The organism is Pseudomonas sp. PS1(2021), assembly GCF_020405165.1.
GTDB lineage: Bacteria > Pseudomonadota > Gammaproteobacteria > Pseudomonadales > Pseudomonadaceae > Pseudomonas > Pseudomonas aeruginosa.
The window spans coordinates 1,233,959-1,349,301 of the sequence record NZ_CP084484.1 but is presented as its reverse complement, the minus strand read 5'-3'; the positions used below and the strand labels follow the sequence as shown (position 1 = coordinate 1,349,301).

General features: G+C 59.4%; 88 protein-coding genes and 8 pseudogenes (2 of these 96 running past the window's edge). 50 read left to right on the top strand and 46 right to left on the bottom strand.

Annotation, left to right across the window (positions count from 1 at the left end; genetic code table 11):
• The 6 genes and pseudogenes from LE197_RS06600 to LE197_RS06575 all read left to right on the top strand — a co-directional run.
• Positions 1–5,778: the 3' portion of an AAA domain-containing protein gene (locus tag LE197_RS06600; RefSeq protein ID WP_196752258.1), read on the top strand. 519 nt of this gene lie to the left of the window's left edge; only the last 5,778 of its 6,297 coding nucleotides appear in the window; its start codon lies off the left edge, out of view; the stop codon is at positions 5,776–5,778.
• Positions 5,775–7,124 carry a hypothetical protein gene (locus tag LE197_RS06595; RefSeq protein ID WP_061195361.1) on the top strand — a complete coding sequence of 450 codons (1,350 nt, stop codon included), beginning with the start codon at positions 5,775–5,777 and terminating at the stop codon, positions 7,122–7,124. Before LE197_RS06600 ends, LE197_RS06595 begins: the two co-directional genes overlap by 4 nt.
• Before the next feature lie 164 nt (positions 7,125–7,288).
• On the top strand, positions 7,289–7,513 hold the full coding sequence (locus LE197_RS06590; protein WP_015502756.1) for a SymE family type I addiction module toxin: 225 nt from the start codon (positions 7,289–7,291) through the stop codon (positions 7,511–7,513).
• A gap of 395 nt (positions 7,514–7,908) precedes the next feature.
• A complete protein-coding gene (locus LE197_RS06585; protein WP_003155927.1) occupies positions 7,909–8,289 on the top strand; it encodes a nucleotide pyrophosphohydrolase in 381 nt (126 codons plus the stop codon).
• Positions 8,290–8,316: 27 nt separating this feature from the next.
• A pseudogene (locus LE197_RS06580) lies at positions 8,317–8,625 on the top strand (ATP-binding protein); the annotation flags it as partial.
• A pseudogene (locus tag LE197_RS06575) lies at positions 8,619–8,957 on the top strand (integrase); the annotation flags it as partial. The pseudogenes LE197_RS06580 and LE197_RS06575, both read left to right, overlap by 7 nt.
• Positions 8,958–8,975: 18 nt before the next feature.
• Here LE197_RS06575 and LE197_RS06570 read toward each other — a convergent pair.
• The 12 genes and pseudogenes from LE197_RS06570 to LE197_RS06515 form a co-directional block, all read right to left on the bottom strand.
• Positions 8,976–12,077, bottom strand: coding sequence for a type I restriction endonuclease subunit R (locus LE197_RS06570; RefSeq protein WP_073666498.1), 3,102 nt, complete (start codon positions 12,075–12,077; stop codon positions 8,976–8,978).
• A gap of 21 nt (positions 12,078–12,098) precedes the next feature.
• Positions 12,099–13,349, bottom strand: coding sequence for an McrC family protein (locus tag LE197_RS06565; protein ID WP_045175673.1), 1,251 nt, complete (start codon positions 13,347–13,349; stop codon positions 12,099–12,101).
• Positions 13,350–13,402: 53 nt separating this feature from the next.
• Complete coding sequence (locus LE197_RS06560; RefSeq protein WP_250211625.1) at positions 13,403–15,262, bottom strand: AAA family ATPase; 1,860 nt, start codon at positions 15,260–15,262, stop codon at positions 13,403–13,405.
• Between the two features lie 925 nt (positions 15,263–16,187).
• Positions 16,188–17,698 (bottom strand): annotated as a pseudogene (gene tnpC, locus LE197_RS06555) (IS66 family transposase).
• 63 nt (positions 17,699–17,761) lie between these two features.
• The gene (gene tnpB / locus LE197_RS06550) at positions 17,762–18,097 is read right to left on the bottom strand and encodes an IS66 family insertion sequence element accessory protein TnpB (RefSeq protein ID WP_023105888.1); all 336 of its coding nucleotides are present in this window, start codon (positions 18,095–18,097) and stop codon (positions 17,762–17,764) included.
• Positions 18,094–18,426 (bottom strand): IS66-like element accessory protein TnpA, encoded by a 333-nt coding sequence (gene tnpA / locus LE197_RS06545; RefSeq protein WP_226033969.1) that lies wholly within the window; start codon positions 18,424–18,426, stop codon positions 18,094–18,096. Before tnpA ends, tnpB begins: the two co-directional genes overlap by 4 nt.
• Before the next feature lie 264 nt (positions 18,427–18,690).
• Entirely contained in the window at positions 18,691–21,942 is a 3,252-nt protein-coding gene (gene zorD / locus LE197_RS06540) for a type I Zorya anti-phage system protein ZorD (RefSeq protein ID WP_033998609.1), read from the bottom strand.
• Positions 21,942–23,585 (bottom strand): type I Zorya anti-phage system protein ZorC, encoded by a 1,644-nt coding sequence (gene zorC / locus LE197_RS06535; RefSeq protein ID WP_015649021.1) that lies wholly within the window; start codon positions 23,583–23,585, stop codon positions 21,942–21,944. Before zorC ends, zorD begins: the two co-directional genes overlap by 1 nt.
• A complete protein-coding gene (gene zorB1, locus LE197_RS06530; protein ID WP_015649022.1) occupies positions 23,586–24,323 on the bottom strand; it encodes a type I Zorya anti-phage system protein ZorB1 in 738 nt (245 codons plus the stop codon). It lies immediately after the preceding gene.
• A 13-nt stretch (positions 24,324–24,336) separates the two neighbouring features.
• Positions 24,337–26,532 (bottom strand): type I Zorya anti-phage system protein ZorA1, encoded by a 2,196-nt coding sequence (gene zorA1, locus LE197_RS06525; protein WP_196752259.1) that lies wholly within the window; start codon positions 26,530–26,532, stop codon positions 24,337–24,339.
• Positions 26,533–26,682: 150 nt separating this feature from the next.
• The gene (locus LE197_RS06520; RefSeq protein ID WP_073666497.1) at positions 26,683–28,050 is read right to left on the bottom strand and encodes a restriction endonuclease subunit S; all 1,368 of its coding nucleotides are present in this window, start codon (positions 28,048–28,050) and stop codon (positions 26,683–26,685) included.
• Positions 28,040–29,965 carry a type I restriction-modification system subunit M gene (locus LE197_RS06515; protein WP_033998603.1) on the bottom strand — a complete coding sequence of 642 codons (1,926 nt, stop codon included), beginning with the start codon at positions 29,963–29,965 and terminating at the stop codon, positions 28,040–28,042. The genes LE197_RS06520 and LE197_RS06515 overlap by 11 nt, the downstream gene beginning before the upstream one ends.
• A gap of 861 nt (positions 29,966–30,826) precedes the next feature.
• On the opposite strand from LE197_RS06515, the gene LE197_RS06510 reads away from it, so the two are divergent.
• Positions 30,827–32,224 (top strand): tyrosine-type recombinase/integrase, encoded by a 1,398-nt coding sequence (locus LE197_RS06510; RefSeq protein WP_226033968.1) that lies wholly within the window; start codon positions 30,827–30,829, stop codon positions 32,222–32,224.
• 493 nt (positions 32,225–32,717) lie between these two features.
• Entirely contained in the window at positions 32,718–33,719 is a 1,002-nt protein-coding gene (locus tag LE197_RS06505; RefSeq protein ID WP_226033967.1) for a LysR substrate-binding domain-containing protein, read from the top strand.
• Between the two features lie 68 nt (positions 33,720–33,787).
• On the opposite strand, the gene LE197_RS06500 is transcribed toward LE197_RS06505, so the two are convergent.
• From LE197_RS06500 to LE197_RS06465, 8 genes are all read right to left on the bottom strand, one after another.
• Positions 33,788–35,053, bottom strand: coding sequence for a porin (locus LE197_RS06500; RefSeq protein ID WP_226033966.1), 1,266 nt, complete (start codon positions 35,051–35,053; stop codon positions 33,788–33,790).
• A gap of 112 nt (positions 35,054–35,165) precedes the next feature.
• Positions 35,166–36,425, bottom strand: a complete 1,260-nt coding sequence (locus LE197_RS06495) for an MFS transporter (protein ID WP_226033965.1) — start codon at positions 36,423–36,425, stop codon at positions 35,166–35,168.
• Positions 36,422–37,948 carry an aldehyde dehydrogenase (NADP(+)) gene (locus tag LE197_RS06490; protein WP_226033964.1) on the bottom strand — a complete coding sequence of 509 codons (1,527 nt, stop codon included), beginning with the start codon at positions 37,946–37,948 and terminating at the stop codon, positions 36,422–36,424. Before LE197_RS06490 ends, LE197_RS06495 begins: the two co-directional genes overlap by 4 nt.
• A 22-nt stretch (positions 37,949–37,970) precedes the next feature.
• Positions 37,971–38,498, bottom strand: a complete 528-nt coding sequence (locus LE197_RS06485; RefSeq protein ID WP_226033963.1) for a carboxymuconolactone decarboxylase family protein — start codon at positions 38,496–38,498, stop codon at positions 37,971–37,973.
• An 83-nt stretch (positions 38,499–38,581) separates the two neighbouring features.
• On the bottom strand, positions 38,582–40,594 hold the full coding sequence (locus LE197_RS06480; RefSeq protein WP_226033962.1) for a tripartite tricarboxylate transporter permease: 2,013 nt from the start codon (positions 40,592–40,594) through the stop codon (positions 38,582–38,584).
• 125 nt (positions 40,595–40,719) lie between these two features.
• A complete protein-coding gene (locus LE197_RS06475; protein ID WP_226033961.1) occupies positions 40,720–41,574 on the bottom strand; it encodes an amidohydrolase family protein in 855 nt (284 codons plus the stop codon).
• A 145-nt stretch (positions 41,575–41,719) separates the two neighbouring features.
• Complete coding sequence (locus LE197_RS06470; protein ID WP_226033960.1) at positions 41,720–42,751, bottom strand: Bug family tripartite tricarboxylate transporter substrate binding protein; 1,032 nt, start codon at positions 42,749–42,751, stop codon at positions 41,720–41,722.
• Positions 42,752–42,959: 208 nt separating this feature from the next.
• Positions 42,960–43,916: a LysR substrate-binding domain-containing protein gene (locus tag LE197_RS06465; protein WP_226033959.1), complete on the bottom strand. Its 957-nt coding sequence runs from the start codon at positions 43,914–43,916 to the stop codon at positions 42,960–42,962.
• A gap of 149 nt (positions 43,917–44,065) precedes the next feature.
• Between LE197_RS06465 and LE197_RS06460 the strand changes: the two genes are divergently transcribed.
• The 7 genes from LE197_RS06460 to LE197_RS06430 all read left to right on the top strand — a co-directional run bounded on the left by LE197_RS06460 (position 44,066) and on the right by LE197_RS06430 (position 51,644).
• Complete coding sequence (locus LE197_RS06460) at positions 44,066–45,025, top strand: ABC transporter substrate-binding protein (protein ID WP_226033958.1); 960 nt, start codon at positions 44,066–44,068, stop codon at positions 45,023–45,025.
• Positions 45,026–45,042: 17 nt separating this feature from the next.
• Positions 45,043–46,068: an amidohydrolase family protein gene (locus LE197_RS06455; protein WP_226033957.1), complete on the top strand. Its 1,026-nt coding sequence runs from the start codon at positions 45,043–45,045 to the stop codon at positions 46,066–46,068.
• A gap of 15 nt (positions 46,069–46,083) precedes the next feature.
• The gene (locus LE197_RS06450; RefSeq protein WP_226033956.1) at positions 46,084–46,929 is read left to right on the top strand and encodes an amidohydrolase family protein; all 846 of its coding nucleotides are present in this window, start codon (positions 46,084–46,086) and stop codon (positions 46,927–46,929) included.
• 27 nt (positions 46,930–46,956) lie between these two features.
• Complete coding sequence (locus LE197_RS06445; protein WP_226033955.1) at positions 46,957–47,814, top strand: HpcH/HpaI aldolase family protein; 858 nt, start codon at positions 46,957–46,959, stop codon at positions 47,812–47,814.
• Positions 47,815–47,818: 4 nt separating this feature from the next.
• Positions 47,819–49,369, top strand: coding sequence for an acetolactate synthase large subunit (locus LE197_RS06440; RefSeq protein WP_226033954.1), 1,551 nt, complete (start codon positions 47,819–47,821; stop codon positions 49,367–49,369).
• Positions 49,370–49,400: 31 nt separating this feature from the next.
• Positions 49,401–50,279 (top strand): hypothetical protein, encoded by an 879-nt coding sequence (locus LE197_RS06435; protein ID WP_226033953.1) that lies wholly within the window; start codon positions 49,401–49,403, stop codon positions 50,277–50,279.
• 102 nt (positions 50,280–50,381) lie between these two features.
• Entirely contained in the window at positions 50,382–51,644 is a 1,263-nt protein-coding gene (locus LE197_RS06430) for a LysR substrate-binding domain-containing protein (RefSeq protein WP_226033952.1), read from the top strand.
• On the opposite strand, the gene LE197_RS06425 is transcribed toward LE197_RS06430, so the two are convergent.
• The 3 genes from LE197_RS06425 to LE197_RS06415 form a co-directional block, all read right to left on the bottom strand.
• Positions 51,575–53,140, bottom strand: a complete 1,566-nt coding sequence (locus LE197_RS06425; protein ID WP_226033951.1) for a phosphoenolpyruvate carboxykinase — start codon at positions 53,138–53,140, stop codon at positions 51,575–51,577. The genes LE197_RS06430 and LE197_RS06425 overlap by 70 nt on opposite strands.
• A 53-nt stretch (positions 53,141–53,193) precedes the next feature.
• The gene (locus LE197_RS06420) at positions 53,194–54,231 is read right to left on the bottom strand and encodes an ABC transporter substrate-binding protein (RefSeq protein WP_226033950.1); all 1,038 of its coding nucleotides are present in this window, start codon (positions 54,229–54,231) and stop codon (positions 53,194–53,196) included.
• A 1,006-nt stretch (positions 54,232–55,237) separates the two neighbouring features.
• Complete coding sequence (locus tag LE197_RS06415; protein ID WP_226033949.1) at positions 55,238–56,131, bottom strand: LysR family transcriptional regulator; 894 nt, start codon at positions 56,129–56,131, stop codon at positions 55,238–55,240.
• Between the two features lie 146 nt (positions 56,132–56,277).
• Between LE197_RS06415 and LE197_RS06410 the strand changes: the two genes are divergently transcribed.
• The 9 genes from LE197_RS06410 to LE197_RS06370 are packed head-to-tail and all read left to right on the top strand — an operon-like array spanning position 56,278 to position 62,083.
• Positions 56,278–57,063: a fumarylacetoacetate hydrolase family protein gene (locus LE197_RS06410; RefSeq protein ID WP_226034102.1), complete on the top strand. Its 786-nt coding sequence runs from the start codon at positions 56,278–56,280 to the stop codon at positions 57,061–57,063.
• Between the two features lie 13 nt (positions 57,064–57,076).
• Positions 57,077–57,865, top strand: coding sequence for a 2-oxo-3-hexenedioate decarboxylase (gene dmpH, locus LE197_RS06405; protein ID WP_226033948.1), 789 nt, complete (start codon positions 57,077–57,079; stop codon positions 57,863–57,865).
• 18 nt (positions 57,866–57,883) lie between these two features.
• The gene (locus LE197_RS06400; RefSeq protein ID WP_226033947.1) at positions 57,884–58,075 is read left to right on the top strand and encodes a tautomerase family protein; all 192 of its coding nucleotides are present in this window, start codon (positions 57,884–57,886) and stop codon (positions 58,073–58,075) included.
• 44 nt (positions 58,076–58,119) lie between these two features.
• The gene (locus LE197_RS06395; RefSeq protein WP_226033946.1) at positions 58,120–59,067 is read left to right on the top strand and encodes an acetaldehyde dehydrogenase (acetylating); all 948 of its coding nucleotides are present in this window, start codon (positions 58,120–58,122) and stop codon (positions 59,065–59,067) included.
• Entirely contained in the window at positions 59,067–59,363 is a 297-nt protein-coding gene (locus LE197_RS06390; protein WP_226033945.1) for a 2Fe-2S iron-sulfur cluster-binding protein, read from the top strand. Before LE197_RS06395 ends, LE197_RS06390 begins: the two co-directional genes overlap by 1 nt.
• 51 nt (positions 59,364–59,414) lie before the next feature.
• Positions 59,415–60,338 (top strand): catechol 2,3-dioxygenase, encoded by a 924-nt coding sequence (locus LE197_RS06385; RefSeq protein WP_226033944.1) that lies wholly within the window; start codon positions 59,415–59,417, stop codon positions 60,336–60,338.
• A 31-nt stretch (positions 60,339–60,369) separates the two neighbouring features.
• Positions 60,370–61,383 (top strand): 4-hydroxy-2-oxovalerate aldolase, encoded by a 1,014-nt coding sequence (dmpG, locus tag LE197_RS06380; protein ID WP_264086468.1) that lies wholly within the window; start codon positions 60,370–60,372, stop codon positions 61,381–61,383.
• Positions 61,384–61,403: 20 nt separating this feature from the next.
• A complete protein-coding gene (locus tag LE197_RS06375) occupies positions 61,404–61,907 on the top strand; it encodes a hypothetical protein (protein WP_226033942.1) in 504 nt (167 codons plus the stop codon).
• Between the two features lie 8 nt (positions 61,908–61,915).
• Positions 61,916–62,083, top strand: coding sequence for a hypothetical protein (locus LE197_RS06370; RefSeq protein ID WP_226033941.1), 168 nt, complete (start codon positions 61,916–61,918; stop codon positions 62,081–62,083).
• Between the two features lie 481 nt (positions 62,084–62,564).
• Here the strand turns inward: LE197_RS06370 and LE197_RS37055 are convergent, their stop codons facing one another.
• Complete coding sequence (locus LE197_RS37055; protein ID WP_318841012.1) at positions 62,565–63,149, bottom strand: biotin/lipoyl-binding protein; 585 nt, start codon at positions 63,147–63,149, stop codon at positions 62,565–62,567.
• Between the two features lie 416 nt (positions 63,150–63,565).
• Here LE197_RS37055 and LE197_RS06360 point away from each other — a divergent pair, with 416 nt between their 5' ends.
• From LE197_RS06360 to LE197_RS06350, 3 genes are all read left to right on the top strand, one after another.
• Complete coding sequence (locus tag LE197_RS06360; RefSeq protein WP_226033940.1) at positions 63,566–64,915, top strand: MFS transporter; 1,350 nt, start codon at positions 63,566–63,568, stop codon at positions 64,913–64,915.
• Between the two features lie 22 nt (positions 64,916–64,937).
• Entirely contained in the window at positions 64,938–66,200 is a 1,263-nt protein-coding gene (locus LE197_RS06355; RefSeq protein WP_226033939.1) for a gallate dioxygenase, read from the top strand.
• Between the two features lie 89 nt (positions 66,201–66,289).
• Positions 66,290–67,537, top strand: coding sequence for an OprD family porin (locus tag LE197_RS06350; protein WP_226033938.1), 1,248 nt, complete (start codon positions 66,290–66,292; stop codon positions 67,535–67,537).
• Between the two features lie 6 nt (positions 67,538–67,543).
• Here the strand turns inward: LE197_RS06350 and LE197_RS06345 are convergent, their stop codons facing one another.
• Positions 67,544–68,746: a LysR family transcriptional regulator gene (locus LE197_RS06345; RefSeq protein WP_226033937.1), complete on the bottom strand. Its 1,203-nt coding sequence runs from the start codon at positions 68,744–68,746 to the stop codon at positions 67,544–67,546.
• A 117-nt stretch (positions 68,747–68,863) separates the two neighbouring features.
• Between LE197_RS06345 and galB the strand changes: the two genes are divergently transcribed.
• From galB to LE197_RS06305, 8 genes are all read left to right on the top strand, one after another.
• Entirely contained in the window at positions 68,864–69,640 is a 777-nt protein-coding gene (galB, locus tag LE197_RS06340; protein ID WP_226033936.1) for a 4-oxalmesaconate hydratase, read from the top strand.
• The gene (locus tag LE197_RS06335; RefSeq protein ID WP_226033935.1) at positions 69,637–70,353 is read left to right on the top strand and encodes a 4-carboxy-4-hydroxy-2-oxoadipate aldolase/oxaloacetate decarboxylase; all 717 of its coding nucleotides are present in this window, start codon (positions 69,637–69,639) and stop codon (positions 70,351–70,353) included. The genes galB and LE197_RS06335 overlap by 4 nt, the downstream gene beginning before the upstream one ends.
• Positions 70,354–70,355: 2 nt before the next feature.
• Entirely contained in the window at positions 70,356–71,453 is a 1,098-nt protein-coding gene (locus LE197_RS06330; RefSeq protein WP_226033934.1) for a 4-oxalomesaconate tautomerase, read from the top strand.
• A 102-nt stretch (positions 71,454–71,555) separates the two neighbouring features.
• Complete coding sequence (locus tag LE197_RS06325; protein WP_226033933.1) at positions 71,556–72,494, top strand: iron-siderophore ABC transporter substrate-binding protein; 939 nt, start codon at positions 71,556–71,558, stop codon at positions 72,492–72,494.
• On the top strand, positions 72,491–73,498 hold the full coding sequence (locus tag LE197_RS06320) for an iron ABC transporter permease (RefSeq protein ID WP_264086467.1): 1,008 nt from the start codon (positions 72,491–72,493) through the stop codon (positions 73,496–73,498). Before LE197_RS06325 ends, LE197_RS06320 begins: the two co-directional genes overlap by 4 nt.
• 8 nt (positions 73,499–73,506) lie before the next feature.
• Positions 73,507–74,541, top strand: coding sequence for a FecCD family ABC transporter permease (locus LE197_RS06315; RefSeq protein WP_226033931.1), 1,035 nt, complete (start codon positions 73,507–73,509; stop codon positions 74,539–74,541).
• Positions 74,538–75,383: an ABC transporter ATP-binding protein gene (locus LE197_RS06310; protein WP_226033930.1), complete on the top strand. Its 846-nt coding sequence runs from the start codon at positions 74,538–74,540 to the stop codon at positions 75,381–75,383. The genes LE197_RS06315 and LE197_RS06310 overlap by 4 nt, the downstream gene beginning before the upstream one ends.
• Positions 75,384–75,485: 102 nt before the next feature.
• A complete protein-coding gene (locus LE197_RS06305) occupies positions 75,486–76,778 on the top strand; it encodes an MFS transporter (RefSeq protein WP_226033929.1) in 1,293 nt (430 codons plus the stop codon).
• Positions 76,779–77,293: 515 nt separating this feature from the next.
• Here LE197_RS06305 and LE197_RS06300 read toward each other — a convergent pair.
• The 11 genes and pseudogenes from LE197_RS06300 to LE197_RS06255 all read right to left on the bottom strand — a co-directional run bounded on the left by LE197_RS06300 (position 77,294) and on the right by LE197_RS06255 (position 86,486).
• A protein-coding gene (locus LE197_RS06300) for an IS3 family transposase (RefSeq protein ID WP_086937305.1) occupies positions 77,294–78,840 on the bottom strand; the annotation gives its coding sequence in 2 pieces (ribosomal slippage) (positions 77,294–78,354 and positions 78,354–78,840; 1,548 coding nt in all).
• A 606-nt stretch (positions 78,841–79,446) separates the two neighbouring features.
• Positions 79,447–79,965, bottom strand: coding sequence for a transporter (locus LE197_RS06295; RefSeq protein ID WP_226034101.1), 519 nt, complete (start codon positions 79,963–79,965; stop codon positions 79,447–79,449).
• Entirely contained in the window at positions 79,911–80,309 is a 399-nt protein-coding gene (locus LE197_RS06290; RefSeq protein WP_226033928.1) for a hypothetical protein, read from the bottom strand. Before LE197_RS06290 ends, LE197_RS06295 begins: the two co-directional genes overlap by 55 nt.
• 218 nt (positions 80,310–80,527) lie before the next feature.
• Complete coding sequence (locus LE197_RS06285; protein WP_226033927.1) at positions 80,528–81,415, bottom strand: helix-turn-helix domain-containing protein; 888 nt, start codon at positions 81,413–81,415, stop codon at positions 80,528–80,530.
• Positions 81,416–81,585: 170 nt separating this feature from the next.
• A complete protein-coding gene (locus LE197_RS06280) occupies positions 81,586–82,182 on the bottom strand; it encodes an SDR family NAD(P)-dependent oxidoreductase (protein ID WP_264086466.1) in 597 nt (198 codons plus the stop codon).
• Positions 82,125–82,349, bottom strand: coding sequence for an SDR family NAD(P)-dependent oxidoreductase (locus LE197_RS36785; RefSeq protein ID WP_264086465.1), 225 nt, complete (start codon positions 82,347–82,349; stop codon positions 82,125–82,127). Before LE197_RS36785 ends, LE197_RS06280 begins: the two co-directional genes overlap by 58 nt.
• The gene (locus LE197_RS06275) at positions 82,342–82,953 is read right to left on the bottom strand and encodes a cupin domain-containing protein (protein ID WP_226033926.1); all 612 of its coding nucleotides are present in this window, start codon (positions 82,951–82,953) and stop codon (positions 82,342–82,344) included. Before LE197_RS06275 ends, LE197_RS36785 begins: the two co-directional genes overlap by 8 nt.
• Before the next feature lie 86 nt (positions 82,954–83,039).
• Positions 83,040–83,795 carry an SDR family NAD(P)-dependent oxidoreductase gene (locus LE197_RS06270; protein WP_226033925.1) on the bottom strand — a complete coding sequence of 252 codons (756 nt, stop codon included), beginning with the start codon at positions 83,793–83,795 and terminating at the stop codon, positions 83,040–83,042.
• Positions 83,796–83,805: 10 nt separating this feature from the next.
• Positions 83,806–84,282: a 2,4'-dihydroxyacetophenone dioxygenase family protein gene (locus LE197_RS06265; RefSeq protein WP_226033924.1), complete on the bottom strand. Its 477-nt coding sequence runs from the start codon at positions 84,280–84,282 to the stop codon at positions 83,806–83,808.
• A gap of 226 nt (positions 84,283–84,508) precedes the next feature.
• The gene (locus LE197_RS06260; protein WP_226033923.1) at positions 84,509–84,730 is read right to left on the bottom strand and encodes a hypothetical protein; all 222 of its coding nucleotides are present in this window, start codon (positions 84,728–84,730) and stop codon (positions 84,509–84,511) included.
• A gap of 213 nt (positions 84,731–84,943) precedes the next feature.
• Positions 84,944–86,486: pseudogene (locus LE197_RS06255) on the bottom strand (IS3 family transposase).
• A 616-nt stretch (positions 86,487–87,102) separates the two neighbouring features.
• Here LE197_RS06255 and LE197_RS06250 point away from each other — a divergent pair.
• The 4 genes from LE197_RS06250 to LE197_RS06235 all read left to right on the top strand — a co-directional run bounded on the left by LE197_RS06250 (position 87,103) and on the right by LE197_RS06235 (position 90,818).
• Complete coding sequence (locus LE197_RS06250) at positions 87,103–87,669, top strand: DUF6306 domain-containing protein (RefSeq protein ID WP_226033922.1); 567 nt, start codon at positions 87,103–87,105, stop codon at positions 87,667–87,669.
• Between the two features lie 51 nt (positions 87,670–87,720).
• Positions 87,721–88,881: a cyclopropane fatty acyl phospholipid synthase gene (gene cfa, locus LE197_RS06245; protein ID WP_226033921.1), complete on the top strand. Its 1,161-nt coding sequence runs from the start codon at positions 87,721–87,723 to the stop codon at positions 88,879–88,881.
• Between the two features lie 179 nt (positions 88,882–89,060).
• Positions 89,061–89,948: a LysR family transcriptional regulator gene (locus tag LE197_RS06240; protein WP_226033920.1), complete on the top strand. Its 888-nt coding sequence runs from the start codon at positions 89,061–89,063 to the stop codon at positions 89,946–89,948.
• Positions 89,949–90,035: 87 nt separating this feature from the next.
• Positions 90,036–90,818, top strand: a complete 783-nt coding sequence (locus LE197_RS06235) for an aldolase (RefSeq protein ID WP_226033919.1) — start codon at positions 90,036–90,038, stop codon at positions 90,816–90,818.
• A gap of 118 nt (positions 90,819–90,936) precedes the next feature.
• On the opposite strand, the gene istB is transcribed toward LE197_RS06235, so the two are convergent.
• Together istB and istA are read right to left on the bottom strand one after the other, a co-directional pair.
• Entirely contained in the window at positions 90,937–91,686 is a 750-nt protein-coding gene (gene istB / locus LE197_RS06230) for an IS21-like element IS1474 family helper ATPase IstB (protein ID WP_126621874.1), read from the bottom strand.
• Positions 91,574–93,258, bottom strand: a pseudogene (istA, locus tag LE197_RS06225) (IS21 family transposase). The gene istB and the pseudogene istA overlap by 113 nt, the downstream one beginning before the upstream one ends.
• A gap of 382 nt (positions 93,259–93,640) precedes the next feature.
• Here istA and LE197_RS06220 point away from each other — a divergent pair.
• The gene (locus tag LE197_RS06220; protein WP_413247424.1) at positions 93,641–94,099 is read left to right on the top strand and encodes an MFS transporter; all 459 of its coding nucleotides are present in this window, start codon (positions 93,641–93,643) and stop codon (positions 94,097–94,099) included.
• Positions 94,100–94,199: 100 nt separating this feature from the next.
• Entirely contained in the window at positions 94,200–95,171 is a 972-nt protein-coding gene (locus tag LE197_RS06215) for a GlxA family transcriptional regulator (protein WP_226033918.1), read from the top strand.
• Between the two features lie 134 nt (positions 95,172–95,305).
• On the opposite strand, the pseudogene LE197_RS06210 reads toward LE197_RS06215, so the two are convergent.
• Positions 95,306–96,130 (bottom strand): annotated as a pseudogene (locus LE197_RS06210) (cupin domain-containing protein).
• 129 nt (positions 96,131–96,259) lie between these two features.
• On the opposite strand from LE197_RS06210, the gene LE197_RS06205 reads away from it, so the two are divergent.
• Positions 96,260–96,778, top strand: a complete 519-nt coding sequence (locus LE197_RS06205; protein WP_226033917.1) for a carboxymuconolactone decarboxylase family protein — start codon at positions 96,260–96,262, stop codon at positions 96,776–96,778.
• 12 nt (positions 96,779–96,790) lie between these two features.
• A pseudogene (locus LE197_RS37255) lies at positions 96,791–96,967 on the top strand (glutaredoxin domain-containing protein); the annotation flags it as partial.
• Position 96,968: 1 nt separating this feature from the next.
• Here the strand turns inward: LE197_RS37255 and LE197_RS06195 are convergent.
• The 4 genes and pseudogenes from LE197_RS06195 to LE197_RS06180 form a co-directional block, all read right to left on the bottom strand.
• A pseudogene (locus tag LE197_RS06195) lies at positions 96,969–97,382 on the bottom strand (ABC transporter substrate-binding protein); the annotation flags it as partial.
• Between the two features lie 138 nt (positions 97,383–97,520).
• Positions 97,521–98,468 (bottom strand): GntR family transcriptional regulator, encoded by a 948-nt coding sequence (locus LE197_RS06190; RefSeq protein ID WP_226033916.1) that lies wholly within the window; start codon positions 98,466–98,468, stop codon positions 97,521–97,523.
• Between the two features lie 46 nt (positions 98,469–98,514).
• The gene (locus LE197_RS06185; RefSeq protein WP_025755010.1) at positions 98,515–99,822 is read right to left on the bottom strand and encodes an MFS transporter; all 1,308 of its coding nucleotides are present in this window, start codon (positions 99,820–99,822) and stop codon (positions 98,515–98,517) included.
• A gap of 88 nt (positions 99,823–99,910) precedes the next feature.
• Positions 99,911–101,230, bottom strand: a complete 1,320-nt coding sequence (locus tag LE197_RS06180) for a CitMHS family transporter (protein ID WP_027615666.1) — start codon at positions 101,228–101,230, stop codon at positions 99,911–99,913.
• Positions 101,231–101,525: 295 nt separating this feature from the next.
• Between LE197_RS06180 and acnA the strand changes: the two genes are divergently transcribed.
• The 6 genes from acnA (at position 101,526) to LE197_RS06150 (ending at position 110,366) form a co-directional block, all read left to right on the top strand.
• Positions 101,526–104,153, top strand: a complete 2,628-nt coding sequence (gene acnA, locus LE197_RS06175; RefSeq protein WP_226033915.1) for an aconitate hydratase AcnA — start codon at positions 101,526–101,528, stop codon at positions 104,151–104,153.
• Positions 104,153–105,301, top strand: a complete 1,149-nt coding sequence (gene prpF / locus LE197_RS06170) for a 2-methylaconitate cis-trans isomerase PrpF (RefSeq protein WP_226033914.1) — start codon at positions 104,153–104,155, stop codon at positions 105,299–105,301. Before acnA ends, prpF begins: the two co-directional genes overlap by 1 nt.
• A 71-nt stretch (positions 105,302–105,372) precedes the next feature.
• On the top strand, positions 105,373–106,593 hold the full coding sequence (locus LE197_RS06165; RefSeq protein ID WP_226033913.1) for a lactonase family protein: 1,221 nt from the start codon (positions 105,373–105,375) through the stop codon (positions 106,591–106,593).
• A 58-nt stretch (positions 106,594–106,651) separates the two neighbouring features.
• The gene (locus LE197_RS06160; protein WP_413247423.1) at positions 106,652–107,920 is read left to right on the top strand and encodes an OprD family porin; all 1,269 of its coding nucleotides are present in this window, start codon (positions 106,652–106,654) and stop codon (positions 107,918–107,920) included.
• A 13-nt stretch (positions 107,921–107,933) separates the two neighbouring features.
• Positions 107,934–108,659, top strand: coding sequence for a transporter substrate-binding domain-containing protein (locus tag LE197_RS06155; RefSeq protein WP_226033911.1), 726 nt, complete (start codon positions 107,934–107,936; stop codon positions 108,657–108,659).
• 63 nt (positions 108,660–108,722) lie between these two features.
• Positions 108,723–110,366, top strand: a complete 1,644-nt coding sequence (locus LE197_RS06150) for an acetolactate synthase large subunit (protein ID WP_226033910.1) — start codon at positions 108,723–108,725, stop codon at positions 110,364–110,366.
• Between the two features lie 56 nt (positions 110,367–110,422).
• On the opposite strand, the gene LE197_RS06145 is transcribed toward LE197_RS06150, so the two are convergent.
• On the bottom strand, positions 110,423–112,669 hold the full coding sequence (locus LE197_RS06145) for a P-loop NTPase fold protein (RefSeq protein WP_226033909.1): 2,247 nt from the start codon (positions 112,667–112,669) through the stop codon (positions 110,423–110,425).
• 14 nt (positions 112,670–112,683) lie between these two features.
• On the opposite strand from LE197_RS06145, the gene LE197_RS06140 reads away from it, so the two are divergent.
• Entirely contained in the window at positions 112,684–113,664 is a 981-nt protein-coding gene (locus tag LE197_RS06140; RefSeq protein ID WP_226033908.1) for an IS5 family transposase, read from the top strand.
• A gap of 219 nt (positions 113,665–113,883) precedes the next feature.
• Here the strand turns inward: LE197_RS06140 and nadC are convergent, their stop codons facing one another.
• Together nadC and LE197_RS06130 are read right to left on the bottom strand one after the other, a co-directional pair.
• On the bottom strand, positions 113,884–114,732 hold the full coding sequence (gene nadC / locus LE197_RS06135; RefSeq protein WP_096426347.1) for a carboxylating nicotinate-nucleotide diphosphorylase: 849 nt from the start codon (positions 114,730–114,732) through the stop codon (positions 113,884–113,886).
• A gap of 105 nt (positions 114,733–114,837) precedes the next feature.
• Positions 114,838–115,343, bottom strand: the final stretch of a protein-coding gene (locus tag LE197_RS06130; protein ID WP_226033907.1) for an OprD family porin. It continues 781 nt past the right edge of the window; 506 of the gene's 1,287 nt are visible here — the last part of the coding sequence; its start codon lies off the right edge, out of view; the stop codon is at positions 114,838–114,840.

Here is a 115,343-nt window from a genome sequence, read left to right as displayed (position 1 = left end):
GGCCGCTGGGACGAGCGCGCCTACGAAGTGGTCGAGGAACTCACCGGCGGCAGCCTCGCCGACCTCGGCACCGTGCTGGAGGACCGCGAGGCGGTGCGCCACGTGGTCCGCGAGCTGGGCCACGCCCTGCACGTGTTCAACGAGGCCGGCCTGCGCCACCGCGACCTGCGCCCGGCCAGCCTGCTGGTGCGCAGCCACGAGCCGCTGGATCTGGTGATCAGCGGCTTCGGCTCGGCGCGCCTGTCGGAATTCGACCTGGATATCGTCTCGCCGCTGGAAACCAGCCGCTACATGGCCCCCGAGGCGATCGCCGGCGGCGTGGCGGCGGCTTCCGACTGGTGGAGCCTGGGCATGATCCTGCTGGAGCAGTTGACCCGCGGCGCCTGCTTCGAAGGGGTCAACGCCAACGCCTTCCTGATCCACGTGCTGGCCAACGGCGTAGCGCTGCCCGACGACCTCGACCCGCAGTTGCACCTGCTGCTGCGCGGCCTGCTTGCACGCGACCGCCACCAGCGCTGGCAGTGGCCGCAGGTACAGGCCTGGCTGAACGGCGAGGCGTTGGACGCGCCGGCCTCGGCGGACAGCGAAAAGGACGACGCCGAAGGCGCCAGCATCGCCCTCGGCGCACGGCGCTTCCGCAAGCCGACGGTCTTCGCCCTGGCCGCGGCCCAGGCCGAGCACTGGGCGGAGGCCCTCGACCACCTGCTGCGCGGGGCGATCGTCACCTGGGCCGAGCACATCGGCCTGTCACCCAGGCTGCTCGCCGGCCTGCGCCAGGTGGCCCAGCACGAGGGGCTGGAGGACGACTTCCGGCTGATGCTGGCGCTCAAGCTGTTGAACCCGGAAATCCCGCTGATCCAGCGCGGCGAGATCGTCACCCCCGGCTGGCTGCTGGAGCATCCGCTGGAAGGCTACCGGCTGATCAGCGGCTCGGTGCCCGACCTGCTCGAACAGTTGCACACCGAAAGCTGGCTGTCGCGGCTCAAGACCCGCGCCGAGAACGTCCGCCAGCGCGCCCTGCATCAGCACATCGAACTCGCCGAAGAACAGTTGCGCATCTACCTGCTGTCGACCTCGCGGGCGCGCCTCGCCGCGCAGTGGCAGGAGCGCCAGCGCCTCCTGCCGGACACCGAGCACCCCGGCCTGCTGGCCCTGGCCGAGCGCCGGGTGATCGCCGAGGAAGACCTGATCGTCCTGCTCAGCGCCAACATCGGCCAGTTCCGTGCCGCCGAGGCGATCGTCGAGGAAGCCGCCGGCCTGGCCCGCGACGCCGATGTGCACCTGTTCGACGCGGAGACCGCGCGCGGCCTGTTGCAGCACTCGCGGCAGGAGCTGTACCGCCGCGTCGACGAACGCATCAGCGGCTTCGCCCGCAGCGGCGTGCCCAGGGTCGACGAATGGGCCGAGCAGTTCCGCCTGGAGCGGCGCATGCCGTTGGCGAGGGTCCTGGTGCTGCTGGCGATCCCGCCGGAACAGTGGCTGGAACCGCAGAAGCAGCAGTACGTGTCGCAGATCCTCGATTTCTTCGAGAAGAAAGTGGTCGCCGCAGTGATGCGCGGGCCGCTGGTGCGCATGAGCATCGGCAAGAGCACTCCACGCATCGACCTCAACGAACTGGATAGCGCGCGACGCCCCGCCGCCGCTCTGCTCGACCACCTGCTGCAACGCAACGCCCGCGCGGTGAGCCTCGACCCGGACAGCTTCCTCGCCAACCCGCAACTGGAAGTGCGGCTCAACGCGCTGTCCCGGCAAAGCTCGCTGTACAAGCGCGACACCGGCATCGACGGCCTCTACCTGGGCTTCCCCTTCCTGCTCAACCGCGACCCGCGCGGCACCACCCGCACGCGCATCGTGCCGCTGCTGCTGTGGCCGCTGAAGCTGCAGCTGGAAGTCGGCAGCCGTGGCCAGGTGGCGCTGGCCTTCGACGGCGAGCGCGAGGAAGTGCGCCTCAACCCGGCCCTGGAAAGCCTGCTCGGCCCCGAGCCGTGCAAGCGCTGGCGCAAGGTCGCCGACGAACTGCTCGGCCGCTCCGCGCTGCGCGCCGCCGACGTGATGGATGCCTTCGGCCTGCTCGCCACCCCGCGCGGGCGGGTGCTGGAAGGATTGCCGCCGAGTTCCACCGAGGTCACGCCCTACCAGGACCAACTGGCCTGCGCCGCGGTGCTGTTCCACGTCACCTTCATGGGCCAGGCGATCGGCGAGGACCTGCGCCAGTTGAAGAGCCTGCCGCCCTCCGGCACTGGCCTGGAGACCGCGCTGCGCCTGCGCGAGAACGGCGAGCCGGAAGCCCGCGAGAGCCCGCCGGAGTTGCAGCGCTACTTCACCGTGGCCAGCGACCCGTCCCAGGAGGCCGCCGTGTTGCAGGCCCGGCAGAGCCCGGGGCTGCTGGTGGAAGGCCCGCCCGGTACCGGCAAGAGCCAGACCATCGTCAACATGGTCGCCGACGCCATCGGCCGCCAGCGCAGCCTGCTGATCGTCTGCCAGAAGCACGCCGCCCTGGAAGTGGTGCACAAGCGCCTGGTGGCCGAGGGCCTGGGCCAGCGCATCGTCATGCTCAACGACGTCAACCGCGACCGCGAACCGGTGATCCGCAACATCCGCGAGCAACTCGAAGCGCTGTTCGCCGACGCCGGCGGCGCCCAGGGCTGGGAGCACCAGCGCGAGCGCCTGGCGGCGCGTATCGAGGCGCTGGAAGGCGAACTGGACCGCTACCACCAGAGCCTGCACCGCGTGGACGAGGCCACCGGGCTGAGCTACCGGCGTCTGCTCGGCGAACTGATCGAGCTGGAGAAAGGCTCGCCGCCGCTGGACTTCCCGGCCCTGCGCCAGCGCCTGGCGGCGCTGGACATCGGCAGCCTGGCGCGCCTGGAGGAAAACTGCGCGCCGCTGGTCCGCCTCTGGCTACCGGCCCACTATGAAGGCAGCCCGCTGGCGCAACTGCGCGCCTTCGCCACCGACCAGGCCACCCTGCAAGCCTTCGCCGACAGCCTGCGCGCCTTCGGCGAAGCGGAGAACGCCCGGCAGAAAGCCCTCGACGAACACCCGGCGAGCTTCGAGGTCGACGACCCGACGCCCTACCGCGCCTGGCTGGCAAGCCAGGTCGGTACCCTGCTGCATTTGCGCGAGGAGCAACGCCAGCGCCTGGCCCACTGGTTGCCGCTGTTCCGCGACGCCGCGCCAGGACAGCCGAGCCGTGGCGACGGCCTGCTGGCGGAGGCCGAGCAGGTCGAACGGCAACTGCGCCAGCTCGACCTCGAACGGCATGCGCCGCTGCTGTCGCCGGCCCTCGCCATGCTCGAAGAGAACAACCTCGAACGCTTCCAGGCCCACGCCCGCCAGGTGCTCGAGGCACGCACCTGGCTGGCCCGGCTCAACCCGCTGCGCCTGCTGCGGCGCGGCCGCCTGCGGCGCTTCCTGCGCGAGCACGGCGAGGCCGACGACGACAGCCGCCTGGCCGCCCTCCTCGGCGCCTGCGACCTGGAGCGCCAGTGGCAGCCGCTGCGCCGGCAACTGGCGGCGCTGCAACAGAGCCTGGGGCTGGCGACAGTCGCCACCGATGCCGGTCCGGAACTGACCGGCCTGGCCGGCCACGCCAGCCAGCAACTGCGCGAGATCCAGACCCTGGCTCGCGGCCTGGCCCAAGCGCCGCGCGCCGAGCAGCTCGACGCGGTGATCCTCACCGGCGAGAAACAGCGCTTCGAAGCGCTGCTCGGCGACCTCGACGCCGCGCTGATCCGCCAGGCCGCACGCCAGCTCAGCCTGGACAAACTGAAGGTGCTCGCCGACTGGCTCGGCGACGAACTGCTGGAACAGCTGCACCGCGCCATCGCCGGCAACCAGAGCAACCTACCGGCCCTCGGCCGCCTGCGCGAGGCGCTGCCGCAACTGGTCGCCTACCAGCGCTTCCGTGGCCGCGCCGGCCAGCTCGAAGCCACCGACCTGGAATTCCTGGCCCTGCTGCGCCAGCGCCAGGAACGACTCGACGCGATTCCCGCCGAAGCACTCGAAGCCACGGTGCGCCGCATGCTCAATCGCGAAGCGCGGCTGGGCTGGAAGCAGCGCCTGGAACAAGACAATCCGGAACTGCTGTTCAGCCAGGACGAAGCCAGGGCCAGGGTCGCCAGCCTCGCCGAAGCCGATGTACAGATGCGCGCGCTGAACCGCGAACTGCTCGGCAAGGGCATCGACACCGCGCGCCTGGGCAGCCGCAAGCAGTGGGAAGACGTCACCCGCCTGACCGGCAAGCGCTCGCGGCGCCTGCGCGAGTTCATCGAGCTGGGCGCCGAACTCGGCCTGATGAGCCTGCGCCCGGTCTGGCTGATGAACCCCGACCTGGCCAGCCGCGTGCTGCCGCTCAAGGCCGGGCTGTTCGACATGGTGATCTACGACGAAGCCTCGCAGATGCCGGTGGAGTTCGCCCTGCCGACCCTCTATCGCGGGCGGGTCACGGTGGTCAGCGGCGACGAGAAGCAGATGCCGCCGACCGCGTTCTTCTCCAGCCGCGTGGAAAGCGACGAGGCCGAGCTGTTCGACGGCGAAGCGCCCGACGAGGACGCCGACGAGGAGCAGCGCGAAGCCTACGAGGACACCTGGAACCGCCGCGAGATCAAGGACTGCCCGGACCTCCTGCAACTGGCGCGCAACGCCCTGCCCAGCACCACCCTGCAGATCCACTACCGCTCGGCCTACCGCGAGCTGATCGGCTTTTCCAACGCCTCGTTCTACGGCAACCGCCTGAGCGTGCCGGTACGCCATCCGCAGGCCAACATCCTGCGCATCAAGCCGCTGGAACTGATCCAGGTGAACGGCCTGTACCAGAACCAGAGCAACGAGCGCGAGGCCGAGCGAGTCGTCGACTACCTCGCCGAACTCTGGCGCCAACCCTACGCGGCGCGGCCGTCGGTGGGCGTGGTCACCTTCAACCGCAAGCAAGCCGACCTCATCGAGGAGCGCCTGGAACTGCGCGCCGAGCAGGACGAGGCGTTCCGCGCCGCCTACAGCGAGGAGCGCGAGCGCAGCGAAGACGGCGAGGACATGGGCGTGTTCGTGAAGAACGTGGAGAACGTGCAGGGCGACGAGCGCGACGTGATCGTCTTCTCCTCCACCTTCGGCCGCAACGGCCAGGGCAGCTTCCGGCGCAACTTCGGCGTGCTCGGGCAGACCGGCGGCGAGCGCCGCCTCAACGTGGCGGTGACCCGCGCGCGGCGCAAGGTGGTGATGATCACCTCGATGCCGATCGGCGACATCTCCGACATGCTCGGCACCCAGCGCTCGCCGAGCAGCCCGCGCGACTACCTGCAAGGCTACCTGGAATACGCCCGCGCACTGTCCGCCGGCGAGTTCGCCGGTACCGGCCAACTGCTCGAGCGCCTGCACACCGACCGCAGCGACCAGCGCCGCCAGCACTACCAGCGGCACGACGGCTTCAGCGAGATCGTCGGCGAGTACATCCGCTCGCTGGGCTGGTCCGCCGCGCCCGCCAGCGAAGGCGACGCCTTCGGCCTCGACTTCGCCATCGAGAACCCGGCCACCGGCCTCTACGCCATCGGCATCGAATGCGACGCCCCCTGCCACCCGCTGCTGGAACGCGCCCGCGCCCGGGAAATCTGGCGACCCTCGGTGCTGCGGCGGGCGATCCCGCACCTCCACCGGGTTTCCTCCCAGGGCTGGTACCACGACGGCGACAACGAACGCGCGCGACTGCGCGCCGCCATCGAGAAGGCCCTGGCGCCCAGCGCGGAAACCCATCCCACGGCAGCAGCGGAGGCCTCCCAATGAGCGGACCGAAAGTCGTACGAATCGTCACCCGGGAAGAAGCCATCGCCACCTGCGAGCGCGACCTGCAACGCCTGGACAAGGCCCTCGCGCGCTGGGAAAACCAGGCCAGCCGGCTCGCCCAGCTCAGCGACGCCGAGCGCGCCGCCGCCCACGCCCGCCGCGCCAGCCTGCACGCCCTGCTCGAACAGGAACGCTGGCTGGACGTGCAACTACAGGTGAAGATCGAAAGCGAATTCCTCAAGCGCGACCTCGCCGAACGCGAAGAGCGCGCCATCCGCCAGGCCGCGGAAACGCGCCAGCAACACCGCCGCCTCCAGGAAAACGCCAGCGCCCTGCTCCAGGCCCTCGACGCCAGGCCCGATGCCGCCAGCGCGGCACTCCGGCAAACCCTGCAAGCGCTGGCCAACGGCGCCCTCCGCGACGACGCGGAAGCCCTGCTCGCCCAAGGCTTCGCCGCCCTCGCCAGCGCCCCCGCCGAAGAACGCCTCAGCGCAGCCCAGCGCGAACTCGCCCAGCGCCTGAAGACCGACGAAACGCCCATCACCCTGGAACAGTGGCGCGCCCGCCAGCAACAGGACGCCCCGCGCGAACAGCGCCTGGCGCGCATCGACCGGCACATCGCCGAACTGCAACTGCTGCAAGGCGAGGCCAGCGCCCAAGCGTTCCTCGAGCGACTGGCCCGCGCCGAAGCCGAACAGCGCCCGGAGCGCCGCAACCTGCTGCTCGACAGCCTGGTTCTCAACCTCGCCCAGGCCGCCCGCGAACACCAGCAGCAACGCCAGCGACTGGAACACCTGCAAGACCTCGCCAGCGAAGTCGCCGCCCTCGGCGCCGCCGAACACGCCGAACTGCTCCAGCGCGCCGCCGCCTGCCAGCCCGACAGCGATCCGCAGCAACTCGCCGAACTCACCGAGCGATGCAACGCCATCCTCACCGCCCACCTCCAGCAACAGGCCGCCCTCGCCCGCCGCCAGGCCGTGCTCCAGGGCCTCGCCAGCCTCGGCTACGAAGTCCGCGAAGGCATGGCCACCGCCTGGGCGCAGACCGGCAGGGTCGTCCTGCGCAAACCCGCCACCCCCGGCTACGGCCTGGAAGTCGGCGGCAAGGCCGACAACGGCCGCCTGCAACTGCGCGCCGTCGCCCTCAACGCCAACCGCGACAGCCAGCGCGACCGCGACATCGAAACCCTCTGGTGCGGCGAATTCCAACGCCTCCAGGCCCTGCTCGCCGCCCAGGGCGGCGAACTCAGCGTGGAACGCGCGCTGGGAGTGGGAGAAGTGGCGTTGAAGGAGATTGGCGAGGAGGAGCAGCGGGAGATGGGGGTGGTGCGGCAGAGGGGGTTGTGAAGGGGCCGGCTGGCGCCGCGGCGAGGCATTCGATCCGGGCAGCCCATCGCTTGACCCCTGGATGCCCCCTCGCTACCCTGCCGGCCAGGTGCTGAACACACCTTCTCTAGGCGGTTAGCCGCTCCCGAAAGCCAAGCGGTTTTTTACCTACACAGGAAAAAATCATGGCTACCCAGAAATCCCCTCTTTCGAACTCTCGACTTCTAACGATCGGCTACCAGCTCTATGAAAGCCGTCATAGCGATTGGGAACGTCGTGGCAAGCCACGGCCAATTCCCTACCTGCGCTTGAGTGGCGACTGGCTGGAGGCTGCGGGCTTTGAGGTTGGCTGCAAGGTGAGCATTCAGGTCACCAGGCGGCGCCTTGTCATGCACGTAGTTGAGGATTGAGGCCAAGCGCCCCTCGGGCAGAGGGTATCTGCTCAGGGGGCGCTGGTTTCTCTGTGAACCTTCATCCCATTCCTGCCGCATCTCGCCCTGCGCTCGCGCACCAGGCATCGTAGGAAAACGTCGCTCAGACACCCTTGTCTCCTCGAGCTGAAGCCAGCATGGGAGAGCAAGCTCAGCGTGAAGCGAACTCCTGGACTACAGGTAGCAGCAAAAAACCTATGGGTGGCTGACGATTCGCCAGGAGCACATCCTACAGCTTGTAGCCCCCCTATCCCATGAAGAATCCCTACGATCTTTCTCCCTTCGTCTGAAGGAAGTATGGTGGCGGGCAATGGCGTCGCAGACGCCCGAGGCCCCGCCTCGCCGCCAGCCCGAAAAGATTCCTGGATATCGCCGTGACAAACGCATCGCCCCCCTCCTCCCTGGTAGACGTCGGCCAGCTCGCCGCCGCCCTCGAACGTTTCGCCGCCGAGCGCAACTGGGCCCAGTTCCACTCGCCGAAGAACCTGGTCATGGCCCTGACCGGCGAGGTTGGCGAACTCAGCGAGATCTTCCAATGGATGGACGAGGAGCAGTCGAAAGACGCCGCGCGCCATCCCGACACCGCCCAGGCGGTGCAGGACGAACTGGCCGACGTACTCATGTACCTGGTGCGCCTGGCCTCGGTCCTCGGCGTCGACCTGGATGCCGCCGCCCGGCAGAAGCTGGAGCAGAACAACCGGAAATACCCGGTAGAGAAAGCCCGGAATAGCAGCAAGAAATACGACCAGTTCTGAAGAAAGGCCATATCAGGGAAGATCGACGTGATCGTTTACGAAGCGACCAAGAAGCAGTTCCTGCAAGACAGCGACAACGACGATATCGAAGAAGTGATCCTCCAGCATTTCAAGGCGGTCACCGGCAAAAGCGTCGGCAACTCGGAAATCAACTCGTGGAAAGGCTCCCTCGGCTACATGGCCAAGGTGCTGCGCGACGAGGAAGTGCCCGACGACACAGGCCTGGCCATCGAGCTGCATATCCCCCAGACCTCCAAGCGCATCGACATCACCCTCACCGGGCGCGACGAGTCGGGAGCCAAGAACGCGGTGCTGATTGAACTGAAGCAAGCAAGCTGATCGGCGATCGGCAGTGCCGATTCAAGAATCGCAGCAAGCCGCTTGCAGGTCGCCACCATGACGACTCTCTGGTGCTAAGCAAGGGCTCCAAAGGTGAATGGACACCGCATGACTTGCGCCGCACTGGCGCGACCATGATGCAGGAACTCGGCATCACGCTTGAAATCATTGACCGCTGCCAAAACCACCTGTTGGGCGGCTCAAAAGTACGCAGGCACTATCTCCATCATGACTACGCCGAAGAGAAAACCTTGGCATGGAGCCAACTTGGACGCAGGCTAGAAAATATTCTCAACTCTAGCGAGATTCACAGCGAAAGTAAGAGCTAGAAACTCCAAAAGCCGACACTACATCCATGTACTGCAGAGCGCTTCTGCCTGAGCCAACACCAGCTGTGCCGCAGTTTCCTGCTGATCTGGAGGATACTTATATTTCCTTAGAATTCGCTTGACTAAGAGCCGAAGCTTTGCGCGCACGCTGTCGCGATTATTCCAATCCACAGTTACGTTCTGGCGTAGGCTCTCGGTCAGCTCATGGGCAATCTTAGCTAGAGTCTCATCGCCTAGTTCACGCACAGATGACTCGTTGTTTGCCAAAGCATCGTAGAACGACAACTCATCATCATTCAGTCCAAGCTTTTCACCACGCTTGCTAGCGGCGGCAAACTTCTTGGCCATTTCGATAAGTTCCTCGATGACCTGGGCTGTCTCAATAGAGCGATTCTGATATCGCTTGATTACATCCCCCAAAAGCTCTGAAAACTTTTTTTCCTGCGCAAGGTTACTGGAAAACTTGCTCTTGATTTCCCCTTCCAAAAGCCGCTCCAGGAGCTCAACTGCAAGATTTCTTTCTGGAAGACTTCTAATCTCAGAAAGGAAATCCTCATCCAGCAATCCGATATTTGGCTTTTCTAATCCAACCGCCGCAAACACATCAACCACTTCGCCAGAAACTACGGCATTACAGATAATTTGACGAATAGCCAAGTCACGCTCTTCATCCGTTTTCTTCTTCGCGCTGATTTCTCGCTTAGTGAGCAAAACTTTAATCGCCTGCATGAATGCCACCTCTTCACGCACGGCCTTAGCCTCATCTAAGGTGCAGCACAAACTGAATGCCTTGCTCATGGCTAAGGCATTATCGGCAAAGCGTCTCTTACCATCTTCTAATCCAAGGACATGGTTTGCTGCACCAGCCAATAGCTTGTGCCCGCCGATAATAAAATCGCTGTAGTCGAAACCATGCAGCATGGCACGCAGAACATCGAGTTTTTCCTCAAGCACGGCATAGGCTTCGTGAGCGTCCACTGTCGGCCGGCCACGCCCTTTGCTTGCGGTGTACTCCTTCAAAGCGGCCTTTAGCTCGTTAGCAATACCGATGTAATCCACCACCAGGCCACCCTGCTTGTCCTTGAACACGCGGTTCACACGAGCGATGGCCTGCATCAGGTTGTGGCCTTTCATCGGCTTGTCCACGTACAGCGTATGTACGCAGGGCGCATCGAAGCCCGTCAGCCACATGTCTCTCACAATCACTAGCTGCAGCGGATCCTTCGGATCCTTAAAGCGCTTTTCAAGGCGTTTCTTTACCTGATAGGGATAGATGTGCGGGCGCAGCAGGGGCTTATCCGAGGCGCTGCCGGTCATCACGATTTTGATCGTCCCCTTCTCGGGATCCTCGTCATGCCATTCAGGACGCAGTGCGATGATCTCGCTATACAGATGCACACAGATCTCGCGACTCATGGCCACAATCATTGCCTTGCCCTGCTGAGCCTGATTGCGCTCCTCAAAATGCGTCACCAGGTCAGCCGCTACACGCTTCAGGCGAGGCTCGGCTCCGACAACTTTTTCCAGAGCGGCCCATCGGGACTTCAGGCGTGATTGCTGATCTTCCTCCTCATCCTCGGCCAGCTCGTCCACCTGATCATCGATCTGTGGTAGCTCGCTTTCATTGAGAGCCAACTTGGCAAGGCGCGACTCGTAGAAGATGGCCACCGTGGCACCGTCTTCCTTGGCCTGCTGCATGTCATAGACGTGGATGTAATCGCCGAAGACCGCGCGCGTGTCACGGTCCTCACTAGAAACCGGTGTACCGGTAAAAGCGACGAAAGTTGCGTTAGGCAGGGCGTCGCGCAGGTGCTGGGCATAGCCCACCTGATAGCGAGCCTGCCCCTCCGCGACCTTAAGCGTGTCCACCTTCAGCTCAGCATTGAAACCGTACTGGGTACGATGAGCCTCATCGGCGATTACCACGATGTTCGAGCGGGTAGAAAGGACTGGGAAGCTGTCCTCGTCCTCCCCTGGCATGAACTTCTGGATGGTGGCAAAAACAACGCCGCCGCTGGGGCGGTTACCCAGTTTCTCTCGCAAATCTCCACGGGTCGTGGCCTGAACAGGCTGCTCGCGAAGCAAATCTTGCGAGAGGGAGAATACTCCGAACAATTGGCCATCAAGGTCGTTGCGGTCCGTAATAACGACGATGGTTGGGTTCTCCATTTCGGCGGCCTGCATCACCCGGGCAGCGAAGCAGGTCATGGTGATACTTTTGCCCGAACCCTGGGTATGCCAAACCACCCCCCCCTTGTGCGTGCCGCCAGGCCTTGAAGCTTGAACCACCTGGCAGATTGCCGCCCGCACAGCGTGGAACTGGTGGTAACCGGCAATCTTCTTGAAAAATCGACCATCGTCCTCGAAAAGGACGAAATAACGCAGATAGTCCAGCAACAGCTCCGGCGCCAAGACCCCGCGAATCAGAGTCTCTAGCTCGTTGAATTCGCCTAGTGGATCAAGCTTCTCGCCATCAATTGTGCGCCAGCGCGCAAAACGTTCAATATCGGCCGACAGCGAGCCCATACGCGCCTCACTGCCGTCGCTGATAACCAGAATCTCGTTGTAGTGGAAAACGTCAGGAATCTGCTCTTTGTAGGTTTGTATCTGGTCGAAAGCCTTCATCAGGTCGGCATTCACATCGGCTGGATTTTTCAGCTCCAGCAGCACCAGTGGAAGGCCATTAACGAACAAGATGATGTCCGGCCGTCGCGTATGCTTGAGCCCTTGAATGCTGAATTGATTGATAGCCAGCCACTCGTTGGCCCTAACATCAACCCAATCGATCAGCCGCACAAAATCGCCGCGGGTTTCACCCTCTTTCTGGTACTGAACGGGCACGCCGTTGACCAGCAGGCGATGAAACAGGCGATTCGCCGAAAGTTGCACGGGCAATCCGAGATCCAGCACCTGTCGCAAAGCATCTTCGCGTGCGGCCAGCGGCACCTGCGGATTCAGCCGGGCAATCGCCGTACGCAAGCGCATCGCCAGCAACACATCTCGATAGCTTTCGCGCTCGGAATTAGCTCCCTCATGGGAGATATCCGGCCCGTACAAATGCTGGTAACCCAGCTCACTCAACCAGCCGAGGGCGTCCTGTTCCAGTTGGTCTTCGGTCATTCCCAAACCTCAATCCTTCTCTTAAGCCAGCAAGTCCAAGGCATAGCACGGCTGGCGCATACAGCGAGCAAAGTCCACCTGGTCCAGCCCCAACAAGGTATCGGCGTCCAGATCAAAGGGCAGCACCCAGAGCTTCAACTCTGGGCTGAACTCGAACGGTGCCAGATGCCGCTCAAAGGCGGCCCATCGTGGGTAAATCAGCGCCATTTCCCCCTGCCCACCAAGATATTTTTGCCCATAGGCAAAGAGCTGGTAGAAATCCGCCTGACTGAGTCCGTACTTGTTCTGCCGATCACTTCCATCCAGCTTTTTCCACTTAGTATCCAGCACCCAGGCCTTTTGACCACTCTCCAGCAAGAGGTCAGGTTCCAAACGAAACATGACGCGTTGATCGTGCACACAAAGGCTATGGCGTGCGGCCTGCGACGTTAGTCGTGCTCCTACAACCAATTGCTGCCGCAACCAGCGCTCCACATAAGACTCAAACAGCTTTTCCATCGGGAAGAGCAGGCTCATGCCTTGCCATTGTCCAGTCACAGCAACGGGCATCTGCTGCTGGAGGATCAACTCGCACCAAGGCTTAATTGCCTGGTAATGCGCCATCAGTCGATCACAGCTCCAGGCGCGCAGGTCCATGCTTACGTGGCGACTAGCAGGCATCTCAGCTAGCATAGCGCGCAGCTCACTTGCCAGACGCCAGTTAGCAGCGTCCTGCGTGGTCTTGGCCACCAGTTCCAACGCCAACTTCAGCAGGCGGTTCTCTGCTCGATCAGGCAAGAACACATCGTGGCGGATCTGGAAGTGATGCTGCCGCCCCGGCGGTTGGCGCATTTGTGCCACCATGTTGAGCTGGCCACGTAGAAAGCGCTGCTCTTCTTCCAGACGTTGGTAATCGAAGCGCACGCCACGCTTAATCAGCAGGTCCAACTCGTTGAGAAACTGCCCCATTACCCACTCACTTAGGGGCGCGTCGAACAGTTCGAGGCTAGTTGCCGATATCTCTCGAGGCTTCAACGACAAAGCGCTCTGAATAAGCTTGCGCAACAGCGCTCTGCTTTTCCGCCTGCAATCATCCTGCTGATGATGTTTGGGAAGAATTTCCAGCCGCGTACCGCAGGGCGTTTCCAGTACGCCTACGTAGCTATCCCACTTCAGCGAACGGCGCCCCTCCACCTGCAGAAGCGTGGCTCCGCCCCGGTTAAAACAAGCACTTAGCTCGCAGAGCCAGTCAAAGGCACTGTTCGAAATTTGGGCCTCATCCAGCGAAGGCATTACCGCCTCGGTAGTGAGGCGAGCGTATTCACGGATGGTGATCAGCTTGAGCGTCACAGGGCTCCGCCCAGAATTGTGAGATAGCTGTCCAACGAGTTAAAGGCATTGTCGTTCAACTCCCAGCGTTGATCACTGAGCTTCTCTGCCACCTCGCCGCCAAACAGCTCGGCAAGTCTCTGCTCACCCTGGGGGCGTCTTACAAAGCGCTCGGTGTTCCGAGTGTTCGCGTGCTGATCATTCAGTACCCAGCCAATCCGCTCCCAATCCTCGAAGAAATACTCCTGCAATAACGGCAGAATTTGGTTGCGGAAAATAGCCTCCAACCTTTCCAGTGTGGGCTCGGTCTTGAGTGGTATGAAGTAGGCGTGCCCCAGGCAATGATCCCGGTCCAGCAGCACCTCAATGCGCTGGTTCATAGTCCGCAGCAGTTGGCCGACATTCAGACCGCCAATGCGCACATCATCCAGCAGCTCAGGTCTAGGCGGCATTTCGCGAAACTCAAAACGACGGCGCAGTGCGATATCCAGCCCTGCCAGAGAGCGGTCAGCAGTATTCATGGTGCCGATCAGATAGACATTCTGCGGAACAGAGAATCGCTGCTTGGAGTAAGGCAGCACCACCGAAAGAGCCTCCTCAGCGCCCGCGCGCTTGGATTGCTCGATCAGAGTGATCAGTTCACCGAAGATGCGAGAAACATTGCCCCGATTGATCTCGTCGATGATCAAAACCCGAGCAGTCGAATTGCTATCAGCTCCGCCTGCAGCCCCCGCCGTAAGTATGTGCTCAACCAATGGGGACAGGATGTTGTTATAGCCGTTGACCAAGTAAGGCTCCAACGTCGATCCCGGAAGCTTCTCGACGGCGGTTTTCTCACGGATATCCTTCAGCGTGATCTTTCCTGTACGCACTGCCTCAGCCAGCTCGTTCAACATGCTGATAGAGAAAGGAAGCGAATTACCGTTTGGCTTTTTCAGCTCAAGCAGGTCGGAGGTTGCCTGTACAACCTGATAGTCCCTACCGAAAACCTGACCCACTGAGAAAATATGGCCGGCGTGAGTGGCTACCTGGGAGCCCAACAACGCCTGCAGCTTCTCGCGATTCAACGTTGGGCTACGCAGCTCGTACAACGTCATCTGGCTGAACTGGGCATTGAGCAGCTCACCATGCGGCAGAGAGGGGCTGTATTGGCGCAGCCATTTCACCGGGCGCATCTGGGCGTAGCCATCCTCATACTCAGCATGCGGTTTGAAGGTGTAGTCGCCAGAAATTTCGCCAATCGCACGGAATTTAAAATTGCCGTCACTCACCACAACCATGTCGCCCGGTTTCATTTTGGTGACGAATGCCGAGACGCTGGTCAGGCTGTAATCATTGGAGCCATCAAGCGATACACCGGCCTCAGCAAAGCGCTGTCGGACTTCACCGCGACTTTTGCACCCGCTGAAGTCGACCCCGCCACCGTACCCCAGCAGCACATAGCCGCCCTGCAAGCACTCGTCGTAAATGCCAGCATCGCTGCCCAACGTATTACCGAGTGACATTTTCCAGACGCGGCGCTTCCCTAGATCTAGCGGAGCCTCCGCTTTCTGCATCACCTTAGCGGCAGCTACTTCACACAGACTCTTGAATACGCCATCGACTACTTCATAACGCAGCTGTCCGCTAGTCTCGTCGCTTTCAGCCCGCAAACCTTCAACAAAGTCCTCATAGCTGAAGCTCTGATGGAAGGTTACAAAGCGAATGCGTCCTTCCTCTGCCAACTGATCGAAGCGAGACTTAAGCAGTCCACGGTCCTGGCGATTGGCAACCAGATAGGCCTGATCCAACACCTCCAATGCGGCCTCGACGGTGGCGTAGGTTTTACCGGTACCTGGGGGGCCAAAGAGGATTTGATTCAGAGGTGCGCTGCTCATGAGGTTTGATCCACTCTTGATCTCGGTTGCTTGCCGATCAGTTGGCATGTCATCTAGGTACAAGCCCAGAAGACCCTGGAAAGCCTCCTCGCTGGGCAGGCTCACTAAAATGGTTGGGGCCCCAAGCCACAAGCGAGGAGCATTAGCTTCTAGACCACTGTGTCGGGTGCGCTCTGCCGCGTAAGTCTCCCAGGCAGGCAAAAAAGACTTGGCCTCAGCCATCCAATCGCCGGGTTCCAGGAACAGTGCCGGCTTTCGGCCTGGTTCGAGCGCTAACTGTCGCCCATCGTGAGTCTGGAAACCGGCCATTTTTACCGTCGCAGGCTTCACTGGGGTAACGTATTCTGAGGCCTCCAGCAGCTCTTTCAGGCGCTGACCAGACCATCTCTGAGCCGCCAAATTCGATGCTTGCTTCCACACTTGCCGGCCATAATCCATCAGGGGACTGTCGGCTCGTTCAGCCATCAAAGCCGCATGCATCTGCCCTGGAGTAGCCGGTTTGGCCATGCCACTGGCCAAGCGCAATGAGTCCTCTAGATACACCGGCAGAACCGTCGGCTTTTCGCGATCCTGGTACAAAAAGGCCAACTTCCACTTGGTGACAGTGCCAAGATCGGCCGCGTCAATCGCCGCCAAATCACCACGTCGGGATGCCTGAGCAATATCGAGAATGATGCTTTTTACCCGAGCGAATGCCGACTCTGCCGAGTCACCGTACTTGCTGACCCAGGCATAGTCAGTCGAGTACCGGGTGTGCTGATCTCCTGCTTTGGGACTCTTGTCTTTCCGCGAGTAGATGCCGAACTTAAAGGCTGAGCCACCCCATATAGAACCCAACTCTTCAGTCGCCACCTCCAGCCAGTAAGTAAACGTATTGCTATCACCGGCCTGGGTGTACTGCTCCAAGGTCGTAAGCGAACGGGCATCACACCTTGCCGGCGGATACCCAGTTGTGCGGCAGCAGCTCGGCCAGGGCGCTGGCCTTCTGCGTCGGCAGGCGCGTGAGCACGTCCTTCAGGTAGGCGTACGGATCGTGCCCGTTCAGGCGGGCTGACTGGATCAGCGTCATCAAGGCTGCGCCACGCTGGCCACTGCGCAGAGAGCCGGCAAACAGCCAGTTGGCACGCCCCAGGGCCCAGGGGCGGATCTGGTTCTCGATCCAGTTGTTGTCGATGGGCAGGTTGCCGTCATTCAGGTAGCGCACCAACGCTGCCCAGCGCTTGAGGCTGTAGTCGAGTGCCTTGGCGATCGCGCTGCCTTCCGGCACCTTCTGCCGCTGCCCAAGCATCCAGCTATGCAGGCCATCGATGATCGGCCTGGCTTTGTCCTGGCGCAGTTGCCGTCGCTGTGCGGCGAGCAACTCTCGCCCTTCGCGCTCCACCTCGTACAGCTGACCGATGTACTGGAGGGCCTGCTCGGCCAGTTGGCTCTGGTTGGCGGCATGCAGGTCGAAGAACTTGCGCCGTGCATGGGCCATGCAGCCGATCTCGGTCACGCCTTGCTCGAAGCTGGCCTTGTAGCCGACGAAGTCGTCGCAGACCAGTTTGCCCTGCCAGTCGCCCAGGAAGCTGCGCGCGTGCTCGCCAGCCCGGCTCGGCCTGAAGTCGTAGACCACGGCCTTGAGGTCGGCGAAGGGGCTGGGTGCATAGGCCCAGACGTAAGCCCGCTGGGTCTTCTTCGTGCCCGGGGCGAGCATCTGCACCGGGGTTTCGTCGGCGAGGATGACGTCCTGCTGGAGCAGGCAGTCGCGCAGGGCATCGACCAGGGGTTGCAGCTGGACACCGCAAGCGCCGACCCATTGCGCCAGCGTGGAACGCGCGATAGCCAGCCCGGCGCGGGCGAAGATCTTTCCTGGCGGTATAGCGGCAAGTGATCGGCGAACTTGGCCACCATGACCTGAGCCAGTAGCCCGGCAGTCGGGATGCCCTTGTCGATCACCTGCGCAGGCACTGGGGCCTGGATCAGCGTTTCACACTGGGCGCAGACCCACTTGCCACGGATATGCCGCTCGACGGTGAAGGTGCCCGGGGTGTAGTCGAGCTTCTCGCTGACGTCTTCACCGATGCGCTTGAGCTGGCAGCCGCAGGCACACTGGGTGCTGTCCGGCTCGTGAAGTATCAGCGTGCGCGGCAGTTCGGCCGGCAGCGGCGCTCGCTTGGGCTGCTGCCGTGGCTCGCGCTTGGCGGGCTCTGGTCGGGCCGTTTCAAGCTCTGCCTCGATGGCGGCGATGTCGGCCTCGATCATCTCGTCCAGCAGATTGAGCTGGTCGGCATTGAGCTGCTCGCTGCGGCGGGCGAAGCGGTGGCGCCGCAGCACGGCGAGTTCGTGGTTCAACCGCTGGTTGAGCGTTTCCAGGTGATCGACGCGCTGACTCAACTGCGCGGCCAGTTGGCGCAGTTGCTCGGGTGTCAGGTGATCGAAAGCGGCAGGACTCATGGCGCCGAGTGTGCGGATTGTCGGCCCCCTCGGCGATAGGCCATTGGCCTAATTGCGCCCCGGCTACAGGAGTCTGATCTCGGCATTGGGCCCAAGACGCTGCCAAGGTAGGCCGACCACCAGGGCCTGCAACTGCTCGGGACTGAGTTCCAACTGCTGTCCCTGCCAATTGCCCGACCAGGCGAAGCGCCCTCGATTGAGCCTGCGAGCAGCCAGCCAGATGCCGAAGCCATCGTGCACCAGCACCTTCATCCGATTGGCGCGCTTGTTGGTGAACAGGTAGGCGCAGTGCGGCTGCGCCGCACCGAAAACTTGAACCACCCGGGCCAACGCGGTTTCGGTGCCGGCGCGCATGTCCAGCGGCTCGGTGGCGAGCCAGATGCGCTCGATGCGGATCACTTCAGTAGCTCGCGCAGAAAGCGGGCGCAGCCTTCAGGGTCCTTGCCCGGCCACTGCACCGACAGTTTGCCGGCCCGATGGGGAATTGCGATCTGGATGGCCCTGTCGGCCGCACTCGGGGTAGCCGGCACGCTCGGGACGAGAGGTGGAATAAAACCTGAGGGTACCGCGGGCAGCTGTGCCTGCTGGCGGCGAATCCACTTGTGCACGAGATTGGCGTTGAGGCCGTGGCTCAAGGCCACGCCGGCAACCGAGGCGCCGGGCTGGGTACACTCCTCGACGACCTGGGCCTTGAAAGATTTGGGATAGGAGCGGCGTTGGCCTGGCACGGGAGATCCTCCGCAAGGGGCTTGAAATGGTGTCCACCAAAAACAGGTGGACACCATGCCGCTAGCTGGAAGAACCGGGGAGGTGTGTTGGCCAGACGCTTACCCAAGGTCAATTCTGAAAGGGACTCCAACGGCCAGCGCAAAAGAAAGTCGCTCCACTGCTTATCCGCCGCTGCTTGAGCTGCCAAGCTCATAGGCACACCTCCAAAAGCTGCGCCATGGTTCTCGCGTAAGAGCGGCAGCAGTCCGTTAATTTATTGTTTGTCATCCCTGCGCTCTCAAAACCTCACCAAACTCCGCTGCCTTGATTTCCGAAGCGCCGTGCAACATGTCTCGCGCCAAGGCACGCCGCTTCTGCAAAAGCTCATCCAGCGTGGCTTCGAATGTCGGCATGCTGGGGTCGCGGATGGTCGGGTAATAGACGTACACGTCCTTCTCCTGGCCGATGCGGTAGGCGCGGTCTGTTGCCTGATCTTCTTTGGCGGGGTTCCAGCAGCGGGTGAAATGGATCACGTGGTTCGCAGCTTGTACGTTAACGCCGAAGCCAACCGCTACCGTCGAGAGAATTATCACCGAGAAGCCAGGCTCCTCCTGGAAGCGATCGATCAAGCGCTGGCGACTTTGTGCACTTTGGCTGCTGGTGCTGGTGTCGCCGTTGATCACGGTCGGCTTGAAGCCGAAGCGCTCCTGGATGGCGTGTTGAAGCTCGCGCTGAATGTCCCGCAGCTCGGTAAACAGGATGACCTTGTCACCGTTGCCCGAACGCTTGATGCGCCCTAGCTGGGCCAACATCCATTGTAGCTTGGGAGAGTGCTCCCGCAAGCGCGGGTCAGGCTGCACGCTGAAGGGGTGCGCGCACACCAGCTTGAGGCGATGCAGCAGGCCGAGCATGCCGCTTTCGCGTTGCTCCAGTTGCTCCTGCATCTGCTGCTTCTGGCTGTACTGGGCGACCTCGGACAGATAGAGATTGCGCTGCAAGGCATGCATCGGCAGCGACCGGCTGGCCTGGTCCTCGATCTTGGCGGGAAGGTCCTTTGCCACATCCTGCTTGGTACGTCGCAGTGTTTGCGGCTCAATCAAGCCACGCAGCCGTTCTAGCGCCTCGGTATCGCGATCGACACCGGACTCGATAGGCCGCTGATACTCTCGGCCGAACTGATTCAGCCCGCCCAAGAATCCTGGCTGGATAAAGTCGAACAGGCACCACAAATCGATCAGAGTATTCTCGACCGGCGTACCGGTGCAGGCCACCCGAAAGCGCGCGGGAATGGCTTTCGCCGCCTGAGTGATGAGTGCCGCCGGGTTCTTGATCTTCTGCGCTTCATCGCAGATCACAATCGCCCACTGCTGGCGGGCCAGAGAAAACTCCTGATCCCGAAGCGTCTCGTAGGTAGTCAAGACAATACGCGCATCTGCCATCCAGCCGGGGCGCAGTAGGTTCTTGATGCCTTTCGCTTGCAGTTCATTCGGTATCTCTTCCTTCCTGAACTTCACAGCGCTCAGCGCGCTACCGTAGAGCTTCAGCACCGGCAGCGCATCCGCGTAGAAGAACCGCTGCAGCTCGCGCTCCCAGTTGTCCAGCAGGGACACCGGCGCCACGATCAGGACGGGCTCACCCTCGGATTGCTGCTCCAGGTACCGGGTCACGAACGTCAACAGCTGGATAGTCTTCCCCAGCCCCATGTCGTCGGCCAGCAAGCAACCGGCGACTCGATCCGGCGCCAGCTTGAACAAATGCTGCATCCAGGCCACGCCCTTCAGCTGATGCTCTCGCAACTGGATTTCAGGCCGCAGTAACTCTGGGAGATCCGCGTTGGCATTGTGTGCCGCCATCAACGCTGCCTCGCGGGTCTGGGCATAAGCGGCGTCTTCGATGTTGTGCTCGATCTGCAGCACGGCCCTGGGAGGCTTGTCTGCTTTCTCACTGCCCGCAGCGTTTGCCTCACCTGGATTGAGCTTTCTGGACCAAGCGTCGTATAGCTGCTCAGCCGCTTTCAGGGGCAATGGCGTCTCGCTACCTGGCAGATGCACTTGCTCGTCGCCAGCCTCGCGGGCTTGATCGAGACGGTGTTCAAACTCGTTGAAATGCTCGCGGTTCGCGGGATCCCAGCTGTTCAGCAGCTCGCCATCAATACCCAATGCCTTGACGTCATCGGGCAGCCAGTTCTCGGTGGACTCTTTGACCAAAAACGGCGAGGTAATGCGCTCCGCTTCACCGATACCGATGACGCGATCCCCGTAGGAAGCCAGGTCCAGCACCGCCTCGAAGGTCTGCCCGACCTCCTGTCGCTGCCAATCGCTGAGCAACCCACTAATCCCTGCCAGCTGGGCCAGGTCGAAGTCGCTCAGCTCGAGCTCATAGCCCTGCCAAAGCCCAGCAGGCAGCCCAGCGGCCAGCTTGATCTGCAACTCATGCACAAATGGCGCTAGCTCGTGAGCCGCCGTAAAACGGAATTCGACCTCGGGCTCCGGCGATGCCGTGATCGGGTCCAGGTATAGGCCGACAGACTCGATCTGCCGTCCATCGGCACTCAGTGCCGGCTCAATACGAAAGCGATGGAAATGAATACCGGCCTCCGCGAGACCGGCCTCGTACTCTTCCGGATCGACCACTTTCTGAGCGGCGTCGCCAATGACGCTGTAGGGGTTTCGAATCAGGGACAAAGCCTCGTCGCCCGCCACGCGCCGGCCGGGTAGAGCCCTCACCGATTCCAGCACCGCCTTGACCTCAGGCTCTATCAGCACGTGGGTGACCGTTCCATCGTCGCCCGTCACACGGTACCTATCCTGCACCTGCTTGTAGCCATCGAAGCTCGCCATCCAGTTGGCCGGCTGCCCGTCGAAGGACGCTTCAAGCTCGATGACCGGGGTGCCGCCCACCATACTTTTCCTGGGTTTCAGCTGCAGCCGCTCAGGCTTGACCACAAACGTTTTGTCGAGAAAACCATCCATCCCAGCGTTGGCCTTCTTGGCCTGCTTGCGGATATTCGCCCAACCGATCTGATTGGTAGCCTCTCCGGGCGCTTCCTTTTGCGCCGTACTCAAGCGCCGCACAGCTTGCAGCAGTGACCAAACCGCTTGGGGCAGCAACTCGGTACGCTCTCTCTGGCGAACGACAGGCCCTAGGAGATCAATATTCACGGCAGCGCCAGTCTTGGGATCTCGCCAGCCCTGGATGAACACCATGAAGCCCGCTTCGGCGAGGCTGCCGCTGCTAGCCAACAGCGGCTGAAAATTGGCTTCCGGCGGAATGCCCAGAAGCGGCAGGCTGGTTTGATGCTCGGGATCATCCAGCAGTTGGTAAAGCGCATCCCAAGGCAACAGCCAACGATCACTGAGTTGCGAGGCGAAATCCTCTTCGAACAACTGGTCGAGATAAGCCGCCAGCGGCCAATGCACCTCGCTTTGAGCCAAACTCAGCGGATAACAGAGCCCCAACTCATCGACCTGTGGCTTAAAGACTTCATTCGATTTTTGAGCGTTCCGCTCATTCCTTGAAAAGAATCGCCCGAGCATTAGCTTCTCCAGAATGTCAGCGGGTTCTTGTTCATCTCTTTAAATCCCAACCGCGCTAGCGCAACTCTGGCCCGCGCATCATCACGTGCAAGCTTGACCATCAAGGCGCCACCCTTGCTGCGGTTGTCCATCAGCTGGTAGTTAACGTGCCGCAGTTGGGCTGCCACCTGGATCTCAATGGACGACTGGCTTCCAGCTTTCCGGGGCTCGTTGTGGCCACTAGGGGACTGAGGAACTATGCCCAACTCCCGGAGCTCGGTGTCGAACTTTTCTAGCCAACCTTCAACGAGGTTAGGGCGTCTCGGTGCCGGCGAGTGAGACATGCGCTTTAGCTCACGCCCCTGCTGCTTCAGCTCAGTGGTTAGGTCGAGTTTTATCCGATCCGGGTTGAAAGGTGCTTGATCTGCTTTGTAGACATAGCAGGCATGCCCTGTTCCGGAGAACTCAACAAAAAAGAATTGGCCGATCTGCATGACTACGGCGCTGACGTGACGTGAGGCCCCTGTCAACTGACTCAAACGCCCCTTGTTTTTCTCGCGGAAGGCCACGAAGTCACTACCACGGTCATTCCAGGCATCATTACCCATCACGATCCGCGTATAGCTCATTTGATTGGCAAAGCGCAGCCAATAGAACAGACGCGAATGATCAACCTCCGCCTCGCCCTTGAGCAACCTGAAGAAGTGCTCCAGGTCCTCCTTGGCGAACCAGGCCATCACCATGGCGCAAACGGGCTGCTCCACATGGTTTAGCCAGCGGTTTTGGTCTGAGCGAAGTTGCGGACTGCCCCAGTGCTCAAGCGCGGCTTGCTTGAGCAGAGAAGAAGACTGTTCGCGAAAACGCGAGCGGTAATAGCGGGTCAGGCAGGCGCTGAGCACCTTATCCATGTACCGATTATTCAACTGCCCCAACTCAGTCAGCTCCGGCAGGCGCTGCACGAAGGTGTCGTCATCCAGATCATCGATGCACGACAGCAACACATCAAAGATGCGCTTCCACAACCAGCTGCTATCCGGCACCTGTGCGATGGTCTGCAGAGCGGACAGGTCCTTGGCGCGCCCCGCAAAGATTTCCTCCGCGAGCTGTTTTCCCGCCTGATCACCGAACAGCTCACGGTGCTGCTGGACAATCCGCATCCACTCTTTCTCGCGACCGATGCGCCGCTTGACCGCATCAAGGCCCTGATCGATATCGCTGCGCAGGACCCGCCAATTGGAGTTATCTGCCGGCTTGGCGTGATCGTAGAAAAAATAGCTGTAGCAAAGTGCCAACCAATCCTTTCGGCTCAGCTTTTGTTGGTCACTTCGAATAGAGACCTCTCGATGCACCAATTCAAATAGGACGTCATCCTCAAGCACCGGCAGGCCGCCGTCATCTTTATCTGCCAAGCCAGCAAACACCGGTCTGTATTCCGAGGGCGTAGAGCTTAATTGCTTATCACGCCTAAACTTGCGCAGTGCTTCCCTCCGCTTCTCTTGAGGCGGAGGCAGAGCCTTCTCGACTTGATTGAAGCGCCGAGTAAGCTCATCGTTTGCACGTTGCAAATCGACAAATCTATTCAGCCCGGTATCCGCCGTGCGTTCCTGCTGGCGCTGCAAGCTACGTGCTATGGCATCGGAGAGTGACGACAACGCCCGACTCATCTAGCGCATCTCCAGCTGGCACTTCTCCAGCGCCGTCGTCGTGAAAATTGGCTGCTCCTCCTTCGCCTGTTGCTCCTTGTCCTTCAGCCCGAAGAACTGCATCCGCAACTCAACACGTCGGCTTGCTTCTTTAGTTTCTCGGGCACTGTTGAACGACACGCCACCGGCCAGGAACATCGAGCGAATCTGTTGCTGCCGCTCCGCTGAAAGGCCTTGCTGCACGGGGCTGCGACTATCGAGCAGGCTGCACATCACCCATTCCGAGCGCTGCAGGGAAAGGTGGAGGTTGTACAGATAGGAGCCGTCGGTATCGGTGAAGCCCTCGATCACCACCTGCTTGAGCCACTTGCGCCCTTCTTCGCTGTCGGCCGCGTCCAGAATCAGCGACACGACATCCTGCAAAGCCTTTTGCCCCTGGGCGTTGAGCAAGTACTGGTTGTGCCCGAAGCGGCCCGCCTCGCCAAAGCTGATGCGGTTATCGTGGCAGTCCACAACAATCGTGGAGTTCAGATTCCCGGCTTTAAGCTTAAGGCCCTCACACAGCCTCTTGATTTCACTTCCCCGCTGCTTCTCGCCTTGCTCAACCTGCTGGATACGCTGCGTCACAGAACTTAGCGAGGCCACCATCACCACCAAAAACAGGATCATCATCGCCGTCATCAGGTCGGCGAAGGAGATCCAGAAGGGCTTCTCGCCTTCGTCCCGTGCCCGAGCAGGGGCGGCTGATTTGCCAAACATGCCTCACCCCCAATCACTTTTTCTGGATGCATTCCATGATGTCGCTGAAGTCTTCCAGGCTTTCCTTCACACCCTCGACGCCACCGGCCAGGCTAGTCATGGCCTTGTGCAGTTCGGCATCCAGGCTGCCCAGGGTCTGTCGCAGGCTACGGTCGACGCCCTCGGTGAACTCCCCGAAGCCCTTGCCCAGCACACCACTGATCTGCTCGAGGTAGTCATGAACCTCACGGTTCAGCGCTTGCAGCCGCTCGCTCTGCTGCTTCATATCCAGCAGGTACTGGGTGCGTCCGGAGGCCTCGCTTTGCGCGCTGGCAACCACACCTTGAATCACGCTCAGGGTTTGAGCCAGGGCGTCGCGGTTGTTGCGATAGTCGGCCACGATGCTGCTGAGTTCCCGCGAGGCACCCACCAGTTCGGTTCCGGTGCCCTGCATAGCCCCAAGTACGTTAGCAGTGGCTTCACCGGCCTTGGTGACGCTTAGGCCCGCCGTTTCGAAGCGTTCTGCTGCGACGCGCATCTTCTCCGCGCCAGCTTGCATGCTCTGCAAATGTTGCTCGGTCTGAGCGCTGAGCAGCTTGACGGTGTCCTGCATGGAGCCGCTCTGCTCAGCTACCGCATCCAACAGGTCATTGACCTGCTTCTCAAGACCACCAACCATCTCGCGAGTACCGCGGTGTAGCTCGACCTGGGCAACCTTAGTAGCCTGGTCCATCTGCGCGCGGCCCTGCTCCATCTGCTTGAACATGGCGCCCAACTGCTCGCCAAGAACATCCACCGAGCCGGCGATTTTGGCCATGGTTTCCTGCTGCCCCTGGCCGATGTTCTGCTTCATCGTCTCGATAAAGGCCTGCAGGTTTTCCGCCATGGCTTGCTGGCGCGCTTCGCTCTCGGCGAATAGCTTCTCCAACTGCTGGGCCATGCGCTCGCCGGCCCCCTCGCCTTCACTGCCGATTCGCGCAATGGAGGCCTGCAGATTGGCCAGCATCTCATTCATACTGGCTTGCATACTGTTCTGCCCAGCCTGCATATCGGCCAGGAGCTGCGCGATCATCTTCGCGCTGTTCTGCGTGGAGCTCTCGCTAGCCGAACGCATGTCGTCCACCAGGCTATTGAAGCCCTGCTGCATGGACTGCATGGCGGCCACGGACTGCCCCATCATTTCGTGTAGCCCATTGAACTGCTGGCCGAAGGTGCTCTCCAGCTTATTCATGAAGGCCACCAGCACATCCTGCAGCAGACTCTGCACCTGGTTGCTCTGGTCGCCACTCGCCGATTGCACAGCGCCTGCAATTTGCTCTAGTGGAGCCTTCAAACTGCTTTCGATCGCACCACCAATCTGCTCGGCCAGCACCTGGCCGGAGTCGCGGTAACTGGCGGACAGGGTGTCGGCCAGCTTCAGGCTTTCGCGCACCTGGGTGTCCACCAGGTTCTGCAGCATCTCGCGCAGGTCGGTGACAAGGCTGTCCTTCAGTTGGCGCGTCTGGATCGAGCTTTCATTGCTCGACTTTACCAGTTCGGCCAGATACTCCTCGCCGACGCCGCTGTCGAATAGGCCGTCGATGGCCTCGGTCAGTTTTTCCAGGTGCTTGTAGCAGCGCCCCAGGCGCCACTTCTCAGTGAGCGTGACGGCGATGGAGGCAAAGATCGAGAAGAAGGAGCCCAGGAAGGCAAATAGTACGTCCTTGAGCAATTGGTCGACGCTGGCGTTGACCTGCTCAGGCGTACCTGGATTGAAATGCTGCAGGCCCAGCATCAAGCCGAAGAAGGTACCAACAATCCCGATGCCGGTCAGAATGCCCGGCAAGTGCTTGTAGAACTCAGTGCCAAGCGGTGTTTCCACCACTGTCTGCGACGTAAAGAAGTGTCCAGCGCCAGCCGTTGCCCGAGAGCGCAGCAGCTGCCGCTCGCCATCACGCACTTCAAATTGGTCGTGCAGCGTTTCCGCGTATTCCTGCCACGCATGTTGCAGTGGAGGCTTCTGGAATACCTGCTCCAGTGCACCTCGACGCTTGGCCGGTTGCAGCTCGCCGACGGCGCGAACCTCCTTCGACACCCGCTTGATGCGGCGGCTCAGAACGAACGAATACAGGAAGTAACGCACGCCGTACCAAAGGCATAGCAACGTCACCAAGCTCACCACGAAGGCGGGCGCAGTCAATTGCTCGTGTGTTGCTTTCCCTAACAAATCCAACCAATTCGTGAAGTCCATTCGCTAGCCCTGCTTGATTCCCTGGGGGCCTCTACGAGCCCCTCTGTGCGGTCGTATTAGTTCATTGAGATGAGTCGCGCTGTAACAGCTTGTCGGCAGGGCTACCCATCGCTGGAGGAGAGTTGTTCTATTACTGCCTCACGATGAGCCTCAGTACGTGCCAACGCGTACTGACGCATCAACCGCAACCAATGCTTCAGCCTCGGGTAATCGCAATTGACCCGAGACTAGGCGAGGCAATAGTGTGTCGCGAAGCTGAGTAAGGCTCTTGATTTGTTTGATATTATTTTTCACCCGTCCCATTAGTGGCGAAAGTAAGTTTTCGAATGCATTAATGACGGCCACAGTTGGATACGTAAGCTCAACTCCCGCCAGCGTATCGCGTGTGATCGTATCGAAGACAGAGCCATGCGCACGCTGTTTTAATGTCACGACCAGACGACAAGTACTAAAGTACGTAAAGTAAGAGTCACCTGATTTTCCGCACAATCCATAGCAAGACTGATTCATCGCCATTTCACTACCAACCAAGGCCAACCGCCCTACAGTTCCGCGGGCAGAAATTATGGTTGTTCCTATAGGTAGCAGTTTGGCAGATGAATTCCTTAAACCCTCGATAGATATATGCTTCTCAGTGTCGAGAACAAAAACATCTGATGTATTCGGAGCGTCAACTACCGAAAACCACGGGATCTCACCAAGCCAATATTCAGGAATAGATGTCTTGGGCGTCCCGCCGCCAATGACCGTAATAGTTTCAGTAAAGGGCAACACCCTCCATCCGTTCGGAACCGTCCCCAGATCGGACTCTTCGAAACTATCGGGGAACAAAGCGGCGGTGGCGGCGTCCATACCTTCCGGCTGGCGGCCTTCGGCCTTGGCGCGCACGGGGTCGAAATCGACGAACCAGGATTTGAACAGCGCCTGGGCGATGGCTTCCAGGGTGGCGTTGGTTTCGCGTAGGAGGACGATACGATCGTCGAGAGTCTCCAAGAAGTCAGCAATCCTTTTCTGCTCCTCAAGTGGTGGCAGCAGGACTTCGTGCTGCCTTAATTGCCCAAGATTGAAACCTGGGACTGAACTGCCAATGCCATTATCGAGAATCTCACTTTGCTTAACCGGCCCGGAAAACACGTAATAGATGAATCGATGATCTGCTTTGACAGGATCAACCGTTAGCTTCATCTGCTTATTCGAAACGATATAGCTTTCGAATTTCGAGCGACCATCGATTAGGCCGACTTGGTTGATGGTCCCCCAACAGGTAAAGACAAGATCACCACGCCTCGCCACAGATCGCTGAAACTCACTTGCCTTCTCCTGCGAGACAAAAACCAAATCCGCGTCAATGAGCCTTGTAGACGCATCTGCGCTTAGATTGGACCCCCGAATAACTGGAACACCTGAATCGACGAAGTACTTCGAGCTGATAGCCGATCCAAATGGTCCGGTCGCTAAAGCAGTTGAAAATGGAGCCGCGATCTCCTCAATTTTCGTCACACGCCACTCAGAATTCATACCCCAGCCCCCCCAGCTTCTGCCGGATCAACTGATCGAGCTCAGCGCCCTTCTCCATCTGCTCGCCCAGCTGTTTGGTCAGCCGCTGCATCTTCTCGGCAAAGGCTTCGACGTCGTCTTCCAGTTCTTCGGCGCCGACATAGCGGCCCGGTGTCAACACATGTCCATGCTCGGCGATTTCCGCCAGGGTCACGCTGCGGCAGAAGCCAGGAATATCGGCGTACTCGCCGACCTGCCCGCCTTCATCCAGGGCCTCGCCGCGCCAGGCTGCAACGGTGCCGGCGATGCGTTCGATATCGGCCTCGGTCAGTTCGATCTGAACGCGGCTGACGCTGGTGCCCAACTTGCGGGCATCGATAAAGAGCACCTGGCCGCTGCGGTCGATGCCGCCAGTGCTCAGCGCATGGCGCTTGTCCTTGGCCAGGAACCAGAGGCAAGCGGGAATCTGGGTGTTGAAGAACAGCTGGCCGGGCAGCGCGACCATCACTTCCACCACATCGGCCTCGACCATGGCTTTGCGGATATCGCCTTCGCTATTCTGGCTGGAACTCATGGAGCCGTTAGCCAGCACGATGCCGGCGCGACCGCTGGGCTTGAGCTGGTAGAGCATGTGCTGCAACCAGGCGTAGTTGGCGTTGCCTTGCGGCGGAGTGCCGTAGACCCAGCGCGGGTCGCCTTCCAGGCTGCCGTGCCACCAGTCGCTGATGTTGAACGGCGGGTTGGCGAGGATGAAGTCGGCGCGCAGATCCGGGTGCTGGTTGCGCACGAAGGTGTCCGCCGGCTCCTTGCCGAGGTTGAAATCGATGCCGCGAATGGCCAGGTTCATCGCCGCCAGGCGCCAGGTGGTAGGGTTGGACTCTTGGCCGTAGATGGACACGTCGCCCAGCTTGCCGCCGTGGGCTTCGATGAACTTTTCCGACTGCACGAACATGCCGCCGCTGCCGCAGCAGGGGTCGTAGACCTTGCCGTGGTGCGGGTTGAGCACAGCCACCAGGGTTTTCACGATGCTGGCCGGGGTATAGAACTGCCCACCCTTCTTGCCTTCGGCGCTGGCGAACTGGCCGAGGAAGTATTCGTAGACCTGGCCGAGCAGGTCGCGGGCCTTGCTGGCGTCGTCGCCGAAGCCGATAGTGGCGACCAAGTCGACCAGCTCGCCGAGCTTGCCGTCTGGTAGTTGCGCGCGGGCGTAGCGCTTGTCGAGGATGTTCTTCAGGCTCGGGTTCTCCGCCTCAATGGCGGCCAAGGCCTCGTCGATGCGCTTGCCAATGTCCGCCTGCTTGGCGGCGGCCCGCAGGCCTTCCCAACGCGCGGCCTCGGGCACCCAGAAGACGTTCTCGGCCTTGTAGTAATCGCGCTCTTCCAACTCGCCGGCGAGTATTTCGGCGTCGTCATCGTCCAGGTAGTACTCATCATTTTCGTCGAGGAAGCGCCGCGTGAGCTGTTCGCGCAGGCCGGCAAAGCTGTCGGAGATGTACTTGAGGAAGATCAGCCCGAGGACGATGTGCTTGTACTCGGCGGCGTCCATGTTGGCGCGCAGCTTGTCGGCCGCAGCCCAGAGGGTTTTCTTCATGTCCTCGATGCCGGTGGCCGCCTTTATCTTGGCGGGCACACGAGCGGGCTTGGCTTTCGGCTCGGAGGGTTCTTCCAATTCGAGCGTTTCCTGACGCTGCCGCGCCTTCCTCAGCGCTTGCTCAGCCAGGCTCTGCTCCTGCGCTTCGGCACGCATGACGGAACCACCACGGCCACGCCCCTTTAGCAGCACGCCTTGAGCAATCAACGCATCGCGAGCCTCCAGGTACGCCTCTTCAGTGAGCTGCTCAAACTGATTTTTCAGTCGTTCCAGCAGCGATTGATTACCAATGCTCGAACCATCGACGGGAACGGCGGCCAGCAGGGCCTGCCTCAACTCACTCATGAACTTTGCTCCTGACACCCACTATCGGGCCGTCTATCAAACTGCGAGACCGGATAGACACAGGAAGCTCGCCATCGAGCGCGCGGTGGCGATGCACCCCTGGAATAACTACAGCCTTATTGCGAAGGCCGTCACCATATCCATGCAGCCATCAGCGGTAAAGCCAAAACGCCAATGCAAGGCTACGTCGGCAGATCGTCCACTACCTTGATGCCCACCAGCACTTCTGCGCTGCGTCAGATTGTCAGAGGGTAAAGATGGACCGCACGGCCTCAGCAACTCGCTACAACGCGCGGTTTACACATTGATCCAGCGAATCGTTAACCCGCGCGCGCAAGGCTGGCAAGCCAGGCATCCAGAGCCCGCGTCCTGGAAATCCTCCTGCAGATGGAGGATGAGAAGGACCTCTATCTCAAGGAGCAGATTCGTGTCCTGCGAGGGATCGAGTTCTAGATACTCGATCGCTTGGCTCGATGCCCCAGGGAATGCTCGGTTCGAGAAGCACCTCAAAAACTACCTACAAAACGGCGAGATTTTCCGGTGGGGCAAAATTCGAGGGGCACAAAAAACATTCGCCCATAAAAAAATCCAACCACCGCTAAGTGATTGGATTTTCTAGGGTTTTTTGGTCGGGACGGAGTGATTCGAACACTCGACCCCTTGCACCCCATGCGCTTATTCAGTGTATTTCCATGGAATGCAGTAGCCCGCCATGGATAGCCAATAGGCTAGTAAATACAAGGTCTACAGACTATATTATGATCTATTCAAGTCCAACAGCATCCACCCTTAGCCAAGCGATTCGGTGGGGCAAAAGTGGGGCAAAATTCCAAGGCAATCAACCTTGGCTAGGGGTAGACATTGGCAAAGATCACAGTGAAGCAACTCGAAGCACTCACGCCCGCCGATGATGGCAAAACGCTTCGTGAAGAGGGTGGTCTGACCGCCAAAGTTCGTGCAGGTGTGCGCGGCGTTACAGCGTTGTTCCGGTATGAGTTCAAAATGGGCGGCGCCAAACGCGATCAGCGCCTGGGCAGTTGGCCCAAAAAATCCCTAGCGCAGATTCGTACTGAGCGAGACGAAGTGAGAGCGAGCGTTACTAAAGGTATAGAGCCCGCCATTGCCCGAAAGGTAGCTAAGATCGAAGCTCAAGCTGCGGTCGCGGCAACCATTGCTGAAGCCGAACGTCAGGCTGCAGAAAACAAGACCGTCACCGACCTTTTTGAAGAGTGGATGCGCGACGGGGTATCTCGCCTGGACGGCAACGCAGAACTTCGCCGCAGCTTTTCCAAAGATGTGCTACCAGCTATTGGCGATAAACCACTGCGAAGCATAACTGAAAAAGACCTGCTCGCCCTCCTGCGCTCGATCAAAGCCCGCGGTCTAAACCGTACCGTCGTTATTCGCAGCAAAGACATAGGTCAGATGCTGAGATGGGCTGAGAAACGCAAGCCGTGGCGTACCTTGATGGTCGACGGTAATCCCGCCGACCTGATCGACGTCAATAAGCTACTTGATCATGACTATCAGGAGCAACGCGATCGTCTTCTATCCACTGACGAAATCCAAGAGCTGCAACAGATTTTCACTCGCTTGGTGAGTGAGTATGATGCTTTGCCCGCCGGTAAGAAATACTCTGGCATCCGACCTGTGAATTCCCGCGTGCAATGCACAGTCTGGATCTGCCTTAGCACGCTCTGTCGCATTGGAGAGCTCCTAAAATCCGAATGGCGACATGTCGATCTAGAGAACGGCACCTGGTTCATTCCAGCGGAAGCCACTAAAGGCCATAAAGGTAAGCGGCAGGATCACCATGTATTCCTATCCTCATTCGCGCTGAACCAGTTCAAACGTCTTAGAGAAGAAACAGGTCACACCCCGTTCTGCTTTCCCAGCAAAGACGAACGCAGTCATGTGGATACCAAAACAGTCAGCAAGCTGATCGGAGACCGGCAATGCCGCTTCAAAAATCGCAGCAAGCCTCTATCTGGCCGGCATCACGACGACTCACTGGTACTAAGCCAAGGTAACAAAGGCGAATGGACTCCGCATGATCTACGTCGTACAGGAGCAACCATGATGCAGGAGCTTGGTGTGACATTAGAAATTATTGATCGTTGCCAGAATCACCTGCTCGGAGGCTCAAAGGTACGCCGGCATTATCTGCATTATGACTATGCCAAGGAAAAGAATGAGGCATGGAACAAATTAGGCGATCGTATTGAAACAATTCTTCGAGCCCCAACGGCCGAAATCTAATCAGAAACTAATCGAAGCGGGAAACGAGACTCGCATCGGGCTTACGGGCCGTTGAAAGCTAAGGGTTTTCTACAGATCCCAAAATGGGAATAGCCTTGATTCTGGACTCATTTTTTCGAGTAGGTAAGAGAGCGGGAGTGGGGATGGTCAGACTGCAGGCTCGCTTCTACTACCGGCTGATCACTCACCTTCTCCACTTCTCAATGCCAACCCTACCCTCCTGAAGCAGCTTGCAGCTTGTACCCACTGCAAAGCCGAAATCGACCAAGGGGCTTCTGATTCGAACAGTTTTCTCAGCAGACTTGGTAGCAGTCCGTCGGACGGTGAGAACAAGGGTTGAAGAAGGCGATTTCTGCTCGGTCGAGGTCAACGCAACCAGTGTAGCTAACGACAGCTGATTAACTGTTCAGTCAACGAGTTGACGGTTTTACTCAATAGATGCCTTTTCAAACAACGCTCAAAATCGCACTGCGGTGATTTCTGACTTTCGAGCATGCGAGCTGCTTCGCTGAGCATTTTCCTTCTCCATGGTGGGCATTTGAATCATCTTGACTGGTATCTGCAGATTAATCTAAAGGCGAGACATTTACGCCTGCTTGTAGCCATTGACACTTACCGCAATCTGACCCAGGTGGCGGAAGTGACCCATGTCACTGTCCCAGCAGTGTCCAAATCGCTGGCGGAGCTTGAGCGAGGCCTTGGATTGGCACTTTTTACTCGCACAACCCGCGGGCTGATCCCAACTCCCTATGGTGACTGTCTTATCAGGCACTCAAAGACCATGCTCGCTGTTCTGCACCAAGCGCGTGACGAGCTGAAGGCGTTACGAACAGGTGCCGAAGGCAAAGTCCACATTGGCATGCTGCCCGCGTCGGCCTCGGTCCTGTTGCCACAGGCGCTGAGCTTTTTGAAGCAGCGCTCCCCCGGCACCAATGTGACGATAATCGAGGGCACAACCGAGACACTGCTGCCTGAACTCTGGCAAGGCCGTCTCGACCTGGTAGTGGGGCGCTTGCCGCCACCCGACTCACTAGGCAGCTTCGAAGAACAAGAACTCCTTGAGGAGCCGGTGGTACTGATGACTGGTAAGCACCATCCACTGGCCAACCGCAAGACGCTGAGTTGGTCCGACCTTGCCCCTTACCCTTGGATCCTGCCTCCGCCAGGCTCCATTCTTCGGGACCCGTTGGAACGGGCGCTGGAAGCTAACGCTTTGACACTGAGCAATAACTACATCGAGACGCTGTCGATTCATGTCGTACGCGCGCACTTGCAGGTGTCCGACTTCATTGCAGTGATGGCTGCCTCATTGGCCAGCGATTCGGTGCAGCCGTTTCACGCACTGCCGTTGAGCTTGCCAAGATTACTGCGACCGACCGGGGTGCTATGGAATCGCAACCGCGGCTTGTCGCCCAGCGCACAGCGAATGGTCGACTGCCTGGAAGAGGCAGCCCGACACCTGATGAAGGATCTCACTCCTTCCCGCCCTGACTAAAGCGTACTACTTCATCTGTCATTAACCCAAACGCCGGTTGCTTTAGGCATCCGGCGTTACCCCGGTTGTCAGAAACGGAATTTGATACCCGAAATGATCGAAAGCTGAGATGCGCTCGACTCCGGCGCTACTTTTGGTGCAGACGTCGTGGCTGCAAGGGCGAGATCACCGCTATTCTCCATATGCTCGGCGGTCAAATAGAGCTGAGTCTGCTTGGACAGGGAATACACACCGCGCAGAGCGATCATGTTCGCCTTATCAGCGGAGTTTTCATATTTCAGTTGGCCCAACATGCCATCGATAGAAAAATTCTTGGTCACCGGTACCGTGGCAGCTACCCAGACCAGGTCGCTCTTCGGATTAGCAAGGCCTTCGTTTTCACGCTTGACCCAGCCAAGACCTATTCGCTTGTCGCTTACCATGAAGTAACCGCCCAGCAGGAATCGACTATCCGTCTTATCCGCCGAAGTGAGGCCGCCATAGGTAGCCTCAGTTCCGCCGTAGCTGCGCTCATAGGCAGTACTCAACCCCCACCCCTTGCCATCGTACTTGACCATACCCGCCCATTCACGGCACTGATTGTCATCGTCGGTTTCACCCGGGCAGTTACTGGCAACGGTGCTGGTGCCCTTGACGGCGTCGCGACCAAAACTGTAATTGGCGCCGAGCGTGAAGTTGCCGACTGGCACAACATAGCGGATAGCATTGTCCGCACGTGCAGTGCCAGTGAAACCCTCGTCCAGCGTCGTGAGTCCATGCGAGCCCGCACCGAAAGGATTGAGCTCTTTCCATGCAAGGAATCGGACGTTGTACTGACGACCCAGAGTGAGTGCGCCATAGCTACCTTCCAGTCCGACGTAGGCCTGCCTGCCAAACAGCCGGCCGCCTTGCAAGGATGTGCCGTTGTCTGGCGCAAAACCCGCTTCCAGATTCCAGATGGCGTTCAACGTATTGGTAATCTTTTCCTTGCCACGAACCCCAACATAGGACGTGCCCATACCTGAACTAAGACGTGAAATATTGCCGGCGTCCTTTACGTTATCTATATGTTCTAAGCCCAGATCAATCTGCCCGTAAAAATCAATATCCCTGGCAAGCTCCTTGATTTTCTCCCTATTATTTGAAAGTTCCTTCAAGCGTACCTCGCTGCCCGCACTGGCAGTTTTCTGGACTTGCAGCTCGGCGCCCATCTGGTCCAACCGTCTGTTCAGTTCCTCCAGACGCGCCGTGAGTGCCTGCAATTGCCTGGCCTGGTCTGCATCCTGCTCGGCCCATACCGGAGACATCGTAAAAACCGCTGAGCAAGCAATTAATGCAGCTTTATATTTGAACATCTCAAATGCGCTCTTTTTGTTATTAGATATGTTTGAGTAACCACGCTTTCAGATTGCGAAATGGTCACCCGAGCGTCAATTGAGAAACTTTTCTTCGACCTTGAGCATTTGGTTAATATTGAAAGTTACGCAATTTATTGGCGGCGCGACGTATCATTGGCAGCACGACCAACAAGCAAATAACCAGCGCACCCGAGGAAACTTCCACGGCAGCGGCCAAACCCACACGGTCAGCGGCATATCCAATGACGAGCGCACCCAATGCCGGGCTCCCTCTGGCTATCAGCCCGTGTACGCTCAATACTCTTCCGCGCAACACTTGCGGTGTCGTCAGTTGCACGAAAATCTGAGTAGACACCAGACTGCGCGTGACGCTGAAGCCAATCAGGCCCGCAGCAAGTACTGCGAGGATTGGACTTTGCACCTGGGTCAGCAGCACCGCCCCCATTGCTCCCGCCCCCCACCAAGGCAACACGCCCCTGAGCAGGTTGTCGGCCCGAGCGGTACCGCGTGCCAGACTGGACACCACCGCACCGATCGCCGAAGCCCCACTCAGTACGGCCAGCCCCATGGCATTGGCGGCAAATGTTTTAGCGGCGATGGCTGGGATCAATTCGATCATCGCCCTGACCAGGACGCCACCACCTAGCATGACCAGCAGAATCAGCCCAAGCGCGCGCTCACGCCCGATGTACGCGAACCCTTCCAGCATCTCGGCGAAAAAACCCTGCACATCAACACGCGGGGCCGCCTGCGCGAGCCGCAGACGAGCGAGGATGAACACCAACGCCAGGGTGAACACGGCGTTTAGGACGAAAACCCAGAGTACATCCACCTGCAGTATCATTGCGCCAGCCGCCGCAGGCCCCAGTAGCCGCGCAAGGTTGACGTTCACGGAGTTCAGGGCCACCGCCATGCCCATGCTTTGAACCGGGACCATCTGCTGAACCATGGCCAGCCGCGCTGGCTGAATGGCCGCCGCAAGCGTGCCCTGCGCGGTCACCAGCAAGACTAGGCCGACCAGGCCGAGATGCCCGACGGCCAGCAGCAATGCTGTTAGCACCGCCAATAGCACCGAGGCAATCTGTGCCAGCAGGTTCAGCCGCAGACGATCCCACCGATCAGCAAGAACCCCGGCGAAAGGGCCAACAGCCAGCACGGGGAGCAAATCGCCGGCCGCCAGGATGCCAAGCCAAAACGCCGAATGGGTCCACTCCCAAACCAGCCAACCGCAAGCAAGTCGCTGCATCCAGGTGCCGATCTGGGACATACCGTTGCCAATGAAGAACAAGCCGAACTGCGTCCCCAACAGCAGTCGCAACGGTGCAGGAGGACGCCAAACAGTAGTTACCGCTTTTTTCGCTGGAGTCACTGAAGATCCTTGGGCAACAGGCTTGGCGGGAAGCCCTGATAGCAGACCGGGCGCAGCCAGCGACGAATCGACAGCGTACCCACCGAGGTGGCACCAAAATTGGTAGAAGCCGGATAAGGCCCGCCATGGACCATCGCATCGCACACTTCCACGCCGGTGGGGAAGCCATTGACCAGTAGGCGACCCGCCTTGCGCTCCAACGTCGGCAAAAGCTGCAAAGCTGCTTCGGTATCCGCTTCGTCCAGATGCAGGGTGATCGTCAATTGACCGGCCAGGGCACTTGCGACCTCACGCATCTGGTCGAGGTCGCGCACGCTGACGATCAGACCCAGTGGGCCGAAAACCTCCTCGGCAAGCGAATGATCGGCAAGCCAGTCCTCGGCATTGACAATAAACAGATCCGGGGAGACCTCGCGCAGTGCGCAGGTCGAGCTCAACAGCGCTTGCACACCGGCCGTTGCGCCCATGCGATCGCGCCCGTCGCGATAGGCGCAAGCGATACCCTCGGTCAGCATCGTTTGCGAGCCAACGCGCGTCAGCGCGGCACGAGCAGCCTCGGCAAAGGTTTCGCAGGCATCGCCCTGCATGACCACGGCGATACCGGGGTTGGTGCAGAACTGCCCAGCCCCCATGACCAACGAAGCGGCCCAGCCGGCTGCCAGGGCCTCGCTGTGAAGTGCCACTGCGTGTGGCAGCAGGAACATCGGATTTACCGAGCCCAGTTCGCCAAAGAACGGAATGGGTTCGGCGCGTCCGGCGCACAGGTCGAAAAGCGCGCGGCCGCCGCCCAGCGAACCGGTGAAACCCACCGCCTTGATCAACGGATGCTGGACGAGCGCCTCGCCCACGTCACGCCGCCCCCCCTGGACCAGGGAAAACACCCCCGGGTGCAGGCCACAGCGGTTGACCGCAGCCATTATCGCCTCGGCAATGATCTCGGCGGTTGCCGGGTGCGCCGAGTGCCCCTTGACCACGACCGGGCAGCCTGCAGCCAGGGCTGAGGCAGTATCGCCACCCGCCACAGAGAACGCTAATGGGAAGTTCGAAGCACCAAACACTGCGACCGGGCCGATGGGCCGCTGCATCATGCGAAACCTCGGGCTCTCCTCAGGCTGCGGGGCGGTAAGGCTGCTGTCATGGCGGCGCTCCAGGTAGTCGCCCTGGCGGATATGGGCTGCCATCAGCCTCAGTTGCATCACCGTGCGACCACGCTCGTTGATCAGCCGAGTGGCGGGCAGACCCGTTTCACGGCTACCGACCTCGGTGATGATCTCGGCCCGCAGCTCGATTTCGTCGGCAATGGCTTCGAGGAAATCAGAGCGCTCGCCACGCGTGCTGTAGCCGTAAGACCAGAATGCCTCCTCGGCGGCGCGGCAGGCCGCATCGACCAGTGCTGGCGTGCCAACAGAGAACGGGTGCCCGCTGCCCGTCGCCGGGGCCGAATGAAACTTCGCGGCTGTTGCAATGCGAATACCGCCGATGAAGTGCTGGCCGTGAGGGAAAAACGCAGAATCGGCAACCATGGAACCTCCTGTCAGTTGCGGTTTAGTCTTTGGGTTGAAGTGCATGCAGGCTCATGCCCAGGGAGACCGAGGTGAAATAACCAATCGTGACCAGCAGCTCGGCGATCACTGCTCGCCCTAGCTCGGCCTCGTAACGAGCGAAGCGCATATCGTCGACCATGCCACCCGCCAGCAGATCGCAGACCGCGTCACAGACAACGCCCAGGCGCCCGGATATGGTTGCAGGTCGCTGCTGGTCGAGAATGGCGGCAACCACGGGCTCTGGTACACCTGCCTTCAGGGCGTGGCGACGGTGGTTGGCAATGACGTAAGGGGCGTTCCAGAACACCGCGGTGGCAAGGATCACCACCTCACTCTCCACCTCGCTGAGTACCGGGGAGCGATCGACATGGGTACCAATGATCTCCATGCCTTCTGCCAGCTGCGGATTGTGCAGCCAGATATTGAACGGCGTGGGGATACGCCCTCGCCCCTCGCCTAACCTGCTGATGATTTCCTGTTGTTTGTCGGAGGCGGTCTCAGCCGCCACCGGCTGCAAACGACTGTTCATGCTGTTGTCTCCTACTGAAAAATGCGCGAGCAGATCCGCGCGGGCACCTCCCTGTGCGCCGCGGGCATTAATGGTTGACTCGATCAGAAGCCGAGCAGGCTGCTTGGCCAGGCGATGTGCAAGAGGCGGTCGAAGACCAGATACAGGAATACGGTGACACAGCAGGCCAAGGTCAGGCTGAGGCGCCAGGTTTCACGCCCCTCGATACGCATGAAGGCCAATACCAGCAACGGGATCGTCGCAAGCATGCCGATGAGTCCGGTACACGCCAGAAACGCAACGAACCAGCCAAAGAAACGCAACGCCCGCGCCAGTACCAGATTGTCTGAAAGCGAGCCATGATCGCTGGTGGCGTCCATATGCATGCCACCCGCCGGCGCAGGTTGCGTCGACGAGACCACAACCTTGTAGGCCAGGCTGATCAAGCCCGCGACGATCAGCACACCGGCTACCAGTGTGGGGCCGATCGAGGCCAGGAAGTTCCACTTCTGTGCAGTCACCAGCATGAACAGACCTACGCCGATGAAGAACACATAGGTGAGGTCTTCGAGTCTGAAGGTGATCTTGCTGCCTTCAGGACGATGCAGCATCTGCTTGAACACGCCTTTCTTCATCAGCTTGAACAGCGGGCTGAACAGGATCAGCGCGGACAGCGTCAGCAGCACCATCACACCTGGACGCATCAGCCAGGCCGCGTCATAGCGCATGAACGAGATGGACATATAGCGCTCGATAAGCAGCCCCAGTACCAGGCCGAGGATCAGTGGCGGACGCGGCCACTTCTGACGTTTCATGGTCCAGCCGATCACACCCGCGATCAGCAGGACAAACAGGTCGCCCCAACTACGCGAACCCTGGAACGCACCCACCAGCACTACCGGGATGATCACCGGCAAGATCAGCGAGAAACGCAGCGCCGCGACCTTGGCGAACTGGCCGCTAAAGAGGAAGCAGAGGCCCGCGCCAAAAATGTTGGCCAGTGCGATCGACCAGACCATCGAGTAGGTCAGGTCGAGGTGTTTGGTCAGCATTTCCGGCCCAGGGTTGAAACCGTGGATCATCAATGCACCCAACAAGATGGCTTGGGCGGCGCCACCGGGAAGACCGAAGGCCAGCATTGGCACCAGCATGCCACCCTCTTTCGCGTTGTTGGCCGCCTCCGGGGCAATCACACCGCGCACATCGCCCTTGCCGAATGACTCCTTGGCACCTTTCTCGGTCTGCAGGGCATGGCCATAGGCAATCCAGTCCGTGACCGCGCCAGTGATGCCCGGAACACCGCCACAGAACGCCCCGATACCGGCGCAACGCATGACCAGGAACCAGTTGCGCAGGGTGTCCTTGACGCCCTGGAACATGCCCTTGAAGGTGTTTACCGGCGCGTGAGTGCTGATCGTCGAACGCTTGATCGCGAGATCGCAGAGTTCGGGCAGCGCGAAAATACCCAACAGTACCGGCAAAATCGGGATCCCTTCCTCCAGGTACAGCAGATCACCCGTCCAGCGCAATTGACCAGTCTGGACATTGGTGCCGATCATCCCGATCAGAATGCCGAAACAGGCCGCGACCACACCTTTAAGTGGTGCATTGCCCGACAGCACAGCCACCATGGTGACGCCGAAGATGGTCAAGGCGAGCATTTCCGGTGTGGTGATCGACAGCACCAATGGCCGCACCAGCGGTAGCGTGAAAGCGAGGATAGCTGCACCGATCAACCCCCCCATCAGCGAAGAGGTGTAACAAGCACTGAGCGCGCGTGACGCTTCACCGCGTCTGGCCATGGGCAGGCCGTCCAGCACAGTAGCCTGTGATGCCGCGCTGCCAGGGACGCCAAGCAGCACTGCACCCAGCACATCAGACGTGGCCGTCACCGAGTGCATGCCAAGCAACATGCCCATGGCCGCAATAGGATCCATGGTGTAGGTGAACGGCACCAGCAAGGCGAAGCCAGTCAGGCCACCGATGCCGGGCACCAGGCCGATGGCAATGCCGACCAAAACGCCGATCACGACGAACACCAGCCGGTCCAGCGATAATATGAGCGACAGCGCATGGCTGGCTGCCGACAGTGTTGAAGAATCGAAAAGGAAGTCCATGATTCATCCTGATGAGTGAGCGCGCTCACCCTGTAGGTCAGGTTCGACGATGGTCACTTCGCTCACCGGGTGTCTCCAGCGAACGCAGCAACCATCACTTGACGGTTGGCTGGGGCATCCGTGATCTAGTCGGAGAGCATCGGATAAAGCACTTTCGCAGTGCCACTCCAGATCCAGGCGCGTTGCTCATCCGTCAGCGAGGCGAAGCAGGCCTGCCCTTGCGCCACCAGTTTCTTCAGTGGTCCTTCGGAAGCGGGATAGTTGGAACCGAAGGCCAGGTGGTCGGCGCCAAACACCTCTACAAGGTGCGCGAAGAATGCTTCGCTACCGCCCGGCGCGGCCTCGGCCAGCTCAAACGTCTTGGGCGTAATTTTCAGGTAGACGTTGTCGAACTTTGCCAAGGCGAACAACCTGGCACAGGCAGGGTAAGGTGCACCGCCCGAGAGATCCGGCCGGCCGCAATGATCCAGGGCAATTCTGACACCCGGGAAGCGTTCGGCCAGTTCGGCAACCATGTCCAGGCCATCTGGTGTGGTTTGCACGACCATGGCCATGCCGATTTCAGCGCAGCGACGCCAAATCGGAAACGTGGCCGGGTTCACCAGCCAGCGTCCATCCGTCTGGTGCGTTGCTCCCCCGGTGAACAGACGAATACCGCCCATGCCATGGTCCAGCCAGTATTCGAAGGTCTCCAGCGCGTTGTCAGCCAGCAGATCGAAGGAGTACACCCCGGTAAAGCGCTGTGGATACTTGTCAACGGTATCGGCTACGTAGGCATTGTTGTGACCGTAGGTGGTCGATGAGTGCACGATGGCCGCTTTGCTGATGCCGGCCTCGTCCATCGCCTGTAACAGTTGTTCTGCCGTGGCCGGGCGCGTTGCACTCCACTTGGAGCGATGCCCACCCTGCGGAGCGATAGGGTAGAGCTGGGTATCTGTCGAAATGATGTGGGGATGAATATCGATGATTTCCGGAATCATGATGATCGAACCTCTTGACGATATGCTGCCATTTCCCCTCGAAAGGTTCATGACATGTTGTTATTGACATCTGTGCTGGCCAAATGGCGCGCACCAAGGCCCAAAGGCCACCGTTGGCGCCTCTGTAGACTGGCCTGATTCGGGTTCAACGGTTACGCAGGCTGCGTGCTTTCTCGAGCACCGGTTCGGGCGTGGCATACAGCCGGTCGATGATCTGCGTCACTTCCTGCTCGCCAATGGCATTGACCGGGAAGCCTGCTCCGCGCACGGCGCTGATGAATTCCGGGTCATTGACGGTCTGGTCAAACGCCTTTCGCAAGGCATCAAGCCGCTCCTGAGGTACGCCCTTGGGCACTGCGACGGGGCGACCTGCCTCAAACGACTGCACAAAGAAATCGAACAGTGCCCTGGCGTCCGGGTCTGTGACATAGCTGCTTAGATTGGCCACATCAGGAAACTTCGGGTCGCTCTTCCAGCCAAGGTGCAATAGCACTTTCATCCTTCCATCCTCGAGCATCCGCTTCGGCTCGCCCTCAAGCAGGCCGTCGACCGTCGAAGCCCAGCCATCTACTTCGCCACGCTGCATCGCCAGATAAATCTCACTCCGCCCGGTATAGCCGGAGACGATCCTGATCTTTGCACCAGCGTATTCATTGAGCATGGCCGGCAGGATCCGGTTTTCGCTGGAAAAACCGGTAGCGCCAATGATGAGTTCCTTGCTAAAAAGGTCATTGGCAGTTGTCACCCCAGCATGGGTCATTGCCACCAACGAGTAGTCCACCTTGTCCAGACTGCCCAGCCAGGTGATTTGGCGAGGATCGAAACTGCTCTGGTTAGCCTCCAACAGCGGCGTGTAGAGGTTATTGCGTTGCAGGAACCCGATAACGGTGCCGTCACGGGGCTGGGTGAGCTGCAGTGAAGCGGCTGCAACCATGCCTCCTGCCCCAACCACGTTCTGCACCACTGGCGTGGGATGCCCAGGCAGATGCTGGGTGAAGAAACGCGCAAACTGACGCGCGAAGGTGTCGGTCGGAGTACCTGCATCGGCACTGACAATCAACGTGAGTGCCTTGTTTCGGTAAAACTCTTCGACGGTTTGACCAAATGCGGGACCGGCAACCAAGGTCGCCGCCGTGAGCGCAAGGCCGAAGCATGCCGCTCTGCGTGTTTTGCCCATGGCCCTTTTCTCCTGCTAATTGTAATTGGTATAGGATTACGCCATTGACCCTGCACAGGTCAGCCGAGTGGGGCGGCAGCGCCAAAACTCGGCCGTTGAAGCGATCAGGTAGTACCCGACTGCCGGCTGGACGTGAGCGAATAGTGTCGGGAGGCCCCCGAAGCGTCCATTGAGAAAAGCCACGCATGGCTTGAGGGAACGGTTAACCTCAGTGGGAAGCTGACCCGTCGCTTGAATCCGACAAGGACTGCGCCGCCTCCTCCAGGCACGCCACCATCCGTTGTGCACTGGGCGTCAAGCCACGATTACGGTTCCACAATACGCCAACCGGTCGAACCAGCCTAGGCAGATTCACTGGCAAGGCGTGAAGCGGCTGGATTGGGTCGTTGGCGATTGATCCGGCCATGATTGCGATGGCGTCGGACACCTGTAGATGGGCACGTACCACATGCACCGAAAGCGTCTCGATGTAGTCGTTGCCCAGCACCACTTCATTCGCCTCAAGGACGCGTTCAAGGGGCTCGCGCAATATGGAGCCGGGTGGTGGCAGTATCCATGGATACACCGCGAGTTCCGCCCATTCCACGCTTTTTCTGCGAGCCAGCGGATGATGACGGCCAGTCATCAGCACCACCGGCTCCTCCATCAACTCCTGCTCCTCGAAACTGCCCAGGGTGTCAGGTGGCGGCAAGCGCCCCACCACCAGATCGAGCCGCCCTTGCCACAGTTCAGGTAGCAGAGATTCCGTCGTGCCCTCGACCACCGTCACATTGGTACCGGGCGATTGCCGCTTGAGCACACTCAACGCCCGCGGCAGCAGCGCCGCAGCCGATGCGGGCAACATGCCGACGTAAACCTTGCCCTCAGAACCGGAGCTCAAGGCCTTCAGCTCATCCCGAGCTTGATGGAGGATCGCCAGCATGGCCCGGGCGTGCCGGATCAGGCAGTCGCCATAGGGCGTGGGCACCAGGCCTTGGCCGGTGCGTGAAAACAACACAAGGCCCAGGCCCCGCTCAAGCTCGGCCAGGGACTTCGACACGGCCGGCACGGTCACATGAGTAACTTCCGCCACTTGCGTGAGGTTGCGATAGGTATCGACAGCGACGAGCAAGCGCAGATGCCGCGCCTTCAGGTTGACCTGAAGGTACCAATCGAATTCGGCCATGCGGGGCACCTCGGCGTGTTTACCGTTTTGTTAAGCCTACCCCATTTTTACTCAATCGACGGGGTTGGGTGGCGCGGGCAGCATACCAACACGCCTCGCCGCAGCCCGGCAGGGCTTTACAAGAACCGATAAGCCATCAGGAACCAACCATGTCTGTTCGACTGAAAATCGCCATCGCCGACCATCCGCATACCGCAGCGATTCGCAGCGGCGCCATTCCCATCGAAGGTGTAGATGCCGAATTCGTCACCGTGCAGCCACAGATCGGCGCATTTCGCCGCATGGTGCGCGATGTCGAATTCGATGTCTGCGAAATCGCCCCGACCACCTACATCATCGCTCGTGCCTACGGTGCCCCGTTCGTTGCGCTCCCCATCTTCGTCGTGCGTCGCTTCCACCACGCAGGACTGCTGGTCCGCCCGGATGCCGGGATCAAGACGCCCAAGGACCTGGAAGGCAAGAAGGTCGGCGTGCGCGCCTATTCGGTAACCACCGGGGTTTGGACACGCCAGGTGCTGATGGACGAGTACGGCCTCGACGCCAGCAAGGTTACCTGGGTCGTCGATGACGAAGAGCACGTCACTCAGCTCAAGCTGCCAGCCAACGTCATCCATGCCTCGCGCCCGCTGGCCGAGATGATGGCCGACGGCGAACTGGCCGCAGGTTTCGGCGCCAACGCCGGTATTGGCCGTACTGGCAACCCTACCGGCGGCTGGAAGGAAGTCGAGGCCGACTACCCAGACCTGTTCCCCGATGCAGCCGAAGCAGAAGCCGAATACTACGCCCGCACCGGTGTATACCCGATGCACGGCACCATCGTGGTGAAGGACTCCGTCCTGGCCGAGCACCCGTGGGTCGCCAAGTCCATCTATGACGCCTTCGAAAAGGCTAAGCAGGACTATCTCGCCCGCCTGGACTCAGGCGAAGCCACCAGCAAAACCGACAAGAAGTACCTGGAGCTGCGCAAGGTCGTCGGTCACGACCCGCTGCCTTATGGCATCGAAGCCAATCGCAAGACCATCGAGGCGCTGGAAGCCACCGCATTCGAGCAGGGCCTGACTCCGCGTCGCATGGCCATGGACGAACTGTTCGTGGATCCCCAGGCCTGAACTCGACGGAGCACACCATGATCATTGATTGCCACGGTCACTTCACCACCGTACCTGCCTCGTTCCGTGACTGGCGAGCCAAGCAGGTCGAGTTCGCCGATGACCCGCTCAACGCCCCACCACTGTCTGGCGCCCACGTTACCGATGATGAGATACGCGAGGGCGTCGGCAACGGCCAACTGCGCCTGCAGAAAGAGCGTGGCGGTGACCTCACGCTGTTTTCGCCGATTGCCGGCCTGATGAGCCATCACCTGGGCAACGAGCGCACCAGCCTGGAGTGGGCCGAAGTGTCCAACAACCTGGTACGTCGGGTCTGCGACATCTACCCGGACAACTTCGCGCCCGTCTGCCAATTGCCGCAGTCCCCCCTGGCGCCGCCGAAGAACTCGATCGCCGAACTGCGCCGTTGTGTCGAGGAAATGGGCTTCGTCGGCTGCAACCTGAACCCCGACCCCAGTGGCGGTTACTGGACCGGCAAGCCGATGACCGACCGCCAGTGGTACCCGTTGTACGAAGCACTGTGCGACCTCGACGTACCTGCCATGATCCACGTCGCAGCCTCCTGCAACCCGTGCCACCACGGCACTGGCGCGCACTACCTGAATGCCGATACCTCGGTATTCATGCAGTTGCTGCAAGGCGACTTGTTCAAGGACTTCCCTACCCTTCGCTTCGTCATTCCCCATGGCGGCGGCGCGGTGCCCTACCACTGGGGTCGCTACCGCGGCATGTCGCTGGAGATGGCCAAGCGCCCGCTCGAGGGCCTGCTCGACAACATTTTCTTCGACACCTGCGTCTACCACCACCCCGGCGTGGAGCTACTGACCAAGGTGGTACCGACCAGCAACGTGCTGTTCGGTTCGGAAATGGTCGGAGCCGTGCGCGGTCGGGACCCGAACACCGGCGAATACTTTGACGATACCAAGCGTTACCTGGACGCCTGTACGGCACTGACTGACGAAGACCGTCATGCCATCTTCGAAGGCAACGTGCGGCGCGTCTACCCACGCCTGGACAAACTTCTCAAAGCCCAGGGCAAGTAAGCAGGGAGGCAGAACATGAACATTATCGATATCCACCCCCACGTTGTCTCTGATGACGAGAAGCGCTACCCGCCAGCGCCGCTGTTCGGCAAACGCTCGGACTGGTCCCAGGAGCGGCCAAGCACCGTCGCTACCCTGCTCGATGCCATGGACCATGCGGGTGTCTCCAAGGCCGCAGTGGTGCATTCTTCGACCACCTATGGCTTCGACAATCGTTATGTCGTCGACGCCTGTAACCAGCACAGCGAACGACTCGTGGCGGTCGGTTCGGTCGACATGCTGGCAGATGACGTACCCGAGGTCATCAGGGCTTGGGCCGAACAGGGCCTGGCTGGCCTGCGCATCTTTACCGGCGGATCTACCAAGGACTTCGACCCCAGCGAGCTGGAAGACCCTAGGGCCTTCAAGGCCTGGGAAATGCTGGCCGAGTTGAAGCTGCCGATGTGCATCCAGACCGGCCCGGTCGGCCTGCCTCAAGTACGTATGCTGGCCGAACGCTTCCCGGGGGTGAACATCATCCTCGACCACCTCGGCCGCCCGGACGTGCTCGATGGCCCGCCCTATGCCAATGCGGCCAGCCTGTTCGCACTGGCCGACCTGCCCAACCTCTACCTCAAACTCACACCGCGCATTTTCGCCGACGTGGAGAAAGGCTTGGCCAGCGCTGCCACCTTCTTCCCGCGTGTGGTCGAGGCATTTGGCGCACACCGCCTGGCTTGGGGCTCCAACTTCCCGACCTCGCCCGGCACCCTCACCGAGATCCTGGCGACAGCCCGCGAAGGCCTGGCCTGTCTCAGCGAAGAGGATCGCGCCTGGATCTTCGGCAAGACCGCCCAAACGCTCTACCCAGCCTTGCGCTGACGCAGACCTACTCAGGAGAACCTGAACATGATCCCAACACGCATCAACGGCATCATTGCTGCTTTGGAAGCCGGCAAACCCGCCTACATGGCATTCGCCAAGCTGGACAAGCAGACCGCCATCGAGATGAGCGACGCCCCTTACGACGGCATTGTCTACGAGATGGAGCACAACCCCTACGACGTCAGCGCGCTGGGGGACTCGCTGCAATACATGCTCAGCCGCAAGCAGATCGTCGAATTCGGGTCGGTGGCACCGAAAGTGACCCCCATTGCCCGTATCCCGGCCAATGGCGTGGAAATGAACCAGAGCTTTGCCAAGCAAGTGCTGGATCGCGGTTGCTACGGGGTGATATGGCCACATGTGGCCACCGTTGAACAGGCCTACAACGCAGTCGCCTCATGCCGATATGGTCGCCCCAGAAACGCCCCGCTGTATGAACCCAAGGGTGTACGCGGCGATGGCCCGGCCAATGCGGCACGCTACTGGGGTTTGTCGATGGCCGAATACTACGAACGCGCCGACGTCTGGCCCTTGGCGCCACGCGGCGAGCTTCTGGTCGGCCTGATGTGCGAGAGTACCGAAGCCATCGAGAACCTGGACGATATCCTGGCCAACGTGCCCGGCATCGGCTTCATCATGATCGGCGAAGGCGACCTGAGCCAGGAGCTTGGCTATCCACGCCAGTATGAGCACCCTGAGGTGCAGGGCGCCATGCGCCAAATCGTCGAGATCTGTCACAAGCACAACGTGGTGGTTGGCAATCCGCATGTCACCGCCAACAACCATCGCCGCTTGCTGGATGAGGGCTACCGTGTGCTGCTGTCCGCGCCGAAGCGCTCGTATGGCGTTGTAGGCCAGGCGCGCGAAATGGCGGGGTACTGATCTGATGAACGGCGCCGAAAGTCTCGTCGCGACCCTGATCGAACAGGACGTGGATATCTGCTTTGCCAACCCGGGTACTTCGGAGATGCACTTTCTCGCCGCCCTCGGTGAAAACTCGAGGATGCGCAGTGTGCTTTGCCTGTACGAAGGTGTCGCCACGGGTGCAGCAGATGGCTGGTACCGGATGAAGGACAAGCCCGCCTCCACGCTCTTGCACCTCGGGCCGGGCCTGGCCAACGGCCTGGCCAATATCCACAACGCCAAGCGCGCCTCGTCGGGCATGGTCAACATCATCGGCGAGCATTCGGCGTCGCACTTGAAGTATGACCCACCGTTGACTTCCGACATCGAGGGCCTGGCACGTCCGCTAAGCCACTGGGTGCGCCGCGCGGAGTCTGCCGACTGCATTGCCTGGGACACCGCCCAGGCGGTGGCCAAGGCCAGCGAACATCCCGGCCAGATCGCAACGCTGATCCTGCCAGGCGACACTTCGTGGCAACAGGCCCACGCGCCTGCGGCGCTGCCACCCGCAGCCGCACCTTCACGCAAGGTGCCCTGCCCCGAGCGTATCCGGCATGTCGCCCACGTGCTGCGCAGCGGTGAACCGACGCTAATCGTACTGGCCAACAAGGCAACCCGGGGGCAGGCGTTGGTCAAGGCGGGCCAGGTTGCCGTAGCCACGGGTGCCCAGCTCGGCTCGCAGTTCTTCACCGCCCGCATAGAGCGTGGCGCAGGCCGAGTGCCGATCGCACGCATTCCCTATGCGGTCTCCCAAGCCATGGCATATCTCAAGGGTTTCAAGCATATCGTCACGGTCGAAACCCGCGAACCGGTAGCATTCTTCGCATACCCGGATAAGCCCAGCTTGCTTAAGGCAGAGGGAACGCTGGTGCATGGACTGGTGGAGGCCGATGAAGACAGCGAGCTGGCCTTCGACATGCTGTTGCAGGAACTGGGCACGCGTGCCGCCCCTGCCCAGGTGCAGCAACGTATCCACACGGCCGTACCCACTGGAGCGCTCAACCCCACGAGCATTGCTCATGCACTGGCAGCGGCAATGCCCGAGCATTGCATCCTGGTGGACGAGTCGTTGACCACGGGGCGGGAGTCCATCGGGCTCACCATTGGAGCCCTTCCCCATGACCTGATCAACAACATGGGAGGGTCGATCGGTTACGCCACACCGGTAGCCACCGGCGCCGCCTTGGCCTGCCCGGACCGCCGAGTGTTCTGCATGGTCGGTGACGGCAGTGCCATGTACACGATCCAGTCACTGTGGACCCAAGCCCGCGAGAACCTGAACGTCACCACGATCATCTTTGCCAACAACAGCTACGCAATCCTCAAGGCCGAATACGCCAACATGGGCGCCGGCCAGCCTGGCGAGCGCGCGTTGTCGATGATCGACATCGACCGCCCACGCATCGACTGGCTGGCGATGGCCCGCAGCATGGGGGTTCCCAGCGTTGCCGTGGATACGGCCGAGGCCTTCTACAAGGCCATGGCCAACTCGAGCCGGGAACCAGGCCCCTGCCTGATCGAAGTTCGGCTCTGAAACTACTTTACCGACTGCAAAGGAGATACCCATGGCGCTGACGCTGCGCACCAACCTGGCCGATTATCCGGTCACCCTGGCCATGAAGGACGGACGCGTGACCTCCACCCTGGTCACTCTCGACTTCTGCGGCCCCACTCCGGCCCATAACGGCTTCAAGAGCATGGTGCGCGACAACGCATTCGATGCCGGCGAGCTGGCGATCGTTACTTATCTGCAGGCCAAAGCCTACGGCAAGCCCTATGTGTTGCTACCCGCTCCAATTTCGGGCCGCTTCCAGCACCACTGCGCCGGCTTCAACGTTGACTTCGGGCACCTGGACCCAAAGGACATCGAAGGCAAGAAAGTCGGCGTGCGCACCTACGCGCAGACTACCGGCTTGTGGATTCGTGGCGTGTTGCGCCATGAGTACGGTGTCGACTTGGACAAGGTGACCTGGATGACCTTGGGCGATGGCCACATTGCCGAGTACCAGGACCCGGCGAACTGCGTGCGTCTGCCAGCAGGGTCCAACCTGCCGCAGATGTTGCTCGATGGCCAGCTCGATGCCGCCCTGCTCGGTGAAGACATGCCCAAGGATCCACGTGTGAGTACGCTGGTTCCCGATGCACGCAATGCCGCCAAAGCCTGGTACCAGCGCGAAGGTTTCGTACCCATCAACCACATGTTCGTCGTTCACCAGGATATCAGCCGCAAGCATCCGGAAGCGGTCAGGGAAATCTACCGGATGATCGCCGAAAGCCGGGCGTTGACTGAAGGCGGAGTGCCCGATGTCTTTCCGCCGCTGGGCCTGGAAGCCAACCGCAAGGGCCTGCAGACTGCAATCGATTGGGCACTGGACCAGAAGATCATTCCGCGCGCGCTGTCGGTGGATGAGCTGTTCGATGACGTCACCGGCAATCTCGGCTGACCCCATCCCCTGAAGGCCTCGCCATTCGGCCCGCTGCGCTGCCCCTCCCGGCGCAACGGGTCGAGTGCGTTTGTCGCCAGCATTCAATTGCGAAGGCAACTAATGCTCACATTCCTGGACACACTCAACCTGCGCCATTTGCGCATGGTACAGATGGTTGGCCGCGAGGGAGGGATCAACAGCGCCTCACGTGCGTTGCATGCCTCGCAACCGGCCGTCACGCAAGCCATCTCCAACTTTGAAGCAAAAATCGGAACACGTATTTTCATGCGCCGCGCCACCGGCTGCTTTCCAACGGAGCGTGGCCAGCGTTACCTGCTGCATGTCGACCGCTTCTTCACCATCCTCGATAACGCGCTCATTCAAGTCTCGGGCAGCGGCAACTCGCCGGTGGAACGGTTGACCACCGGTAGGCAACTGTACGCGCTGATCGCCTGCGCCGACGGCAGCACCCGCCAGCCAGGTCGGCTGCGCAGCGCACGCACGCTGGAACGTACACTGGGCGTGCCGTTGTTCCAGCGCAGCGCCCATGGTCCCCGGCTCAACGCCATCGGCATGAACTTGGTCGATGAGTTGCGCCGCGCCCTCCACGAGCTGACGTTGGCTCAGCGCAAGCCGGATGCGCCAGCAACACGAATTGACCTTGAGTTCCATGTCGGCACATTGCCCATGGCTGGCTCGGCTGAGTTGGCGCACGCAGCGCAACACTTTCTGGCCGCTTTCCCAGAAGCCAGGGTTCGCGTCATCGCTGGCGACTACAACACACTGCTCGCTGACCTGCGCAGCGGTCGTATCGACATCCTGTTCGGCACACTGCGAACGCCTGGGCCGAAGGATGAATTGCACTGCGAGATTCTGTTTCGAGACCGTTACTGTGTCGTCGCACGAATGGGTCATCCCTTACAGCACTGCGCAACGATCACGATTGAGCAGCTGGGCCAATACCCATGGGTTGTGCCCGCTTTGAGCACACCTAGGCGCACACGCATGGAGGCCGCCTTCGAGCAGGCAGAATCTCGACCAGCCTGCTGCGTGGAAACCTCATCTTGCAGCATGACCCGCGCCCTGTTGCTTGGTTCTGACAGCGTCACGCTGATGACTGCGACTGAAGCCCTGGCTGATCTTGACCTTGGTGTGCTGGTCGAACTTTCCTGCGGGGGGTTTGACGCCATGCTGATGAAGGGAATTATGACCCGCAGCGACTGGGTACCCAGTACGGAGCAATCGGTGTTCCTCGACACGCTGAGGGGGATCACTGCAGGAAATGAGGCGGGGCTTGAAAGGCCCCGCAGATGTCAATTGACAGCCTTGCCCGAGCAACCAGGACCTGCTGCCAGAATGCGAGCATCGATGTCGCTGAACTGACGGAAGTTCTCTACGAACTGGTTGGCCAGATCCATGGCAGCAGCGTCATATGCTGCTTTATCTGCCCAGGTATCGCGCGGGTTGAGCAAGTGGCTGTCGACGCCGGGAACGGCCTTGGGGATGGTCAGGTTGAGACCCGGCAGATGTTCGGTTGCTGTGTGCACCAGGGCCCCCTCCTGGATGGCAGCGATGATGGCTCGGGTGGTGGGGATACTGAACCGCTCGCCCGTGCCATGGCCTCCTCCGGTCCACCCCGTATTCACCAGGTAAACCTGCGAACCGAAAGCTTCAATGCGCTTGATCAACAGGTTGGCATATTCACAGGCCGGACGCGGCAGAAATGCGGCCCCGAAGCAGGTAGAAAATGTCGCCTTGATCCCTCCACCTGAGCCCATTTCAGTGGAGCCTACCAGGGCGGTATAACCGGAGAGATAATGGTAAGCCGCAGCGTCCTGGCTCAGGATCGACACCGGTGGCAACACACCCGTCAGGTCGCAGGTGAGGAAGACGATCGCCTGTGGCTCGCCGCCGAGGTTGTTCAGCGTGCGCTTGTCCACGTGCTCCAGCGGGTAGGCGCAACGGCCATTTTCGGAAAGGCGAGTGTCTGCGTAGTCCACGGTGCGCTGATCATTGAGCACCACATTCTCGACCAATGCACCGAAGCGTATCGCCTCCCAGATGATTGGCTCGTTTTCACGGCTCAGGTCGATGGTCTTGGCATAACAGCCACCTTCCAGATTGAACACCACGCCTTCACCCCATCCATGCTCATCGTCGCCAATCAGATAACGGGAAGGGTCCGCTGACAATGTAGTCTTACCGGTACCGGACAGGCCGAAGAACAGCGTGGTATCGCCGTTGTCACCAACATTGGCCGAGCAGTGCATCGGCAACACCTGTTGCTCCGGCAGCAGAAAGTTCTGTACCGAAAACATGGCTTTCTTCATCTCACCGGCATACTGCATGCCGGCAATCAATACCTTGCGCTGGGCAAAGTCGAGGATCACACAACCTTCAGAACGCGTGCCATCCCGCCCAGGATCACATTGAAAGCCCGGAGCATTGAGGATCTGCCATTCCAGCTTGCCAGCCGGATTGAATACCTGTGGCCGAATGAACAGATTCAGCCCGAACAGGTTCTGCCAGGCGGTTTCAGTGGTTATCGTCACGGGCAGGTAATAGACGGGATCCGCACCGACATGTACCTTGGAAACGAACGACTCTTTGTCGTCAAGCCAGGCCTCGACCCGCGCCCAGAGCGCATCGAAGCGTTGCGCATCGAACGGACGGTTCACCGTACCCCAGTCGATCCGGTCACGAGTACCAGGCTCGTCGACGATGTAGCGATCCATTGGCGAACGGCCGGTGCGCGTACCTGTGGTCACTACCAGCGCGCCAGAATCGGCAAGCTGCCCCTCACCCCGCTGCAGCGCCTTTTCAATGAGTCGAGTTCGGCTCAGGTCGAGATGTACTTGAGGTCTTGAATCAGTGGTCATTCAGTATTCCCTTGGCATCACGCCAATAGTGCGGCCCGTTGACGGGCAAGGTTTCAAGTTCGCGGGGATGATCCGAGCAGCTTTGCTGCTGCCCTGGCGATTGACATGTCAGCCACTTCGGCGAATGACTGCTTGTGTTTCAGGTCGCCAAGGGCTATGTCCATGTCCTGGCGGTAAGCTATGTCGTCCTCGGTCAACGTCAGGTCCGTGGCGTACGGGCGCTGTTTCTGGATGAAGTCCCACGTGGCCCGGGCCGAGCGTTCGTCGAAGTGTTTGCCAGCACTGCGGCGGGCAGCGAAGTAGGCTTCTTCAGCCTCCGGCGACATCAGGTATTCATAGAGGGCGCCGAAGGCGGCCATGACGCCGACCAGCGCTTCTCGCTTGTCGCGCAAGGCGGTATCGGCGGCGAAAGCCATCTGAAAGGTGTACCGAGGCAATACCTGCCACAGATTTCCCTCATCGATCACCACCAACCCATCCGCGTTGTACAGGTGCGAGACACTCGCGCAGCAGGCATCGGCTTCGCCTCGGACCACCGCCTGGTAGCACTGCTCATTGCTGCCTTTGTCGACGAAAATCACGGCAGAGGCGTCGATGGCTTTTTCTTTGAACAGTTGCAGCATCAGGGCATGTAGCAGCCCCAAGTGCGGGCCAACCGCAACAGTCCTGCCGGTAAGGCCGGCAAGGCCCTGGACGACGCCTGGTCGAGCGAAGATCGCGAGTGCAGCGTCTTTCATGCCTGCGCCAATGACCTTGACCGGTGCTCCCCGCTCGATCTCTGTCAACAAGCCGTCGTACCCCGAGACCATGCAGACATCGGCGGTGCCGGAAGCAACTGCATCGAATGGAGCTTTGGCGCCAGGTACTTCAACGATGGTTGCATCGACACCGAAACGGGAGAGGAAACCGCATTGCATGATCAATGCAGTCAGCGTCGCGTTCTCAAGGCCAGGATTGACTGCAATCCGGATATCGGCGGTTGCGGCACGGTCTGTACTACCAGCAGCAAAGTCACCGATGACCAAGCCCAGGCCAAGTAACATTGAATTGCGCAGGAATCGACGGCGATCAAGGTTGAGCGTGTCCCGCATTGATTTCTCCCGCATGGCTGAGGACGCTGAATCTTGTTATCAGTGACTTCAAATTACTCTGAGATCGTTCAGAACGAGTAATTCAAAAATCAACACTAGCAATCGAATACCATGCAAATGGATAGAAGCTATGGGGCCACGATGTAGATCAACCGATCATTCGCCGCCCGTGCTCACTGGAGTTAACCCCAGCCGGCGTGGCGCTGCGGGGATATGGTGAGGAGGTGGAGCGTGCTAAACGTGCACTGAAGGCGCACCTTGGGGGGAAGACAACGCGTTTGGCGAGGTGGGTATCATTACTCTCGGCAGTATTGGGCTGGCGCTTTACCCAAGACAATCCGCCGTTCAGGTCGTCCAATTCGGCGACCCTATCGACACGTTGTACATGAACTACCCTGCCGAATGGCCTCTTTCGACACGTGCTAGCCGCACACTTGAGTACCTTCAACTGGCAATGAAAACCGGTAATCACAAGTGCATAGGGGTAGAAACACATGATCCAAACACATCCGCTTGCGCCAATGCGGTTCTTTTCACTGCCCGTCCTAGGTATCCTGTCCTCTCGATCAAACCTCGGCTACGATAGTACGATAGTCTCTCTCTGCCTGTGCTCAGGCTAAGTAAGGAAAATCCGTGTCACAGAGTATCGAACGCGCCATAGAAGTGCTCATGTTGGTCGGCGAATAGCCACAGACACCTTCGGAGATCTCGCGCCACTTGGACGTGCATCTGCCAACGGCGTGACTTCCATTTGGGCCCGCTGGCCACGGTGGGCCTGGCAGCAAAGAACGCCGTCTGCATTGTCGAATTAGCGAGCCCAGCACGCCGAACTCTCCGCTCTCTGTCTGCTACTGCCAATGGCTCACGCCAGTGAGCGCTGTTGACAACCCCTCCGTGATGAGCAGTCAATACAGCGTGGGCCTGGGCATCAGCAGCTGCGAGCTGGACCTGTTCGGTCGTTTGAAAAACTCAAAGGCGCTGCCTTCAGAGAGTAAATTTGGCTGGGTCAGACTCGCCGCAGGATAAATGCTCTTAATGTCTGCAGAAAAGCCTGCAGAACGGGTGATGTGTCACCTTTGCGATACAAGCAAATCAGTTCTATTGTAGAATTTCCCTTACATTTCAGTGGTTTATAAACAACACCAGGCAAACGCAAGTTTTTCGCAGCATTAGGTACAATGCTCAACCCTCCTCCAGACGCCACCAATGCAACGCTGGTCGTCACATCTGCGACCTCCTGGGCAACGACCGGCATAGCTCCATAGTCGGAATACAGCTTGCGGACCTGAACTACCAAGCTGCCCCGAACGCCGCGCGGGTATAGGATCAAGGGCTCATCTAGCACATCCCCTAATTCAACCTCTTTTCGTTTAGCCAGAGAATGGGTCGCGGGAATGGCGATGATCAAGGGCTCGGTTCTGACCAGTTCCTGTTCGATATCCGGTTCAGCCGGGACCAGTCGATTGAAACCAATGGTCAAGCGTCGTTCGCGCAATGCCTGAATCTGCGCATCTTTGTCCATCAGGTGCAGCGACACGTTCACAGTGGGATAGAGCGTGGAAAACCGGTGGAGGACTTGAGGAATCAAATCCAGGATCGCCGAACCGAAAATCCCCACGCTGAGGTTGCCCCTCTGACCCACTGACAACATGCGCGATTCATCTGCCGCATGATGCAGCTGTTCCAAGATTCTGAGTGCGTGTTCGTAGAACGACTTACCCGCATCGGTAAGCGTCACCCGCTTGGAGTTCCTTTCCAGCAGCACGGCAGGAATCGCTTCCTCCAGCTGTTGTATCTGTCGACTCAATGCGGGTTGAGTCATGTGCAATCGCTCAGCGGCTCGATTGAAGTTCAACTCTTCTGCAACGGCAATGAAATAACGCAGCTGCCTGATTTCCATAGGTGACCTGAGCCCTGTTAACGATGCCTGCTCGGCATTAGTTAGTAATTATATAGCATTGGACGGCATCGTATAATTTTTTAACCATGAGCCGCCTACAGGTCTTGTATACCAAGACCCGGACTAAACCAATAAAAGGCCTACTTATGCAGCCCATTTTTGTCGAGCCGTTAAGCGAAGAGCTTTACCGCGCGCTCAAGGATAGCCAGCCCATCGCTCCGCTCACCGACCGCTTTCCTGGCCTAACGGTGCGAGACGCCTACGCCATTCAGATGCGAGTACTGGCCCAACGCATCGAAGACGACGGAGAACGCGTCATCGGCAAGAAGGTCGGGGTAACCAGCCAGGTCGTCATGGATATGCTGAAAGTCGATCAGCCGGATTTCGGCCATCTCACGAGCGCGATGCTGCGCGCAGACGGATCAGCCATCGCAATGGATGATCTGATCGCCCCTAAGGCAGAGGCCGAGATTGCATTCATTCTAAAACACGAACTGGCCGGCCCCGGCGTCACCGTTGCCGATGTATTGCGGGCCACAGAATACGTGATGCCTTGCTTTGAGATCGTCGACTCACGCATCCGTGACTGGAAAATCAGGATCCAAGACACAGTGGCGGATAACGCTTCTTCCGGCCTGTTCATCCTTGGCGATCGCGCCGCTGACCCGCGTGAACTCGACCTTTCATTGGTGGGCATGACCCTTGAACTCAACGGCGAGATCGTTTCAACGGGAGCGGGTGCCGCGGCACTGGGGCATCCAGCCTATGCAGTGGTTTGGCTGGCCAACACCCTGGGTACGCTGGGCATGACGCTCAAACCCGGCGAAGTGATTTTATCCGGCTCGCTGGGCGCCATGGTTGCCGTGAAAGCTGGGGACAATCTTCGTATGAGCATCGGCGGCATCGGCTCGGCCGGCGTGCGCTTTATCTAAAGGGAAGTGCCTGATGAATCTGAGACGAGACGTTATCAAGCAACTGGCGGTGCACTTGGATGCAGCAGAAATGCAAAACCGAGCCGTGCCTAAGATCACGGACGACTACCCGGAAATGGATTGGGATGATGCCTACGCGATTCAGGATGCCATTCGTGCCCTCAAGATCGACCGTGGCGTACGCATAGCCGGGTTGAAAATGGGCCTGACGTCCCACGCCAAGATGCGCCAGATGGGAGTCGTAGAACCAATCCATGGCTTTATCACTGACTATGGCTCGGTTGCCGACGGCGGGGTCATCGATACAACCGGACTGATCCACCCCAAAGTCGAAGCCGAGATAGCCTTTGTCACCTGCAAGGCCCTACGGGGCCCAGGGTGCAACGTCGCCAGCGTCTTGGCGGCGACCGACTTCATTCTGCCCGCCGTCGAAGTCATTGACTCGCGCTACGAGGACTTCCGATTCGATCTGAAAAGTGTAATTGCCGACAACACCTCCTCTGCACGTTATGCACTCGGAGGCCGCCATCACAAGGTGCAGGGTCTGGACCTGAAAAACCTGGGCATAGTAATGGAGAAAAATGGCGAGGTCGTAGCCGTTGCCTCCACTGCCGCCGTGCTGGGTAACCCGGCGCAAAGCGTCGCGATGCTCGCCAACATGCTGGGCTTGCAGGGCCGTGAAATCCCGGCTGGGACCGTGATCTTGACTGGCGGAGCCACGGAGGCGATCGCGGTTCGCGCCGGCGACAACATCATTGTGCGCTATCAGCATCTGGGGTCCGTCTCGATGCGCTTCGCCTGACCTGTCTGGTGTAATCCCATGCCCATTATGCAAGTCCACCTGATCCAGGGTCGCAGCGAAGCGCAGAAAGCACGTTTGATCGAAGCGTTGACTCTCGCTGCAGTCGAGACCCTGGATGCGCCGATAGACTCGGTGCGCGTGATCATCAATGAAGTGCCCAATACCAACTTCGGAATTGCCGGTCAGACCGCCAAGCAGCGCGGGCGCTAGCCCGTGCTCTACGCAGGTGCTAACAATAACTGTCAGAGGTTTTCATGAAGACGACAACAGCGCGTTGCAAAGTTGCAATCATCGGCTCGGGAAACATTGGCACCGACCTGATGATCAAGATATTGCGCCACGGCGAACACACCGAAATGGGTGCGATGGTCGGTATCGATCCCGCTTCCGATGGCCTGGCGCGCGCCAAACGCATGGGCGTCGCTATCACCGCCGAGGGAGTAGAGGGGCTGCTGCAAATGCCCGAATTCAAGGAAATTGGCATCGTGTTCGATGCGACATCCGCACAGGCACATGTGCACCACAACGAGGTGCTGCAAGCACACGGTATTCGAGTGATTGACCTCACACCCGCGGCCATCGGTCCTTACGTGATACCGGCGATCAACCTGGATGATGAACGGGAGGCCACCAATATAAACATGGTGACCTGTGGTGGCCAGGCGACCATACCGATAGTCAAGGCCATCTCTACAGTGGCTCAGGTGCATTACGCCGAAATCGTGGCGTCGATTTCCAGCCAGTCGGCAGGTCCGGGCACTCGGGCCAATATCGATGAGTTCACTGAAACTACAGCCAAAGCCATTGAAGTCCTCGGAGGGGCATCACGAGGCAAGGCAATCATCATCCTCAATCCGGCGGAGCCGCCACCCATCATGCGTGATAGCGTATTCGCGCTGTGTGACCTCGCAGATCGCGATGTGATTACTGCCAGCGTCGAGGCGATGGTGGCTCGAGTGCGCGCGTACGTACCGGGTTACAGGCTAAAGCAGGCAGTGCAATTCGAGATCATCGATAGTCCGGTGAATGTACCTGGCCTAGGTCTGAAGCGCGGCTTGAAAGTCTCGGTGTTTCTCGAAGTGGAAGGTGCAGCCCACTACCTGCCCGCTTACGCTGGGAACCTCGACATTATGACCTCATCTGCACTGGCCTGCGCCGAACGGCTGGCAGCAACTGCGGCATTACCAGGCAACTTTGACTGATGGGCGCGCGAACACACCGCATCCGCGAACGCGTAAGTGGCGACGTTTTCCTGGTATTGGACGGAGCTCCTCTCCTGCGCGCCATGGAATTGGCAGGCTGCCGCGCAATTGCGGTGGGTTGCCGCGGAGGCGGCTGCGGGGTCTGCAAGGTGCGAATCCTCTCAGGCGATTACACCTGCGGGCCGATGAGCCGCCAACATATTGCCGACGGCGAACAGGCGCACGGCTTCGTATTGGCGTGTCGCGTTGTTCCCACGAGCGATCTGGAAATCGAGCGGCTGAGAGAACCTATATAGGCGCCCGCATCGGGATAGCCGGAAAAATAAATACAACAAACAGGTGAAATTATGAAAAAAGGCATATTGCGTCCAGGCCACGTGCAAATCCGCGTATTGGATATGGAAGCCGCGGTCGAACATTATGTTGAACTTGTCGGATTGATTCTGACCCACTGTGACAGCCAAGGCAGGGTTTACCTCAAAGGCTGGACAGAGGTGGAACGCTTTTCAGTGGTGCTGGTTGAAGCCGAAAAACCTGGCATGGACTTCATGGGCTACAAAGTCATCGACGATCAGTCGCTTGTGCAGTTGACCCAGGACCTGATCGCCTACGGCTGCCAAGTTGAACACATCCCTGCTGGCGAACTGGATTTCTGCGGACGCCGCGTGCGTTTCTTCGGACCTTCGGGGCACTGGTTCGAACTGTATGCGGAGAAGGAATACACCGGTCGCTGGGGCGTTGCCGAGAAAAACCCAGAGGCCTGGCCTCGCGGCCTCAAAGGTATGCGAGCGATGCGCTTCGACCATTGTCAGCTGCACGGCGGTAACCTGCACCTGACCCGCGAACTGTTTATCGATGTGCTGGGTTTTCACCTTGCCGAACAGGTCGTTAACGAAGAAGGTCACGCCGTTGCCAACTTCCTCTCGTTGTCGACCAAAGCCCATGACGTGGCGTTCATCGAGGACGGCAACATCGGCGGATTCCACCATGCCTCGTTTCTGATCGACACCTGGGAAGGGCTGTTGCGCGCAGGTGACTTGATCTCAATGAGCGAAACCTCGCTGGATTTTGGTCCCACCCGCCACGGTATCACGCATGGCCAGACCATCTACTTCTTCGACCCCTCGGGAAACCGCAACGAAGTATTTGCAGGCGGAGACTTCCATTACCCCGATCAGAAGCCAATCACCTGGGATGAAAAACACTTGGGCAAGGCAATTTTCTATCACAGCCGCGTACTCAACGAACGTTTCCTGACCGTGATGACCTGATCGTCCACTCCGATGCTCAATGAGACTCCAAATGAACAAGAAACTCTATATTTCCGACGTGACCCTACGCGATGGTAGCCACGCCGTGCGCCATCAATACTCGATTCAGAACGTTCAGGACATTGCTCGCGAACTGGACAAGGCTCGGGTAGACAGCATTGAGGTAGCTCACGGTGACGGTTTGCAAGGCTCCAGTTTCAACTACGGCTTTGGTGCCCATAGCGATATCGAATGGATCGAAGCCGTAGCGGATGTCATCAGCCACGCGAAGATCGCAACGCTACTGCTGCCTGGCATCGGCATCACGCACGATCTCGACGAAGCTCACAAAGCAGGGGCCAACGTTGTTCGCGTAGCGACCCATTGCACAGAGGCCGATATCTCACAACAACACATCGAACATGCCCGCCATTTGAATATGGACACGGTGGGCTTTCTGATGATGAGTCATATGATCCGACCGTCTGCCTTCGCTCAGCAAGCCAAGAAGATGGAGCGGTATGGAGCGACCTGCATCTACGTCGTCGATTCGGGCGGCGCGATGAACATGCAAGATGTTCGCGAGCGCTTCAGGGCGCTCAAGGACGTACTCGACCCGACCACTCAAACAGGCATTCACGCGCACCATAATCTGGGTCTGGGGGTGGCCAATTCCATCGTCGCAGTGGAAGAAGGTTGCGACCGGGTCGATGCCAGCCTGGCCGGTATGGGCGCTGGGGCGGGTAATGCCCCATTGGAAGTATTTATCGCGGCCGCTGAGCGCCTGGGCTGGAACCATGGCACTGACCTCTACACGTTGATGGATGCTGCCGACGACATTGTACGCCCTCTGCAAACGCGCCCCGTGAGGGTCGATCGGGAAACGCTGGCTCTCGGCTACGCCGGGGTGTACTCCAGTTTCTTGCGCCACGCCGAAGCTACTGCCGAGCATTACGGGCTTAAGACGCGCGACATTCTCGTCGAACTGGGCCGTCGGCAGGTGGTCGGCGGTCAGGAAGACATGATTGTCGATGTAGCCCTTGATTTGCTGAAAAAAACCGGCTGACTCCTTCAGGACCACTGCGCATGAATAATAAGAACAACAGCGTTACTCAGGGCAACCCAACCCCTTTGCACCAGCCGCGCCGAGGAGGCCGAGCTTTGATTGGGCGACAACCGGCGCTTGGCAGTCTCCTGCTGCTGATGGTCATGGCACTCACACTGTTGATCATCGGATGCTTCACAGGTGAATTCTTCACAAGTTGGGTAACGTTCGTGGTTGTCGTTGGTGTGCCCATGGAAGTGCTGACCATGCTCTGGCGCAGTCAATATCCTGGCCGGGTCGCGGCCTTACCCCAGCCGGCAAAAGGGCTGGTCATGCTGGTGTTGACGGTGGCCGTGGCGTGTGCAGTCAGTGCGCTGGTCTTCTATACCCAAGCGCGGCAGGTAGGACCGACCACACCCATCACATTGATGTATGTGATCTTCTGCGCATTGCTGACGTTCTGGTTTGTAATTGTAGGCGCTGCTGGCCTATCTCGTCGTTTACCGAGAATCCAGCGATTCTCGGAGTCGGCTCGCTGCTGGTAGCTTATGGCTTGGGCTATCTGATGTTCTGTGCGCTGTTCGATTTCTCCGCCATGGTCGAGGCTCCGTTCTACCTCGCGAGCCTTGACCCCCATGGGCTGTTTGGTGCGTTTGAAATACTGGCCTTTGCAGTCACCAGTGTGAGCCTCGTATTTGCTGGTGTTCTGCTGGATTCCTGACCGCTGAAACACTGCTGCCTGGGCAGGTAAACCAAGGTTACTGGCGATTGCAATCACCGTTCAGACCCTGGCTGTGACCGCAGGTCTCTATTGGTTGGGCACGCGCGTGCTGGAAATCGAACCCGTGAAGTACATGGTGCATGGCGCCATCGCCGTTCTGTTTGGCGCTGGTGCCTTTGCTGATGTTTGAAGGCCAGCGAGGCAAAGCCCGATCGCCAACACAACGCGTATCGCCTGCACCGTGCGGCGGCTATCGGAACCTTCGCCCCGCCTCTGAGTCCGTTGCTCCATCTTACGGAAGCCCCTTAGCGTGACCATGGCCATAGCATCGCTTTGGCCACTGGTTACCAAAGCGCCCTCTGTCACCGCACAACGTCCAATACGACCAGCGATCGGTGGCATGCCCCCCCGTAGACTGCACATTGATGTCGGCGAGCTGCTGGTCCGCTTCAGCCAACTTCCAGGCTGCCAATGCATCATCCTACTGCTGCTGGCTTATCGCTTTGGTCTTTGACAGCCTAGCGTAACGCTCGGCTAGATTACGAGCATTGCGCAGACTGGCTCGAGCACGGGTTTGCTGCGCCTGATAGGTCCGCGGATCAATCTGATACAACCGCTGGCCTTGCTTGACTTCGGTACCCTCGGTGAAAAGACGGTGTTCAACAATGCCACTGATTTGAGGACGCACCCCGGCGGCTCGGAACGCTGTCGTGCGACCCGGTAGATCGGTCGTCAGCGTCAACGGGGCGGCAGTGATCGTATATACACTAACCTCCACGCTCGCAGACTCGGACTCCTGATGCGCCGCGTCACAGGAGCAAGCAGCACGGATGAAGCAATCAAGCACGAAAAGAGCTTGGCGCGAGAGATCTGCATGATCGGGCTGTCTAAAGAAATGATCGAAAAAACGGATAGGGTCGCATCGTTTCTTAGGAACGCCCGCTCCAACGGATGCCATCAAGCGGCGCATGCACAGGCGGCGGTCCTCGCTGGCGAAGCGCGCAGCTAGCCATAAAACCGCTTCGAAGCGATGCGAAGGGCGCCAATAATAAATGTCACGCCGCATGGTTTAATGCTGAAATTGATCTGCCTTGTCGGCAATTCGTCTACAACTGTTGTCATCAGGGTATAAACTTATCGCAACTATGTAGCCGGATTGCTGACGTTCGAGCCGGCCGCCTACCGTGATCCTTTGGCGCCAGCACACCCCAGGGCGTCCAATAGCGGCCTCCCCCGCCCCTTCCTGCACGACGCGTTTGCTAGCTGCTGGCAAAACCGCTGATGACCTGAGCGACCGGCTCAATCCGATAAAAAAAATAGATATCTGGTTAAAGAAATCCCGCAGGCGCTGCGTGGACCTCGGGTTTACAGTCAACCTCACGCCGTAATCCGGCGGGGTGATTTTTGCTTGGTCAAGGTCCGTTCGGAGCCTTGCGACAACCAGAGCATTTCACACCAATACAAGAACAAAGGTGACCACGCATGCTCAAGCCTCCTGTCGACACTCCTATTGATGTAAAAGACTGGATCGATAACCGCCCCATCGCTGCCTATCAGTGGTTGATCCTTTCGCTGTGCTTCCTGATCGTGCTTTTCGATGGCTTCGACGTCGCGGTGATGGGCTTTATCGCGCCGTCGCTGATGCAGGACTGGGGGTTGTCACGCGCCGCCTTCGGCCCGGTGATGAGTGCCGGCATGGTCGGCCTGGCCATTGGCGCACTGACCGCCGGCCCTTACGCCGACCGGCTTGGCCGCAAGAAAGTTTTGCTGATCGCGGTCAGCGGCTTCAGCCTACTGAGCTTGGCCTGCGCTTTCGCGCGTAACCCATACGAGCTGGCCATCTTACGGCTGCTGACAGGCGTCGCCTTGGGTGCTGCGATGCCAAATTGCACAACGCTGCTCGCCGAATACCTGCCCACACGCAACCGCTCGCTGATGATCACCATCATGTTCACTGGCTTCAACATGGGCTCGGGCCTGGGCGGATTCCTGGCCGCCTGGCTCATCCCACATCACGGCTGGCAGTCGGTGCTGCTGGCGGGTGGCTTGCTGCCGCTGGCCTTACTGCCTCTGCTACTGTGGTTGCTGCCAGAGTCGGCGCGCTTCCTCGCCGCCCGCCAGGCGCCCGCGCAACAGATTGCCGCAGCCTTGGCCAAGCTCGGTGGACGTTTTGCCGAAGGCACCCGTTTCACCGTTAGCGAGCCGGCAGTGCAGCACAAAGCGCCAGCGCGCCAACTGTTCAGCGAACGCTATCGCTTCGGCACAATGGCCCTGTGGGTGACTTACTTCATGGGGCTGCTGGTGATCTACCTGACCATGGGCTGGTTGCCGACCTTGCTCCGTGATGGCGGGTTGTCCATCGAGCGCGCCGCGACCATCACTGGCCTGTTCCAGATCGGCGGCGCAGCCGGCGCCATCGTTGTCGGTTGGATCATGGACCGGCGCAACCCCAACAGAGTCATCGCCATCGCCTACGGCCTCGGTGGCCTGTGCATCGTCTCGCTGGGCGCCTTGAGCCTGGAGTCGAGCCTGCTGGTGGTTGGTGTGGCGGCTGCCGGTTTCTGCATGAGCGGCGCACAGACCGGCCTGAACGCCTTCGCCCCCGGCTACTACCCGACTGAGTTCCGCGCCACGGGTGTCAGCTGGATGCTCGGTATCGGGCGCTTCGGGGCAATTTTCGGTTCCCTCATCGGTGGCGCCGTACTCAGCCTTGGGTTGGGCATGCCGCTGCTGTTCATCCTCCTCGGCCTGCCGGCGTTCGCCGCAGCCCTGGCGATTCTGGCCAACGGCCAGGCCCGGCTGCGCGCAAGCCACGCAGTAACAACGCCGTAACTTTGTAATAGAGGACTATCGCATGGCTCGTATCATTGGTGGCCTGGCCGTCTCACATACCCCGACCATCGGCTTCGCCGTCGACCACGACAAGCAAGAGGAAGCCGCCTGGGCGCCGATCTTCGAAAGCTTCGAGCCAATTCGGACATGGCTGGAAGCGCGCCAGCCAGATGTGCTGTTCTACATCTTCAACGACCACGTTACCTCGTTCTTTTTCGACCACTACAGTGCGTTCACTCTCGGTGTCGACGAGCAGTACGGCGTAGCCGACGAAGGCGGCAACCCGCGTGACCTGCCACCGGTAGGCGGGCATGCGGCGCTGTCGCGGCACATCGGTCAGAGCTTGATGGCCGATGAGTTCGACATGAGCTTCTTCCGTGACAAGCCGCTGGACCACGGTTTCTTCTCGCCGATGTCGGCCCTGTTGCCTTGCGAAGAAGGTTGGCCAGTGCAGATCGTCCCGCTGCAGGTGGGTGTACTGCAGTTGCCGATTCCCACTGCACGACGCTGCTACAAACTCGGCCAGGCCTTGCGTCGGGCCATCGAGAGCTATCCGGAGGACCTCAAGGTGGCCATCGTCGCCACCGGCGGGGTGTCGCACCAGGTGCATGGTGAACGCTGTGGTTTCAATAACCCAGAGTGGGACGCACAGTTTCTCGAGCTGCTGGTCAACGACCCAGAGCGGCTCACTGAGATGACCTTGGCAGAGTACGCAGCACTCGGCGGCATGGAGGGGGCCGAAGTGATCACCTGGCTGATCATGCGCGGTGCGCTCTCGGGCAATGTCGAGCGCAAGCACCAAAGCTATTACTTACCGTCGATGACGGGCATCGCCACCTTGCTTCTGGAAAACCAAGATCAAGCGCTGCCGGCCCCGGTAAACGAGCGCCACCGTCAGCGCATGCAACATCAGCTGGCAGGTGCCGAGTTGCTCGAAGGCACCTACCCGTACACCCTGGAACGCAGCGCCAAGGGCTATCGCCTGAACAAGTTTCTCCATCGACTGATCGAGCCTCAGTGGCGTCAACGCTTCCTCGCCGAACCGGAAGCGCTTTACCGCGAAGCCGGCCTGAGCGAAGAGGAAAGCGACCTGCTGCGTCGTCGCGACTGGCGCGGTCTGATTCACTACGGAGTGATCTTCTTCGTCCTGGAGAAACTCGGCGCGGTACTGGGCGTGTCCAACCTGGATATCTACGCCGCAATGCGCGGGCAGAGCATCGACGACTTCATGAAAACCCGCAACCAGCAGGTACGCTACTCAGTGGCCGGCAAGGCCGCCAACTAATCGCACGACGACGTCGGGGGCCGTAACCGCCCCCGACGTAACCGCAGCACTGCATTCCACAACAACGTCAATAAAACGGAATCCGCTCCATGGCACGATATGCCCTGTACCCGCTCGCCCCCACGTTCGCCCTGGCCGCCAGCCTACCCCTAGCCGCCTCGGCCGAAGGGTTCGTCGACGATGCCAAGGCCAGCTTGACGCTGCGCAACTTCTACATGAACCGTGACTACACTGGCGCCGCCAGCCAAGGCAAGGCCGAAGAGTGGACGCAGAGCTTCATCCTCGACTTCAGGTCCGGCTTCACCCCTGGCGTGGTCGGCTTCGGCGTCGACGTGCTGGGTCTGTACAGCATCAAGCTCGATGGCGGCAAAGGCACCGCCGGGACGCAATTGCTACCCGTCCACGACGACGGGCGACCGGCACACGATTTCGGGCGCACAGCGGTCGCCGGTAAAATGCGGATATCCAAGACCGAACTCAAAGTTGGCGAATGGTCGCCAATCTTACCGATCCTGCGCGCCGACGATGGCCGCTCACTGCCGCAGACGTTCCAAGGTGCGCAGCTGACTTCCAACGAACTGGCCGGTCTGACCCTTTACGGCGGCCAGTTCCGCCAGAATAGCCCACGTAACGACGCCAGCATGCAGGACATGAGCCTGTTCACTCGCACCGCGTACACATCGGACCGCTTCGACTTCGCCGGCGGCGAATACCGCTTCAACCAGGACCGCACCTTGGTCGGCGCCTGGTACGCCCAGCTCGAAGACATCTACCAGCAACGCTATCTCCAGGTGCAACATCAGCAACCGCTGGGCGACTGGGTACTGGGCGCCAACCTTGGTTACTTCTGGGGCAAGGAGGATGGCAGCGCCAAGGCCGGCGATCTGGACAACCGCACCGCCTCGGGGCTGTTCTCGGCGAAAATCGGTGGCAACACCTTCTACGTTGGCCTGCAGAAGGTCATGGGCGACGATGAATGGTTCCGGATCAACGGCGCGAGTGGCGGCACACTGGCCAACGACGCGTTCGGCTCTAGCTACGAAAGCGCACAGGAGCGCTCCTGGCAAGTGCGACACGACTTCAACTTCGTCGTTCTGGGTGTGCCTGGGCTGACCTTGATGAACCGCTATATTCACGGCGATAACGTGCACAACGCCAGCACCAGCGACGGCACAGAATGGGGTCGAGAAAGCGAACTGGCTTATGTGATCCAGTCAGGCCCGCTGAAGACCCTCAACGTCAAGTGGCGCAATTCCAGCCAGCGCCGTAATTGGGGCAGCACCAACAGCTTCGATGAAAACCGGCTGATTGTCAGCTACCCGCTCAACTTGCTGTAATACAACTTAGCCTGCATCGACCGGCTCTGAGATTACCTGGCGGATGCAGGCCATCAGCGCGGATGCCGCGGGGGATTGCAGGCATCCGGCGCGCTGCATCAAGCCAATGGCACGGGTTGTACCCGGCAACGCCAGTGGCAAGCGTTGCAGCTCGCCGCTGGCGATCTCATAGCCTAGTTGGTGGGCCGACACTGCTGCCAACATGTCCGAACGCACCAGCAGGCCGCGGATAATCGCTAGATCTCCGCTTTCCACGACCGGCCACGGCGCAGACAAGCCTGCGGCGGCGAAGCAGCTGTCGAGCAGCCGCCGCGCTGGCGAGCCAGCCCGAGGTAACACCCAGTGCGCCTGATGAACGTTTTCGAGAGTCAGGTGCGTGTTCGAAAGAGGATGTCCCTGGCGGGCGAGCAGCACCATTTGCTCACTGATGAGCGGCTCGCCGACCAAGTCCGTGGCATAGTCCTGAGGCCTCAATGCACCAAGAATGAAGTCCGAGTCACCTACTCGCAGCTCTGTTGCCAGCAAGTCAAACGGACTCTCATTGGTAACGACCCGGATCTGAGGATGAAGCGCGGTGAAGCGTAGAATCGCATCTGGCAAGATGCTCGAGCGCCCCAACGGCAACGCACCGACATGCACCACCCCACGCAAGGTGCCTTGCATTGCGCTCAGATCACTGTCCATGTGCCGCAACTCGTTGAGCGAACGACGAATGGGGAACAGAATGTCCCGGCTGGCCGTTGTGGGCTGCAGCCCTCGAGACGTGCGCACGAACAAGGGCTGTCCACAACCGCCTTCAAGTACTTTCAGGGCAGCGCTGACGGCCGGCTGGCTAAGGCCGAAGTGCCGCGCCACGGTTTGCATGTGCCGAGTTTCGCAAAGTTTCACAAAAACCTGCAGACGCCGCGCCTGGAACAGATAGAGAGGTTCGCCCTGGGTGACACCCAGCACCTCCTGCACACTGTCCAGCTCTGCCAGCACCCGTTGTGCCCGAGGTAGCAAGCATTCGCCATAGCCAGTGAGGCGCATGCCATTGGCATGACGCTCGAACAGCGGCACAGCGAAACGCGTTTCCAGCTCAGCGATGGCCCGCGTGACTACCGACTGAGCACGGAACAATACCTCTGTCGCGCGCGACACACTGCCCAGCTCAGCCACGCGGACAAAGGCACGTACTTGCATGATGTTCGGCATTTCGGCGTCGATCATAGGGCTTCACGTCCCTCGGCTTGAGACTGATACAACTATGCCTAGGGCAGGCGCGGGTAGCAATAAATAAAAAGCATAGCCGCTATAAATGATCGCATTAGTACCTTGCGGATCCCGGTGACATCCTGCTTCAACCCCCACTGCAGGAGCCTACGAACAATGAATACCCCACAAAAAACCGCCCTGGTGGTCAGCGCACATTCTGCCGACTTCGTCTGGCGCGCCGGTGGCGCGATCGCCCTGCACGCAGCGCAGGGTTATGCCATGCACGTGGTCTGCCTTTCGTTCGGTGAACGTGGCGAATCTGCAAAACTGTGGCGCAAGGGCGAGATGACCGAGACCAAGGTCAAGGACGCACGCCGCCAGGAGGCGCTGTCCGCCGCGGAAATACTTGGCGCCAGCGTAGAATTTTTCGACATCGGCGATTATCCGATGCGAGCAGACAAAGACACGCTCTTCCGATTGGCCGATGTGTATCGCCGGATACAACCGGATTTCGTGCTCAGCCACTCGCTGAAAGATCCTTACAACTACGACCACCCGCTGGCCATGCACCTGGCCCAGGAAGCACGCATCATCGCTCAAGCCGAAGGCTACAAGCCGGGTGAGAAGATCGTCGGCGCACCACCTGTGTATGCCTTCGAGCCGCACCAGCCAGAACAGTGCGAATGGCGCCCTGACACCTTCATCGACATCACCTCGGTGTGGGACAAGAAATACGCTGCCATCCAATGCATGGCCGGTCAGGAGCATCTCTGGGAGTACTACACCCGGGTCGCCCTGCAGCGTGGTGTGCAGGCCAAGCGCAACGTGGGCATTACCAGCGCGCGCAACATCATGTATGCCGAAGGGCTGCAAAGTGTGTTCCCACGTGTGACGGAGAACTTGGCATGAGCGGGCTGATCGGCAAAACCGGCATCGTTGTCCGTAACATTCCTCGGGGCGATCCGCAAATGATCGATGCTTTGGGCCGTCTAGGCGTGGCCACCGTGCATGAGGCACAGGGCCGCAAGGGGCTGTTCAACCCCTCCGTTCGCCCGATTCAGCAAGGTGTGGCTGTGACCGGGAGCGCGGTAACCGTGCTGGTCGCGCCCGGCGATAATTGGATGTTCCATGTGGCCGTGGAGCAGTGCCGCCCCGGTGACGTGCTGGTGGTGGCGCCCAGCTCGCCTTGCAGCGACGGTTACTTCGGCGACTTGCTCGCGACCTCGCTCAAGGCTCGCGGCGTTCGCGGCCTGATCATCGATGCTGGCATTCGCGACAGCCAGACGCTGCGCGATATGGGCTTTGCCGTGTGGTCTCGGGCGGTCAATGCCCAAGGCACGGTGAAGGAGGTTCTGGGCTCGGTGAATCTGCCGCTGCTGTGCGCCGGTCAGTTGGTCAACGCCGGCGACATTGTGGTTGCAGACGATGACGGCGTCGTGGTGGTGCGTCATGGCGAAGCGCAGGCAGTGCTTGACGCCGCCACGCAGCGCGCCGAACTTGAAGAACGCAAACGCCTGCGCCTGGCCGCTGGCGAGCTGGGCTTGGACATCTACGAGATGCGTCCGCGTCTGGCAGCCAAGGGCTTGCGTTATGTCGACCAGCTCAGCGATCTGGAAGAGTAGCCATGAGCCAGACTCGCATACCTTGCTTGCTGATGCGCGGGGGCACCTCCAAAGGGGCCTATTTCCTGGATGACGACCTCCCCGCCCCTGGACCGCAGCGTGATCGCGTGCTGCTGGCGGTGATGGGCTCGCCCGACGCCCGGCAGATCGACGGTATTGGCGGCGCCGACTCGTTGACCAGCAAGGTGGCGATCGTCCGCCCCTCGCAGCGCGACGATGCCGATGTGGACTACCTGTTCGCCCAGGTGCTGGTTGACGAAGCGCGGGTGGACTATGGGCAGAACTGCGGCAATATCCTTGCTGGCGTCGGGCCTTTCGCGCTTGAGCGTGGCCTGGTGGCAGCGAGCGCCTCGAACACGCCGGTGCGGATCTTCATGGAGAACACCGGGCAAATCGCCGTGGCGCAAGTGCCGACGGTAGACGGTCAGGTGGGATATGCCGGTGACACGCGTATCGACGGGGTGCCTGGCCAAGCCGCGGCATTGGTGGTGACCTTCACGGATGTCGCCGGCTCCAGCTGCGGCGCCCTGCTCCCCACCGGTAACAGCCGTGATCAGGCCGACGGCGTCGAAGTCACCTGTATCGACAATGGCATGCCGGTAGTGTTGCTGCGTGCCGAGGACCTCGGCGTGACGGGTTACGAACCCTGCGAAACGTTAGACACAGACGGTGCCCTGAAAGCGCGTCTGGAGACCATCCGACTGCAACTGGGCCCGCGCATGAACCTCGGCGATGTCAGCCAGCGTAATGTGCCAAAAATGTGCCTGCTGTCAGCCCCGCGCCACGGCGGAACCGTCAACACACGCTCTTTCATCCCGCACCGCTGCCATGCATCCATTGGGGTGTTCGGCGCAGTCAGTGTCGCCACCGCCTGTTTGATCGAAGGCTCAGTGGCGCAGCCCCTTGCACATCTGGCAACCGGTGATCGTCAACGCCTTGCAGTGGAACATCCAAGTGGCGAGTTCACGGTGGAAATCAATCTGCAAGACGGCGTGATAACGGGGTGCGGCCTGGTGAGAACGGCGCGGCTGTTATTTGACGGGTTCGTGTGTATCTCGCCTGGTGTCTGGCCTGGCCCAACGCTGGCCAAGCAAACGTAAGATAAACGTAAATGCTAGTGATAAGCATGTACGCTTGAAGGTAAAATCGTTCCTGCTATCGCCTAACTCCCTTCGCGGGCACGAAACCGATCGGAACACACCATGATTGCAGCTCTACTGTCCTTGCCCTACCGGCCGAAAGCACGGGTCAGGCGCGCCCTGTTCGGCGGCGTGTTGATGGCCTGCAGCGCAGGTGCATTCGCCAACGCCACATTGGATACCGCCTTCGGCCCGGTGACCGTCCATGATCACCCTCAGCGGGTGGTATCGCTGGGTGACAACAGCCTGGACGCTGTGCTGACGCTAGGCGTCAAGCCCGTCGGCGCCCTCGCGAGTCGGGGCGGCAGTGACATACCGAATTACCTGAAAGCGGTGTCTGGTGCCTTGCCCTTGGTGGGTAATGTGCGAGCGGTGAACCTCGAGGCTGTTCTGGCCAAACGGCCTGACTTGATACTCGCCGGCCCGGATCTGACCCAGGAGCAATTTGCCAAACTCAGCCTCATTGCACCTACGATAGTGCCTCAGGGCAATGTCATGAGTGATTGGCGCGGGACGCTGCGCACGTATGCCCAAGCATTGGGCAAATCTGCGCAAGCGGAGCAAAACCTTGAGCAACTCGATGAACGCATTGCCACGCTACGCAAGCGCTTACCCACCAATTTGACCTTGAGCGTCGTGCGCTGGAATCCCCAGGGCCCAATCATGATGTCCAGTCATCTGTTCGCAGGCCAGTTGCTCGATCAACTGGGCATCGTGGCCAACGCCTTAGCTGCGCAACAAACCTCTCGACCGCATACCGACACGTTGAGCCTGGAAAATCTGAGCAAGGCCGACGCTGACTGGATTTTCCTCGCCACTCTGAACACGGATGGAAAGCAGGCGCTGGCTCAAGCGCGACAGCAGCCCGCCTTCACTCGCCTGAAGGCCAGCCAGGCAGGTCACCTGGCCAGCGTCGACGGTCAGATCTGGAGTAGCAGCTCGGGCTACCTAGCAGCCCAACAGGTACTGAAAGATGTGGAAAAGGCCTTGGCCGAGCAATGAGCGTTCCCTGCTTATCACTGCCGCGCTCCCTTTGCCTAGCAGCCTGCGCGTTGCTGTCGCTGTGCGTGGCCAGCCTGTTACTGGGTGCCGGTGACGCAAGCGTAGGCCAAAGCCTGCAGGCGCTGTTAGGCGCAGCCGATGCAGACACCTACTTCGTAGTTGGCGTACTGCGGCGGGCGCGCACCGAATTGGCATTGCTGGTAGGTATGGCCTTGGGTGCGGCCGGCCTGCTCTTGCAAACGGTCACCCGTAATCCCTTGGCCGAACCAGGGATGCTGGGGGTAAGCGCCGGCTCGGCGTTTGCCGTCACCATGAGCATCAACCTGGGCGCCACTGCGGCCGGCCTGCACGTGGGCATCGCGGTACTGGGTGCTCTTGGTGGGAGCCTCTTGGTGCTGGGCGTCTCGAAGTTGAACCAAATCGGCCATGACCCCGTGCGGCTCGTACTGGCAGGCGTTGCCTTCTCCGGCTTGCTGAGCGCACTGAGCAGTCTTTTCCTGCTGTGGGACCAACGGACCGCCGATGAGATGCGTTTCTGGGTCGTGGGTAGCCTGGCCGGTCGTCCGGCACATACGCTGCCGTGGACCGTGGCGGGCCTGCTTGCAGGCTTCGCACTGGCATTGCCGCTGCTGCGGCCGCTCGCTGCACTGGCGTTGGGTGACAATGTGGCCAAGGGGCTGGGCCACTACCCACAGCGAGTTCGTCTGTTGGCACTGCTGGCCGTCGCATTGCTGGTCGGGACAGCCAACGCCGCGGCTGGCCCCATCGCTTTCCTTGGCCTGATCGTGCCGTTCATCGCTCGTCGTCTGATCGGCAACGACTTGCGCAGCGGCTTCGTGCTGTGCCTGCTGCTCGGTCCGTGCACATTGCTGCTTGCCGACATTCTTGCCCGATTGCTGGTACAGCCGTACGAACTGCCAGTGGGCGTTATGACCGCCTTGTTTGGCGCGCCCACTCTCATCGCTGTGGTGCGTTCACAGCGCCTGCCTGTCCTGCACCAATGAATATATCGATGAACAGACCTCAAGGCCATGGCCTGCTTCGCTTCGGACGACTGTCATTGTTATGGGACATAAGAGCGCTTTGGATAGGCGCGATTCTGCTGACCCTGACTGGAGCTGCCACGCTGTTCTGCCTGGTCGGTAACGGCATGGACGCCCGGCATGTGCTGGCGACTCTTGCGGGTCACGGCGACCCATTTCAACAGTTGCTGATATACCAGTTGCGCCTGCCGCGACTGATGGCCGGTTTGCTGAGTGGGGCCGCTCTGGGGGCAGCGGGTTGCCTGATGCAGACCCTGGCACGTAACCGCCTGGCGACACCTGGCATGGTTGGCTTGGACAACGGCGCCACGGCGTTCGCGGTCGCTTCGATCGTTGCAGTGCCCACCAGCCTGGCCCCCTCGGCACTGGCCCTGACCGGTGCGGCCACTGCAGCCGCGCTGACCTTCATGCTCGCCGCCGGATCCGGTGCGCGAGGATACCGTTTCATCGTCGTCGGGTTGGGTATTGGCGCTCTGCTTGGAGCGATCACCAACCTGATGCTGGCGCGTGCGGATATGGACGCAGCCAACGCTGCTTATCCGTGGACTATTGGTAGCTTGAATGCGCGCCCCAGCGAAGCTATTTGGGTACTCGCATTGGGGCTCGCGCTCGGCCTGCCACTGGCCAGATCGTTGGGGCGTTCACTGTCAGTGATGCGCTTTAGCGACAGCGTCGCGATCACCCTGGGCCTACGTATGGGCGCGACACGTGCCGCCACACTTGGCTTGAGCGTTACGCTGACAGGATTGGCCGTTGCCGTCGCAGGCCCGCTTGGGCTGGTGGCCTTGATTGCGCCGGAAATCGCCCGCTACATGAACAGATCGCGTGGCGTCCCGGTGCTCAATGCCGCCTGGTGCGGCGCTCTGCTGACGCTGATCGCCGATTGGCTGGGAAGAACCGTGCTGGCGCCGATAGAAATACCGGTAGGAATCCTCATGGCACTGATCGGCGCCCCCTACCTGCTGTGGATCATCCTTCGCCAACCCAACCGGAGCACGACATGAGCGTTTCCCCGCACACCAAGCCCATCATCGAAGCACGCGGGTTGACCCTTTGTCACGCAAAGCAAAGCATCATCGAAGACCTGAACGTGCTGCTACCAACCGGTCAAGTCACCGCAATCGTCGGCCCCAATGGTTGTGGCAAGTCAACCTTGTTGGCCGGGCTGGCGCGCCTGCACAAACCGAGCAGCGGTAGTGTGCTGCTCGACGGTAAACTGATTTCCAGTCTGCCTTCCCGAGAAGTCGCGCAGCGCTTGGCGCTGCTTCCACAGGACGCCACGGCTCCAGAAGGCCTTACGGTGTCAGAATTGATCCGCTTCGGTCGTCAGCCGCATGTGGGCATGTTCCAGCAATGGAGCCAGAAAGACCAAGCAGTCGTGGAGTCGGCGTTGGCCGCGGCTGACCTGCAAGCACTGGCGAATCGGCCGCTTGAGTCGATGTCGGGTGGCCAGCGCCAACGCGCCTGGATCGCCATGGCCATCGCGCAGGATACCCCGCTGCTACTTTTGGACGAGCCAACTTCCGCGCTTGACATCGGCCATCAGGTCGAAGTGTTCGAACTGATTCGCAAGCTTGCCGCCACGGGCAAGACCATCGCCATGGTCGTGCACGACATCACTAGCGCCTCCCGCTACGCAGACCATGTGATCGCCATGAAAAACGGCAACATCGTGGATGAGGGTTGCCCAGAGAGGGTCATCACCCAGGCGCTTGTAGAAACCCTCTACGACGTGCACTGTACGCTGCTGACGGATCCCATCAGCGGGACGCCCGTAATCGCGGGGCTCGAGCCAAAGTCTGCATGGCCCTGCCCAGAGAGACATCGCGGCGATCAGTCTAACTGATGCATAAACAAAACGAATGCCTCTTTAAGGATATTGCGTTGTTCTGATGCTTGCGCAAGAGACAAGAATGAAGCCTCCATAACTAAAAGAAAGGCGACCCTCATGAAACTCGGGTGGTATTCGCAGTTGTCTGCGACAGAAAAGCGTACTTACTGGGCTTGCCTGGCCGGTTACACCCTGGACTCCATGGATTCTACTATCTATTCCCTCGTGATGCCGGTTTTGCTCACCGTCCTCGCACTGAGCAAGGCAGACGCTGGCGTTCTCAGTTCTGTCGCGCTGATCGGCAGCGCCGTGGGAGGCTGGGGCGCGGGCTTACTCGCAGACCGCTATGGCCGGATCAAGATCATGCAGCTGACCGTCTGCTGGGTCGCGGCGTTTACCCTGGCAGCCGCGTTCTGCACAGATTTCTGGGAATTTTTCATCGTTCGGTTCCTGCAAGGCATCGGTTACGGTGGGGAAGCTGTGGTGGGCGCGGTGCTGATCAGTGAAGTGATCAAACCGGCACTGCGAGGTCGCGTAGCAGCGTCCATTCAGAGTGGCTATGCGCTCGGCTATGGGCTCTCCCTCTGTGCCATGCCAATGGTGTTCTGGCTTCTTCCTGAGGACATCGCATGGCGTTGGTTCTTCGCCATCGGAATCCTGCCTGCGGTGTTGGTCTGGTTCATTCGACGCATCGTGCCGGAGTCTGAAACGTTCGCCAAGGCACGCACTAAGGTGCGGGACAAGAAAGAGTTTCTCAAGATCTTCGTCTCTCGCCAGCGACGCATAACCATCACATCGACGCTTTTGGCCACCGGGATTTTTGGTGGTGCGTACATCATGATCACCTGGCTGCCCACCTACCTGCGACTGGTATTGGGGCTCCCGATTACCTCTATGTCTGGCTACCTGGCGCTGAATATCCTGGGCTCGCTCATCGGGCCCTTCATATATGGGCTTGTCAGCGACCGGTATGGCCGGGGTCGCACGTTCATGATGTTCCTCTGCTGCCAGGCTGTGGTGGTGGCTTGCTATCTGTTTATGCCCGTCAATTTGGGTGTAACGCTGATAATGGGATTGTTCCTCGGCGCGTTTCAAGGGGGGTTGGCATCTGGTTTGACCCCGACCTTCGCTGAGCTCTATCCAACATCGATCAGAGCCAGTGGCGCAGGCTTCTGCACCAGTTTCGGAAGGGGCTTCGGTGCCATCATGCCGGCTGCGGTGGGTATCGCCTCGGCCTACATTCCTCTCGGGTATGCCATGGGGGGCTTCGCCATACTTTCGTATTTGCTGGGCTTCTGCGCAGCTTGTGTGCTTCCCAATGCTACTGGCGTCGACCTGAACGAGGTGCCGGATACCACGGGTGTGTCAGTCGAGGGAGAAGGACTCTCCAGCGACCTGACGGCTAGGTAACCCGCACACGGGTGAATGAAGGCTGCAAATGCAGTAGAAAAGACCGCCCTTTACGGGCGGTTTTTCTGCAATCGCTTCCTCCTGCGGAAACAAAACCCTCTTAGCGCACCATTCGATAAGCGCCGTTGGGGGCTTGCCTCCACAAGTGGCTGCGCGACGAATCCATACTCGTCTCTTAGTGGTCAATGACAGCAAACCCAAAGTTCCCACCGTAAACGGCACAATTTACCTAGTCACGCCGGGCATATTACTTCTCAAACAACGCTCAAAATCGCACTGCCGTGATATCTGACTTTCGAACATGCGAGCTGCTTTGCTGAGCATTTTCATCCTCAAGGGTGGACATTTGAATCATCTTGACCGGTGTCTGCAGATCAATCTGAAGGCGAGACATTTGCGCCTGCTTGTAGCCATTGACACTTACCGCAATCTGACTCAGGTCGGGCGGCAGACAAGAACTCTTGGTTGATGGAGCCGGACCCGGCGATTTTCAAGGTAGTTGTCGCGTGAGCGTGTCACGCTGCCTTTGATGTTTGCTGCAGTACCGCTTCCCGCTCCGGGTTCAGGCACACGATTGGTGCCAGCACCCAGTTCCTGATGTTGCCGCTCCAGCGCTCCGGGTGCCGTGCACGCGCCGCCTCGTACAGCTCGATACGCTTGCGCAGCAACTCTTCCGCCTGGCCAGTATGTCGCTGCGCCGGGGTCACGAACTTCAGGGCGCTGTGGCGATGTTCATGGTTGTACCAGGCCACGAAGCTGTTCACCCAGTTCCTGGCCTGCTCCAGCGTGTCGAAGGGCCGCTCCGGCCACAGCGGGCAGTACTTCGCCGTGCGGAACAAGGCCTCGGCATAGGCGTTGTCATTGCTCACCCGCGGGCGGCTGAACGAGGGCATCACACCCAGGTTCTGCATGGCCGCCAGCATGGTCGAGCCCTTCATCGCGCTGCCGTTGTCCGAGTGCAGTACCAGCGGCTGGCCTGCCCGCTGTTCACGTAGGCAGGCCTGGCGTAGCAGCTGGGCGGCCTGCTCGGCGCTTTCACTTTCATGCACCTCGTTGGCCACCAGCTTCCGGCTGTAGACGTCCTTGATCATGTACCAGTAGAAGTAACGGCCCTTGACCGTGGTCGGCAGCCAGGTGATGTCCCAGCACCACAGCTGGTTCGGGCCGTCGGCCACATGGGTCGTCAGCGCTCGTTTCACCGGTGGGCGGCTACGACCGCGTGGATGCTGCTGTTCGGCGTCCTTCAGCAACCGGTAAAAGGTCGACTCCGAGGCCAGCCAGGTGCCCTGATCGGCCAGCCGCGCCACGATCTGCTGCGGCGGCAGGCTGGCAAACTCGGGCTGGTTGGCGACCTCCAGCACGCGGCGGCGCTCTTGCGGGGTCAGCTTGTTGGCCGGCTCAGCTCGCTGTGCCGAAGGACGCCGATCCTCCGGGCAGTGCTGCCAGCGCTGCAGGCTGCGCAGCGACAGGCCCAGTTCGGCGCAGGCCTGCGCCCGCCGCGCTCCCGCCGCCACGGCGTCCTCGATCAACTGCAGCGTTTCACGGCGATCCGGGGCGCTGATCATTCGTCCTCGTCCTTCCCCCAGAGCGCCTCGGCTTTTTTTCGCAACACCAGCAGAGCCGCGGTTTCTGCCAGCGCCGCATCCTTGCGCCGCAGTTCACGCTCCAGCTGCTTGATGCGCTTCTTCGCGGCCTTTTCCTCTTCGCGTTCGCGCCGGGTCTTGATCGGCTGAGCCAGGCTGTTGGCCTGCTCGCAGGCTTCGCGCCAGGCGTTGATCTGCTCGACATACAGGCCTTTGCGCCGGCAGTACTCCGCCAGCTCAGCCGCATTGAGGCTGGCGCTTTCCAGCACCACCCGAAACTTGTCCTGGCTCGACCACTGGTCGGCCTGCTGTCCATCTCCCGGCACCACTGCTCCCGCTGCTCTGGCCTGTTTGCGCCAAGCATACAGGGTGGCATCAGTAATGCCTGTCGCTTCCACCAGCTCCGGCACCGTCCGGTTCAAGGGCGGCATCATCTGCCGCACCACCCACTCCCGATGCTCTATCGAATAACGCGCCACACGGCTCTCACTTCCGCCCACCGACCAAGACTCATCGAATCAACTCACACGACAACTATCCTGACGCGGCGGGGACCTGGCTTTACTGCTTTATCGTGGGAATAGCTACTTCGGATCGGTGGATGAGCCGCGCAGGTGGTTACTGAGTGTCATCAACACAGATCTGGAATTTGCCATCATGGCTTCAAGCTTGATGAGCGTCGGCACGAGTCACACCGTCAGCGATCGAGTGGGCAAAGTGCAGCACATGCTCAGCAGGGACTCGATCGAAACGTTCATCGGGCTCGACTTCGCCATCGCACGGTGCGAGTCAATCAAACCAGCCGACTTTCCGAATCACGAACTCCCACTGACAACCCTTCGACGTCATCGTGCGGCCTGGCCGCAAAACGAAGGTGAATTATTGCACTGGTAAGCCAGTCTTCAGCGATACATCGTGCCGCAGCAATGTACCGTCTGGTGCAGTGAGATGCAGTGCCAAGCGGGGCTGACGAGCCGGTGATACGGCAAGCGCCTCAAGCCATCCAGAAGGTCAACCGTAGGCTTGGCAATGCATGAGTTGGGGTATCTGTTCAGACTGCGAACGCTGGTCAGCTACCGTCAAAACTAAAACAATCTCGCCAATCGAACCTGAATGACGGTATCGCTCCTAAAACCGCCCTCGGCATAGATGTCATGCCCAATCATTCCCTGAACCTGGAGCGTGGGTGTGATGAACGTATCAGCAAAGAGCCTCAGCTGATCATTGCGGGTCTTGGTACCCGTATAAACATCACCCAGCGAGCGTTCGCCACCAAAACGACCTGAGTACCCCACACTGAATGAGGTTCCTGGCGTGAATTTGTAGGTGAGGTAGGTTTGAACCTGGGTGGCAGGCTCGCTCGAATCCTTCATTCCGCGATCACTCACACTTTCACGCCAAGCCACGTCGACGATCGCGTTCAGGTAGAAATTATTGCCCAGGCCCTGGATCAGCCCGATCTGTGGCGTGACAGCCCAGCCACCACCACCCAGGCTGACCTTACTGGAATCGTGGTTGCCGGTGGGTGTCGTTACGAACAGAGATAGCCCTAGCGTCGTTCCGGTCGGCTCGGCCGATGCGAAGGGGTAAAACGTCGAGCCCAGAGTAAGATCCCTAAGCCCTCTGCGGTGGGCTGGTTGACTCCACCCACCTTAGCTGCGGAAAAGCCACCAAACGGGACAAAGAACTGGAAGGACATTCTCATGTCACCGAATGACTTGTAGTAAACGCTTCTGAAAATCCCTAACGCTGATTCAAATTCTGAATTGGGTATTTCTCCGGCGCCATCGGCCGAGAAGGTTCGGGCATGCTGATATTGTGCATAGAGCACGGCTACCTTCGCGTTGTCGCCAAGCCACGCGTAGTCACCGGGCGAACTATCAAGCGCATGAGCGGCGCAAGAAACCATGAGCAAAGCGGGAGCTATAGCGAGCTTCACTGGATTCATCAGAGTCTGCCTTATTATTTTTGTTGGCGGCCCCAGGGGCTGTTACAGCCAGTCACGCCCTCGGGAGAGCGCCGAAAAGCGGGAGCTTTTTAGGTGTAAGTGCGTTCGGCTGTGAGGGCAGGTTATCCTGCGAGGACTGGTCGAAGGCCCGGTAAATTGCTCAACAGGTTCGACAATCTTGCTGTGTTATCAGGCTCTGGAGGATGCTGCGCTGCAGGTCAGTGATGACGGTAATCTTTCGGATTTTTGCCCGACCAACTCTTGAAGGACGTGGAAAAATGCCGCGAGCTGGGAAAGCCGACGGTCTGGGCAATTACCTGAATTGGCAGACGACTGTTGGTGAGCAACGCCGCAGCGGCCAGTAGCCTGCGCTGGATGACGAACCGATAGGGAGAAGTACCCAGTGCATTTTTGAAGCATCGGGCAAAGTGAAATTCCGACAGGCAAGCCTCCTTCGCCAATTCTTTGAGGCCGATTTCCTGGGCATAGTTGGCTTCGATGTAGTCAAGCACTGCGCGCAGGCGAGCGGGAGAAATGGTCTGTCGTTCATCCCGTTCAAAACTCTGCCTATCCGTTTCCTCGCAGCCATAAAACTTGAACAGGTGGCTGGCCAGTGCCGCTTGGGACTGCCCCAGCAGCAAGGAGTCGATCTGCTTCCCGTACAACTCACATTCGGCCAAGAGCATGTTGAAGTAGCTCTCTAGCCAGGTGTCGCGAACCGAGAAAAAGGGCTCAACGCTCATCTCCCGAGAGGCTGATTGCTTGACCAGTTCAGTCATGACATTGCTGTCTAGATAGATATGAACGACCTGGCATTCACCGGTGATCTCCCACTCGGTGCCGTCGGAGGGAATGAAGGTCAGCGTCCTCGGGTCTGAGTGCGCCGCAACTCGCTTGCCTCGTTCAAATTTGTTGACCTGGGTTGAGCCACTTTCGTGATAGCACAGGATTTGCTGAGCAGCGTTGTGTACGGGAAGCCAGCAATCCTTGTGACGCCAGCGCGCAGCGAGAATATCTCGTCGCTCGTTTTGGAACAGGTTCAGCGGCTGCTCACGGTTGGCTTGCGAGATCAGCTCAGGACAAGGGCGAAGGCGGTTTGCATTCATGGGCGTTCAACCTCGCCAGCAATGCTTCACATCCTTGATCTTGCTGGGCAGCGCTTTATTTGGATTTATTGAACGGCTGGGAGAGGCTTGGAAGAGTGTCAGCCTGCCCGGTCACCACCGACGCTAACATAGCGTCAATGGCAGCGGAACAGGCTGATGATCACCATCGATCAGGTACTGGTGCCACCGTCGATGCTGTAAATCGCACCGTTGACGAAAGACGCTTCATCGGACAGCAGCCAGGCGACAACATTAGCGATCTCTTCAGGTGTACCGAAACGCCCTAGCGGAATGCGCGACAACAGCTGATTTCGAATTGCCTCCCTGTCTGTCGATCCGCTCCACTGTGCCTGCAGGCTCTCGATCATGCGGGTAGCGATCTGGCCAGGCGCAATAGCATTGACTCGAACACCATGAGGCGCAGCTTCAATAGCGCTGGTCTTGGTTAGCCCCACCACCGCGTGCTTGCTGGCCACATACGGGCCCAATCGAGCAACACCACGGATGCCAGCTTCGCTGGCTGTATTGACAATGGCCCCTCGTCCTTGCCGGTACATATGGGGAAGCACTGCTCGGGTTCCGAGGTAGACGCTGTTGACGTTGATCTCCATGACCCGCCGGAAGACCTCTGGATCACTCTCATTCAGTAGTTCTGCACGGCCCTCGATTCCGGCGTTGTTGTGCAAATAGTCAATGCGCCCAAAGGCGTTCAGGGCCGCTTGAACGTAACTCTCCACACCCTCGGGGTTTGCAACATCGGCACGCACCCATCACCGATCTCCGCCGCAAGGGCCTGCACTTTATCCGCATCAATATCCACGGCCACCACAAACGTTCCCCGAGAGGCAAGCTTGCGTACAGTGGCGGCGCCGATACCTTGGGCTGCGCCGGTGACAATGGCGACGTCTTGGCCAGCATTCAGATTTTTATCCATGCTGCACTCCTCGCTCGCTTGCAGGCGGTTGTAGGTCAGTCGAGCCGTGGGCGTAATCGATTAGTTGCACATCCCGGGCGGCATTGTTGTCTCGTGCCATGTAGTAATGCAGGCGAGCGTCAGCTACTACTGCAAGTTGCCCATCCGGCATGTAGCCCCCGATCGGCCCGTCGAACATTGCCAACATCAGGCAGCCGGTATCTGTGGTGAAGGGTTGATGCACTGTCCCCGCAGTTTCCACGGTGAAGGTATTGGGCAGGCCAAAGTCCGGCAGGCGCTCGCCATTGATGAAGACATGGCCGTCGCCGTAGTAGAAGCCACCCTCCAGGATGTATACCTGCAGGTTGCCGATGTGCCAATGTGAGGTCGCCATGACATTCGGGTCGACCTGCAGCAGCAGGGTGAAGCTGCCGGTCGCCAAATTGCAGTAGAGCAACTTGAAGCGGGTACCCGGCATCAGCCAGTCGGTCCAAGGGATGTCAGCGGGTGCGTGGAACTCGCGCCTACCTTCCTTGGGGGTATTACCGGGGCTATTCATCCAATAGGTCGGGCCGCGTAACGACGCAGTCGTATCAGGAGGCGGGCTTTGGGTCTTATTGTCCATGGGGAAATGGCTCTCCAGAACGGTTTTTCAGGCAGCCGCTGTCCGTTTAGCAAACGAAACAGACGGCAGTATGAGGAAAGTGGCGTTCAGGCGGTGGTGTAGCCGCCGTCGACCAGGTGCAGTGACCCGGTAATAAATCGCGCATCGTCGCTGCCAAGGAAGGCAACGCTGGCAGCGATATCTTCTGGAGTTGCGGTACCTGCCAATGCGTGACGACTGGCGAGGTGATTCCAGCTGTCATCATCGGGAATGGCAGCAGCGGTGAATCCAGTCCGCACGAACGATGGACCAATGGCATTCACCCGGATGCCTTGGCTACCGTAGTCCAAAGCTGCGCCCTTGGTCAGCCCGACGACGGCGTGTTTGCTCGCAACGTAAGGTGCAATCCCGGGCATCGCGACCGCACCCATGATCGACGCGATATTGATGATCGACCCGCCGCCTTGGCGCAGCATCTGAGTGATTTGCGCCTGCATGCCATAAAACACGCTGTCTACGTTCAAACGCTGTACCTGCTCCCAGCTTTGCAGGGAATAGGTGGCCAGCGGCGTCATTTCCCCGCCCATACCGGCGTTATTCACAGCCACATCAAGCCGGCCGAACTGTTCAGCCACCTCTGCTACCAATTGGGCAAACGCCAGGTGATTCGTGACATCAAGCGGGATGCAATGAATCTTCAAAATGCTATCGGCTGTGGCCGGAAACGCCGCCGCAAGCCGTTCACTATCGAGGTCGGTCGCCACCACCAGGGCACCTTCGCTCGCCAGCCGCAATGTGATGGCTTTACCCAGGCCACCAGCGGCACCTGTCACCAAGACTACTTTGTCAGCATATCTGTGCATGCTTGTCCCCTCAGCAGTGAACGTATTCAGCTACGCCATGGGCTCCAGCGAGCGACAGCATACTGCGCCCGTCCACGATACCGGCAACTGAACCGTCTTCGCCAAGACCAGCAATTGGGCCTTCAAACACGCAGAGGAGCACACAACCGACTTCGGTTTTGGGCTGATGGATGTCACCAGCTGGCTCGAACATGTAGTCGCCAGTGGTGCCAACATTCGACTTGTCGTAGTAGATGTCTCCTGAGAGGACGATGAGCTCGATCGCTCCCAAGTGATGGTGGACAGGCGCCACTGTGCCCGGTGCCACACGTAACAGGCAGGTAAAGCCACCGCTGCGATTGTTGACGCTGAGCAGCTTGTACTCGACGCCCTCCATGACCCAGGGGTTCCAAGGCCTCTGATCAAGGTTTTCGAATTTTGGATAAGGCAGCGTGATGCGCTGGTGTGCCAGGCTTTCATCGAGCTGTACGGCGAGTTTTTCGTTCATGAAACGCATCCCCACTTCTTGTTGTTGATGTAAGAGGTGGAGTGACTTTGGGTTCGCTTTAGGCGGGAGTAAACCTCCTCCCCTTCAATGGAGCAAGATCACGTACCTATCGCGCAACAACTGTCCTATTTCCGGATCCGAGCTCACCGTATGACAAGCTCAAAGCAGTGTGTTCGCTTTGCTGGGCGCCTGTGCTGGAGCACTGTCGTGGAGTCGCGGTTTTCTGTCAGCGGGCGGCGAGACGGCGCCGGGTCTGCTCATCGATATTCATGGCGATGTATCGTATTTGTCCAAGTGGCGACTTGGAGTCGATGAGCTTGTACAAGACGTCTCTTCGACTGCGAGGCACCTTCTTCGCTATTTTTTTTGCTACCCGGCGGATGCTGCTGTCTGTCCCGTGGATCTTCTCAGCGAGTAAGAGAAGGAGCAACGCATCGTCGACGCTCATTTCTTTATTCATGGGCCACCTATGAATCGACCCGAGCGTGTCCGGATCGCTCAGACCAGCGTTTTGGAAGTTACAGGCGTAGCTACTGGAACCTTGGAAGATTGTGCAGGTTCAGCCTCGCAGGCGCATGCGCATCTGTTACCAGGTACAAGCCTCTGGCGACAAAGACATCAGCTCCACGGCGATTTTCAAGGTAGTTGTCGCGTGAGCGTGTCACGCTGCCTTTGATGTTTGCTGCAGTACCGCTTCCCGCTCCGGGTTCAGGCACACGATTGGTGCCAGCACCCAGTTCCTGATGTTGCCGCTCCAGCGCTCCGGGTGCCGTGCACGCGCCGCCTCGTACAGCTCGATACGCTTGCGCAGCAACTCTTCCGCCTGGCCAGTATGTCGCTGCGCCGGGGTCACGAACTTCAGGGCGCTGTGGCGATGTTCATGGTTGTACCAGGCCACGAAGCTGTTCACCCAGTTCCTGGCCTGCTCCAGCGTGTCGAAGGGCCGCTCCGGCCACAGCGGGCAGTACTTCGCCGTGCGGAACAAGGCCTCGGCATAGGCGTTGTCATTGCTCACCCGCGGGCGGCTGAACGAGGGCATCACACCCAGGTTCTGCATGGCCGCCAGCATGGTCGAGCCCTTCATCGCGCTGCCGTTGTCCGAGTGCAGTACCAGCGGCTGGCCTGCCCGCTGTTCACGTAGGCAGGCCTGGCGTAGCAGCTGGGCGGCCTGCTCGGCGCTTTCACTTTCATGCACCTCGTTGGCCACCAGCTTCCGGCTGTAGACGTCCTTGATCATGTACCAGTAGAAGTAACGGCCCTTGACCGTGGTCGGCAGCCAGGTGATGTCCCAGCACCACAGCTGGTTCGGGCCGTCGGCCACATGGGTCGTCAGCGCTCGTTTCACCGGTGGGCGGCTACGACCGCGTGGATGCTGCTGTTCGGCGTCCTTCAGCAACCGGTAAAGGTCGACTCCGAGGCCAGCCAGGTGCCCTGATCGGCCAGCCGCGCCACGATCTGCTGCGGCGGCAGGCTGGCAAACTCGGGCTGGTTGGCGACCTCCAGCACGCGGCGGCGCTCTTGCGGGGTCAGCTTGTTGGCCGGCTCAGCTCGCTGTGCCGAAGGACGCCGATCCTCCGGGCAGTGCTGCCAGCGCTGCAGGCTGCGCAGCGACAGGCCCAGTTCGGCGCAGGCCTGCGCCCGCCGCGCTCCCGCCGCCACGGCGTCCTCGATCAACTGCAGCGTTTCACGGCGATCCGGGGCGCTGATCATTCGTCCTCGTCCTTCCCCAGAGCGCCTCGGCTTTTTCGCAACACCAGCAGAGCCGCGGTTTCTGCCAGCGCCGCATCCTTGCGCCGCAGTTCACGCTCCAGCTGCTTGATGCGCTTCTTCGCGGCCTTTTCCTCTTCGCGTTCGCGCCGGGTCTTGATCGGCTGAGCCAGGCTGTTGGCCTGCTCGCAGGCTTCGCGCCAGGCGTTGATCTGCTCGACATACAGGCCTTTGCGCCGGCAGTACTCCGCCAGCTCAGCCGCATTGAGGCTGGCGCTTTCCAGCACCACCCGAAACTTGTCCTGGCTCGACCACTGGTCGGCCTGCTGTCCATCTCCCGGCACCACTGCTCCCGCTGCTCTGGCCTGTTTGCGCCAAGCATACAGGGTGGCATCAGTAATGCCTGTCGCTTCCACCAGCTCCGGCACCGTCCGGTTCAAGGGCGGCATCATCTGCCGCACCACCCACTCCCGATGCTCTATCGAATAACGCGCCACACGGCTCTCACTTCCGCCCACCGACCAAGACTCATCGAATCAACTCACACGACAACTATCCTGACGCGGCGGGTCCAGGCACCCACCCTTTCTCGCCCCGGATCACGGTCTTGAACTTGATGTCACCCACAGTGATCAAGTCAGCGATAAATGCCCGATCTGCGAGCATCTCAGGCCCTATTTGACTTCCAGAGTTGCGCCTTATTTTGACCTGTTCGATAAAGGTTTGGTCAGCATTGAACTTGATCGCAGAAATATAGAAATCTACCACGGCAATACCCTTACACAGGTTATGCGACGCCAACAATGTCATGGCTGCTCTACATGTGAGAAACTCACGACCTGCCGCCCCGTGACGCTATGTCCCGGGATAGCTCATGCACTGAAAAAAAGCCTTCCCAGATAAACTCCAGGAAGGCGTAAGCGCAAGTCTACCTACGCGCCAGGGGGAAAGATTCAGTACTGTGTTGAGCCGGCGGCATTATGCTTAGATAGCCTCCTACTAATCAACACAAAAGAAATGCATCAATCCAGCATTTTTTTTGAGTTATCTATCTTGCATGCCTCTGAGTATGATTGCCGCGCCCATTAGAGGCTTGGTAAGCAAGGAGGGTTTATGACTGATTCACCGTCTGAACATTCTGAAAAAAAGAGCGAGAACTTTTCCGTTGAGGGCAACCACTCGACTCAATTGCTCCAGATCCCCACCCCCAAACCATCAGAGCAGAAGGTCGCCCCACCTGGCTCGCCTGAATCTCTAGAGCCCATTGCAAAAGGACCGCATAAATGCCGGCCCAGTGATGGGATTGAGGATGGCAACGACCTTATAGCATGGCTTCAAATGCTGCTGGAGGCTGAGCACGCCGGGGCCTTGATAATGGTCGATAGCCTCAAGGAGGCCAGGAGTGAAGCGCTAATCCGGCAGTTGGAAACCCTGCATTTTTCTGAAGCAGCCAGCTGCCAGAGGCTACGCCGTAGCCTGAAACGACTCGGGGCAGTGCCATCAAAGAAGGTGAGTGAATTTCACGCAAAGACCATGATCATTTCTGACATGGATGAGCGACTGATGTTCATAGCGCGAGGTCAACGTTGGGTTGCCAAACGCATTGAAGAAAGACTTCCGAGCATTTCACAGCGCTGGCTGTATGAGGAATTGAAAGCGGTACTAACGCTTCACACCTGATCTCTTTCCAGTATTACGCAGCTCTGAAAAGACCGAGAAAGGAAGCTGTTTATGTCTACTGAACTTGCAAGCACGCCGGCCACTATCGACGCTGGTCGCGAAAACTCTTCTACAAAGTTTGTTCGCTCCTTACTTGAACAAGCTGATATAGCCATCAATGGTGATCAGCCTTGGGATATGAGAATTTACAGTCCTGATGTACCGCGACGCACATTAGCTCATGGCAACTTGGGTCTTGGCGAAGCCTATATGGATGGTGAATGGGAAAGTGACGAGTTGGATGAGTTTTTTGCCCGGCTGCTTCGCTCCGGTGTTGTCGACCAGGTAAGCCCGACTGCTCTGCTTTTTCACGCACTCAAAGCTCGTTATTTGAACAAGCAGACCTCCCAGCGAGCCTGGGAGGTTGGTGAACAGCACTACGACCTTGGCAATGATTTCTATGCCGCAATGCTGGACAGCAGGATGACCTACACGTGCGGCTACTGGAGGGATGCGGCGACGCTAGAGGAGGCCCAGTTAGCCAAGCTAGATCTCATCTGCCGCAAATTGGAATTGCGGCCCGGAATGCGAGTGTTGGACATTGGTTGCGGCTGGGGAAGCTTCATGAGCTATGCCGCGGAGCATTACGGTGTGGAGTGCGTCGGAGTTACCATCTCTCGTGCCCAGGCAGAGTGGGCAAAGAACAGGTATCGAGACCTACCGCTTGAGTTCCGTCTGCAGGATTATCGCGACGTGGATGAGCAATTCGACCGGATCGCAAGCGTGGGCATGTTTGAGCACGTGGGCCGCAAGAATCACCGGATCTACATGGAAACCGCACAGCGCTGCTTGAAGGATGATGGTCTGTTCCTCCTGCACACGATCGGGAAGAACCAACGCAACAGCGTTCCCGACCCATGGATCGACAAGTACATTTTCCCCAATGGTGACCTTCCATCTCTTGGACAGATCGGGGACGCAGCAGATGGCTTATTTGTGGTCGAGGACCTGCACAATTTCGGCGCCGATTACGATCGCACGCTGATGGAGTGGGCGAAGCGGTTTGAGCACGAATGGCCGCGATTTGCGGGTGAACTTGGGGAAAGGTTTTACAGAATGTGGCGCTACTACCTTCTCTCTTGCGCTGGTGCTTTCAGGGCCAGAGACATTCAGCTCTGGCAATGGGTCATGTCAAAGCGTGGCGTTCTTGGGGGCTACAATCGCGTAAGCTGACTGACCCAGCCCCAATGAAAAGCCCCCTGTACAGGGGGCCTTCGTACTTGCGAATGAGCAGCTGTGCCAAGATGACGATATGATTTGCGCAGGGGCTAAGCCCCTCGAAACAATTCGGTACCATGCTCGGAGCCACGGTCCGTCACTACTTTGGATTACGTTGAGAATGGGTGGACAGCGTGAGTGCCGAACTGGACAACAAAATCAGAAATTTCCTGTGCATCTCTCTACACGGATCGATTTCAAAGGCATCTGAACAGCTCAACATTTCTCAACCGAGCCTCAGTCGCCAGCTGGCGAGCCTGGAAGCCTATATTGGCCAGCCGTTGTTCAAACGTACCGGCCGCGGCCTCAGCCTGACCGATGCCGGTACACAACTCGCTTCAGCTGCGGCACCTGCCTTCATGTCGATTGACGCGGCGGTGTCCCAACTTAGGGACGCCTATGGAGCAACGCAAGGCAACCTTCGCCTGGCAACCGTCCACACCCTCACTTATTACTTCCTGGGCGAGGTCGTCTCCCGATTTGTCCATGGCTACGAAGACGTTAACGTGTCGTTCATGGCCAGAAGCTCTACCGAGGTGGTGAAAGTCGTTGAGAGCGGTACAGCACAGGTAGGGTTCGTCTACGACAGCGAAGTGGCCTCTGCTGATCTGACCTCAACCCACCTGTTCAATGAGAAGATGGCGATAGTCACTCGGCAGGATGACCCGTTCTTGCGACGATCGCTTGACCTCACTGCCTATCCGCTTCGATTGGTGGTGTTTTCTGCTGGCTACGCTCTGCGGCGGCTGCTCGATGTCAGCGGATTCCCCTATATCGTGGCTGCAGAAGTGGAAACCGTGGACGCCATGCTTGAGCTTGTTTCGTCTGGAATGGGGGCCTGCATTCTCCCGGCATTGATCCCCGACCGCGTACTGAATCAGTACGGCTTGGCTCGATCTGTCGACTACACGCCAGCTCTGTCTCGCAAAGTCGTTGCAATCCAGAGGACTGATGCAGTACCTCGCGCAATGACCCGCGCTTTGCTCGATATCGCCGTCGAAACCGCAAGCGGTCTCGGCTGAAAAGCTGGTATAGCCCCAGCCGCATCGCTCCCCAAGGGTGACGATCTTATTCTCGGACTGTGAAAGCCCGATAATAGGAGACCCACCATGAACCAACCCCTGCGTAGCAAAGAGTACTTCGACCAGCGTGCCACCGAGGAGATGGGCCGCTTCCTGAAAACCAAGGATATGTCCTTGAAGGAACGCCTTGCCTATTCCGCCCGCATCCTGGCAATGACCGGCCAAGAGGCTGGTCTGGCCGGCCAGCTCTCGGCTCGCTCGGATCGTGAAGACACCTACTGGACTCTGCGCTTCGGCCTGGGCTTTGAAGAAGCCACCCCTGATGACTTCATCGAGGTCGACCAGGACCTCAATACCGTCAGCGGTGAAGGTATGGCCAACCCGGCTACTCGCTTCCACCTGTGGGTATACCGCAACCGTCCGGACGTCATGTCCATCATCCACACCCACTCGCCTTGGGCATCGGCACTCGCTGCAGCTCGTCAGCCGCTGGTTATCTCCCAGATGGATATGACCCCTCTGTTCAATGACTGCGCATTCCTTTCCGAATGGCCGGGCGTACCGATCGCCGACCACGAAGGCACGCTGATTTCCGAAGCACTAGGCGGCATGAAATCCATCATCCTGGCTCACCACGGCTACCTCACCGCTGGCGTCACTGTCGAGGAAGCTACCTACCTTTCCGTATACCTGGAGCGCGCTGCACGCATGCAGCTTCGTGCCAAGGCATACGGCGACCTGACTCCGGTTGACCCAGTGCTTGCTCAGGAAGCGCATGACTACCTGCTCAAGCCATCGATCGTCCGCGCCACCTTCGAATACTGGTGCCGCCAGACTCACCGCACTCCGGGCATGCCGGCTCTGAACTGACAGAAGGAACCTCAGTTGTCCCACGTGCGGATTTCGGTGAACGTGACCGAGCGTTTCGCTAATACGTGACCGGTGCTTCCGCCCCGGTTGCGCGGGTTGTGGATTGTAATCGCATCGGTCACGATGCGGTTTGCTCCTCAGCTTTTTTCCGGCGCAGTGACTCGCCCTTCAACGTCAGTCGGTAAGCGCTGTGCACCAGGCGGTCAAGGATGGCGTCGGCCAGGGTCGGGTCGTTGATCCAGCCATGCCAGTGTTCGATTGGTAACTGGCTGGCCAGGATGGTGGAGCGGTTGCCGGCACGGTCGTCGATCACTTCCAGCAGGTCGTGCCGGGCACCTTCTTCCAGCGGGGCCAGCGCCCAATCGTCCAGCACCAAGACATCGACCTTGGCCAGCTGTTGCAGGGTACGGCCGAAGCTGCCGTCGCCATGAGCGATGCGCAGTTGCTCCAACAGGCGCGGGGTGCGCAGGTACAGAGTGCTGTAGCCCTGGCGGCAGGCCTGGTTGCCCAGGGCGCAGGCCAGCCAGGTCTTGCCGGCGCCGGTCGCGCCGGTCAGCAGCAGGTTGTGCTGCTGGCGGATCCAGTCGCCGCCTGCCAGGCTGGCGATCAGGCGCTCATCCAGGCCGCGGCCAGGGCGGCGGTCGAGGTCTTCCAGGCAGGCGTTGGCATATTTGAGCTTGGCCTTCTTGCGCAGCCGTACCAGGCGCTGGTTGTCACGCCAGGCCAGTTCGCGGTCGAGCAGCAGGCCGAGGCGCTCATCGAAGCTCAGGCTGTGGCTGGCCGGCAGCGTCCATTGCTCTTCCAGGGCGCGGGCCATGCCGTCCAGGCGTAGCTGGTGCAGTTGATTCAGGGTGTGTTGCAGCATCATCGAACAGCTCCTGTTGCGGGGGTGGGTAGTAGTCGGCGCCACGGACGTTCTCGTGGTCGCTGGGTAAGCTCGTTTCGGCGGTGCGCGTGGGCAGCGGCTGCTGATCCAGGCCTTGCTGGAGCAGGTTGCGCACGCTGCGCCCGGTGAAGGCGCGCAGCTGGACGGCCCGTTCGGCGGCGGCTTCCAAGCGTGCATTGCCGTAGCGACGAGCCAGCGAGAGCAGGCCGAGACAGGCGCGGTAGCCCATCTCCGGATGCGGCTTGTGGGTCAGCTGGTGATCGATCAGTTGGCGCGTGTAGGGCCGATCCGCGCGCCCCAGTCGAGCAGGCGTTGCGGCGTCCATTCGCGATGGGCCTGGTGTGCGGCGGGCATGTGTTCGCGCTGGGTGCTGTAGGCGCCGCGACGGCCCAGCAGCACATGGCTGGCCACGCGCCGGTTGCCATGCAGCACTTCCAGGGTGTGCGCTGTCAGCCGCACCTCGACGCTCTGCCGGGCCAGGGCGGAGGGCACGCTGTAGAAGCTGCCATTGACCTCGATGTGGTAGTCGATGTTGACCTTGCAGCGCTTGAAGCTGGCGACCTCGTAGGGATGTACCGGCAGCGCTCGCAAGGCCGGGCGATCCAGGCGCTCGAACCAGTCGCGCCGGCAGCCATCGAGGCGCTTGAACGGGCGTCGATTCAGCTCCTCCAGCAGCTCGGCGATGGCCTGGTTAAGCGCATGCAGGCTGAAGAACTGCCGGTGGCGCAGTCGCGCCATGATCCAGCGCTCGACCACCTGCACCGCCACCTCGGCCTTGGCCTTGTCCTGGGGTTTGCGTGGCCGGGCCGGCAGGATCACCGTCTGGTAATGCCGCGCACACTCCAGCGTTGCCCGGTTCAGACCCGGCTCGTAGCGATCTGGCTGGGCGACCAGGGCGCGCGGATTGTCCGGCACAACCATCTCCGGCACACCGCCAAAGTAGGTCAGTGCCTGGCCCAGCGAAGTCAGCCAGTCCACCTGGGTTTCGCCCGGCGTCGCGCAGGCATAGGTGTAATTCGAGGCGCCCAGGGCGGCGACGAAGATATGCGCCCGGCGGACTTCGCCGGTGGCCGGGTCGACCACCGGCAGCGTCGGCCCTGCATAGTCGATGAACAGCTTCTCGCCCGCGCGGTGCACCTGGCGCATCGAACGTTTGAGCGTCTGGGCGTAGCGCCGGTAGTGCTCGACGAACTGGGTGTAGCGGTAGGTCGGCTGGCCCGCATGCGCGGCGAGATATTCCTCCCACAGCAGCTGCAAGGTCACGCCCTTGCGCCGCAGCTCGCGGTGGATGCTCAGCACGTCGGGTGGCACCCGCTCACCGCGCGGCTTGTTTGTCGGCGCCGACGCAAACAAGGCGGCCGCCAGTGCGGCCTCGTCCATGGCCGCCAGCGCCGGCCAGTCCAGTCCGGCCACGCGCGCCGCCGTGACGTATTTGCTGACCACGCCTTTGGACAACTGCAAGGCGCGGGCGATCTTCTCGTGGGACAAACCGGCCTCGAACTTGAGGCGCAGACATTCTTTGATGTTTCGCATGGCTACTCGCGGCGCCGCCATCTTCCCCTCCCGAAATCGGGCGAGGGTGACGGCGCATCAGGTCATGCGCAACGAGAGGGAAGGCTTTCGCTAAGCCGTGACCGGCGATTTCGGTAAGCCGTGACCGCCGGTTTCGGAACGGGCGGAAAATCGGTCACGTTGCTACCGAAATGAGCGGTCACGCGTTAGCGAAATGACCGGTCACGATCTACCGAAACGGCCGGTCACGATGCTCCGAAATCCGCATCCCACGCTTTCACGAGCGTGGGCGCCAAAGCCAGGCATAGAGAGATTCAACACGTAAAAACTGCGGGCCTGAAAAATGTCAAAAACAAATAGAAAGGCAGAGCGTGCACATCAGTACAAGCGATCCCAAACCACCCTGGCCGGGATCGCAAGCCTCATGGGTACCACGATCGAGTGGTACGACTATTTCATCTACGGAACAGCGGCAGCGCTGATCTTCAACAAAATCTTCTTTCCTGATTTCGACCCGGTAACCGGGACCCTCGCCGCATTCGCTACATATGCGGTCGGGTTCTTCGCAAGACCCTTCGGTGGCATCGTGTTTGGCCATTTCGGCGATCGCTTAGGGCGAAAGTCGATGCTGCTTATCACACTATTCCTGATGGGTGTCCCAACGATCGTGATCGGCCTGATCCCTTCCTATGACAGCATCGGCTACTGGGCTGCAGTACTGCTCGTCGTCATGCGATTGTTGCAAGGGATAGCCGTCGGTGGTGAGTGGGGTGGCGCGGTGTTGCTCGCGGTTGAGCATGCACCAGAAGGCAAAAAAGGCTTGTTCGGCAGCCTGCCTCAAACCGGTGTAGCGCCTGGGAGGGAAGTGAGGACTCCAGTCTGAGTGTCCAAGCAAATGGCATCAATTGACTTGTTACGTCATATTCTGCCATTGTCAGTCGGTATCGGACCTGGGCATCCTGCCCTCGCTTTTAGGAGCCGTTATGTCCCGTCCTCAAATAACTCTCGCCATCCTGGGTATGCCAGGGGTTCAGCTTCTCGACGCTTGCGGCCCGTTGGACGTTTTCGCGGAAGCCAACCGGCAAGCTGGGTATGAAGCCTATCGATTGCTTCTGCTCGCTTGTGAACTTGGACCTCTGGTGAGCTCTTCAGGTACCCGGCTGATTCCGGATGCCTGGATCGGAGAGGAGATCGATGCAATTGATACCTTGCTGATTGCCGGAACCCCTCAAGCAGCCGATCAGTACCTTCGATCAGGAATTCTGGATTGGCTCCGCCAGCGTGCTCCGTTGAGCAGGCGCTTCGGTTCGGTGTGCACTGGCGCATTTGCGCTAGCAGCTGCGGGGCTACTTGATGGCCGCCGGGTCACTACCCACTGGGCTGTGGCGCAGCCGCTCTCTGAGAGATACCCCCAAGTCACCGTGGAGGCGGATGCCATCCAGGTTCATGATGGAAACTTGAGGACAGCTGCAGGTGTAACGGCTGGGCTGGACCTTGCGCTTACGTTGGTACAGGAGGATTTGGGCGATGAGATTGCGAAGGACGTAGCAGGCCACCTGGTCATGTACTTCAAAAGAACCGGTGGGCAGATGCAGTTCAGTCGCCAAGGATCTACCTCACCCACAGGGCGCTCTGCTCTACAGGCGTTGCAGCGGTATGTCGCTGCCAATCCGGCTCTGGATCATGGGGTTGCGAATCTGGCAGAGCGTATGGGCGTAAGCCCTAGGCATTTCGCCCGGATCTTCCAAAATGATGTGGGCATGACGCCGGCAGCGTGGGTGGAACAGACGAGGGTGAATGCTGCTCGCGAACGGCTAGAGGCTGGAAATGATGCGCCTAAGCAAGTAGCTGCCATGTGTGGATTTGCTAATGCAGACACGTTGCGCCGAGCTTTCGTCCGTCACATGGGTGTTACCCCTGCGGAGTACCGCAAACGCTATGCGCGACCTTATTGAGAACAGGAGGCGGTTTATTAAGGTTCAAAGACAGGTGCTGCTAAAGGAATACTGCCGAGGCATTCTGCGCTGCGCTCGCAATTGCCTGGCTGGCAAACAAAGGCCAGCGGAGTACGGCAATCTGTGCTCAGGCATCATGGCGTGTTCTGCAGCAGCCATTCTTTCGGGCTTGTACCCACCTTCCGCCGAAAGGTGCGGGCCAACGCAGACGGGCTTTCATACCCCACTTCATCTGCAATGAGGGCAATCGGGCGGCCTTCGCGCAGGCGCTTCTGGGTCAGGCTGATGCGTCAGTTCGCCAGGTAATCTGCCGGCGTGATGCCCACTGTCTCGCGAAAGTGCGCAGCAAAGCTAGCCCGAGACATACCGGAGCGATCGGCCAGCTCCGCCACGGACCAGTTGCGCTGAGGTTCGTCGTGAATGCACACGAGCGCCCGGGAAAGCTGAGCATGGGCCAACCCCGCCATCATCCCTGAGGCGATGGTCCGTCTGGCCATAAGGTGCCGAAGCAGCTGAATCACCATCAGTTCGAACAGCCGATTGAGGATTACATCGCGGCCGCATTCATCGCCAAAGGCCTCTGCAAACAGCCAGTCGAGAGTGCCATCGAGGCCCTGCAATTCGCGCAACGGCATGATGATGAAATCCGGCAACGCCAAGGTCAGTGGGTTGTTAGCCCCCCCGTCAAAATGCAAGGTGGCGCATACCAGTTGCGCATCATCGGCTTCGCTCGCCAGCAACTGATGTGCCTGCGGGCGCAGCGCCAGGATCAGGCTTGCCTCAGACAGTTCGGTAGGCAGGCCGCGCTTGTCCCTGAAGGTCAGTCGCCCTGAACGCAGCAGATGTGCGTGGCCGAAACTGTGCTCCCCGTAAACGGGCGTGGTGCCACAGAATCCACCCTGGTGAAACGTGGACGCGTGCAAGTTGAAGTGCTTGAGCAATGTCGATAGTCGGTCCATGGCGCCTTCAGGTTTAGACGATCTGTTGCATAACTTCGACGATCTGAAGCCGAAAGGAAAGCTCATCTCCTTACGACTCATATCAAAGCCGATCGACAAACCGATCGAGCATCCCAAAGGAGAACTATCATGACCCGTATAACTGCGCTCTCGCTGGACCAAGCCCCTGCCGGCTCGCGAACTGCCCTGGAAGGTATTCAGAAAGGCCTGGGCTTCATTCCCAATGCATTCAGGACACTGGCGCACTCGCCGGCCGCACTCAATGGTTACCTGGGGCTCGCGCAGGCCCTGGGCAAGAGCTCACTTAGCGCCGCCGAGCGTGAAGTCGTTGCCCTCGCTACTTCGCAAATCAATGGTTGCGACTACTGCCTGGCAGCCCATAGCTTCTTTGCTACCAAGGCCGGCTTGAGTGATGAAGCCATCAGCCAGGCCCGCAACGGCACACTCAGCGCGGTCGCCACTCTGGCGCAACAGATCACCGAAAGCCGCGGCCAGTTGAGCGATGCACAGGTCGCGGCGGCACGCGAAGCTGGTCTCACCGATAGCAAGATTGTGGAAGTGATAGCACAGGTCACACTGTTGACCCTGACTAACTACCTGAACAACGTCGCCACGACCGATATCGACTTTCCGCCGTCGGCCCGCTAGGAGGGAAGCGCCATGAGCCAAGTGACTATCTACACTACCCGGCACTGCCCTTACTGTGTAAGTGCCAAGCGGTTGCTATCAAGCAAAGGCGTTGCTCCTTTAGAGATTGATGTAGAGCAGTCTCCCGAAGCTCTGGCGGAGATGATGCAGCGCTCCGGGCGTAGAACCGTCCCGCAGATCTTCGTGGGGGATAATCCTCTCCCCGAGATGGCAACCACAGAGTCGGAGCGATATGAGACAGGTCTTCAGAGAGCGCTTCGTGTCGATTTAGGTCAGCCACAATCAAATCAGGCTTGAGCGCTGCAATCTGCTCGATGCTTGGCTGCGAGCGCAGCCCGACCGACGTCCACTTTCCAATGACGTCGCGAACTTTGGGCAGCACCCGTTGCGCATCGCCGTCATCAGCGGCACCGACGGGAGTCACTCCTACCGCAGCCAAGCTATCCAAAAACGAAAATTCAAGGACCACCACGCGCTTTGGCGCATCCGCCAGTTTGACTGTGTGCTGACCATCATTCACTTCGATGGGGGCTGCATGGCTGATGCAGGAGAAAGCAATCAACGCGCAGGAAAAAAGAATCCTGAGTGGTGCGGGGGTTCGCATAGTGGTCCCTTTGGGACGTCACTCTGCCAGACATCGACAGGTGCGGAGCGGATGGGCGCACGCTGACGCAGATGGTCAGCGATGCGCGATTTAAAGCGGAAAGACAACGGCACAGAACAAGCGGTTCAGAGTGTCGGCTCAGGCCGACTCAACAGCAGCCTCAACAGGTAGCTCAACTGCCTCAAACAACTCAGCTGCAACTTTATGCCGGCGAGCTTGCTCCAGGTGCTTACGCATGTGATCAGCAGCCGCAAGGCGGTCACCTTTTTCAAGGCACGCAAGGATCGCGAGGTGCTCAACCGCCTGCTCTCGGCGAGGAGCGCGCTTGCTAGCCTGACGGTACTCCACCAATCGGCGAAGCTGGTCCAGACGACGAACCGTCTGGACGTGAAATCTGTTGCCAGAAAAACTGGCAAGCGTCTCGTGGAACTGAGCATTGGACTCGAACAGCTCCTGAGGCGTCATGGTCAGGTAGCCGCCATCTGCAATGAATTGTTGCTGCTTCTTGCAGCGAGCCAAGGCTTCCGTATCGACCATGAACGTGGGGGCAAGCAAGCCTGCCGGCTCTATGATCGCTCGGAAGGAATAGCTCTCTTCATAAGCTTCAACCGAATCAATCATCGGCAGGAACTGCCAGCCTTGGCCGGCACGCTGCTCGATCCAGCCCTCCTGCTGGATACGCATCAACACGCCACGCAGCATATAGCGTGAAATGTTGAATAAACGCATCAGGTCCGTTTCAGCGAACTGCTCGGGGATCTGTCCATTCAGGCGCATCACTGCGATCTGCTGATAGATCGGATCATCGATGGAAACCGACAAATCCTGGGCAATATCGGCCAGATCATCATAGGGCTTGGCCAGGAAAAAGCCGCGATTGCGGTCCTGACTCAGCATTCCTCGCTCAGCGAGGTAGTTCAGAGCAATCTTGATAGGAGTCCGTGACGTCTTCAAAGCCTTAGCCAGTCCTAGCTCCGAGACATGATGCCCCGCAGCCAGTTGCTCTTGTCGAACATAGGCAACGATATCGCGAGCTACGCGGGCTTGAAGAGGCGTTAGATTCATATCTTTTCCGAGTTGGGGCATGGGATTGTGGGGCTCTTCCATTGAGACGAGCCCCACAGCACCTACATTATGCCTTTTGCGGGCTCATTTCCAAATGGGGTTCGGTCTCAACTGTAGCCGGGACCATTGGCTTACGAGTCATAGTCAGTGCAATAACCGCACCAGCCACCAAGAGGATGCCTGCGATCATGAAGGCCCAGTTGTACGAGCCTGTGGCCTGAACGACGTAGCCAGTGACGATCGGAGCCGCCACACCAAAGAGGTTGCCGCCAACAACAATGAATGCGACCGCCCGACCAACGTCCCCGGCACTTGGCAGCAGGTCATTGAGCAGTGAGAAGTTCAGCGAAGTGGTCGAGGCAATACCTGCCAAGGTCAGCGACGAAATCAAGACCAGCGATGCAGTAGAGTCAGCGAATGGCACCAAAAGGATGCAGCTGGCAATCAGCATCGAGATCGCAATTACGTTGCGGCGCTTACCCGAGCTCACACCCCCGCCACGGGTCAGGTACCAGTCACTGAGTTTGCCCAGGCCGATGCAGAGCACAACAGCCGCAGCATATGGGATAGCCGTCACCAGACCACTTTTTTCCAGCGTCAGATGACGCTCTTGCTGGAGGTAGCTCGGCAACCAGGTCAGGAAGAGGTATTGGGTGTAAACGTTGCAGCCTTGAGTCAGAGCCAGCCCCCAGAGGGTCGGCGTCTTCAGCAGGCGCTTAAGACCATACGGAGCGACTGCAGCACCACCCGCTTTGCCACCACCGGAGCGCGAATCCAGGATAGTTTTGCGCTCTTGGTTGCTCAGCCACTTCACATCTTCAGGCTTGCCGTAGAACAGGTACCAAGCCAACAGCCAAACGAAACCGATGCCGCCGGCAATCACAAAGGACCAGCGCCACCCAACACTGGCGACCAGCATCGCAAGAACGATCGAGCAAATCGCTGGCCCAGCGTATGAGCCGCTGTTGAAAACAGCGGTGATGGTGCCGCGTTCCTGGCTCGGGATCCATTCACGAATCACTTTAGCCCCGACCGGGTTGCTGACCGATTCACCAGCCCCCATGACAAGTCGCGCAGCCAGCAGCGAAGCGAAGTTCATCGCTGCCCCGGTCAGCGCCGTAGCAGCCGACCACACGAGAATGCCAAAACCACCGATGCGCTTGGCCCCGTACCGGTCGATCAGCAGACCAACAGGAATCAGGAAGAGCGCGTAACTCCAGATAAATGAGGAAAAGAGGTATCCCATGCCGACTGCACTGAGATTGAATTCCTCGGCGATTGGTTTGGCAGCGATGGACAGGGCAATACGGTCCATGTAATTGATCATCGCCAGAGAGAACAGAAATACAGCAATCCAGGCTCTACGGTACGGCATGGTTACACCTTTATTTTTCTAGGCGCGGTTGCGCCGGCTACTAGCACCGGCAGCTGGCCGTCGACAGAGCCGACGGCCAGCCACCGACTCATGAAGCTGAGTGATAGAGCGGAAACGCTCCGAACATCACGCCACCTACCAACATGGCCATACTCACCAGCAGCGCCCACTTCAACGCAAAGCGCTGGTGGTCACCCAGGTCGACTTTTGCCAACGCCACCAGCAGGTAGAGCGAAGGCACCAATGGGCTGAGCAAGTGAACGGGCTGACCAACCACCGATGCCCGGGCGATCTCCAGATGCGAGATTCCGTAGGTAGCGGCGGTCTGTGCGATCACAGGCAAGATGCCGAAGTAGAAGGCATCGTTGGACATGAAGAAGGTGAACGGAATGCTGACCAAAGCAGTGAACACCGCCAGGTATGGACCAAACGCATCAGGAATGACTGCCAACAGCCCCTTCGCCATCGCATCAACCATGCCGGTACCCGAAAGGATGCCGGTGAAGATGCCTGCGGCGAAAATGACCGAAGTCACCGCGAGAACGTTGCCCGCGTGAGCGGAGATACGCTCTTTCTGCTGCTCCAGGTGTGGGTAGTTGATCATCACCGCAATGGCGAAGCAGACCATGAACAGCACCTGAATCGGCACGATACCCGCCATCAACACGCCAATCATCGTTGCAGTGAGCAGCAGGTTGGGCCAGAACATGTGCGGGCGGCGATTGCGATCGCATTCTTCGTGCGAACCGTTACCCAGCGCGATAGAGCCGTTGTGGAAATCATCCACGGCAATCACACCCAGGCGAGCACGCTCACGTCGACCCAGCAGAATTGCGATGAAGAGCAAGCAGGCGCAGCCCAGCAGCATCGACGGCACCATCGGCAGGAAGATGTCCATAGCGTCGACATGCAGCGCAGCCGCAGCGCGGGCAGTAGGGCCGCCCCACGGGGAGATGTTCATGATGCCGTTTGCGATGTTGACCACGCAGGTCAGGCCCAGAACGCTCATTCCAAGGCGCTGATAAAGCGGCAGGAATGCGGCGACCACGATCATGTAGGTAGTGGAACTGTCGCCATCCAGGGACACAAGCATGGTCAGGATCGTGGTTCCGACCAACACCTTCAGCGGGTCACCCTTCACGATCTTCAGGATGCAGCGCACCAATGAATCGAACAGTCCCGCGTCGATCATGATGCCGAAGTAAAGAATCGAGAAGGTCAGCATGACGCCAGTCGGCGCCAGAGTCTTGATGCCGTCGAGCATCATCGTGCCCAGGCCGGCATAGAAGCCACCAATCAGGGCAAACACGATCGGTACCACAATCAGGGCGACCAGGGCGGTCAGCCGCTTGGTCATGATCAGGTACATGAAACAGGTGACCATCGAAAAACCGAGCACGGTCAGCAGCATGGCTCTCTCCTTATTTTTTTAGTGCCGCGAAGCCAGGCTTTTAGCGGTACGAAGCGGAAGGAGCGGACTGATGCCGGACGGATTTACGGTAGGTCTGATTGCATTTCATCTTGGATTTCCTCGTTTTTGTCTTTGTGCGGGAAAGGCTGGCAGGCAGATAAATGGCCGGTCTTCAGGCTTCAAGGTGACCATTCGGCGCTCGACCGAAGTTTTTCTGCTGGAGATAAATTGACTCAAGTTTAGACAAAGTGCAATATCACCTCACAAAAAACACGCCTGTGAGGTCCCCGGCATGAGCAAGCACATTGGCCAAACCCTGGCCGTAAACGGTCGCGACTACCGCGTCTGCAACGTATCGGAAGCTGTAAAAGCGATAGGCGGCGACTTTGCCCGCCTGCCAATGAGCCTCCGGATCCTCGCTGAAAACGTCCTGCGTACCGAAGCAGAGCCGAACGAAGCGCTGAAGGTAATTTGCACTCGCTCTAAAAACAGCGACATCCCCTTCCGCCCCGCTCGCGTGGTTCTTCAGGACCTCCTCGGCACCCCCGCCCTGGTCGACCTGGCCGGCCTGCGTGACGCCGTAGCAAAAGCAGGCGGCGATCCACGCCAGGTAAACCCGGTCACCCCTACCCACCTCGTCGTCGACCATTCGCTGAACGTAGAGCGTTGGGGTGATGCCAGCGCACTGGCCGACAACGAAGCCATCGAACGCGAGCGCAATGCCGAACGCTTTGCATTCCTTGACTGGTGCAACAAGGCCTTCAACAACCTGTCGATCGTGCCTTCGGGTAACGGCATCCTTCACCAGATCAACCTGGAGCGCCTGACCACCGTCATCGGCACTCGTGAAGTTGAAGGTGATCTGTGGGCCTTCCCTGACACGCTAGTCGGTACTGACAGCCACACCACCATGATCAACGGCATTGGCGTGTTGGGCTGGGGTGTTGGTGGTATCGAGGCAGAAGCCGCAATGCTGGGCAAAGCCCTGATGATGCGGGTTCCAGAAATCGTCGGCGTCCGGCTGGAAGGCGTCCCGCCATCGGGCTACGTTGCTACCGACATCGCGCTTGCCTTGACCGAGAGCCTGCGCAAAGCCGGCGTAATCGGCAGCGTGTTGGAATTCCATGGCCCAGGCGTTGCCGCTCTGTCCTTGGCGGACCGTGGCACCCTGTCCAACATGGCTCCTGAGTTCGGCGCTACCGCAGCAATGTTCGCGATCGACGATCGCACCCTGCACTACCTGCGACTCAGCGGTCGCGGCGGTGAGATTGCCGATCTGACCGAGGCTTATGCCAAGCATCAAGGCCTGTGGCACGACAGCCTGGAATCGGTCGAGTACGACCGTGTCGTCACCCTCGACCTGAGCACCGTTGGTCGTGCGATTGCCGGTCCGAAACAACCTCACCAGCGCATCCTGCTGGGCAAAGGCGAAGCAGCAAAAGACATCCCTACCGGCCTGGATAACGGCTCGGTCGTGATTGCCGCCATCACCAGCTGCACCAACACTTCGAACCCTCGTGGCGTGATCGCTGCGGCCCTGGTCGCCCGCAACGCACTCAAGCGCGGCCTGCGTCGTGCTCCGTGGGTCAAGACTTCCTTCGCACCCGGCTCCAAGGTGGTCGCTGACTACCTGGACCGTGCAGGTCTGAACGTGGACCTCGACAACATGGGCTTTAACGTTGTTGGCTACGGCTGCACCACCTGCAACGGCATGTCCGGCCCTCTGCTCAGCAAAGAGATCGAGGACGAAATCCGCACTCGCAAGCTGGAGACCGTTGCCGCTACCTCCGGTAACCGCAACTTCGAAGGTCGCGTACACCCGCTGGCTCGTGAAGTGTTCATCATGTCTCCTCCCCTGATCGTGGCGTACGCGATCGCTGGCACCTACCGCATCGACCCGCAAGTGGATGCGCTCGGCACCGACGCCGAAGGCAAGCCGGTTTACCTCAGCGAGCTGTGGCCTTCGGATCAAGAGCTGAACGAGATCGAGAAGAAAGCACTGTCGGCCGACCTGTTCGACAAGGCCTACAGCTCGGTACCTCGCGAAGCGGGCGTCATCGCCTCTGACCTGCGCGCCGGCGTTACCGATCAGTACGCCTGGGACCAGAGCAGCACTTACATCCGCAAGCCGCCGTACTGGAGCGATGAGCTGACGGCTACCGACCCTCAACGCGACCTGAAAGACATGCGCGTTCTGGTGATGCTGTCGGACAACATTACTACCGACCACATCTCGCCGTCGGGCGCCATTCTGCCGGACAGCGACGCAGGTTCGTACCTCAAAGGCCACGGCATTGGTGTTGATGACTTCAACTCCTACGGCACTCGTCGCGGCAACCACGAAGCCGCGCAGCGCGCCACCTTCGCAAGCCCTCGCCTGAAGAACGAGCTGATGACTGACGGCCGCGAAGGCCCTTGGACCCTTCTGCTGCCGGAAAACCGCGTGAGCACCGTGTTCGAAGCCGCCCAAGCCTACGCCGATCGCAAGCAGCCTCTGATCGTAGTGGCAGGCAAGGAGTACGGCAGTGGTTCGTCGCGTGACTGGGCAGCCAAAGGCCCTCGCCTGCTGGGCGTACGCGTTGTCGTGGCCGAGAGCTTCGAGCGCATCCACCGCACCAACCTGGCTGGCCTGGGCATCCTCCCGCTGCAGTTCCCAGAAGGTGTAACTCGCAAGACGCTGGGCCTGACCGGTCACGAGAAGTTCTCGGTGGAAGGCATCAACGACACCTTCGCGCCTGGCGACAAGCTGCAACTCGTCATTGAGCGTGCAGATGGCACCACTGAAAACGTAACCGTAACCAGCCGCCTGGATACGCATGAAGACGTGCGCTACTTCCGCCGCGGCGGCCTGCTGCCGCAATTGCTGGTGGAGAGCATGGACAAGGCTGCTAAAGCGAAGCAACTGGAAGGAGCAGTGTAATGACTCAAGTTCGAATCCCTGCCGTATTCATGCGCGGTGGCACCAGTAAAGGCGTCTTTTTCCTTGAACAAGATGTTCCAGCTGCAGGCCCCGAGCGCGATGCACTGATGCTCCGCGTCATTGGCAGCCCGGATCCTTATGGCAAGCAGATCGACGGCATGGGTGCTGCCACCTCCAGCTCCAGCAAGGTCGTCATCATCGGTAAATCGGGTCGTACCGATTGCGATGTCGACTACTTGTTCGGTGCCCCGGCAATCGAAAACCCAGTGGTTGACTGGACCGGTAACTGCGGCAACCTGAGCGCAGCCGTTGGCCCATTCGCCATTCGCCAAGGGCTCGTCGATGCGCCTCGTGACGGCATCGCCACTATCCGCATCTGGCAAGCCAATATTCAGAAACGCATCATCGCCCATGTCCCGATGAAGGATGGCGAGGTCGTTGAAGAAGGTGATTTCGTGCTGGATGGCGTCGCCTTCCCTGCTGCCGAAATCGTCGTAGAGTTCCTTCAGCCTGGCGGTTCGGGCGGCAGCATTCTGCCAACCGGCAATGTCGTGGATGAACTGGATATCCCTGGCTTCCCAGGCTTGCCGGCAACGCTGCTCAACGCAGGCAACCCGACGATCTTCGTCGACGCCCAGCGCGTTGGCCTGACCGGGACCGAGACGCAAGACCAGGTCAACGGCAACGCCGAACTGCTGCAGTCGCTGGAAACCATCCGCGCACACTGCACCGTGGCCATGGGTCTGGCGGCTACCGCTGAGGAAGCAACGCGCCTTCGCCCTCACACGCCGAAGCTCTGCCTGGTAGCTTCGCCGCAAACCTACGGCGCTGCCGGTGGCAAGACAGTCGAAGCCGGCGAGATCGATGTGATCGCCCGCATCCTTTCCATGGGCAAATTGCACCACGCAATCACCGGCACTGGCGCTGTAGCCGTTGCCGTGGCGGCCGCTCTGGAAGGCACGCTGGTCAACCGTATCGTCGGCGATATCGGTGAACGCCAAGTCAACATGGGCCACACCGCCGGCACCGTTGCCGTAGGCGCGCAGACCACCCAAGTCGATGGTAACTGGATTGTGGACAAGGCCGTCATGAGCCGAAGCGCCCGTCGCCTGATGGAAGGCTGGGTGCTCGTACCTTCGAAGTACTGATTGCTCAGCTACCGCCGACCTTCGAAGGTCGGCGGTACTCATCACAACAAAAACAACGATGAGAATTTGCTATGTGCCCATCGCCGTTCTTACCCGCCATTACTCGACGTACGCTGCTCTCTTCTACTTCCATCGTCGCTGCGGCAACCATTCTGGGCCTCGGCGCGGGAGCGGCAGATGCCAAATCAGGACCTGAGAAGAACTCTATGCAGCCTGCCAACTCGAACAAAACCCAAATTGTCTACGTGGGCTCCAGAACCACTCGCGAGCGAAACGCCCGCGGTGCAGGCATCACGGTCTATCGACATGACCCGCAGACAGGTCGTTCCGAATTGGTTCAAACCGTCGGCGATCTGACCAATCCATCCTTCCTGTGCCTCGACCAAACCCAGAGCCTGCTGTTCTGCGTGCATGGCGACCAGTCCACTGTCAGCTCATTCCAAATTGAGCCAGCCAGCGGAACGCTCACCAAGGTCAGCTCGGTCAGTTGCGAAGGGAACAACCCCGTCCACCTTACCGTGGACAAGAGCAACAAATTCCTCGCTGTGGCCAACTATGCCACCGGCAGCATTGTCATTCTGCCGTTCGATAAGACGGGCCACCTGCAACCCGTCATCAGCAAATACGACCTTCCGGGCAACCCTGGCCCGCACAAGATCGAGCAGGCGAGCTCCCACCCCCACATGATCCCACGCGACCCATCAGGGCGCTTCCTGGTGGTACCGGACAAAGGGCTGGATAAGGTCTTCGTGTTCGACCTGAAGCAGGACGGGACCGCGCTGAAGCCTGAACTCGCCTATGAAATCAAAGCACGCGAAGGTGCCGGCCCTCGGCATGTGGTGTTCTCTCCGACCGGTTCTTTTGCCTACGTGGTGAACGAGCTGGATAGCACGATCACTAGCTACCGCTACAACCAGAAGGACGGCTCTCTGGTTCCATTCCAGATGGTTCCAGCACTGCCTCAGGACTTCGTTGGCGATAGCCGTGCAGCAGCATTGGTCATGGCACCGAATGGAGAACATTTGTTCTCCTCCAACCGCGGGCATGACAGCGTGACCATTTATTCGGTGGATCAGCCTACCGGCAAGATCAACCCGATCGGCAACGTACCTAGCCAAGGCAAGAAGCCACGCTTCATGACGGCATCTCCTAATGGGCGGTTCCTGTTCGTCGCTAACGAAGACAGCGACAACATCAAGACCTTCTCCATTAGCCCGAAAGGCGAACTGGCTTTGCTGGAGCATCAGATCGAGACCGGCAGCCCGGTCTGCATGATTTTCCGCATCGCCTGAACCTCTTTATTTCCTGATCCTGGCGTGCCGGGAGGCACGCCTACACCCCACGTTCCAATTGATGGAGCAGCAAATGCATAACAAAAACAAAATTGGTTGCAAGCTTCTTGCAGTAACCCCTTGCCTGGCCGCAGCTACGGCTTATGGGGATGGCTTTATCGACGACAGCAAGGTCACCTTGCAAACGACGAACTTCTACATCAACCGCGATTTCCGTGACGGCGCCGGCCAGTCAAAGCGCGAAGAATGGGCCCACGGTTTCATTCTCGATGCGAAGTCCGGGTACACACCTGGCCCAGTCGGTTTTGGCGTCGATGCTCTGGGCATGCTCGGCCTGAAGCTGGACTCAAGTCCCGATCGGACCGGCACCGGCCTGCTGCCGACTCATGATGATGGTCGCGCAGCTGACGAGTTCAGCCGCTTGGGCCTGACTGGCAAGATGCGCCTGTCCGAGACAGAGCTGAAATACGGCACTCTGATCCCCAAGCTGCCTACTGTTCAGGCCAACACTGGCCGCCTCCTCCCCCAGACCTTTGAGGGCGGCCTGCTCACCAGCAAAGAATTCGATTCGCTGTCCTTCATCGGTGCCCGCTTCGAGCGCCAAACCGATCGCGACTCGACAGACCGCGTACCGATCACACTAAACAACAAAAACCGTCGCTTCACAGGCAATGCCGAAGGTGACGCCTTTTGGCTGGGCGGTTTGGATTACCAGCTCACAAAAGAGATGCTGCTGACCTATCAGTACGCAGAGCTGGAACAGGTCTACCACCAGCATTTCGTGGGGGCGAACTATTCGATTCCAGTCGGCCCCGGGAAGATCAAGGCTGATCTTCGCTACATGGATAGCGACGATGACGGTCGAGCTTTGGGCGGACGTATCGACAGCAGAGCAATTTCCGGCATGTTCACCTACAGCCTGGGCGGACATGCGCTTGGCCTGGGACTGCAAAAGATGAACGGTTCTACCTCCATGCCGTATCTCGATGGAACCGATCCTTACCTGGTCAACTTCGTCCAGCTCAACGACTTCGCCGAGCCCGGTGAACGTTCTTGGCAGCTGCGCTACGACTACAACTTCGCGGCTCTCGGTGTTCCTGGCCTGACCTTCATGACCCGCTACCTGCGAGGCGATCAGGCCGACGCAGCGACCATCAGCGGTGATGGACATGAATGGGAGCGCAACACCGAACTGCAGTATGTGGTGCAATCCGGTGCCCTGAAGAACGTATCGGTCCGGTGGCGTAACGCCAGCTATCGATCGAGCTTTGCACGTGGCGCGGATGAAAACCGCCTGATCGTGTCCTACACATTCCCAATTTTCTGACCTTGGAGAAGGTATGAGCCCTATTGCCCAGCAGGTTCTCAAGGACCTGGCGCCCAACGGCATTCTGCATGCGGCGATCAACTTCGGTAACCCAGTGCTGGCTCAGCCAGGCGCTGACGGAGAACCGCATGGTGTTTCTGTTGCACTAGCCAAATCGCTGGCCGAAGAGCTGGGCGTAGGTCTCGAATTGCGCACATACGACGCAGCCGGAAAGGTATTCGCTGCACTTGAAGAAGACGCGTGGACGTTGGCCTTCCTGGCTATCGAGCCTGTCCGCGCCGCCCAGATCAGCTTCAGTGAACCCTACGTGCTGATCGAAGGCACCTATCTGGTCAAGGCCGAGTCGCCCTACTCCAAAATCGAGGATCTGGATCAACCTGGACTTCGGCTTGCGGTAGGCAACGGCGCTGCTTACGACCTGTACCTGTCACGCACGTTGCAGTATGCAGAGCTCCAACGAGCTGACACGTCTGCAGGTGCTGTAGACCTCTTCATTGACCAAGGCCTGGATGCTGCCGCCGGAGTCAGACAACCGCTGGAACAAGTCGCAGCCAAGAATCCGAATTATCGGGTGATGCAGGGAGCCTTCACCGCTATCCGCCAAGCAGTCGCAGTGCCACGCGGCCGTGATGCGGGAGCAGCCTATGTCCGGGATTTCGTCGAGCGACGACTTGCCGAGGGTTTCGTCCGAGGCGCGTTACTCGCCAGCGGACAAACAGACGTCAGCGCACCTCGCTGAGGTCGATAGCCTGCAGGTGCGTCTCGCCTGCTTCAAACCGTGATAACTGAGGTAATAAGCAAGATGGCTAAGGCCGCCGATGTCGTAGTGCAATGCCTGGAAAACGAAGGTGTCGAGTATGTGTTCGGCATTCCTGGTGAGGAAAACCTCGACCTGCTGGAATCCCTGCGCAAGTCGAAGATCAAGCTGGTACTGACCCGCCACGAGCAGTCCGCGGGCTTCATGGCCGCCACCTATGGCCGCCTGACCGGCAAGACCGGCGTCAGCCTGTCGACCCTCGGCCCGGGTGCGACCAACCTGGTGACCGCCAGTGCCTACGCGTATCTCGGCGGCATGCCGATGATGATGATCACCGGCCAGAAGCCGATCAAGAAGTCCAAGCAGGGCCGCTTCCAGATCATCGACGTGTGCGGCATGATGGACCCCATCACCAAGTACACCCACCAGTTCGCCTCGGCCGACAACATCCCGGCGCGCATGCGCGAAGCGTTCCGCCTGGCTGAAGAAGAAAAGCCGGGCGCCGTGCACCTGGAACTGCCGGAAGACATCGCCGCCGAGCAGACCGACGCCCTACCGATTCCGCCAAGCCTGCACCGTCGCCCGCTGGCTGAACACAAGGCCATCGAGGCCGCCGTCGCTAAACTGCAGGCGGCGCGCAATCCGATCCTGGTGATCGGCGCCGGCGCCAACCGCAAGATGACCGCCAAGGTTCTCAAGCAGCTGATCGACAAGACCGGCATCCCGTTCATCACCACCCAGATGGGCAAGGGCGTGGTCGACGAGCGCCACCCGCGCTTCCTCGGCAACGCTGCGCTGTCGTCCGGCGACTTCGTCCACCGTGCCGTCGAGGCGGCCGACCTGATCATCAACATCGGCCACGACGTGATCGAGAAGCCGCCGTTCTTCATGGTCCGTGGCGGCACCGAAGTCATCCACATCAGCTTCCGCTCCGCCGAAGTCGATGCCGTGTACTTCCCGCAGGTCGAAGTGATCGGCGACATCGCCAATGCCGTGTGGCAGATCAGCGAAGCCCTGAACGACACCGCGCACTGGGACTTCACCCGCCTGATGGCGATCCGTGAAGCGAACGAAGCGCAGATCGCCGAAGGCGCCGACGACAACCGCTTCCCGGTCTACCCGCAGCGCATGGTCGCCGACATCCGTCGCGTGCTGCCGTCCGAAGGCATCGTCGCCCTGGACAACGGCATCTACAAGATCTGGTTCGCCCGCAACTACAAGGCGCACAAACCGAACACCGTGCTGCTGGACAACGCCTTGGCGACCATGGGCGCCGGCCTGCCATCGGCGATGGCGGCGCACCTGGTGCACCCGGACCGCCCGGTGATCTCGGTGTGCGGCGACGGCGGCTTCATGATGAACAGCCAGGAGCTGGAAACTGCGGTACGTCTGGGCATGCACATCACCGTGGTGATTCTGCGTGACGACGGCTACGGCATGATTCGCTGGAAGCAAGCCAACATGGGCTTCACCGATTTCGGCCTGGACTACGGCAACCCGGATTTCGTCAAGTACGCCGAAGCCTACGGCGCCAACGGTCACCGTGTGGAAAGCGCCGAAGGCCTGCTGCCGCTACTTGAGCACTGCATCAAGACCCCAGGCGTGCACGTGATCGACTGCCCGGTCGACTACAGCGAGAACGACCGCATCCTCAATAGCGACCTGCGCGAGCGAGCTCTCGCCATCTGAGGCATCGCCGCCAGACTGCCTGGCGGCAACACCCATCCGAGTGGGCCTGTCTCTTTTCAAATGTAGAGAAGATCACCCTCATTCTCCCGCCAAGCGTCCAGGTGTCTTTCCAGAGTACGCAAGGACTCCTCGTGCTCTGGGAACCTGGCCGGATCGATCGCATCGCAGCGGGCCTGGGCTTCGCCAAGGCCAATGAAATCTTCAACCGCCTCTCGACTGAACATTTTATGTACCTTGGAGACTCGATCCCTTACCGAATGGCTTTTGCCTGTGCTCATCATGGCAGAGACGATCTTTGCAAAGTCCTCGTCTCCCTTGATGGCTTCTGCCATCCAACGTCGAGGCTCTTCAATGCTCTTCGCGTAATCCCTCCAGCGATACAACAGCGACACAAGGTCGTCCTCGGCGATCAGCGCGACGTCGGTTACAGCGTGGGCTCTGATGATTTGCACCCAGAGCGACTTCATCGCCTCCACGGTTTCTTCATCTAGCGCGGGATCAAATTTATCCCTCTTACCAGGCTTGTTATCTGCTGGATCGCTTAAGTGGATAAACATTGCTGCCACTGATAAAGCTTTGGTCGCGCGGAGCGCTTCCAAAACCAGCCCGCCACGTTCCGCGGGAGGAATTGCTTTGAGATACCAAGATGTTGCTCTCCACGCAGATACGTATGGAGAGCTGAAAGGGTCGCCTCGGAACCGTACCAGCTTCTGACCAATACTAAACATTGCTGGGAGCAGCACCGCGGCATTGCCTGCGGGTAGACGGTCAACGGACTCATCAAGCCTGCTTACCAAAGAAGGGAGCAGCCCCTCCGACTCAATATCCGCGACGGCCGCGGCTAACTCTTGCTTTGATGCCGTCGCTTCTAAAAACTCGACGAACTGACGCTCTGACACCTCTCCAAGTGCCGTCTGCAGCTCGAAGTACCTTGGAAAGTAACGAGACGAACAAACCCGCTTTGCCACTAGCCATTGACTTCGGAACCCACCATCGTAGTGGGTACCGCCTAATGCCCATTCAAGCGGCGGAAATAGCTCCTTGAGCGTGTCACGAGCCACTAACCGGCGCTCCTCCGGAACCTTATTAAGCAGTTGCTCAACACTCTCCTTTACCACCTCTTGGCGGCGCTCGTTCACAGCATTGCGCTCTTGCAAAACCAGAGCCCGCTCCTGGAACAACGCCTCGTGTAGATCTGGCTCGAAGACGCGCAGTGTCTCCAGGACAAGGAAGTCCACGATATTCACTTCGAAAACGCTGCCCGAAACGTGCAGTGGCATATGCACTGCGATAGATGAAAGCAGACGCTGCGCATCTCGAATGTTGCGCAGCCTGGGCTGGATGCAGCCGACCATGGCGTTGCCCCATCGAACTTCATCAAATCCATTTGCCTCGTTCGCGAACCCGCCGGCTAGCTGGCCAACCTGCTCACCGAAGATCCGATATACCATGTACGCTGGTACGGCGGGCAAGTCGAAGCTCGCCTGGACGATTTTTTCAAGGAAAGCACGCCCATTGTCGTGTGCCACCGGATCAAGTGCTCGCTCTACGATACTGGGCTGGAACAACAGCACGAAGACGATGTTCGGTAGGTTAGCGTTGGCCTTGACCTGCCTTACCAGCAGTCGTATCTGATCTGGCTCCAACCGGTCGATATCATCGACGAAAACAATCAGCGGTCGGGTAAGCTTGCCAAGACGTGTCTCCAGCGCTTCGCGGACCTTGTCCAGGGGTTCATTGCTCTTATCTCGTCCCCACAATGACAACACACGGCCAATCACAGAAGTGACAATCGAAAGGCCGGCCAGTGCCGCAGCAACCATGGCAACGGTTGGAAGATCGAATCCGATAGCTGATGCAGCAACAATTACGGAAGCGTTTGTCAGAACAGACGAGATCTGCGCATTGGATTCACCCGCTTTTTTCAGCGGAGCACTCGCTCCTTCCAGGATGGCTCCATAGCGTCGCAGGGCTTCCGCCCGGGCAATTGCAGCTTTCGAATTATCGCCACCCAATTCATCGGCGATCTGGCCAAAGAGGGCTCTGGAAATAGCGTTGCCATCGCCCCATTGCCAAGGATTGAAATCAAGCCAGTCCGCAGCCTTTTCCTGGGATTCAAGCCTCTCGATCACGAGGTATTTCAGGGAAGACTTGCCAAACCCCCACCCACCGCGGATGGCGAAAACACGACCCTCACGCGGACTGAGTTCGGATAGGACATCGGCTATGTGGCTTGCAAAGTCGGCTCGCCTAAGGATCCTCTGAAAAACACTTCCAGATTTGGCAAAATGCCTGACCTCCACCGCCGAGCACTGTGATGAAGCAAATGACCTTCGCCGATGCCGAGTACGCCGGCAAGCGCAAGCAGACCCGCAAGGAATTGTTCCTGATCGAGATGGATCAGGTGGTGCCCTGGAAAGGCCTGATCGCCTTGATCGAACCGCACTACCCGAGAGGTGAAGGCGGTCGTCCAGCCTATCCGTTGATGGCGATGTTGCGCGTGCACCTGTTGCAAAACTGGTTCGGCTACAGCGATCCGGCGATGGAGGAAGCGCTGTATGAGACGACTATCTTGCGTCAGTTCGCAGGCCTGAGCCTTGAGCGAATCCCGGACGAGACCACCATTCTCAACTTTCGGCGTTTGCTGGAAAAGCATGAGTTGGCAGGCGGGATTCTCGGTGTCATCAATGAGTATCTGGGTGACCGTGGCCTGTCGCTGCGTCAGGGCACCATCGTCGATGCAACCCTGATTCACGCGCCCAGCTCGACCAAGAACAAGGACGGCAAGCGCGATCCCGAAATGCACCAGACGAAGAAAGGCAACCAGTATTACTTCGGTGCCAAAGCGCATATCGGTGTCGATGATGAATCGGGCCTGGTGCATAGCGTGGTGGTCACGGCGGCCAACGTAGCGGATGTCACACAGGTCGACAAACTGCTGCACGGCGAGGAGAACGTGGTCTGTGCTGATGCGGGCTATACCGGTGTCGAAAAGCGTGAGGAGCATGCGGGGCGCGAAGTCATCTGGCAGGTTGCGGCCCGGCGTAGCACGTATAGAAAGCACGGAAAGCGCAGCGCTTTGTACAAAGCGTTACGCAAGATCGAGAAGGCCAAAGCGCAGGTACGCGCCAGGGTCGAGCACCCGTTTCGAGTGATCAAGCGCCAGTTTGGTTATACGAAGGTGCGTTTCCGGGGTCTGGTGAAGAACACCGCACAGATGGTCACGCTGTTTGCCCTGTCGAACCTGTGGATGGCGCGCCGACATTTGTTGGCGAATGCAGCAGAGGTGCGCGTGTAATGCAGGAAATGGCTGCCGCCAAGCAGCTTGTCGAGGTCAAAAGGCTGGAAAAGCGAAGAGAAATGATCAAGTTTCGGCGCGCGTCGTTTTTTTGAAGCACTGACAGCTCGATAGCCGGAAAGTATCCGGCTATTTCAGACCATCCCTAAAAATCAGAATAAACATCTGATTGCCAGATGCTGCAGCTCTCTCTGATGCAGCACAACACAGCGTGCCTCTTCAAATACTCAAACGCATGGACAAGTCTACTGCTTTCAGGTTTTTAGTGAGTGCACCGATCGATATATAGTCAACCCCGGTTTCCGCGATCGCTACCAGTGTAGTTTCGTTGACCCCGCCGCTGGCCTCAAGCTGGGCCTGTCCGCTGTTGATTCGAACGCCTTCACGCATGTCATCCAGGCTCAGTTCATCGAACATGACTACATCCGCTCCCCCCTTCAGCGCTTCTTGCAGTTCGACTAAGTTTTCTACTTCGACCTCTACTGGTCTACCGGGCGCAATGCGGCGGGCAGCGTTGATAGCCTCGAGAATACCACCGCAAGCTGCAATATGGTTCTCCTTGATGAGAAAAGCGTCATAAAGACCAATGCGATGATTATGGCATCCCCCACAAGTGACGGCATATTTTTGTGCAAGACGAAGACCTGGAATGGTCTTTCGCGTATCAAGTAATTTCACCTGAGTATGCGCCACTTTATCAGCCATCCACTGGCACTCGGTCGCGACGCCAGAAAGCAGTTGCAAGAAATTTAACGCGGTTCGCTCTCCCGTCAATAGCGAGCGTGCTGATCCCTCTAAATGCAATAGGATTTCATTTGCCTCCGCACGATCGCCATCCGCAACATTCCAGTTCAGAATGGCATGCGGATCCAACTGTCGGAAGACTGCATCTACCCACGATGTACCACTGATCGTGCAGGCCTCTCTCGTGATGATTTTTGCTCTGGCCAGTTTATCTCGCGGGACAAGTTGTGCGGAGATATCACCACTTCCGACATCCTCCACAAGTGCTCTACGTACATTTTCATCAATCTCTGAGACCAGGCCGGCCAATTCTATATTTTGCATTTCGACACTTCCCCATTACTCACTTTTTTCAACTCTGCTCTCCGCACCCAAGTGTATGATTCAGACGATGGCGGCCGCTGAACAGCATCTGGAGAGGACTTTCAATCAAAAATTGTAAAAATAGCCAATCATGATTCGATTCTCATTCGCATCATCTGCATAGGTAGATCGATTAATTGAATTTCTCCAGCGGAGAGAGATATTTTTAAACATCCCACTCTGAACTACATAGGTGAGGTCTGAGACTCGCTCCCACTCCTTACCCTCGGCCCCACTCGCCCTGAGCGCCTTTGATTTCACTGTATTAATGTTGCTCGGATCGACGTTTTCCCCCTTTGCATAACGAAGATTCCATGTCAACCCTGGCACGCCGAGGCCCGTAAAGTCATATGAATATGCTGCATACCAGACATCTTCATTTGCCAGAGCGAAGTTGCTCACCAGCATTTCGCCAAACAGATAGGTGTCCGAGCCAGACACATACGGGTATGCGGTCGCGCCGGAGGCCGCCTGGTAACCTATACTGAAGGTATGGCCTATGAGCGAATAACCAGCATTGCTACTGACCGTTCGGTTATCCACTTTGCCTAGCAGCTTCTTGCCACTTTCTT

Excerpts from the sequence above, each read along its gene's own strand:
- LE197_RS06595 (WP_061195361.1), top strand. The coding sequence starts at position 5,775 with ATGAGCGGACCGAAAGTCGTACGAATCGTCACCCGGGAAGAAGCCATC.
- LE197_RS06590 (WP_015502756.1), top strand. The coding sequence starts at position 7,289 with ATGGCTACCCAGAAATCCCCTCTTTCGAACTCTCGACTTCTAACGATC.
- LE197_RS06570 (WP_073666498.1), bottom strand. The coding sequence starts at position 12,077 with ATGACCGAAGACCAACTGGAACAGGACGCCCTCGGCTGGTTGAGTGAG.
- LE197_RS06565 (WP_045175673.1), bottom strand. The coding sequence starts at position 13,349 with ATGCCTTCGCTGGATGAGGCCCAAATTTCGAACAGTGCCTTTGACTGG.
- LE197_RS06560 (WP_250211625.1), bottom strand. The coding sequence starts at position 15,262 with ATGAGCAGCGCACCTCTGAATCAAATCCTCTTTGGCCCCCCAGGTACC.
- zorD (WP_033998609.1), bottom strand. The coding sequence starts at position 21,942 with ATGCTCGGGCGATTCTTTTCAAGGAATGAGCGGAACGCTCAAAAATCG.
- zorC (WP_015649021.1), bottom strand. The coding sequence starts at position 23,585 with ATGAGTCGGGCGTTGTCGTCACTCTCCGATGCCATAGCACGTAGCTTG.
- zorB1 (WP_015649022.1), bottom strand. The coding sequence starts at position 24,323 with ATGTTTGGCAAATCAGCCGCCCCTGCTCGGGCACGGGACGAAGGCGAG.
- zorA1 (WP_196752259.1), bottom strand. The coding sequence starts at position 26,532 with ATGGACTTCACGAATTGGTTGGATTTGTTAGGGAAAGCAACACACGAG.
- LE197_RS06520 (WP_073666497.1), bottom strand. The coding sequence starts at position 28,050 with ATGAATTCTGAGTGGCGTGTGACGAAAATTGAGGAGATCGCGGCTCCA.
- LE197_RS06515 (WP_033998603.1), bottom strand. The coding sequence starts at position 29,965 with ATGAGTGAGTTGAGGCAGGCCCTGCTGGCCGCCGTTCCCGTCGATGGT.
- LE197_RS06505 (WP_226033967.1), top strand. The coding sequence starts at position 32,718 with ATGCGAGCTGCTTCGCTGAGCATTTTCCTTCTCCATGGTGGGCATTTG.
- LE197_RS06500 (WP_226033966.1), bottom strand. The coding sequence starts at position 35,053 with ATGTTCAAATATAAAGCTGCATTAATTGCTTGCTCAGCGGTTTTTACG.
- LE197_RS06490 (WP_226033964.1), bottom strand. The coding sequence starts at position 37,948 with ATGGTTGCCGATTCTGCGTTTTTCCCTCACGGCCAGCACTTCATCGGC.
- LE197_RS06485 (WP_226033963.1), bottom strand. The coding sequence starts at position 38,498 with ATGAACAGTCGTTTGCAGCCGGTGGCGGCTGAGACCGCCTCCGACAAA.
- LE197_RS06480 (WP_226033962.1), bottom strand. The coding sequence starts at position 40,594 with ATGGACTTCCTTTTCGATTCTTCAACACTGTCGGCAGCCAGCCATGCG.
- LE197_RS06475 (WP_226033961.1), bottom strand. The coding sequence starts at position 41,574 with ATGATTCCGGAAATCATCGATATTCATCCCCACATCATTTCGACAGAT.
- LE197_RS06470 (WP_226033960.1), bottom strand. The coding sequence starts at position 42,751 with ATGGGCAAAACACGCAGAGCGGCATGCTTCGGCCTTGCGCTCACGGCG.
- LE197_RS06465 (WP_226033959.1), bottom strand. The coding sequence starts at position 43,916 with ATGGCCGAATTCGATTGGTACCTTCAGGTCAACCTGAAGGCGCGGCAT.
- LE197_RS06460 (WP_226033958.1), top strand. The coding sequence starts at position 44,066 with ATGTCTGTTCGACTGAAAATCGCCATCGCCGACCATCCGCATACCGCA.
- LE197_RS06455 (WP_226033957.1), top strand. The coding sequence starts at position 45,043 with ATGATCATTGATTGCCACGGTCACTTCACCACCGTACCTGCCTCGTTC.
- LE197_RS06450 (WP_226033956.1), top strand. The coding sequence starts at position 46,084 with ATGAACATTATCGATATCCACCCCCACGTTGTCTCTGATGACGAGAAG.
- LE197_RS06445 (WP_226033955.1), top strand. The coding sequence starts at position 46,957 with ATGATCCCAACACGCATCAACGGCATCATTGCTGCTTTGGAAGCCGGC.
- LE197_RS06440 (WP_226033954.1), top strand. The coding sequence starts at position 47,819 with ATGAACGGCGCCGAAAGTCTCGTCGCGACCCTGATCGAACAGGACGTG.
- LE197_RS06435 (WP_226033953.1), top strand. The coding sequence starts at position 49,401 with ATGGCGCTGACGCTGCGCACCAACCTGGCCGATTATCCGGTCACCCTG.
- LE197_RS06430 (WP_226033952.1), top strand. The coding sequence starts at position 50,382 with ATGCTCACATTCCTGGACACACTCAACCTGCGCCATTTGCGCATGGTA.
- LE197_RS06425 (WP_226033951.1), bottom strand. The coding sequence starts at position 53,140 with ATGACCACTGATTCAAGACCTCAAGTACATCTCGACCTGAGCCGAACT.
- LE197_RS06420 (WP_226033950.1), bottom strand. The coding sequence starts at position 54,231 with ATGCGGGACACGCTCAACCTTGATCGCCGTCGATTCCTGCGCAATTCA.
- LE197_RS06415 (WP_226033949.1), bottom strand. The coding sequence starts at position 56,131 with ATGGAAATCAGGCAGCTGCGTTATTTCATTGCCGTTGCAGAAGAGTTG.
- LE197_RS06410 (WP_226034102.1), top strand. The coding sequence starts at position 56,278 with ATGCAGCCCATTTTTGTCGAGCCGTTAAGCGAAGAGCTTTACCGCGCG.
- dmpH (WP_226033948.1), top strand. The coding sequence starts at position 57,077 with ATGAATCTGAGACGAGACGTTATCAAGCAACTGGCGGTGCACTTGGAT.
- LE197_RS06400 (WP_226033947.1), top strand. The coding sequence starts at position 57,884 with ATGCCCATTATGCAAGTCCACCTGATCCAGGGTCGCAGCGAAGCGCAG.
- LE197_RS06395 (WP_226033946.1), top strand. The coding sequence starts at position 58,120 with ATGAAGACGACAACAGCGCGTTGCAAAGTTGCAATCATCGGCTCGGGA.
- LE197_RS06390 (WP_226033945.1), top strand. The coding sequence starts at position 59,067 with ATGGGCGCGCGAACACACCGCATCCGCGAACGCGTAAGTGGCGACGTT.
- LE197_RS06385 (WP_226033944.1), top strand. The coding sequence starts at position 59,415 with ATGAAAAAAGGCATATTGCGTCCAGGCCACGTGCAAATCCGCGTATTG.
- dmpG (WP_264086468.1), top strand. The coding sequence starts at position 60,370 with ATGAACAAGAAACTCTATATTTCCGACGTGACCCTACGCGATGGTAGC.
- LE197_RS06375 (WP_226033942.1), top strand. The coding sequence starts at position 61,404 with ATGAATAATAAGAACAACAGCGTTACTCAGGGCAACCCAACCCCTTTG.
- LE197_RS37055 (WP_318841012.1), bottom strand. The coding sequence starts at position 63,149 with ATGCGGCGTGACATTTATTATTGGCGCCCTTCGCATCGCTTCGAAGCG.
- LE197_RS06360 (WP_226033940.1), top strand. The coding sequence starts at position 63,566 with ATGCTCAAGCCTCCTGTCGACACTCCTATTGATGTAAAAGACTGGATC.
- LE197_RS06355 (WP_226033939.1), top strand. The coding sequence starts at position 64,938 with ATGGCTCGTATCATTGGTGGCCTGGCCGTCTCACATACCCCGACCATC.
- LE197_RS06350 (WP_226033938.1), top strand. The coding sequence starts at position 66,290 with ATGGCACGATATGCCCTGTACCCGCTCGCCCCCACGTTCGCCCTGGCC.
- LE197_RS06345 (WP_226033937.1), bottom strand. The coding sequence starts at position 68,746 with ATGATCGACGCCGAAATGCCGAACATCATGCAAGTACGTGCCTTTGTC.
- LE197_RS06335 (WP_226033935.1), top strand. The coding sequence starts at position 69,637 with ATGAGCGGGCTGATCGGCAAAACCGGCATCGTTGTCCGTAACATTCCT.
- LE197_RS06330 (WP_226033934.1), top strand. The coding sequence starts at position 70,356 with ATGAGCCAGACTCGCATACCTTGCTTGCTGATGCGCGGGGGCACCTCC.
- LE197_RS06325 (WP_226033933.1), top strand. The coding sequence starts at position 71,556 with ATGATTGCAGCTCTACTGTCCTTGCCCTACCGGCCGAAAGCACGGGTC.
- LE197_RS06320 (WP_264086467.1), top strand. The coding sequence starts at position 72,491 with ATGAGCGTTCCCTGCTTATCACTGCCGCGCTCCCTTTGCCTAGCAGCC.
- LE197_RS06315 (WP_226033931.1), top strand. The coding sequence starts at position 73,507 with ATGAACAGACCTCAAGGCCATGGCCTGCTTCGCTTCGGACGACTGTCA.
- LE197_RS06310 (WP_226033930.1), top strand. The coding sequence starts at position 74,538 with ATGAGCGTTTCCCCGCACACCAAGCCCATCATCGAAGCACGCGGGTTG.
- LE197_RS06305 (WP_226033929.1), top strand. The coding sequence starts at position 75,486 with ATGAAACTCGGGTGGTATTCGCAGTTGTCTGCGACAGAAAAGCGTACT.
- LE197_RS06290 (WP_226033928.1), bottom strand. The coding sequence starts at position 80,309 with ATGAATCCAGTGAAGCTCGCTATAGCTCCCGCTTTGCTCATGGTTTCT.
- LE197_RS06285 (WP_226033927.1), bottom strand. The coding sequence starts at position 81,415 with ATGAATGCAAACCGCCTTCGCCCTTGTCCTGAGCTGATCTCGCAAGCC.
- LE197_RS36785 (WP_264086465.1), bottom strand. The coding sequence starts at position 82,349 with ATGGATAAAAATCTGAATGCTGGCCAAGACGTCGCCATTGTCACCGGC.
- LE197_RS06275 (WP_226033926.1), bottom strand. The coding sequence starts at position 82,953 with ATGGACAATAAGACCCAAAGCCCGCCTCCTGATACGACTGCGTCGTTA.
- LE197_RS06270 (WP_226033925.1), bottom strand. The coding sequence starts at position 83,795 with ATGCACAGATATGCTGACAAAGTAGTCTTGGTGACAGGTGCCGCTGGT.
- LE197_RS06265 (WP_226033924.1), bottom strand. The coding sequence starts at position 84,282 with ATGAACGAAAAACTCGCCGTACAGCTCGATGAAAGCCTGGCACACCAG.
- LE197_RS06260 (WP_226033923.1), bottom strand. The coding sequence starts at position 84,730 with ATGAGCGTCGACGATGCGTTGCTCCTTCTCTTACTCGCTGAGAAGATC.
- LE197_RS06250 (WP_226033922.1), top strand. The coding sequence starts at position 87,103 with ATGACTGATTCACCGTCTGAACATTCTGAAAAAAAGAGCGAGAACTTT.
- cfa (WP_226033921.1), top strand. The coding sequence starts at position 87,721 with ATGTCTACTGAACTTGCAAGCACGCCGGCCACTATCGACGCTGGTCGC.
- LE197_RS06235 (WP_226033919.1), top strand. The coding sequence starts at position 90,036 with ATGAACCAACCCCTGCGTAGCAAAGAGTACTTCGACCAGCGTGCCACC.
- istB (WP_126621874.1), bottom strand. The coding sequence starts at position 91,686 with ATGATGCTGCAACACACCCTGAATCAACTGCACCAGCTACGCCTGGAC.
- LE197_RS06220 (WP_413247424.1), top strand. The coding sequence starts at position 93,641 with ATGGGTACCACGATCGAGTGGTACGACTATTTCATCTACGGAACAGCG.
- LE197_RS06215 (WP_226033918.1), top strand. The coding sequence starts at position 94,200 with ATGTCCCGTCCTCAAATAACTCTCGCCATCCTGGGTATGCCAGGGGTT.
- LE197_RS06205 (WP_226033917.1), top strand. The coding sequence starts at position 96,260 with ATGACCCGTATAACTGCGCTCTCGCTGGACCAAGCCCCTGCCGGCTCG.
- LE197_RS06190 (WP_226033916.1), bottom strand. The coding sequence starts at position 98,468 with ATGCCCCAACTCGGAAAAGATATGAATCTAACGCCTCTTCAAGCCCGC.
- LE197_RS06185 (WP_025755010.1), bottom strand. The coding sequence starts at position 99,822 with ATGCCGTACCGTAGAGCCTGGATTGCTGTATTTCTGTTCTCTCTGGCG.
- acnA (WP_226033915.1), top strand. The coding sequence starts at position 101,526 with ATGAGCAAGCACATTGGCCAAACCCTGGCCGTAAACGGTCGCGACTAC.
- prpF (WP_226033914.1), top strand. The coding sequence starts at position 104,153 with ATGACTCAAGTTCGAATCCCTGCCGTATTCATGCGCGGTGGCACCAGT.
- LE197_RS06165 (WP_226033913.1), top strand. The coding sequence starts at position 105,373 with ATGTGCCCATCGCCGTTCTTACCCGCCATTACTCGACGTACGCTGCTC.
- LE197_RS06155 (WP_226033911.1), top strand. The coding sequence starts at position 107,934 with ATGAGCCCTATTGCCCAGCAGGTTCTCAAGGACCTGGCGCCCAACGGC.
- LE197_RS06150 (WP_226033910.1), top strand. The coding sequence starts at position 108,723 with ATGGCTAAGGCCGCCGATGTCGTAGTGCAATGCCTGGAAAACGAAGGT.
- LE197_RS06140 (WP_226033908.1), top strand. The coding sequence starts at position 112,684 with ATGAAGCAAATGACCTTCGCCGATGCCGAGTACGCCGGCAAGCGCAAG.
- nadC (WP_096426347.1), bottom strand. The coding sequence starts at position 114,732 with ATGCAAAATATAGAATTGGCCGGCCTGGTCTCAGAGATTGATGAAAAT.